Source organism: Candidatus Megaera polyxenophila, assembly GCF_029982035.1.
In the GTDB taxonomy this organism is placed as follows: Bacteria; Pseudomonadota; Alphaproteobacteria; order Rickettsiales; family Rickettsiaceae; genus Megaera; species Megaera polyxenophila.
Window position 1 is genome coordinate 1,067,641 of sequence record NZ_CP104166.1, and the last position, 115,343, is coordinate 1,182,983.

Consider the following 115,343-nt stretch of genomic DNA (forward strand, 5'->3'; position numbering starts at 1 on the left):
TATCATAATTTTTAGTTCTCTTATGGCCACATTAGCTGAATTTTATGCTGGTCAAATAAAAATTAATGACAATTTATCCATTCCTGTTTGTTATTGTTTAACAACAGTAATTTTAAATTTAATTTTTTAAATTTATGATAATTCCTGTGGAGTTTTACAATTACCTAAGAGAACAAATAAGAACCTCCGATATAGTAAAGCAAAAGGTTTCTTTAACTAAAAAAGGTAATGAATATTTAGGGATATGCCCATTCCATTCTGAAAAAACCCCTTCTTTTACCGTTAATGACGCAAAAAGATTTTACCACTGTTTTGGTTGCGGTGTACATGGAGACATCATTAAATTTGTAGCCGAAACTACAGGGCTTAGTTATAAAGAAGCTGCAATAAAAATAGCTCAAGAAAATTCTATCGAGTTACCTAAAATGTCTGCTGATCAACAAAAGGAATATGATGAAGCAGATCAAATATATAATGTCTTGGAATTAGCCTCAGCTTACTTTACTGACCAGATCAATAAAGAAGTTGAAGGATATTTACTAGCCCGCGGTATCAATAAAAATATCAAAGAACAATTTTCTATAGGTTATGCGCCGGGAAAAGGGCTTTTAATTAAGTATTTTGAAAAAAAATCTATCCCCCTGAAAATTTTATTAAGCTCAGGCTTAGTGGGCAAGAAAGAAGATGGTAAAATTTATGAGGTATTTAATAATAGAATAATCTTTCCTATTAGAAATACCTATAATAGAATTGTAGGATTCGGGGGAAGGGTGATTGGGGATGGCATGCCCAAATATATAAATTCTCCAGAAACTTTAGTGTTTAAAAAAAGCGAGACAATGTATGGAGAAAACACCGCAATCAGTGCGTCTTATAAAAAAAATTACTCAATTGTAGTCGAAGGTTATATGGATGTAATTGCTTTACACCAGGCTGGAATAAATGAAGCTATTGCGAGCCTTGGTACGTCGGTAACGGAAAAGCATCTGCAAAAATTGTGGCGATCGGGTGAGGAAATTATAATTTGCCTTGATGGGGACAATGCAGGACAAAGAGCAAGCCGCAGATTAATCGATATAGCGCTGCCGATGATTGCTTACGATAAAAAAATTTCTTTCGTAATACTACCGAATTCCAAAGATCCAGATGAAGTTATTAAATCCGAGGGTATTGAATTATTTAATAAACTACTTGCAGAAAGAATCAATTTATCAGAAGCTATTTGGTTGAGCGAATATGGAGGGAAAACTTTTTCCTCTGCGGAATCTAAAGCTGTTTTAGAGAATACATTAGACACTGTATGCTTACAGATAAAAGACAAGGTGCTGTCCGCTAATTTTCGGCGCTATTTCAAGGAACAGATGTGGCAGAAGCTTTATAATAAGAAAGGAGCACGCAATGGGTTAAAGAAAAATAATAAGACGTATATTGGAAGTAATGGTGATAAGGAATACACCGAAATGGAAGTGCTTGAATTATCTTTATGCAGTTTTATTATAAAGTTCCCTGGTCTGCTAAAAATTGCCAGAATTAGAGAATTTGTAGCAGATTTAACTCTATCCTCTCCTGATTTTAACGAATTCAAAGAATGGTATATTAGTCAAATAGATATGTATGACGATATTAATGAGAACAAGACCAAAGAACTTGCAGAAAAAACTGGATTTTACAACAGTTTTTTAGTATTATCTGATCCCAAGAAAATTTTTCTAGATACAATTTTTATTGAAAAAAATAAAGCAAATTGTGAGCTAATTTTTGATTTATTAAGTAAAAAATACTATTTATTATCGCTAAAACAAGAATACATTAATATAATAAATAGTAATAAAGAAGAGGTTAGGCTCAAAGCGCCTTCTTATTTGAAAGAGATTCAGGAAACTTCTAAACAACTCAGTAAGTTAAGTGAATTTTTTATAAACTAAGGCAATTTTCTAATTATTATCATAACAAAAATATGAATAAAGAAAAGACAAATCCAGTTGAAAAACTCAAGAACAATGATTTTAAAAAAGTTGATAACTTAGTAGTTGAAAGCAAAAAGAAAGGTTTTGTAACCTACAACCAGATCAACAAATCTATTGCCGCAAATAAGAAACTTTCTGTTGATGATCTGGAAAATGCTATATCCAAGTTTTCAGAAGCGGGTATCGATATTATTGACGACGATAATAATGACGATATAAAGCTTGATATTAACGTTAGCGAAGAGCTCAATATTTCCAGTTCGGCTATTGATAGTGAAGAAGAGGATGATGCTAGCTCAGAAAACCTAGGTTCTACCGATGATACTGTCAGGCTTTATCTCCGTGATATGGGAGGAGTAGAACTTCTCTCACGCGAAAATGAAATAGAGATAGCAAAACGCATTGATGAAGGAAAAAAATTGATGCTTCACTCCCTTTGTGAAAGCCCTACGGCGATGAAGAAATTCATCAAATTGTACGAGGATTTGGTTAATGAAAAAATTGCTTTGCGTGATTTAATTGACCTCGAAGCAAATATAGAGGGTGATACAGCGATTGTCAGTAGTACCGACAATAAAAACGATGAAAATGAGGGAGACTTAACCGATACCGACGCTGATGGTGATAATGATTCGGAAGAGGTATCTTCTCTTTCTATTTCAGCTATGGAAGCTGAGTTGTTACCGAATATATTAGACAAGATGGAGCGGATAGCAAAGATTTGCGATAAATTACTTTCTGAAACAAAAACTCATTATTTAGTAAAAAAACAAACTTCTTCTCTTGCTTCGAACAAAAAATACAAAAACGCTCTTATTGAATTGACCGAAGAAATCTCATCTATACATTTTAATACCAAACGTATTGAAGAAATTCTGGTAGATATATATGAAACAAATAAGAAGTTAGTAGCAAAAGAAACTGAATTGCTAAAACTAGCAGAGAAGCACGGGGTTAAACGCCAAAATTTCCTAAAAGAGTATATAGGTTCAGTAATTGATAATAGCTGGAAAGAAAAAATTCAGAAGAAAAAGGAAATTGCTTGGAAAAAGTTTATTCATGAAGAAGTTGCAGCTGTTGATAACACAATTTCTGAATTAAAAAAAGAAGAGTCAGTTATTGGCTTACCAATTTTTGAATTTAAAAGAATAGTTAATTCTATCCAGAAGGGCGAAAGACAGTCAAGCAGAGCTAAAAAAGAAATGATCGAAGCGAATTTAAGGCTTGTTATTTCGATTGCAAAAAAATATGCTAACCGAGGGTTGCAGTTTTTAGATCTTATTCAAGAGGGAAATATTGGCTTAATGAAAGCTGTAGATAAATTTGAATACAGCAGGGGCTTTAAATTTTCTACTTATGCTACTTGGTGGATACGGCAGGCTATTACTAGATCTATTGCTGATCAAGCACGTACAATCCGTATTCCTGTTCATATGATCGAAACAATTAATAAAATTATTCGTACATCTAGGCAAATGCTAAGTGAACTAGGGTACGAACCAACACCCGCTGAAATTGCAAACCGCCTTTCCATGCCTGTTGATAAAGTAAGAAAGGTAATGAAAATTGCAAAAGAGCCTGTAAGTTTAGAAAATCCTGTTGGAGATGAGGATGGAAGTTATCTTGGCGACTTTATTGAAGATAAAAATGCTATTTTACCTATTGATGCCGCAATTCAGTCAAATTTACGAGAAACCACTACCCGAATTCTGTCTAGCCTTACCCCTCGTGAGGAAAGAGTTCTTAGAATGAGGTTTGGTATTGGTATGAATACCGATCATACTTTAGAAGAAGTTGGACAGCAGTTTCACGTCACTAGAGAAAGAATAAGACAAATTGAGGCGAAAGCTCTGCGTAAACTAAAACATCCAACACGATCTAAAAAAATGCGCAGTTTCTTAAGTGGTTCTAGTAAGTCGCAAAATAATATTAATGAGTGATACTGATTTTGTAATTTAAAACGAAAAGTACTTATAGATTTGTAGAACCAATTTTATTGCTGCAGATCAATTAAATTTCAAAACTTAATGTGAAGTCTCATGAGGAGGGCAATCGCAAGATTTTAATTAAAAAACAAAATGAGTATTATTTTGCTATATAATTTGCTGACTGTTATTCTTTTTCCTTTTTATATTATAATACTTTTGATTAGGGCAATAAAAGGGAAAGAAAATATAAGATCTTTAAGAAGTAGATTTACTTTATACAGCACAAAAAGAAACAGAGAGAAATTAATTTGGATTCATGCTGCCAGTGTTGGGGAATCCATGATCGCAATTAATCTTGTAAATCAGCTAAAAAAAAAGTACCAAAATACTGATTTTTTAATTACAACGGGCACATTATCGTCCGCAAACCTTATAAATAAATGGCTACCTCCAGGCGTATATCATGAATTTACTCCACTTGATAATATTTTTACCATAAGAAAATTTTACCAATATTGGAGACCTACTGTTGGGATATTTGTTGAATCTGATATTTGGCCAGTATTAGTTACTTTTGGAGCTAAAAAATGTAAATTAATACTTTTAAATGGTAGATTATCTGATAAATCTTTTCAGATTTGGCAAAAATTTCCTAAAATATTTAAGTTATTAACTGACTCCTTTTCTTATATTGGAGTTCAAAGCAAGGTCGATTTAGAAAAATACCAATCACTTGGTTGTAATAAAGCTGAGAATTTAGGTAACATAAAATTTTCTAATCAGGAATTAGAAGTAAATAAAAAAGAACTAGCTTATCTACAAGAATTATTTAAGGATAGAAAAATTTTTGTTGCAGCTAGTACCCATGAAGAAGATGAGGCAGTATTATTAGATATAATTTACCAGTTTAAGGAAGAAAAAATAGATAAGTTTTATCCGATTATTATTTTAAGGCATCCGGAAAGGGCGAGTTATGTCGGTTTAATGTGTAATAAGCTAGGGCTAAAATATAGCCTACGATCACATAAAACCAAAAATAATATTCTAAAAAATGACCTTTATATTGTGAATAGTTTTGGTGAGGTAGGATTATTTTATAGCCTTGCTGAGATTGCTTTTATTGGGGGTTCTTTTAAAATGAAAAGTCGGATAGCAGGTCATAATTTGCTAGAGCCTGCATATTTTGAGAATGTTATTATTGTAGGTCCGAATATGGGTAATTTTCAAAATATAACTAACGAAATGCTTGAAAATAAGGCTTGTATACAGATTAATACTTCCGAGGAATTAAAAAATCAGATTCTATTTTTTATGGAAGATAAAAACCAGAAAATCTGCCAAGAATATTCCGATAATGCAAAGAAGTATGTGAAATCTAAACAAAAAATTTTAGGTAATTACCTTCAACAGATAGACATTTTTTTTAATGATTAATTTAAAATACCCTAATTTTTGGTCTAAAAAAACCTGGCTTTCCTCTATAATGATATTTTTTTCATATATATATATATTCCTTGGTTTTGTAAGAACTCAGACTACCAAAAAGATAGTATTGCCTCAAAAAATAATTTGTGTGGGTAATATAACATTAGGAGGAAGTGGTAAAACTCAAATTGTAGCATGGTTAGCGCAAAAGCTTATTCAAAAAAACATTTCATTTGTAATTGTTACTAAAGCTTATAAATCGCGCCTTGCGAAAGTAAAATTAGTTGAAAAAACCGATACTGCAAAAGAAGTAGGAGATGAATCAGTAATGCTGCGGAAATACGGTTCTGTAATAGCTGCAAAAAAAATTAACTATGCTCTTCCATTGATTCAGCAGATGAATCCGGAAATAGTGATTTTAGATGATGGTATGCAAAATCCAGTTTTACAAAAAAATTTACAAATACTAACTATTGACTCGCTAAATGGGATAGGAAACAACAGAATTTTTCCTGCGGGGCCGTTAAGAGAAAGCTTAAAATCTGGTTTAGCAAAATCTGATTTAATTTTTATGATCGGTAATAATAAATGTAAAGATTCTAGCCTAATTGGTAATATTTCTTTAAGTCAAAAACCGTATTTTGCAGCTGCTATTAAATTAAAAGAAAATCTAGATAAAGATATTGAATATATTGCTTTTGCCGGCATTGGTAATCCAGAAAAATTTTATTCGTTATTATTAGAGAATAACTTAAAAATTAAACAATACATGTCATTTGGAGATCATCATAATTATTCTGATGAGGAGGTAAAAAAGTTAATAGATTTAGCAAAGTTAAATAATGCGTCTTTAATTACCACAGAAAAAGATTACGTTAAATTAGCTAATAAATACAAAGAGCTGGTAATATGTGCTAGAGTCGGCCTTGAGTTTGAAAATGAGCAGAAATGTATAGATTTAGTATATGAAAAATTATTCCAAAAAAATTAAACATTTTATTGAATATGTTTTTTTAAAAATGTTTATAAAAACCATGAAAATAATAGGTTTTAAGAATTCAGTAGCTTTTTGCAGTTGGACAGCCAGATTCTTAGGTCCATATATGAGAGTTACTAAAATAGCAGAACGAAATTTAGATAAGGTATTTGGAGAGGAATTTGACATCAAAAAAATTATTCCTCAAATATGGGATAATTTTGGTAAATATATCGGTGAATTTCCTTTTATTAACGAATTGTCTGATCAGGAAATGAAGTCCATGTTTACTATGGAGGGCATAGAAAATGTAAAAAGTTATCAGCAGGCTAAAAAACCATTTTTACTTTTTTTAGCTCATCAGGCTAATTGGGATTTTGTTATAAGACATATAACCGATATTTACCCCAAATTTGCCATTATTTACCGAAAAGCAAATAACTCTTATGTCGACAGGGAAATTCTTCGAACCCGTAGCAAAAATCCAAATGTACTTATGATAGCTAAAGGACCAACTGGGGCTAAAGGTTTGGTGCGGGCCATAAAAAACGGCTACTCGATTGCTATGCTTGTTGATCAGAAAATGAATGATGGTATTGAAGTACCCTTTTTTGGCAGGCCAGCGATGACGGCAAATGCTATTGCCAAGCTGAGTTTACAATATAATTATCCGATTATACCCTGTCAATTAATCCGCATTAAGGAAAGCAATTTTAAAGCTATTCTCCATCCGGAGATAAAATATCAGCCTACTGGCAGTAAAGAAAATGATGTGTACAATATAATGCTGCTTATTAATCAAACACTGGAGAAATGGATTAAAGAAAACCCTTCCCAGTGGTTCTGGTTTCATAATAGATGGGAAAAAATAAAAATATAAACTACTGCTTTAAAAATGGTTTTTTATTTAAATCTTATAGATAGAAACCAAACGGTTATTGTTACTATTTATAGATATTTTTATTGAAATCGTATTTGGAGGCAAAATACTGCTAATAATTTCTGGCCATTCAATTAAGCATACATGATTACCAGAAAATGCTTCTTCTATACCCAGTTCGTATATTTCTTCCAAATGTTCTAGTCTATACAAGTCGAAATGGTAAATTTCAAAATTTTTAGTTGGATAAATTTGTAATAGATTAAAAGTTGGGCTAACAACTTTAACATCTTCCCCACATAAATATTTAATTATATGGCGGCATAGAAAAGTTTTTCCGACGCCAAGTCCACCACTAAAAGTGATAATAGAACCTTTCTTTATTTGTGCAGCTATTTTTATTGCAAGGTTCTCGGACTCCTTTTCTGATTTTAAGGTAAGCTCTTTTCCTAGCATAGCTTGTAATTTAAGTTAATTCAGTAATAAATGTAGGAAATATTTTAAATTCTTTAGCTTTTTTCCCAAGGACAGAAACTTTATCATCCAGAGATTCGTAGATGGAGTGGTATTGGTGCGTATTGCCGGTTAGCACTAAAGCAGAATCTATTCCTGAGTTCTGGGCTCCGAGAATATCAGTTTCAAAAGTGTCCCCTACCATTAAAATTCGGTTTTTTGGAATTGCAACTGATACCTTAAAAATATGCTGGTACATAACGTCTTTAGGTTTACCGGTATATACAACTTGTCCCCCATTTTCTTCTATAATGCGTGCGAAATATCCAGCGCAGTATCTGGTTATACCTCCTTTCGGAATTGATATATCTGGATTGGCACATATCTTAAGCAGGTTTGGCAGTTTAGCAACGTCTTTTAATACATTGTCAAATTCTTTAATGTTTTGATTTTCATCTCGATACAAAGTTAAAAGGAAAACATCAGCTTTTGTGTAATCATCAGTAATACTATGGTTAAGTTTACGCAATATATCATCGTTCTGATCACTCCCGAGGTGATATATTGTTAGCTTATCTTTTTCTAGTTTAATTGCTTCTTCTGTGATCAATTTTCTAGCAATATCTCCGGAAGTGATGATCATTTCTTCCGTCGCCTTTAAACCCCATTTTGCTAACCTATCTTTCATAATAAAGGCTGGCCTTGGTACGTTTGATACAAAAAATCCTTGCTTTTGCGCTAAAATGCTATTTATAGATTCTACCACACCAGGGTATAATTTATCATTTTCAACAACTACTCCCCATAAATCAAATAAAAATAAATCGTAATCGTTTAACACCTTAGAAATATGCTTGAAAACTGGTGACTCCATGGCTTTTATACCTTATATGATAATTATTGCTTTAAGTTTTACTTTTAAAATAGAACACAATGTTATATTATCCGTAGGCACGGTTTTAGTAAGAAACTTTTGCGCTTTAAGTGTTTATTTTTCATCATTTTAAAGATAGTTATGTCAAACTCGGAACAAAAAGTCAATATCGAAGAAATTGGAACACACCTTTACCAAGAATATGCAGCTGATTCAATTAAAGTACTAAAGGGGTTAGAAGCAGTAAGAAAAAGACCAGGAATGTATATAGGCGATACTGATGATGGATCAGGATTGCACCATATGGTATATGAAGCAGTTGATAATGCTATCGATGAAGCTTTAGCCGGGTATTGCGATCGGGTGGAAGTAATGCTTAATAAGAACGGTTCGGTAACTGTGAGGGATAATGGCCGTGGTATACCTGTTGACATTCATGAAGGGGAAGGAATTTCTGCTGCAGAAGTTATAATGACCCAACTTCATGCTGGGGGAAAATTTGATCAGAATTCATATAAGGTTTCAGGTGGATTACACGGAGTGGGCATTTCTGTAGTCAATGCCTTATCCGATTGGCTAGAGCTTCGTATTTGGCGTAACCAGAAAGAGCATTTTATTAGATTTGCAAACGGAGACTCTGAAAGCCCGCTAGCAGTAGTAGGAGATGCAATTGGAAAAAAGGGTACAGAAGTTACCTTTATGCCTTCCATTAGCATTTTTACTAATATTGAATTTAATTTTGCTACCCTTGAACATAGGATTAAGGAGCTTGCTTTCTTGAATTCAAGCGTCAGAATAATTCTAATCGACAATAGGTATGACGAAAAGAAAGAGCTGGAATTCTATTTTACTGGCGGGATAGAAGCATACGTCAAATATGTTGATAGAAGCAAGATAGCTCTCCATCCTGCTATTTCTCTTGTTGCACATAACGATGAAAAAGGTATAAGCTTTGAATGCGCAATGCAGTGGAACGATTCCTACCATGAGAATATCTTGTGTTTTACCAATAATATACGCCAGCGTGATGGGGGTACACATTTAATTGCCTTTAAAGCAGCTTTAACTAGAATGGTAAATAGTTATCTTGAGCAAAGTGGGATTGCTAAGAAAACTAAAGTAAATTTCACCGGGGATGATGCAAGGGAAGGTCTTTCTTGTATACTATCTGTTAAAATACCTGATCCTAAATTTTCTTCACAAACAAAAGATAAATTAGTTTCTTCAGAAGTTAGACCAGTAGTCGAAAATGCTATATATAGTAAATTATTAGAGTGGTTTGAGGAACATCCAGTTGAGGCAAAACTGATCATTAACAAGATAGTGGAAGCAGCAACTGCAAGAGAAGCAGCAAAGAAGGCAAGGGAATTAACTAGAAGAAAATCAGCTCTTGAAGTCTCTAATCTACCTGGGAAATTAGCTGATTGCCAAGAAAAAGACCCAGCTAAGTCTGAGATCTTTATAGTTGAGGGAGATTCTGCTGGGGGTACTGCAAAACAAGGAAGGGATCGAAAAACACAAGCTATTCTACCTCTGCGTGGTAAAATACTAAATGTTGAAAGAGCTAGATTTGACAAAATGCTGGCCTCCGAACAAGTCGGAACTTTAATTACTGCACTTGGAGCTGGTATTGGGATTCAGGATTTTAATATAGAAAAACTGCGTTATCATAAAATTGTTATCATGACAGATGCTGATGTTGATGGCTCGCATATCAGAACTTTATTACTTACTTTTTTCTATAGGCATATGCGCTTGATAATAGAAAAAGGTTATTTATATATTGCCCAACCGCCACTTTATAAGGTAAAGAAAGGAGCAAGCGAGACATATTTAAAAAATGAACAGGCGCTTCAGGAATATTTGATCAATTGTACTGTTAATGATACCCATTTAAAAATTGAAAACGGCAAGGAAATAACCGGTGAAAGTTTAATTAATATCATAAATCAAGCAGCTTTGTTTACAGCCACTCTAAATCATGTTTCGAAAAAATTTGATCCTGCTATTGCTGAATGTCTAGCTGTCAATAATTTACTCAAAGTGGAGTCTTTCAATAGCCTTAAGGAAAATGAAATTATGAAAGCGATTTCTATATTAAATCCTGGTGTCTCTGAACCTGATAAAACAGATTGGCAAGTAAATATTTTTAGCGAATCAATAGAGTTTTTTAGGTTTGTGCGGGGGGTTAAAAATGCTAAAATACTTTATAAACAACAGCTCGAAGCTCCGGAATTTATAAGTCTTGCTAGAATTGGGGAATCGATATCTAATTATTTTAATGGACATTGTCTTCTAATCGTTAAATCAATTGAATATAAACTTTTCTTACCAAGTAAAATGCTTGAAATTATAACAGAAAACGGTAAGAAGGGCCTAGGGATTCAGAGGTTTAAGGGGCTTGGTGAAATGAATGCAGAGCAGTTATGGGAAACTACTCTTGACCATTCGAAAAGGACTTTGCTCCAAGTAAAAGTTAGTGATATTGACGGAGCAGAAGAGATAATTTCTACTTTAATGGGCAGTGTTGTTGAACCAAGAAAGGATTTTATTAATGCAAACGCTTTGAATGTAGTAAATCTTGATATATGAGGAAAGTTATAGCCAATTCAGCGGTATGTGGTACTAGGAATGATTGAGCAAAAGTTTATAAATCACACCTTCGCCAAATGCTAATTAATTGGCTATATAGGGGTTATTTTTTTCTTTATAGTTTTTTGTAAGACGCTCTTAAATTCAAGTGATAATTTGGCAAACTCTACCAAATCAAAATTTTTGTATGGTATAAAAATTATAGCTACTTTCGAGAGGTTCAGGTCACACTCTTTCAGCATTAATCTCGTTAAATGTCTTATTCGCCGCTTGATTTTGTTTCTAATATATGCTTTTTTAGAAATTTTTTTACTAACTTTCATTCCTAAAAAGGTAGGATTCTGGCTATCTGTTTGAATCAAGCTAAAATTCTGAGCAATCACTACCATAAAATATGGGCTAGATACTTTTTTACCATGCAAATTAACAAGGTCAAATTTTTTTTGATTTCTTAACGAATAAAGAGGCACAACTTTTGAATTAGGCGGTTAACTTTTTTCTTCCTTTTGCTCTACGGTTTTTTATAACTAATCTTCCGCCTACGGTTGCCATTCTTGACCTAAAACCATGTCTTCTTTTCCTTACTAGCTTACTAGGCTGAAATGTACGTTTCATAATAATTAATAATACTAATTAACATTTAACAGATGATTGCTTTTGCAATGATTGATGGTCAAATCTAATCAAAAACACCATAATTGTCAACCCCAAATATTGATACTAGTGTTTATAGTAGTTGGAGATAAATTTTTTTGCTATATTTTATTTATATAATAAGGTTTGTGTTGTTGTATTTCTTAATATTATACTACTTATTATAATATTCTTAAAAATATAAAATATTATGACAAGTTTACTTTCTTCATCCCAAGTTGATTCATCAATTTTTCATGAGATGTGGCAATACGGGTTGGTTAATATTTCCGGAAATGACATAAAGGTTAGTAATATAGTAGTAGCTTTGCTAATATTACTTATTGGTATCAACCTTTCCAAAAAACTCCTTAAACTAATTATACCGGTAATATCAAAGAAATTGGATGATGACCAAGACTTAGTTTATACCATAGAACGGCTTTTATCACTTGTATTTTTGGGCATTACGATTCTTCTTGCCTTACAGGTTGCAAATATTCCGCTTGCTATATTTGCCTTCATTGGGGGTGCTTTTGCAATTGGTATTGGCCTGGGTGCTCAAGGGCTTGTAAATAATCTGGTAAATACCATGATTATTATAGTAGAGAAACCTATAAAAATTGGTGATATTGTGGAGATTCAAGGCGCTATCGGCAGAGTAAAATCAATAGGGACTAGGTGCATAACTGTTAATAGTTTTACTGGGGGAGACGTTTTAGTACCTAACACGATACTAATGCAGAATAAGTTTTCTAAGTGGTCTGGTAGTGATAATATTAGTTACTGTATATACATCAATATAATAAAAAAAGATGGCTTGCAGATCGACTATGATTTGATTACTGAGCAATTACGTCGCATTAGCAACGAGCTAGATTTTGCAGTTTCTTCAATTGCGCCGGAAATCTATTTAACCAAAATTTCTGAATTAGAAGATCAGTTTTTCTTAAAATTCACCTGTAACTCAAAATTAATGAAAGAAGCTAATTTTATAAAAAGTAAGATAAATTTTGCCTTGCTTAAACATCTAAATATTCCTTTTAAAGTCGAGTATTCCGAAAATTTAGGATAAAACCACTTTTGGTATTACGTAATAACCAAATTAATTATACAAAGTATTATGAGCTACCTTCTTTTTTTATTCATCGTTATTACCATGATGATTTTGCTACTAGGCGTATTGTCAATGGCGGGAGGAGATAAAATCAGCAAAAAATTTGGCACTAAGCTAATGACACTAAGGGTGGTTTTTCAAGCTTTAGCAATTTTAGCCTTAATTATTTTTTACTTTTTTAGCAGTAAATAATGTTTATAAAATAACTTTTAAGAAGTTCAATCTCCTAGGCTTCGTGGTGCAAACAGATTTGCTAATAAATAACAGTTTTAGGAGAAACAGCTTTTAAATTGACAACACCTAGTTAGATCTATAGTCTACTTACCTTAAATACTCATATATCTAAAATCCTTGTGCCTCTGTGGTGGAATTGGTAGACACGACAGACTCAAAATCTGTTGCTCCTGGAGTGTGCCGGTTCAAATCCGGCCAGAGGTACCAATTGTTTTGTAAGCTATATTTGTAATAATTCTTATTTTCAAATTTTTAAAGCTACTGAAAAATCTTATAATAATTAATTTTATTAAAATTCATTCCTCTCTTTTTAGTACATACTTAAGTGTCTTCCGACCCTTCCAATTTCTGTAGGTATATTACTTATAGAGCAGCAGACAGCTAAAGTTATACACAAATTCAAGTTCATTATTGAATATTTATATATTAATTGCGTAATATTTTTTTATTTTATTGGAGTGATGCCTGTTTCAAGGTAACGCTCATTTTTTAATCAGCCTATAACTTTGCTAGGTAGTTACTGGAATTTGTGCACTAATATAACACATTATTAACATAGTTATCCACACTCTCTGTGGATAGTTCCCAAGTTGTAATACCTGCAAAAAAGTAAAAAAGGAAATTCGTCAACAGTGCTCATTATTTAATCAATAAATAAAAATCAGAAAAGTATAATATTTGCATATTTTAACAATATTGAACATAATTGGGGTAGGCCAAAAATTGCACAGTTGTGCGAGATTTTAAGAACTAATAATTACCAAGTAGGGTTGCGGTTTCACGCTAGTATCTTATTGATTTTTGAGATTTCAACCTTATATAGATGTTGTGGAAGTTAATAAAGAGGTAATGTTATGAATATCGAAAAATTTACAGTAGCAGCAAGAAATATAATTTCTGCCTCCCAGTTATTGGCTGCAAAGTATAATCATCAGCAAATATTACCTCTACATTTACTATCCTGCTTACTGCAGGAAGAAAGCGGTATTATCGTAAATTTAATTAACAAGCTTGGAGTGGATATATCTTTAGTCAAGCTGAGAGTAGATAAGGAATTAGAATCAATTCCTCAGGTCCAGGTTCACGGAAGTGGTGGGCAGGTTACATTATCTTCGGAAGGATTAAAAGTCCTTGAAAAAGCTATTAGCCTTTCAAAAGATAATAAAGATAGCTTTACCACTATAGAAAAGATATTTGAAGCAATATCTTTTGACAAAGGATCAGCCGGTAATATTTTAGCTAACTCCGGTATCGATTCAAAAAAATTAACCGCAGCTATTATGGATTTACGGAAAGGCAAAACAGCTACTTCAGAATCTGCCGAAAATAGTTATGATGCCTTGCTTAAATACGGAAGGGATGTAACTAAACTTGCTTCTGAAGGTAAAATTGACCCAATTATCGGTAGGGATGAAGAAATTAGACGTGCCATCCAAGTTTTATCAAGAAGGTCAAAAAATAATCCTGTACTAATCGGAGAGCCTGGTGTTGGTAAGACTGCTATAATTGAAGGATTAGCTCAGAGGATATACATGCGGGACGTGCCGGAATCGCTAGCAAATTGCAAGATTATTGAGCTTGATATGGGAGCGTTAATTGCCGGCGCTAAATATCGTGGTGAGTTTGAAGAGCGCCTTAAAGCAGTACTTAATGAAATCAAGGAAGCAAGCGGCGAAATTATCCTGTTTATCGACGAACTGCATTTACTAGTTGGGGCTGGTAAGACTGATGGAGCAATGGATGCTTCGAACTTGTTAAAACCAATGCTAGCAAGAGGAGAGTTACATTGTATTGGCGCAACTACACTAGACGAATACCGTAAATATATTGAAAAAGATGCCGCATTAGCGAGGCGTTTTCAAGCGGTATATGTTTCAGAGCCTAGTGTTGAAGATACTATCTCAATCCTTCGTGGTATTAAAGACCGTTATGAACTACACCATGGAATAACTATAGCAGATAGTGCAATTATAGCAGCAGCAACACTTTCAAATCGCTATATTACTGATCGATTCCTGCCGGATAAAGCGATAGATTTGCTTGATGAAGCAGCAAGCAGGCTAAAAATTGAAGTATCCAGTAAACCTGAAGAATTGGATGAACTTGATCGGCGGATAATCCAGATCAAGATAGAATTATCGGCTCTTAAAAAAGAAAAAGATGAAAATTCTCAAAAAAAGATCGTTACTTTATCGCGGGAACTTGCAGAACTGGAATCTAAATCTCTGGATATGAATTCCAAATGGCAAGCAGCAAAATCACAAATACAGGTATCACGAAAAATTAAGGAAGAACTTGAAAATGCTAAAATTGATTTAGAACGTTCGGAAAGAAGCGGTGATCTTGCCAAAGCTAGTGAGCTAAAATACGGTATTATTCCAGAGCTATCTAATAAGCTTAAAACCGCCGAGGCAGCTAGCAGTAACAAGTTATTCAAAGAAAGAGTTACTGATAGTGATATCGCCATTATTGTTTCTAAAATCACTGGTATTCCTGTTGATACAATGCTTACAAGCGAAAAAGATAAATTGCTTGCCATGGAGGCGCATTTAATGAAATCAGTAATTGGTCAGGAAGCAGCTATTGCTGCCGTTAGTGATGCTGTACGTAGGTCAAGAGCTGGGATTAGTGACCATGAAAAACCTTTAGGATCATTTCTTTTTTTAGGGCCTACTGGGGTTGGAAAAACAGAACTTACCAAAGCATTAGCAGAATTCTTATTTGATGACAGATCAGCAATATTGCGAATCGATATGTCGGAATATATGGAAAAACACGCTGTTGCCAGATTAATTGGTGCACCTCCAGGATATGTAGGTTATGAGCAAGGCGGTGCTCTGACCGAAAGTGTTAGAAGAAGACCATATCAGGTAATTCTATTTGATGAGATAGAAAAAGCGCACCCTGATATATTTAATATAATGCTCCAAATCTTGGATGAGGGAAGGTTAACCGATAGTCAAGGTAATTTAGTAGATTTTAAGAATACTTTGATTATTCTTACTTCCAACTTGGGGGCTGAAGTATTAGTTAATCAAAAAGAAGGAGAAGATACGGAACTCCTACGCGGGCAAGTAATGAATTATGTAAATGACGCATTTAGACCCGAGTTTTTAAATAGATTAGATGAAATTATTCTGTTCCACCGGTTAAATAGAACTCATATGGGTGATATTGTTAAAATCCAGCTGGGCATATTGAAGAAAGTCTTGGCCGCTCAGCATATAGACCTTAAATATGATGATCTAGTTATTAAATGGCTAGCAGATAAAGGATATGATCCGGCCTTTGGCGCTAGACCCTTAAAAAGAGTTATTCAGCGAGAAGTTCAAAATAATCTAGCAAAACTCATTTTGGCTGGAAAATTCTCTAGTGGCGATACTATTCATTTAACTGAAAAAGACGGGCACCTGGAGATCTTTAAGTAGCTTTCTAGCTTAAAATGGTAAATCCCAGTAGAAAAGGTAATAGTATATAAAACTTGTTTATGTAAACATTCATTCAGCTAATTACTCATTTAGCTTCGATAGGGTTTTCGTTCACTAATGCTTGTACTAGGGCTGAATCTAAATACGCTCTAACGTGGACAATAACCTCATTTTCAAATTTTACTAGCCAGCAATACGTATTGTTAAATGGTCTACCGTTAATAGAATAAGATAGCTGAACCATTTCCACTATGACTATTGGCGTATCTTCGGCTATCAAAATGTTACTTACCTTTAACACTGGACCACCCTTTAAAAGTTTTTTTAAGCGTACAAAGGTATGATCAAGGAACTCTTGCTTTCCATGATAAACTCCAGCTAGTGGATGGGTACTCATTACCTCCCATAACACATTTGGTGCAACTTGTGAAAAGAATTGATCCTGATGCCCATTTTCCAAGTTTCTGAATAATTTCTCTACAAATTGCTTAGTTAATTTCACAAGTTCCTCCTAAAATCAATAAAAAGGTTATATATAAGGTAAATTGGAAATTTTAACGAATCCAAGATTATTACCTATTTCTATAGAAATAAATCAGTAAATACCTGTTAAAAGTTAAACCGATAACTTTCTGATTTTATCTAATACTTCTCGGGCGTGACCTTCTACTGAAACTTTTGGCCAAATATGAGCTATTTCCCCTTCCTGGTTAATTAAAAAAGTAGCTCTATTGACACCCATATATTTTTTGCCAAACATGGATTTTTCAACCCAAACAGAATATTTAGAACAAGTTTGGCCATCTATATCTGAACCAAGGTTGAATTTAAGGTTATATTTATCCTTAAACTTTCCGTGTGATTTTAAGTCATCTCTGGAAATGCCTAAAACAACTGTATTTAATAAATTAAATTCGTTTAACAATTCGTTAAAATCGATTGCTTCAAGTGTACAGCCCGGTGTATCATCTTTAGGATAGAAATATAAAACAACATATTTTCCTTTAAGATCTCCTAAACTGACTTTTTTATCCTGGGATATTTCCACTAGAAATTCAGGTGCTTTATCGCCTATTCTTATTTTGCTCATTTTAATCCTCCTATTATCTAGTTCAGTTTTTAATTTCAAGCGTATATTTAAAATTTAAATATTTCCAGTAATTATTTCTCCGCTTCTATACATTGCCGAGTAAGTCTTGCTTTAATTTAAATTTACCGTCCTTGTTTAAAATTGCTCTATATATTTGCAGATTTTCTAAAACCCTTTGAACGTAGTTTCTAGTTACAGAAAAAGGTATACTTTCAATCCAGTCAATAGCTTGATGATAATCTTTAAACTCTCTTAGGTCACCATACAAATCTAGCCATTTTTTTACTCGGTGAGGGCCAGCATTGTAAGCGGCAATAGCAAGTATATAGTAATTTTTATGTTCCTTTAACATATCAGCTAAATAATGACTCCCTAAAGTTAAATTGTAGTAGGCATCATTTGTTAAATTTTTTAAATTACATTTAATCGCTAGTTTCTTAGCAGTATCGCAAGCTGTTGGTTCCATAAGCTGCATTAAACCCATTCCTTTATCCGGCGCAATAACAGATTTCTCGAAACTGGATTCTTGCCTGATGATGCTGTAAGTAAGAGCTTTTTCTGTGGGCAGATGATCAATTTTATAAGGGTCAGGAAATGAATAATGATCTAAAAATACATGCTTCTGCATAGCAGTTCGTGATAACCACACTTTATGATGGACATTAGGTGTTTTAGTTGCAAGGGCAATTGCTAATACTTCTTGTTCTTCCTCGGCAGAATTAACTAAATCGTCTAAATAAACCTTAGCAAGGCTACTGCTACCGTATTTACTAACTAGATTTGCTGCTCTTAATATATCCTTATTTTTTATATTATAATCTTTTTTATGAGTACTAGTTACTTTTGGCGGTAATCTTAATTTATTTGCTCCAATTTCTAAAGTTGCTACCTGGCCATAAAATGTATAGCCGAATTGGTGAGCTGCTCTTTCATATAATTTTCTTGCCTCTTCTTGCTGGCCATTTTTTGCGTAAGCTCTGCCTAACCAATACATCCCTCTTGATATACTAATTGGAGTTTTTACTACCTGAGCGAATTTTTTAAAATGTTTGATAGCTAGCTGTGGTTTATTTAGAAAACGAAGGGCCAACCACCCGGATAAAAATTCTGCATCACTAATATTTGCTGAGCTTTCGGCAAAATGTACACTAGCAACGATATAGGCATCGTTGAAACGTTTATTTTCAATATATTCTCTTGCTAGATAGCATTGAATTTTCCAAAAATCATCTCCATGCATCCCATAATGTTTTACGCCATTTATTAAACTTGCAATTTCGGTACTTTTAGGCAATTCATTTTTTCTAGAACTGACGTATTGATATACTAAACCTGGTGTGTAATATTCTTTTGGAACATTTCTAAAAAGCTGTTTTGTTTCTTTCTTCATATCAGTAAAAGCCATATGAGCTTCAAAAGCTTTTTTATACCCTGCTTCTACTAAATTTAGGGAGTTTTTAGCTAATGTAGTTGATCCTTTCCAGATTAAATTGTCTATTCTTTTAATATTATCATTCTTATTAAGAAATTTTTTAAATTTCTTGTAAAAATCAATCTGTTGCTCTTGGCTAAAAGATCCGTATATCCACCCCTTTTTAATTACAGGAGCGAGTTTATTTGGGTCAGTTAAAATCTGGGCAGCGGCAAAAGCATAATATTTATAACCGCAGCCAGTAATCGGCCGATGAGTTTTAAACCAATTATATATTTCTGTATCACTTACCGTTTCGTTTAGCAGGTTCTCGGCTCTACTTTTCAATAAATTATTTTGTGGCCATTTAGGGTTTTCTTTTAAAAATTTTACTATCTCATGAAAAGTGGTTTTGGTATAGCTTGAGTCTAAAAACCCTTGCGATAAAACTATCTTAAGTAAAGCTTTATCGCCCAACTTAGTTGCTAGGTTTTCGGCGTTTACCCAATTGCTAGTTTGTATGTAATCAAAAACTTGTTTATAAGAGTCGTTATGTGCAGGAGTTTTTCCGTTGGCAAATCCATAGAGACAACAACACAAGTTTATTGTAATTACTAAAATAATTGACAGTTTACGGATATTTCTCATAATGTTTTAAAACAACTTTAATATATTTTACCTATTATAATGGTATGGACCTACCCTAGTATACAGAATCTATAACAAATGTTATTGTTCTAGAATAGGAAATGAATCCTAAACAACAATAGAGAGGTCCACATGACAAATATTACTACAATAGGTATTGATATAGCAAAAAGAATTTTTCAGTTTCATGGTGTAGATAAAAATGGCAAGACTGTGTTGAAGAAAAAACTAATGAGGGATCAGGTATTAACTTTTATAGCTAATTTACCTAAATGTTTAGTAGGTATGGAAGCTTGTGGAGGTGCTAATTATTGGGCTAGAGAAATTAGCAAACTAGGGCACGAGGTAAAATTAATGGCGCCACAATTTGTAAAGCCATATGTAAAAACTAATAAAAACGACCAAGCTGATGCAGAAGCAATATGTGAAGCCGTATCAAGACCAAATATGAGATTTGTTCCGATTAAAAGTATAGAACAACAGGATATCTTATCAATTCATAGAGTAAGGGCTAGATTAGTAAAAAATCGTACTGCTCTTGCTAACGAGATCCGAGGGCTATTACATGAGTTTGGAATCATTATTCCTCAGGGTATAAATAAAATTACATCAAAGTTAACAGAGGTTCTAGACAGCGGGAAATTAAGTCCAATAAGTCAGCAAACTTTCAGTGATTTAAAAGAGGAATTTATCGAGAATGATAAGAAAATAAAATGCTTAGAAAGTAGACTAAAAATAATGGCTAGTGAATTAGATAAGTATCAACAAATAATTGCTATACCTGGTATAGGTTTAATTACAGCTACTGCCTTGATAGCATCTATAGGGAATGGTAGTTGTTTTGAGAATGGTAGGCAATTATCCGCATGGCTTGGATTAGTGCCAAGACAAGCTTCTAGTGGTGGTAAAGAGAAGCTGCTTGGAATCAGTAAAAGAGGTGATATATACTTACGTACATTATTAATTCAAGGAGCAAGAGCTGTACTTAATACAAAACTAAGATTTACTACTGAATCACAGAAAGCTAAAAAAGATTATAGCAAATTTGCACAATGGATGTTTAATTTATATGACAGGAGTGGGCATAACAAAACAGTTGTGGCTGTAGCTAATAAATTAGCCAGAATTGTATTTGCAGTGCTAAGCTCAGGTAACGATTATGTAGAGAATAAAGTGTGTAGTTAGGGGTAAGTGACATGGTGTTATTTACTCAAGTAGCTACTATAATTTCAGGAATATGCGAGAGGTGATAAACATTGATGGCAAAATAAGACAAATCTTATACTTACAAAAAAACTGTTTTACTCATGGGCTCAAACACGAAGCCGATATTATGATTATGTTAAGTTTGTAAGTGGCGAATTTCCATCAGGGCTGTAGAGTAAATGATTTAATAGAACTATTTACTTAACTATAAGTCGGATACATGACTGCATTTTGATTTTTTTGCTATTAATATTATTTATTTCTTGCATTATCGGGGAGGTCCATACATGAATAGAGCTTTCATTTTTCCTGGACAGGGTTCTCAAATTGTTGGTATGGGAAAGGATTTCTATGATAACTTCGATGAAGCAAAATCTGTTTTCAAAATTGTCGATGAAGTTTTAAGTTATCCCCTAAGCAACATTATTTTTAACGGTTCAATCGAGGAGCTAACCCTTACCGAAAACACCCAACCAGCCCTAATGGCAGTCTCTATAGCAATACTCAAGGTCATTATAAAACAATCAGGCAAAAAAACAAACGAACTTTCATCATTCGTAGCGGGGCATTCACTTGGGGAATATAGCGCTCTCTGTGGAGCTCAAAGTTTATCGCTGGAGGATACAGCAAAATTACTACATATAAGAGGTACTTCCATGCAACAAGCCTCTCCACAAGGGCAGGGGTCAATGGCTGCATGTATAGGAATAAGCTTGAAAGAGTTACAAGAATTATTAGATTTCTCTAGCGTTGGTGGAATATGTCAGATCGCCAATGATAATGTAGAAGGACAAATTGTTATCAGCGGTCATGATGAAAATATTAACTACATGCTATCGGTTTTAAAAGATTTAGGTTATAAAGCTATTAAACTTAAAGTAAGTGCGCCATTTCATTCTGCTCTTATGAAGCCTGCAGAAGAGCCTATGTCATCAGCTCTAATGCAGACAAATATAAAAATTCCGGCTGTTCCCGTGATAGCAAATGTAACAGCCAAGCAAACAATTTCTCCAGATGAAATTCGTTCTAATCTAATTTCTCAAATTTGTGACACCGTCCGGTGGCGTGAAACTATGGATGAATTAAATCGTCTTGGGATAAAAGAGCTGGTAGAAATAGGCTCGGGTAAGGTATTATCAGGACTTGCTAAAAAAACACCTCATAACTTTAAAGTTACTAACATTTCAACAATTGCTGAAATGGAGCAATTTTTAAGTGATATTTGAGTTTTTGGATATACCAGGTTTATTTAATAAGGTAATCAAATTTATAGTCCCTTTGGTGGTGAAAACCTCCATCTTCCAGATGGAAAAGCTTTAGCTTGTCTAATGCGCCATGATGCGGTAGCATCATAAGTCTATGACTTACTATAACAAAAGATCACATTCAGTTTTTTATCATCGTTATCATATAGTATGGATAACGAAATATCGCTATAAGGTACTTACTTACGACATAAAAAAACGTGTTCGGGAACTAGTGTTACAGGTAGCTGAGGAAATGAGTATAAAGATAGAAAATGGCGTTGTATCAAGCGACCATGTCCATATATTTGCAAATATTCCTCCGCATATTAAAATTAGTGAATTTGTTCAGAAAGCTAAGGGAAGATCATCTAAAAGAATACAGGAAGAATTTCCGATACTAAAAAAGAAATACTGGGGTAGACATTTATGGGGCAGAGGATACTTCAGTTCAACTAGCGGTAATGTTACAGATGATATGATTAACGAATATATCAACAAACACACTGACGCTCATGAGACCGACTTTACTTCAAATATTAGGCTAGAATGAGCTTTAGCTTGATAAGCGACTTCTAGTCGCAAAGATCAAACTTTCATCTCTCAGATGAAAGTGGTTGATTTTTCCTTTTAGGTGTTCTACCTGTAATGACCTTACAGATACCGGCGAAGGTATATGCAGCTCTTGTTGGCCAAAATTTAACTTTATAAACAAACCTTACTGTTTTATTTGTTGCAAAAAATTCGAAGTGGATTTTAGTGAAGTTAATATTTGTGCTGCCTGTGTCATTGCTCGGCCTAAAATTGATATGATAAGGACTTTACTGGAGTTCTCACCAGAAACCAAAAAACTGGTTCACAATTTTAAATACCATGATAAAACAAGTTTAGCAAAATTATTTGCTAAGCTGATAAATAATAGATTTTCAGAAGATTTAAAAGATATTGATGTCATAAACCCAGTACCTATGCACAAACTTAAGCGCATTTTTCGGGGTTATAACCCTCCTCAAATTCTCGCTCAGGAACTATCTAAGAAACTTGCTAAACCATTTCTTCCAAATCTGTTAATCAAGAAAAGACTAACAAAAAATCAAGTAGGGTTAGCTAAAAAAGGAAGGACACAAAACATTCTTGGCAGTTTCGAGCTTAATAAGAACTTTAATATTCGAGACAAAGTTATTTTGCTCGTTGATGATGTAATAACTACAGGAGCAACAACTACTGAATGCACCAAAATTTTAAAAAGGGGAAAAGCAGGGAGCGTAAAACTTGTAACAATTGCAAGAGTATAGCTAGTTTATATATTAAGCTAGAAATTTAGGTAAGGCCTCCATTTTGCAGGATTGGTAGAAATATGCTAGAATGCTTAAAGACTAATAGCAAAAGAAGTTTTAAGTGTTATGGCAAAATAGATGTTAAGTATAGATATTGTAATAAGACCGGAGAAGTAGTAAAGGCAGGGTATTTCATTTGAAAACAACAACGATACCAGTGTAATCAATGCAATCGATATTTTCAGCTGGGCTATATCAATAATGCATCTAAGCCTGGAGTAAAGGGGCAGATAGTAGAAATGGCAATTAACGGCTCTGGCGTTAGGGATACAGTCAGAGTATTAAAAGCAGGTATCAATACGGTTATCCGTATTTTAAAAAAGTCTAGTATTAGAAACGGCAAATCATTCTATCAACACAACTGAAGTAATTATTGCTCCTGAAATAGATGAACTATGGTCTTATGTACAGAACAAAGCTAAACAAAGGTGGTTTTGGTATGCTCTGGATAAGATTTCGTTAAAAGTAGTTACTTATACTTTTGGCACAAGGTGTGACAGCACATTAGAATCATTACTTCAGAAACTGGAAAATTCCAAGGTTACTTTTTACTTTACTGATGGGTGGGGGAGCTATGCAAGGTTATTAGACTCCAAAAAGTACATTATTAGTAAAAGATATACTCAGCGGATAGAACGGAGCAATTTAAACCTTAGGACGAGATGCAAAAGTCTTGCCCGTAAAAGACCATTTGCTTTTCTAAATCAGTTGATATTCATGATAAAGTTATTGGCACACTTAGTGAACATATTGCCTTTTAATATGTTCATCTGTAAAATAGAGGCATTACCTTTTATTCTTTTATTTTTTATCACATAGGTTAAATTCTAAATTCAAAAAATTTAGCTTGTAGAAATATAGTAATTGAAGTTGTAGATTCATTCACCTCAAATTACTATATTTTTATAATTAGCTGAAGCCATTAACTAATTTTTTCAGCGACCTCTCTGTAGGTTTTTTAGTTCAAAATTTCTGTCGTGTAATCTCTTAGCGCGCATATGATCGGCAGGGTCAACAGCAGCTGGCTTAGTGAGTTTATTGCAAGCAGAGTGTATGTTTCTCATGCTGTCCTCTGCATGTTTGGTCTGCTTTTCGGGGGCACGTTTATCTGAAATGACCTTGGCAGCGTTCATACCGGTTTCATATACTTCTTTAAATTGCGCAGCTGTTAATGTATGAACTCCTGGATGGTCTCCGGTTCTGCCCTCTTTAGTAGCTTCCACTATTAACCCAACCGCTTCGCTTCCACCTTTTGCTACTTGGTCTTTTAAAGTTGCCACTATCCTATCTGGGCTTACGCCTCTTAGCATATTGTCAATTGCAGTAGTTTTGTCCTGAGCGGTCCCCTGAACAGAAACCATTTGGAGAGGAATGGCATCAGTTTCAGGTAGGGCGATTGAATCCTCAGATCTTCCCGTCTTTTTCTGAGGCTGTACAGCTTCTTCATCTCTTTCTAGTACTGGAGTTCTAGATTTTTCCTTGGTTAATGCAAGGTCCTGAGCCTCTTGAGCAACTTCTTGGGACAAATCTACGGCCATTCCCTGATTTTTGGCTACCTCTTTCATCATTTCTTTATATTTGCCTTGGGTAACCGGTAAGGTATATACCTTACCGTTGCGCTCTATATAACCTACTGCCTTATCGTCATTACCCATAAATTTAACAGGTATAGGCGAGCTTATTTCAGTTAACTTACCTTGTTCATCATAGTGGGCAGTAAAATAAACGGCCTCTTTTTCAGAAATATTTCTGCCGTTTTGATCTTTTACTGCCATGGACAAGTGAAGAGGTCCTTTTCCGGCTTCTAGCTCTTTTGGAAAATCTATGGTTCTGTAACTTTTGACGTTAACCTTATCTCCATTATCAAGCGTTACAGCTAATGGAGCTATATCGTGCGTTGTTTCCTTTATCTTAGCTACAACTAAGCCATCTTCATTTGTTATTTCGGAGGTTTTCGTTTTTGGTTGTCCTGCGGCAACAACCTGATCTGGTGTCCAGTTAACATTTTTAAAACTATCGCTGAATTCAGCATGAACTTTTTTATAGCCTTCAACTTCAATTTTATTAAGAGCTGTTTGAATTTCTGGTTTAGCGAAAACCTTGGCTGCTTCCTCTTTTCCTGGATCGGAAGTTAAGTACTCTCTAAATCGCTGAGAGTCCATAGCATTTACAGATGGGTTACTAAGAGCGATTTGAACTTTTATTAATTTTTGTTGTTCTGCCAGAATTTCTTTACGAATAGCTTCGGTTATAGGGTCTACCTCGCTAGAAGATAGTACTTTTACCTTAGATGGTCCTTTCTCTGTAGTGCTTACTGAAATTATACTATCCTGTGCTTCGATTTCTTCTACTTTAGGAGCTCGTGCATCATTGCGTCCTGTTAAAGCATTAGATCGTGGCCTGGTGTCTGGAGAAGGGAGTTCTTCCTCTATTTCTGTTTTCTTTTGCTGTTGATATTGTAATTTGAGTGGGTCAAATTTACCATTAAGAGCCGTACGTGTTGCATCCTGCGTTGCTTTATCAACAAAAGCGTCACATATTTCAGTTACAAAAGGTTGTAATTTGGGGTTATTTTTTACAACTGTTGCTACAGTTAAAGCAATTTGCCCCGATAATAGTTCGTTACGTTTAGAGGCTATGTCCATGATACCAACTTTATGAAAAGCTTCGGTAATAAGCACCTGATCACTAGAACTCAATACAACTCCTGTTTTACTAAGTACCTCATCAAAAGTGAGTTTATTACCTTTTTCTAACTTAGAAGCAAGTACAAGAGATTTTTCTGGATTATCTACGTTAAAGGGAACTAGTGGCAATTCTGCGGGGTTTCTTCCTTCGTTATTCTTTATAATAGGAGATACTCCTCTTTCTACAGCTGCTGTTATTTCGTTTTGTTCACGGCTTATTGTTAACTCTGCTTGATTTGCGGCCCTTTTTATGCTCTCTATCTGTTCTGGGCTAAAAACCTTTTCGTTAATTAAATGTTTTTCCAGTGCGTTAATTACATTACTGTCCCCCCCCCTTTGGGCAGAATATAAAATATTAGCTTGTTCGTCTCTAGTTTTTTCGGAAAGTAAATCTCGAGCGTACCCTGATGGGTTAGCTTTGATATAAGTTGTAAGTAAGTTTCCTTCAAATTGATGGAAAAGTTCTACGCGTTGGTAGGTAAAACCTTTCTCGCCAGGTTGTGGCTTACTAACTACTGGTGCTTGTAGTTCCGATGAATTCACTTTTGTTGGTACACCTAGAGGTGAAAAAGGTTCTGCCCGATCTAGGGGAACGCTGATCCCTTTTTCTACCTTAGCTTTAGGTTGTTCCTTGCTAGCTTCGTAAGCTGCAGTTCCTTGTTTTAATATATCATCGATTTGTTCTTGGGTAGATCCATTGCTTAACATATAGTTTTTTAGCGCTTTAACTATAGGATGAGTTTCGTCGCCTTCTACATCTCTTATAGCAGAGTATAGAGTATTAAGGCGTTTTTCTGGGGTTAGTGGATCAAGCTTACCAGCTGCAAAGTAAGTTTTTCTTACTCCGGAAGCATCGTTAGTCATTTTTTCCCGCTGGTCTGGAGTTACGAATTGTTCATAAACGTATTTACTCATAATTTTATTCCCTTTGTTTTCTTCGGAGGATTGTTCAAATGTAATAGTACTTTATTCTTTTTTGGTTTTTCAACTAAATATTGAAAAAGCATATTTTTTTAATAAAATTGAGTTGTATAGATGTGGAGCTATTTAAGCATCCTAAAACTGTTAGTGACTTTTTATACTATAATTTGTAAAAAAGTGTAGAAAGTATCTAGCAACGAAGAGAAATATTATTCCCCTTTCGTTGCCAATAGGTAAATTCACCTTATAGGGTTCTTTACCTACTTCTTTGGTTCTCAGCTGCCCTAGTATTAATCTTTGACAACCCTTCCGCTACCTCTTTTTTACCCTGAGTTTTTAGCTCTTTCATTGCCTGTGCTAAGTTGTTTTTTATAGTTTCAACTTCTTTACCTGCAATTTTTGCTGCAACAAGAGACATACAAGAAGAAATAACTGTACCTATTTTTTTCCACGTAGATTTATCGGCTGTTTCCTTTCCTTTTTCAGAAGACCAATCTTTTAATGATTGTAAATTCTGATATAGGGTTTTAGTTTGTTCTTCTCCGGACTTAGTATTGTAATCTTCTTTTATTTTATAGTATAGGAAATTCAAAATTTGCAACCAGAAAAATCATCAATCAGCTTTTTAAAAATTCGTTTAATAAATATGTAGTTACCAGCCACAATATTAGAAATTATCAACACTTTTACAAAAATCTCTGCCAGAATCTATCTAAAAATAGGTTCAGTTTTACAAATTATGTGGCCAAGACGTGAAAGAAGTGTTCGCCATAATGATGTTATCTAGGCGTTGATAATAATTCATTGGTTCTTATTAATAACAATGGCGGAGATAAACCGTAATAAACTTGCCGCAGATTCATACATTTATTGCAATTATAGCAAAACAGAGGATCTATTTTAAAATTCAACCAAATCATTAATCTCCAACTAATGAGCTTAGTTTTCTTATGAACGATTTGATTAATTGCCTTATATACGATAGGTAATTGTACGCCCCTAGTTCTATTAGATAAAAAACCGTAATACCTAATCATTCGAAAATAACGATCTGGTATATGCATAATCAGACTAGCTATGAACTGCATCACGGGCATAGTTATGCGATCAATTGTATTATTATAGTGATCAAGAAATTTAAACGTTACCTGCTTTCCGTCGTAATTTTCTATTCTTGTCTCGGAAATAGGGGGCGTTTTATATACCGCCCTAAATATTCTATGTTGCGTTTATGATCATCCGATGGTTTTTGTAAATAAACATACCAACTGATTTCGTATAAACTACTCATCCAGTTATTAAAATTCTCAGCATTTTGATATGCGGACGGCAACTTCAAATTACTTGAGATATATTGAAAGCGAAATAACTCAAGGACTCTATGTCTCCACATTTTTTTAATAGGTTCGGCAGGAAAAAATAATTTTTGCCACTTGCCTTTGCTATTTATACCGCCGCAAGTAACCGATAAATGGATATGAACATTGCGTTTTAAATCTCTACCGAAAGTGTGTAAGGCAGTAAATATACCAACCACAAGATTTTTCTTTGTAGCTATCTCCTTAATAATTCCTGCTGCAATACCGGAAATCAATCCAAACAGATCACGATTGAGCCAAAATATCGGCCATAAAGAGTCCGGCATTGTAAATGTAATGTGCTGCCATCGTGTTTTTGGTAGAACATTGCTAGCCTTACTCACCCATTGATCCGTTTGTTTCTTACCACAACGAGAACAAAACCTACCTTTACAGCTGAATGCTACCGATTTATTGCGGTTACAATCACGGCAGCTATAACGTTTAAATCCTAAATATTTCGTTCCACACGATATAACTTTAGTGACGTTGAAAATAATGCCGTATCTTAGCTTGCCGTATTTTTTAGCGAAATCGAGACCAATTACCACGGTCTAGAAAAATATGTTTTATAGATATTCCTTTACCGACTATTTCCATAAATTACTTATAGTTAATGTTTTCTTACCAAGGAATCTTTCTTCCTTTGCGTTCTAAATCAAATTCTTTACAATCAGGGCAATAGTAAACAGAATTATACTTATGATTGGGAGATATTTTTCGCAACATTATCCAGAAAGCCTTGGCTATTTCCTTATCTCCTTCGGAAAAAATCTTTTTGATCCTGCTGTAAGGAATTGCTTGCTCTTTAGAAATGGCCTTAAGAGTTTTTACCGCTAATTCATTGACCAAATGCTGCTCAGAGTGCAAGTTACTCATAACTCAATTATATATTATCTTATGTATGTCTAACATTCAGTCTTTATAACTCAAGTTAAAACAAATCAAATACCAGTATTATAATCCTCCATAAATATTTATCGGTCAAGGGTATCTTCTTTTAAGCTGCCACCGATAGGTGGCTTATCTTGTCAATTTTACTGGCAAGCTCTTTAGCATTTTTAGGGCCAATTTTTCCTGACACATCTCCTTGTAATTCTTCTAAATCTTTTATTACTATGTCCAGGTCTTTATTACTTTTTTCTGGCACTTTACTACCTTTTTGGTACTCAGATTTGATTTGACCAAATCTATCATTCAGAGCTGTACGTGTTGCATCCTGCTTTGCTTTATCCACAAAAGCATCGCATATTTCAGTTACAAAAGGTTGTAGTTCGGGGTTGTTTTTTACAACTGTTGAAACAGTTAAAGCAATTTGCTCTGATAATAGTTTGTCACGTTTAGGGACGCGGTCAATAATACCAACTTTATGAAAAGCTTCGGTAATAAGTGTCTGATCATTAGGACTCAATACAACTCCTGCTTTATTAAGTACCTCATCAAAATTCGTAGGCTTCGTATCCTTTCCTGTGGTTTCCCTTTTTTCTAAAGGCGGGGCAGGCATTTCGCTAACAGTTGTTTTTCTTCTTTCTGAAGAAGGTATAGAAGGCTCTTCAATAACAGTTGCTTTTCTTTTTTCGGCTGAAGGTATAGAAGATTCATCCATAGCCACTGTTGTTCTTGTTTCTAAAGGTGGAGCTGGCGGTGGTTCCATCATAGGAGGTATAGGTATGTCTGAACCTTTTTGTAATTCTGCCGATGTTACAGAAACTCTTGATTCTCCCGGTAATTCTTCTCTTTCTGCAGCTCGGCGTAGGTCTTCTGCTTTGGCATTTGCTAATGCTTTTATGGCTTCTGGGTTAAGTTTTTCTACTTTTGGCTCTTCTTTTTTCTGGCCACCGCCAAAAAGCCCTGCTACTTTACTAAAAAGCCTGCTATTAGCATTAATTTTTCCTGGTTCTTTTTTAACCGTTGTTTCTTCTCGTACCACCGGTCTTGATTCTTCTAGCGGTTCATCTGCCCAAGCATCTTCTCCATCTAATTCCTTGCTTTGTTTTTCAGGAACGGAAGGGATCTTAAAATTACCCATTTGTTTCCGTAATGCGTCCCCTAGGTCAAAAGTAGGAGTGTCCGGTCCTTTTTTGATAGGAGAGCTTAGTTCTTCCCGAGCTGCTCTTTCCTCTTTTTTCTTGGAAGGCTGTTCTGTACTATCTGAGATATCGGGAAGCGGATCATCATCTTCTACTTCTCTTTCGTCCTCAATGAATTGACGGCGTTCAAGAATTTTTTTCATAGGGTCATCATTATTTTTTGACATAATCGCAAACCTCCTATTTTAGCTATTAACCCACCAATTAAATACCCGACATAACTATTGCCAAGAAGGAAGGAATTTGTATAATGCAATAATGTCAAAAAGTGAAGATTTTAGGAAATTATCAATAAGCGCACAAGCGTCGATGAGAAAGATTGCTCTAAAACTAGTAAAAAGAGGAGAGAGTCAATCGTCGGTAGGTGAATTAATAGGAGTGAGTCGCCAGACAGTAAATGAATGGGTAAGGAGGGAAAAGAGAGGCGACAAGTACGCAATTAGTGGGAAGTTAAGAGGTAGAAAGATAGGAGAGAAAAGGCTTATAACCGAAGATCAAAGTAAAATAATACAAGGGTACGTAAATATCTCTAGACCAGAAGATCACAATATCAAATCAGCATTATGGTCAAGAAAATCAGTTAATGCACTCATCAAAAAACATTGTGGATTTTTTCTTCCCCTAAGTACAATAGGCGAATATTTAAGAAGATGGGGGTATACTGCACAAAAGCCAAAGAAGTTAGCATATGAGCAGCAACCCAAAAGGGTTCAATTTTGGTTAGATGAAGAATATCCGTCAATAGCCAAGCAAGCAGAATATGAAAAGGCAGAAATACATTGGTGCGACGAAGTAGGGATAAAACAAGAGTGTCAGGTATTACAAAGCTATTCTTTAAAAGGAAAAACCCCTGTTGTGATTCATAAATCGAAGAGATTTAGTATAAACATGATATCCACTGTTACAAATAACGGTAAGCTAAGGTTTATGCTGTACGAAGAGACACTAAAAACAAATGTATTTATAGAATTTTTACGGAGGTTGGTAAAATACTCCAAGAAAAAAATCTTCTTAATCCTAGATAATCTCAAGGTTCATCATAGCAAAAAAGTACAAATATGGACTCGGAAACATAAAAAGAAAATTTCTTTATTTTTTCTGCCTCCGTATACTCCGCAACATAATCCGGATGAATATTTAAACAACGATTTAAAAAGAAATGTAAATAGGAAACATATACCTCTTACAAAATCTGAACTCCAAGGGAATTTAAAATCTTACCTAAGGACTCTGCAAAATAACCCAGAACATATCAAAAGATTATTTCAGGCGAAAGAAGTAAAATATGCCGCCTAAGTCGGGTATTTAGTTGGTGGGTTAATATATTGTGTTGACTACATATTCAACTTTAAGAGGAACAATATTAACAATAAAGGGTATAATTTTATTTTTTGTTAATATAATTTTTCCTAGTTGTAAATAAACTACGTAAATTTGTAGCAGGGATTGTGCTTTTATGTTAAAGAGCAAGTGGTTGAGAATTTTATGAAGTTTTGTATTCGTTAAACTGAGAGATTTTCTAGTTTATTGAATAAAAATCTCGATTTTTTAAAAATATCGGTTGACAGCTATTTGAATTAGTTATATAAAAATCCTCACGCAAGCTTAAGCAAGTTTGCAGCTGTTTGAAAAGTTAATAAAGAATAAAAACTAATTACTACACCGCGATAAAATACTAAAATATCGTGAGTGGATACTGTTTGTGCAGATTTAACTCTGCATACATCGTTGTAATCTCAAGTTTTAATAAAGTAAATAATATAAGAGCATTTGGTGGATGCCTTGGCGCTAGAAGGCGATAAAGGACGTAATACACTGCGATAAGCTCCGGGGAGCTGTGAATAGGCTTCGATCCGGAGATTTCCGAATGGGAAAACCCACCTGATTTATCAGGTATCATATGGTGAATACATAGCCATATGAGGCAAACTCAGTGAACTGAAATATCTCATTAGCTGAAGGAAAGGACATCAACAGAGACTCCGTTAGTAGTGACGAGCGAACGCGGACCAGGCAAGTGGCTTTTAAAAGTAAACTAGAACAGTATGGAAAGACTGGCAACAATAGGTGATAGCCCTGTATAGGTAACGCTTTTTTAAGTCCTAGAGTAAGGCGGGACACGTGAAATCCTGTTTGAACATGGGGGGACCACCCTCCAAGCCTAAGTACTCTCTAGCGACCGATAGTGAACAAGTACCGTGAGGGAAAGGTGAAAAGAACCCCGATGAGGGGAGTGAAATAGACACTGAAACCGAATGCTTACAAGCAGTCGGAGCGGAATTTATTCCGTGACGGCGTACCTTTTGTATAATGGGTCAGCGACTTAGTTTGTCGAGCGAGCTTAAGCCGTTAGGTGTAGGCGTAGCGAAAGCAAGTCTTAATAGGGCGATATAGTTCGACGAATTAGACCCGAAACCGGGTGATCTAGCCATGGCCAGATTGAAGGTGGAGTAACATCTACTGAAGGATCGAACCCACTAATGTTGAAAAATTAGGGGATGAGCTGTGGTTAGGGGTGAAAGGCCAATCAAACTCGGAGATAGCTGGTTCTCCGCGAAATCTATTTAGGTAGAGCGTTATATGATTACCACTGGAGGTAGAGCACTGGATAAGCTAGGGGGTCCAACAGACTTACCAAACTTAACCAAACTCCGAATGCCAGTGAGTACAGTATAGCAGACAGACCATGGGTGCTAAGGTCCGTGGTCGAGAGGGAAAGAGCCCAGACCGCCATCTAAGGTCCCAAAATCATGACTAAGTGTTAAAGGATGTGGGAAAACCAAAACAACTAGGATGTTGGCTTAGAAGCAGCCATCATTTAAAGAAAGCGTAATAGCTCACTAGTCTAATTAAGTTTTCCTGCGCCGACAATGTAACGGGGCTAAAGTCATGTACCGAAGATGCGGACTCGTATGTAAACATATGAGTGGTAGCGGAGCGTTCCGTAAGCCTGTGAAGGCATCCTGTAAGGGCTGCTGGAGGTATCGGAAGTGAGAATGCTGACATAAGTAGCGATAAAGAATGTGAGAGACATTCTCGCCGAAAGTCCAAGGTTTCCTGCGTAAAGCTAATCTGCGCAGGGTTAGTCGGCCCCTAAGGCGAGGCTGAAAGGCGTAGTCGATGGGAATCAGGTTAATATTCCTGAACCAAGAAGAAGTGACGAAGTTCAAAAATTGTATATGCTTATTGGATTGTGTATGCTAGTTGCGAGCTTCCAGGAAATAACTCTTCAATTAAGACCGTACCCTAAACCGACACAGGTGGACAGGTAGAGTATACCAAGGCGCTTGAGAGAACGATGCTGAAGGAACTAGGCAAATTGCATCTGTAACTTCGGGAGAAAGATGACCTATAATTGGGCAACCAGTTGTAGGTGGCACAAACCAGGGGGTAGCGACTGTTTATTAAAAACACAGGGCTCTGCTAAGTCAATAGACGATGTATAGGGTCTGACGCCTGCCCAGTGCTGGAAGATTAAAAGGAGGGGTGCAAGCTCTGAATTGAAGTCCCAGTGAACGGCGGCCGTAACTATGACGGTCCTAAGGTAGCGAAATTCCTTGTCGGGTAAGTTCCGACCCGCACGAATGGCGTAACGACTTCCCCGCTGTCTCCAGTATCGACTCAGCGAAATTGAATTCTCGGTTAAGATGCCGAGTTCCCGCGGTTAGACGGAAAGACCCCGTGCACCTTTACTATAGCTTTGCACTGGTATTAGGGATTAAATGTGCAGAATAGGTAGTAGACTATGAAGCGAAGGCGCCAGCCTTTGTGGAGTCAAAATGTGAGATACTACCCTTTTAATTCTTGATATCTAACCATGAATCCTTGAATCAGGATTTGGGACAATGCATGGTGGGTAGTTTGACTGGGGCGGTCGCCTCCTAAACAGTAACGGAGGCGCGCGATGGTTAGCTCAGGTTGGTCAGAAATCAACTGTTAGAGTGCAATGGCATAAGCTAGCCTGACTGCGAGACCCACAAGTCGAGCAGAGACGAAAGTCGGTCATAGTGATCCGGTGGTCCCGTGTGGAAGGGCCATCGCTCAACGGATAAAAGGTACGCCGGGGATAACAGGCTGATGATTTCCAAGAGTCCATATCGACGAAATCGTTTGGCACCTCGATGTCGGCTCATCACATCCTGGGGCTGGAGAAGGTCCCAAGGGTACGGCTGTTCGCCGTTTAAAGTGGTACGTGAGCTGGGTTTAGAACGTCGTGAGACAGTTCGGTCCCTATCTGCCGTGGGTGTAGGAAGTTTGAGAGGATCTGCCTTTAGTACGAGAGGACCGAGGTGGACGTACCTCTGGTGGACCAGTTGTCGCGCCAGCGGCATAGCTGGGTAGCTAAGTACGGACGGGATAACCGCTGAATGCATCTAAGCGGGAAACCCACCTTAAAACTAGACTTCCCTATCAGAGCCGTGGAAGACCACCACGTTGATAGGCCAGGTGTGGAAGCATGGTAACATGTGAAGCTAACTGGTACTAATAGCTCGATTGTTTTATTTTGCTGAAACTTTGAGTTTACACTTTGTATGTAGTGTTAATTTTGGACAAATCAGTATAAGTAATTACAGAAGTTTTTATTCTTTGTTAATAAATGTCGTTTATCATGGCAAAAACTTAAAATAAGTTCTATATGCTTGTTTTGACTTTATTTTTAGAAGCTTGTTGTCATGATTAAACGACATACACATATTTAAGTAATACGACATTAAAAGTTTGTATTGCTAGCTTGGTGGTTATAGCGTGGGTGAAACACTCGATCCCATTCCGAACTCGGAAGTGAAACCCCACAGCGCCAATGGTACTTTGCTTTAAAGCACGGGAGAGTAGGTCGCTGCCAAGCTTGCAATGCAAACTTTTTTTATGGCTTGGGATGCAACTAATAATTAAGTTTTTTAATAGCAATGCAACTTAAAATTTTAATAGGTGTTTATGAAATCTAAAATTTTTTCAATTTTATTATGTTTTGTTATATCGTCTTGTGCCAACAAAATGACGTTACCGGGTGATTATGATATACAGCTTGTTCCAGAAAAGGGCAGTGTAAAAAATATAGACAATATTAAAGTCAGCTATGTAATTCCTAATAATATTTTAGAACCCCGAGGTGTTGATGGATTGATTTTTAACAATAAAACTTGGGGAACTGATACGAAAAGAGAAATCATTAAACTCGATTTTAATCAAACTAATATGGAATTGGAGAGAAGAACGGATAATGGAGTAGCTGGTTCTGGGTTAATCTATTCTATTGATATTAATAAACTGAATAAAGGTAATGATAAGGTTATAACATTCACCCCTAAAACAGTAAAAACTTATCAAGATGGCGTTATTTTACCCTTTCCTATTCCTAAGTTCGACCTAGCCTCTTATTTAACTTCGGCTTGGGTTATTCATAATTTTGAAGTAACTTCTAACTATCCTGTTGACTCAATAAAAGCAAATTTTGACCGTATGCTAAAACCTTACGGCTCTACATATCACCTGCAGTTACCAGATTGCCTTGCTATAATGGAAATAAAAATATATCCGTATAGGCAAGGTTCAAAAGCAGTAATAACAGCAGAGATATCTGGCATGAAAGCTGTTGATAACATTATAAATGTAAGTAATAAAATTAAAGAATTAGAATCTAAAATAAAAACGATTGTGAACGATTGAATAAGATATAACGTTTAAATGTAAGGAAAAAAGTGTCAGAAGTTGAAGAACCGTCAAAAAGCTCAGACTTAGTAAGTCTTACTAGGGAAGAATTAGGGTTAATATTAGAAGCTCAAGATATTATCCCTTTATCTTTGCGGAAAAAAGAAAATCAAGATTTTATACGGATAATTGGTCAATATAATAAGGCTTCATGGAATTGTTTGAGGGGAAACGAAAGATTTCCATTTTTGTTATGGACATCACTTATCGTTATGATAAGTGCGGTTTTTTTTGTTCCAGAGTTTCAAGATAATATTCTTATTTGTATCTATTATATATTTGGTGGTTTTTATTTATTATTTTTAGTAGTTATACCAATTTATCTTTTAATAAAAAAGAAAGGATTTAGAATTACTTGTCGAAATTTTCTAAAATTTTTGATAAATATTCTTTATTATATGTGTTCTCAAATTGATGTTATGATATCAGGAATTGTCTTGGGATACGTGTATGTAAGTTGGACTAAGGATTTGTATATACTTATTAGTACAGCTTATGAGTGGCAGAATTTTAGCGAGGTAATTTTAACATCTATAATATCTACCACTATTATTTTGCCTTTTATATGGTTAGTTTCAACTAAGAAATGTCTAGAACTTACTCATAAAAAATGGCGTAGTCTAAGTGCAAGAACTCTTGTGTTTATAGCGTTACCATCTTTTATAGTTATTAACTCACTTGTTATTCATATTGCCCAGTATGTTGAAAATGAGAATTTAATTGCAAAGGGAGCAGACTCACAAAACAAGTTATTAGAGATGCAACCGTTTTTTTGGTTAAAAATTAATTGTCTTTCGATCGGATTTTGTATCATACTGATGTGCATCCTAGCTGTTGCTTATGATTTTGAGCTTAGTAAAAAATACCAGTTAAAATACGGATCTTTGTTTAAAAAAGCTTTATTTAAAAATCAGAACTGAGTGCTTAAATGAAAAATTGAGTAGTAAGTTATTATATAATTCTCATCAAAGCTTACAACTTATGTTTATATTTGGTAGTTTTATGTATTTGCGATTAAAGTTGTTTTTGTTGTTAACGACAGTTGTAGCTATAATTCACTATGTTGCAACTTTTTCTCTCCTAGGTTTTACTGTGTTTATTAGTTCCAATTCTTTTTGGATTAATAGTTTATTAGAGATTACTAAATTTTTGTTCGTTCAATCGGAGTTTACACTCAATGATTCATCCCAATTATACTATTTAGTTGATCTTAAATTATTAACCCACCAATTAAATACCCGACTTAGGCGGCATATTTTACTTCTTTCGCCTGAAATAATCTTTTGATATGTTCTGGGTTATTTTGCAGAGTCCTTAGGTAAGATTTTAAATTCCCTTGGAGTTCAGATTTTGTAAGAGGTATATGTTTCCTATTTACATTTCTTTTTAAATCGTTGTTTAAATATTCATCCGGATTATGTTGCGGAGTATACGGAGGCAGAAAAAATAAAGAAATTTTCTTTTTATGTTTCCGAGTCCATATTTGTACTTTTTTGCTATGATGAACCTTGAGATTATCTAGGATTAAGAAGATTTTTTTCTTGGAGTATTTTACCAACCTCCGTAAAAATTCTATAAATACATTTGTTTTTAGTGTCTCTTCGTACAGCATAAACCTTAGCTTACCGTTATTTGTAACAGTGGATATCATGTTTATACTAAATCTCTTCGATTTATGAATCACAACAGGGGTTTTTCCTTTTAAAGAATAGCTTTGTAATACCTGACACTCTTGTTTTATCCCTACTTCGTCGCACCAATGTATTTCTGCCTTTTCATATTCTGCTTGCTTGGCTATTGACGGATATTCTTCATCTAACCAAAATTGAACCCTTTTGGGTTGCTGCTCATATGCTAACTTCTTTGGCTTTTGTGCAGTATACCCCCATCTTCTTAAATATTCGCCTATTGTACTTAGGGGAAGAAAAAATCCACAATGTTTTTTGATGAGTGCATTAACTGATTTTCTTGACCATAATGCTGATTTGATATTGTGATCTTCTGGTCTAGAGATATTTACGTACCCTTGTATTATTTTACTTTGATCTTCGGTTATAAGCCTTTTCTCTCCTATCTTTCTACCTCTTAACTTCCCACTAATTGCGTACTTGTCGCCTCTCTTTTCCCTCCTTACCCATTCATTTACTGTCTGGCGACTCACTCCTATTAATTCACCTACCGACGATTGACTCTCTCCTCTTTTTACTAGTTTTAGAGCAATCTTTCTCATCGACGCTTGTGCGCTTATTGATAATTTCCTAAAATCTTCACTTTTTGACATTATTGCATTATACAAATTCCTTCCTTCTTGGCAATAGTTATGTCGGGTATTTAATTGGTGGGTTAATAGTAACAAATTTTATTTTTATTGTTTCCATAATTCTAATATTTTTTGGGTTAGTCGTTTGTTATATAAAAATTTTTTGGTTTCTATTTCGTACAGTTTCTTTTAAAAAATATACTATAATTTTAACTGGTAAATTTATTGATGAATTTGGATTCGTTATAACATGGCTTTCCATTTGTGCTTTGTACAACCAAATTTTTTATGCAGTCGAGCATATAGTATATAGTAAAGCAATAATGTATAATTCTTTACATGGTTTGATTTTGTTAGTTCTTTTTAAAACTAAAGCTTATGGGGTTACTATTAAGAAAAGATCAAGAGCATTAAAAACGTAGAAAAGAGATATTATTGTTAAAGTAATTAATGTTTCTAGTTGTTTGTGAACGCCAAGTAATTGTAAAAATAAATAAAATCACTATAATTACTAAATTCTTCCCAGTTTTTTAACCCCATGAAAACGACTCTTCCTAAAAATTCGCTGATTATCAAGGAAAGGCTGGATGCTATTGTTCAGGAAATTTTGGCGGCAGCGAGAGATCAAGTAGCGATGATTATCCTTTTTGGTTCTTATGCTAAAGGGACGTGGGTGCGGGACTGGTACGTTGAAGGGCATATAACTTACAGCTATGAAAGCGATCTTGATATTCTGGTAGTAACTAAAAGCCCGAAATATCGAGGGCTCAAAGGTGCGTCTTTTGAATCAGATTTAACTAAACGTCTTGAGCGCAAAGGCTTAAGGGGGAAGACATTCGGAGCGCCTTGGGTAACCTTTGTGGTTGAGCCGATAAAATATCTTAATCAGCAGCTGGAGAAGAGCCAGTATTTTTTCTCGGATATTAAAAAAGAGGGAATACTACTTTACGATAGCGGTGAATTTACGTTAGCTGAACCTAAAGATTTAAACTGGAAAGAGAGAAGACAAATAGCTAAAGACGATTTTGCTCAGTGGATTCCCCGTGCTATTGGATTTATAAAAGCAACTAATTACATGCTACAAGATAATTATCTGAATTTAGCAGCTTTTCAGCTCCATCAGGCAACTGAAAGTTTTTACTCTGCGATTCTGCTCGTATTTACCGGTTATAAACCAAGGCTGCATGATATTGAAAAGCTTGGTAGCCTAGCTAGTAATTACAGTGATGAACTGCTCAAAATATTCCCGCGGGATACTAAGGAGCAAGAGGAAAAGTTCATTCTGCTTAAATTAGCTTATACCGAAGCCCGTTATAATAAAAATTATAAAATCACCGAAGAACAGCTAGTGTACTTGATCAAACGAGTAGAGAAATTAAAATCAGTAACAGAAGAAATTTGCATAGCCTGGATTAACCGACAAAACCCCTTTGAGCAGAAAAGCTAAATTATTCTGACTTCAGCTACCAAAAAAGCTGAAAATCTAATCTTCTTTAAAGCCTGGTATCAAGCCTAGCTTAAGCCGAAGTAGCTAACCTTGCAAAATCACCAAATCAACATAAAAAATCTAACTTGAAAAAATTCTATACTAAAACATTTTAAAAAACTTTAGAATTATAGCTTATTTATGTACCATGTCAGATGATATCTGACATAGAATATATGCTATATGTTGCGTAAATTTTTCCTTGTTTTTTTAGTGTCGTTTTTGTCCGCTGCGTTTATTATAGTATCTTGCGGCCTATATTTATATTATTCAAATATCCAGAAGCAATTATTGAGCATAATCAATGAAGTGGAAATTGCGGCTTTTTCCAAGGACGTAGATTTATCGACTGATAAAACAGCGGAGTGTCAGCAAAATATGACCGGTAACGTCTGGCTTATTTCTTATGCTGACGGAGGCGAAGTTCATTTGGCAAACCAGCGAGCTTTAACATCTAGTGCACTGAATAAGTGTATTGATTTTTATAAACCCTATAACAAAAAACATATATCATCCTCCTATGTTAAGGCTCATGAAAATATTTTTTCGCAAAAAAAAGGAGCAGGATACTGGTTATGGAAACCTTATATAATTCTTCAAACGCTTGAGGAAATCCCAGAAAATGACGTTCTTTTATATGCCGATAGCGGTAGTGCTATTGTTAAACCAATCGATTCATTAGTTAATAATCTCATCGACGGCAAAGATATACTTGTCTTCCAGAATGAGCATACTAATAGGGGATACGTAAGAAGAGATTTGCTAACCGCTATGGGTATGAGCAACGATTTTATTTTAGATTCCTACCAATTGCAGGCTAGTTTTATCTTAATTAAAAATACCAGCTCTGCGCGGGGATTTATTAGAAAATGGCTAAAATGGTGTGAAAACGAAGAGGCAGTAACAGATAGTGATAGTTTTATTGAGAAGTATTATTATAATACTTCGCATCGTCATGATCAGGCTATACTGACTTTACTTTATTTGCAAAACCCTCAGGGAGTTATTGTAAGGCCAAAAGAAGAGGTGAAAGAATATTTTTTACATCATCGCCGTAGATGGCTCAACTATGATTTATTATTTTTACTTAAAAAGAAATTAAACGAGAGTAAAAATTTTCAATAATAAATTAATAACTTGATTTGTTAAATTTCATATAATAACATTAGAGTTTATTAATTATTATTTAAAGATTTTTTGATCTAGGAGGGGAAAGGCTATGTCAAAAAAAACAGATAAAGGTGTAGAAATTCTAACTAAAATTCCTGAAGAAATTTCATTAGAAGAGGCAATTACCGCCAAAAACATCAAAGCAATAAACGATCTAGTTCCTGATATTTCTTCTATAACTCCAGAATTACTAAGAGATGCCGTACAAGTTCAAGATCAGCAAGTGTTAGATGCGTTATTCAAGAATGTGAGCAAGGAAGAATTTATCGGGAAACCGGAATTAATGAAAGAGTTAATAGATCTTAACGCTGCAGGAGATATTAGGCATATATTGTCAGATACTTTAAAAATGCGACCTGATGATTTTAACCGATGTAAAATTACAGTTCCTGGTTGTCCAGAAGGAGGGTATACGGTATTTGAATATGCCATGTTAAATAAAAGTAGCGACCCAGAAAAATATTTACCGCATATAGAGTCTGCTCATGTACTTATAGATCTTGGTGCTAATGCTGTTATTCGTGAGGGGGTAGGAATAGATATTAATAAAAACATAGCAAGTCAGAGGCCAGAAACAAACGGCCATACGCCTCTTACCTATGCTATTTCTAAGGGAAGTACTAATGCTGTTAGAGCTTTTGTTGATGAAGCTGGGGCAAATCCTAATACTCAAAGCCAGAAATATGGATCACCATTAATCGTAGCGCTACTTAGCCTAGATTTTGGAGTAAGTACTACTGAGAAAGAAAAAATAGCGCAAACTAAATCTAGTCAGATGTCCCATACCCTTATTTCGCGTGGTGCAGACATTAACCAAGGATTAATTTCCACTAGCAAAGTTAAAACACCGGAATATGTAAGGCTGTAAACAGAAGCACAAAAATTAAGAGGCGAAATTGAAGGATACGAAACTGCGCAGAAAAGAATTATTGGCCCTAAAGAAAAAGAATTGATTCAATTAAGTGGAAAAGATTTAAAAGAAGCGGAGAAAGAGCTTGCTAAAGCATCTAAAGTGGAAAAATCTGAAGCACAGAAAAAATTAGATAGTATAAAAGGAGAAATACAACAAATAAAAGAAGAGATACAAAATCTAAAACAAAGTGAAAAATTCCTTGATTTAGAAAACCAAATAACTAGAGCAAAAGGATCTCTAAAGGACAATTTAAGATCTACCGAAGTCCTTAGACAAGAAGCAAGGGATTTTAACATAACAGAAACACGCACTACGATAGCTGATGCTTTAAAAAAAAGGAGGCCAAGGGTGGGTAACCAGAAAGATCCAGTACTTGTATTATACGGAATGTTGAGCGATTTTCACACTAAAACAAAGGCTCTAGATGAGCAATTAAAAATTGTAGAGGAAAGTGCAAGTAAGATCAATGCCTCATCTCCGTTCAAAGCTGTTAAGGCTCACCGGCATCTAGCTAAGGAAGCAGCTACAACATCAGAAAAAATATTGGAGGAGATGTTAAAAGAATCAAGAGTTCACCTAGAGCCACTATCAGAGAAAGTACAAAAAATAAAGCGCGAAGCTGATAGAGCAAAGGAACTAAGGCATGAAATTGGCCACGCCGTAGGGTTTTCAGGGAGAGTTATGAATAAATCTAATATCGAGCCTGAGGTTGCTGCTCAAGCTCGGGACATTGGCGATTCAATTAGGCCTACTAGGCCGAGATCGCCTGTTTCTCCTCCTAGAGTTCCTGGGAAACAAACCTCTTTAGAAAGGTAATAATGTAAGCACTTAAAATTTATCGTAATTTTGCAACTTCTATCGACACAATTTGGTTATTTAAATCAATATCTGCCGTATATTGCGGTTTAAAATCCTTTCTGATTTCGCTAAGTGTTTGTTCAGTAATGAAAGGTCCATAATTTACTAAAACAGGTCCTAGGTCAAAATCAGATTTAACGTTTAATTTAATTCGATCTGATACCTCAAAACCTGCTTCCTTTCTTGTTTGCTGGATAAATCTAACCAAATCACGGGCTATTCCTTCTTCTGCGAGTTCTTTAGTTATTTCAAGATCTAGTTTCACTAATCCTATGCTATTAGATAAAGCTTTTACCCCTTTTATTCCTTTTTTAGATTCCATGACCAGAGTATATTCTTCCGGTAATAATTCAATACCAGAAACAAATAGTTTTCCGCTAGCTTCGTGCCAGTTCCCAGCTCTGGCAGCTGCTATTATTTCTTTCATTTTCTCTGGTAACCTTTTACCCAGTAATGGGAAATTAATAGAAAGCTTTAAGTCTGCATATTCTTGAACATTTTCCTGATAAATTATGGATTTGACGTTAACTTCATCTTTAATCAAATCTTCAAATTGTTTAATACAGTTATCATAAGTACCCTTATCTATTCCCTCAAGGTGGACTAATAATTTGCTTAATGGTTGACGGATGCGGATATTTTCTTCACTGCGGATAAATAAAGCAGCATTACAGATATCTAGGATCTGATCCATTACTTTAACTAGGTTTTCCTCAATTTTTATATCCTCTACATTCGGGAAAATTTCTAAATGAACAGATGGCCCGGAAGTTAAGCTACGATATATATTTTCTGAAATTAAAGGCAGTAACGAGCTCATTGCTTTCATCATAACTTCAAGGCATGTATAGAGAGTATTGTAAGCTGATAATTTATCCTTATCATGTTCAGTTTTCCAGAACCTACTTCTACTTCTTCTAATATGCCAGTTATTTAGCACTTCAAAAAAATCAGTTATCGCCGCATATGCCTCTACAGTATCAAACTGATCCATACTATTTTCTATTCTTCTTACGGTAATTTTAAGCTTGGATAAAATGTATTGATCTAGGATATTGCTGCTTGAAATATCGTATTTAGCCTTAATGCCGTCTAGATTTGCGTATAAACAGAAAAAATGATAAGCATTCCATATTGGCTTGATAAATAACCGCAAGGCATCAAAAACCATTTTTCCATCTTTATCAATAAGTAATTCCTGCCCTTTGACGACATTAGACGAAAGCATAGTGACTCTTAAAGCATCTGCGCCGTATTTATCAAACAATTCAAGTGGGTCAGCGTAATTATTGAGGCGTTTAGAAAGTTTTTGGCCGGTAGAGTCCAGTATTACCCCGTGGCAGATGCAGTTTAGGAATGGCGGGCGGTCAAAAAGTGCAGTAGAGAGAACCATTAATGTATAAAACCAACCCCTGGTTTGAGCAGAATACTCAACAATAAAATCGGCAGGAAAATGACTTTCAAACCATTCTTTGTTTTCAAAAGGGTAGTGGGCTTGCCCGTAAGGCATCGAACCGCTTTCAAACCAACAGTCAAATACGTCCTCTACTCTTATCATCATGGATTTACCAGTCGGGTCATCCGGATTTGGTCTTGTTAATTCGTCAATGAAAGGTTTGTGCAAGTCTTCAATTTTCACTCCAAAATCTTTCTCAAGCTCTGCGCAGGAGCCATAAACATCAATTCTAGGATATTTGGGATCATTAGACCGCCATACCGGAATAGGTGTTCCCCAAAAACGATTTCTACTTATAGACCAGTCCCTGGCATTTTCTAGCCACTTACCGAACAAGCCATCCTTAACGTTGCCGGGTATCCAATTAATTTGTTGATTTAACTCAACCATTCGATCTTTAAATTCTGTAACTTTAACATACCAAGAAGGGACGGCTTTATAAATCAAGGGTGTATCTGTCCGCCAGCAATGGGGATAATTATGGATATATTGCTCGGTTTTAAGCCAATTACCTTGGTTTTTTAATTTTATAATAATAGGGTCGTTTGCTTCAAACACTTGCATACCGGCAAAATCTGAAATTTCGGCAGTAAATTTTCCGGCATTATCTACCGGGCAAACCAGTTCTATTCCCTCTTGTTGGCATAGAATCTGATCGTCTTCGCCAAAACCCGGGGCCATATGTACAACTCCTGTTCCATCCCCCTCTACTATAAACTCTCCGGTTAAAATTCTAAAGCTATTTGGGTGATTCTTAAAATAATCAAAGATAGGCTTATATTTTAACCCTGCTAATTCCTTTCCTTTAACAGTTTTAAAGTCTGTTTTGTCTTTTTCTATATTTAATTCTTTTGCATAGTGATTAAGGGCAAAAGAAGCAATTATGTAACAAATATCTCCATTTGGTACAAATGCGTAGTTAAAATCGCTATTTACTGCTAGTGCTAGGTTTGAAGGTAATGTCCAAGGAGTCGTAGTCCAGGCAAGTATTCTATATTCTCTAAATCCTTCCGGTGCATTTTGGGGTTTATCATTTAGTACAAAGCTAACAGTAACCGCTTTATCTGTTCGCTGGCGGTATGAATTATCCAATCTCGTTTCAAAATTAGACAAAGGAGTTTCACAAGCCCAAGAATATGGCATTACTCTCATTGACTCATAAATCAACCCTTTATTAAAAAGCTCCTTAAAAGCCCAAAGGACAGATTCCATATAATTCTTATCCATGGTTTTGTAAGAGTTATTGAAATCAACCCAACGTGCCTGGCGATTTACATATTTTTCCCAGCCACTAGAATATTTCATCACCGATAAGCGGCAATGATTGTTGAATTTATCAATACCATATTCTGAAATTGCTATTCTGCCTGAAAAACCAAGTTCCTTTTCTGCTCCCATTTCTGCTGGAAGACCATGACAATCCCACCCAAATCTCCTTTCTACCTTTTTGCCTTTGGTAGTTTGATAACGGGCAAATACATCTTTAATAAAACCAGTTAATAAATGCCCGTAATGAGGTAAACCATTAGCAAAAGGAGGGCCGTCGTAAAAAATAAATTCATTATTCTGATCGCCGATTTTGGCTTTGCGACTTTTAACTGAGTTGTTAAAAATATTATTTTCTTGCCAATATTTTAGAATTTCTTCTTCTATTGCAGGAAATGAAACGGTTGATTTAACATCCGGGTAAAATTTATTTTTGTTCATGGTTTACTGTCTTACTAGTTTTGTGGGAAAGAAGTGCTAAAATCATTCCCTTTGTACACTGCCCTTTTTGTAGGAGGAATAGTTTTTAATAACGTATTACGCCTATTTTCTTTTTCAATTTTAATTTTCTCTTTATTAGTTAAATTCTTATTTTGAGACAAATCTAGCTCTTGAGTTCTTTTATTTGCAAGAGCGTAATTTTGTTGTTGTAAATGCAAGTTGGATTTTTCAATTCTGTCCATCTCCTGGCAACTTAAGTCATAATCGAATAATTTTTGGTTTTTTGATATTAAAGGATCAGTTTTTGTTATTGCTATAGATTCTGGTTCTTGATTCTGGGTGTTAATTTGCGACTCAGATTTTGCAGATGGTGTGCTATGTGCTTCTTTGCTGCTACAACCGAAAAGGCCAGAAATTAGAAAAATATTTATTATAAATAACGTGCTTTTTCTCATTACGACATTAGTCTTAATATTGGTATATCTTCAATAGAAGGAAGTTTTATTTTACTCTTGGTTTGGGCTATATTTATAATCCTTTCTAGGGAAGTTGCAATAAATTCTTTGGTTTTGGTAAAATCTTTTGAATTATCTGATAAGTAAAATAATCGAGAAGATGTATAAACGCCAAGCAAAAGAGCTCGTTTGCTATAATAATTAAAATCCTCGGACTTATCACCGGCATAGCGCCAAATTAGGTCACAAGTGTTGCTGTAGCATTTTGCCCCTGATAAAATATTGGTAGGTAATAAAAATAAAGCATTCTGCTGCAGAATAGCAGCTTTTGGGACTATACCTATTATTCTAACTTCTAAAGCTTTAGCAATTTTTTCCCTAATTTTTAGGGTTTGTTCTTCGGTAAGAAGTAATTCAAGCATTTTTTGGTCTTGCCACGACTCAAATTCCTCTATTATTTGACTTCCTCCTCCTGGAAATAAAATATAATGATAATTTTGCGGAAAATTACATTTTTTTTCAATTTCTTTATATAAATTCTTGTTCCACCGGGTAGTCGATACTAGAAAACTTAATTGACGAAAGAAATTATCTCGTGCTTCTTTGTGTTTTTTAGCTATATCAGTCATCTTAATATTAGCTTTTTAGTTGACAATTAATTTAACTATATAGATAATAAGCATTTATTTCAATCATAGTGTCCTTTAAGGGGGTAAATTTTAGTGTCTGTGCAGGTTAATGTTCATGGTGGAAACGGTGAAAAAGCTATCCGAGATCTGAAAAGAAAGATGCAGAGAGAGCTCGTTTTTCGTTTGATGAAGATGTCGCGTTTTTATGAACCACCGTCAGTAAAAAAAGTTCGCAAAAAACAGGAAACAGAAAGACGTATCCGGAAAAACAATAGAAGAAGAAGATTAGAGTCTTAGTTTTTTGAAAATAATCTAAAATTAGAATAATTAATTTAAGATAAAGAGGCTTAAGCAGTGGTTTGGTTGCTTAGGCCTTTTGTTTATTAGCATTATGCGGCTACATTTACTAGTCTTTCCGTCAAAATTCTAAATTTTTGATGTAGTTTTAATAATTTTAAAAGTCAATCATCGCATTTTTATTTTTTTGGGGTATTTTTTTACCAAAAATATAAAATTTAGGTGCTATGATGGCAAAAATTCACAATTTACTCATGATTCTCTCTTGAGCAATGCTAATTGCTTAAATTATTAAGATTTTCGGAAAATTATTATGCGGTGGATTCTTTGAGAATATTAGTGATTCTACGCAAATTCAAGCCAACGGCAGAGATAAGCGGATTAACGATATCTCCAATTATTCCCTTAAGGTAGTTTCTACCCATACGACCAAAATTCTTTAGATGACCTATTATCGGTTCAATTGCACTTCTCCGCTTTTGCATCTTTTTGTCATCGGTTGATAAAGCTTTCTTGGTCTTGGCGGTAAAAACCTTGCCTTTTTCTTTGAAGTTATGGCCGGTGTAACCAAGATCTACAAAAATTTTGCTAGTCTCCGGACTTAGCTTGCGCAGCTCCGATACCGTTTGATCTAAAGTATGTCCGTCGTAGGGGTTACCGTGAAAAGATTTAACCCCAAGAATAAAGTTGCCTCGGCCGCTTACTGCAATCCCGACTTTGTTACCAAATTCGTAAGGTTTATTCATTTTACCCTTGCCGATACACTCTACCTCCGGAGCATGAAAGCTATAGACTATCTTATGCTCTTTTTTATAAATATCCTTGTCCTTTTTCTTAAGCACAGACTGGGCATGAATATTTTTAACTCTCGTAAAAATGGCGCTATCCTCAGCAGATAGTTCTAATTTTGATTTTTCTATACCTCTCCAGCATATACGGATCAACCTACCTAAGCGGACTTTTAAGCTTATCATTATTTTTCTACGTTGCCTTGCTTTACTATCTTCCTTGTACTTCCAAAGCTTGATCGTCTTATATTTAAAACTCTTGGCGTATGTCTCGTTAAGCGAAATACCAAGTCGTTTACAGAGATCTACTACTTTTGCTCTTGCGGTCTCCATTAAATGTACGTCATGTGGATGTTTGATATTCTTAATCTGTACAGTCGTATCTATAATCGCCGATTCCAAGTCTTTTTTTTTGAGTGCTCCGACCTTCAGTCCTATACGCAAAAGCTCTTTTAGAATCTCTTTATATCCTTCCTCTCCCAGAGCATTGCGGAATCTACGTATAGTCGCCTCCGATACGTCAATATCTTGTTGCATATACTCATAGCCGCAAAAATATTGCCAATATATATTTTCCTTTAATTCTTCCTCCGTAAACGAATCAGAACCGTTATACATAGCTTGCAGCATTGATAGTCCTAGCATTACTCTATGATCCTTCTTATTTCTACCGAATTGCTTGATTTCAACCTTAGCTAATGCCAGCGCTTCAAGTTCAGACCAATTTACCAAATCTCTCAGTTTATATAATTTGTTTTTGCGATTTAGTTGTATAGATAATTTTTCACCAAATAATCTTTCTTGTTTTTGAGAAAAACTAATATTTTCTATAGGCATATACTTTAAAATCCATAAGCTTTATGCGCTAATTATAACATTTTCTTATGGATTTCGTAAGCCATTTATAACATGAAACCCCTTCTAATTCAGGGGTAGAGAGTTTTGACGGAGAGACTTACTATAGTTCCGCTATCAAGCCAAATAATCTTGCAATCTATAATTTTATCCGGATATATTTCTCTAAAAGCTTGTTTATAAAACCTTAATTGCTTGATGTAGGTATCCGGTATTAATCCTTTATTAGATTTACCGGATTTATAATCGATAATGATAATTCGCTCTTTCTGAATTACTAAAAGGTCTACTCTCCCAATTTTTATTTCTGAATCTGTTTTATAGCCAAAAGATAATTCCGTTTTTAAGTCATATTTCGATAATTCGTTGAATTCCTCATTAATTGCTATTTTTTCTAGGCTGGTTTTTATTCTTTTTTGTAAAGAGCTTTCTAATGTAGTAATTAATGGATGATTGAAAATACTAGATAGATTTCTATTTCTCATGGCTTCTTCAAGGATTTTATGAAAGACTAGGCCATACTCGAGTAAATCTGTATTTTTATAAGAAGTGTCGGTTTCAATATTTGTATAAGATAAACGTACGGTTTTATTTAGTTTCCACGGTGTTGGTGGGTTTATTATCTCCTGGTCAGCCTTTTTATTTTCTGCCAAGCAAAGTGATGGTTTTTGGCTACTGGAAACTAAACTGCTATCTCCATAGAGTAAGATACCATTTGCTTCTAAAGAGCCAATGTCCTGGAGAGATTTTTTTATTAATTCGTACCAGCAATTTTCAGGAATTTTGCTGTTGCCCTGATAACCACAGATGATTAAATGATCTTCTGCTCGAGTCATCCCGACGTATAATAATCTTAAATATTCTTGATAAACCTTTTGCTGTTCTTTTGTTTTAATTGTTTCATAAAATGCTGGAATATAAGAAGATGATTTTGCCGATAGTAACTGATTACTTTCATCCCAGATAAATCTATCGCTCATGGTTGGAAGTTTGGTAGTATCACATAATATCACAATCGGAGCTTGCAGACCTTTTGAGCCGTGAACAGTCATGATACGGAGCTTATTTAATGATTCTGTATCTCTTTTTACAGTTATTGGGGTTTTTACAAACCAATAAATAAAGTTTTGTAAAGAATTTCCATATTCAAGAAAATAGTCATTACTAAGTTTAATGAATTCATCGATTGCTTCATCATTTTTATTCATGATGTTCCTATAATCCATTACATCAGTGATATATGGAAAGAAATTGTTTAAAGGAAAAGAGCGATATAGGGCTAAAAACTCTTCTAGTTTATCTTTTATTAAAAAATATTGCTCCGATAATTTTACATATTCCCATAAGGATAATTTATTTGCCCGAGCAGCAATAACCAGTTTATAAAGCTCGTGTTCCGATAAGCCTAAAATAGGAGACTTAATTAATGTAGCTAAATTTAAATCATTTTCAGGATTTAATACAAAATTTGCAATAGCAATTAGATCTGCGACCGCCAGATCGTCAGCTAGAGATATTCTATCAAGTCCTGTTATGTCGATTTTAGCTTCTTTTAAAGCTTTGATGACCTCATCCGTGAAATCATCCCTGCTCCGGAAAAGGATCATGAAATCTTGAGCTGATATCTTGTTATTTGTAGAAGGCAAAATCCTACCGCTGCTTATTTGTTCTTTAACGTAATTAGCAATTTTTTTTGCCAAAATAACCTTGCTATTATTTTGTGTGTTTTCTGGGCAGATGGGCCAAAATTCATCAGCTGCATCACCGCCTTCATTACTGCATAAAGGCCATAACTGAACTAGCCCATTATGTGCATTACGATAAGGTATCATTTCTGGTAAATTAGCTTTAAAGTCTTCAGGGCTATTTTTTGCTATTTTGTTAAATACATCCTTTACACAGGTAAGAATTTCTTTAGTGGAACGGTACGAGACATTAAGATCAATTGTTTCAAAAACTTTTTTCCCTTCTTTTAGTTTATCGTTTAGAAATTTATTCATATAGGAAAAGGCAGAAATATCAGCTCCTTGGAAACTAAAAATCGATTGTTTTTCGTCTCCTACTACAAAGATCGTTCTGCTTTTGTTATTACCGGATTCTCCAGAATAAAATTCTTGGGCTAAAGCTTCTATTATACGCCATTGGCTATTACTTGTATCTTGAGCCTCGTCCACTAGTAAATGTTCTATACCGCCGTCTAATTTATATAGTACCCATTCCTTTGCCGTGGAATTTGTCAGTAAACTTTGAGTATGAAGTATTAGATCATCATAATCAAGAAAAGCGTTTTTGGTTTTGTATGACTCGAATTCTAGAATCAATTTTTCTGCTAATATCTCAAATAATTTTGAGTTTAAAAGTAAATTTTCTGTTTTTTTAACTTGATCGAGTTGGTAGATTTGGTCTTGAATTTTTTCCAGTTCTTCGTATAGGTCAGAGCCAGGAGAAGCTATTTTTTTAGTTACGATTCTTTTTTTCTTTTCTCCGGATAATGTTAAAAAGAAAGGCTTAATATCTTTGCTTGCAAGATCAGCTCCAAGTGAATCTAGGATTAAATTCTTGATATCAGAATTAGATATAACTTCTATCGAAATATTTGGATCATGTTTTGCTAAATTGTTAATGCATTCTAATCCGCTAAGCTCGGGATTGCTTTCGGCAGATAAAGAGGTGAGCTTTTTTGTTAATATCTTTGTTTTTATAGAAATTATTTCATTAAAAATATCATCGATGGTTAATTCATGAAAGTTCTCTATAAGAAAATTAATAACATGCTGAATTTCAGGGAGGTTGAATATTTGCCTTTTTATATCTCTTATTATCTTATTAACCTTGAATTCGTCAATAATTTTGAAATGAGGAGAAATTCCTGCTTCTAGCGGGAATTTCTTTAAAATTTTCTGGCAAAAAGAGTGAATAGTGTAAATATTTATTTGATCTTGAGTTTTTAGATATAATTCAAAGAGTGATGATGCCTTAATTAACTCATCTTTAGTCGGTTTTCTACCCAGTGTGTTTTGCAAACTATCTAGTAAGTCCTCTTGTGAAGAGTGTGACCATTTTTGAAACTGGGCAATTATCCTTTCCTGCATCTCATTAGCGGCAGCATTAGTGAAAGTTAAGCACAGGATTTTGTTAAATGGCACGTTTTGCAAGAGAAGGCGGAGTACACGATCCGTTAAGATTTTTGTTTTACCAGTACCAGCTGATGCTGATACCCAGGTTGATAAGGTAGGATCTGAAGCTTTCAGTTGTAGAATACTCATATAAATGTTCTATTTTAAAAATCAGAAAATTTTAGCGCTAAATAGTTTTATTAATCTATATCGTCTTATAGATTGAATCACTAGATTCTATTAAAATTACAACATCGCTAGAGAAATTATAAAAGTTATTTGATCGTATTTTGGTATACCACTCTTCTTTAAGTACACTATAGTAAACTGTATCACGGCGTCTATTATCTGGCATAAGAGTGTGGCTTCGTAAAACCCCTTCTTCCATCGCACCAATTTTAATAAGACCAGCTCTTGCTCTTACATTAAGCACATCTGTCTTAAATTCTACTCTTTCCATATTCAAGTAATCAAATGCAAAATTTAATAAATGAAACTTTGCGTTTTTATTAATACCAGTTCCTTGGGACAAGGTTTCTATCCAACTCCAGCCTATTTCTATCCTATTATCTTTTGGAGAAAAATTCCCAAAGGCTGTAGATCCAACCACCTTATCCGTTTTTATATCCTCAACAACAAAATGATATCGTAAACCTAAACTTCTTTGTTGTACTGCGTCGTTAATATAATCTTCCATATCTTGTTCTTTACGCATTTTAATAGCAAAATATTTCCAGATTGCGTAGTCTGAATGAAAATTAGAAAAAGTAGACATATCCTCTATTTTTAATGGCCTTAACCTTACTATTTCATTATTGAGAATAATGTCATACTTAAAAAAATTTGTTTTATTCTCAGCTACGGCAACTTTAAAATTGTTCATATTTTTCTCTATATTAATGTTAATACATGAATTACTATAGTATTTAACAATCCCTTTTGCGCCATTAAGGATGGGATATTATTTGTCTTATTAATTTTACTTACAATCTAATGTTTCAATGGTTGATACCATAAGCAATATCATATAAGTAAAATACATACATAAATTATACCACTTACCTTGAGCGGGGTAAGCTTTTTTATTTCGAGCTGCCAACATTTATAATTGCTAAGGATTAATATAAAATGTCTATTTTGCAACTGGCTGAGTAGTTTTTCTTAAAAAAAATATTAATATTTTAGATTAACTTAATTTTCTCGCTACAATTTGAATGAGGTAGGCTTTAACTAGCTTAATATTAAGTTTGAGTTAAATTTTAAAGATGGATCAAATGGGCAAAATTATAAATATTAAATTCTTGCAAGTTTTATTAATATTTTCTGCATTTATAGGGCTTAAAGCTTACGGTGATGATGTTAACAAAGAAGACGGTACATATCTAAATTTATCCGTTACTGAAACAAAACAGGTAGAACCGGATATACTTATTGCTAATTTGCGCTATGAAAGTGAATCTGAATCTGCAAAAGAAGTACAGAATAAAATTAACCAGATGATGAAAAAAGCGTTATCTGTAGCGGAGAAGAAGGAAAATATAGAAGTTTCTACCGAACAGTATTCAGTGTATAAATTTTCCAAACCAGTTAAACAAGGAGCAACTGAAAAAGAATTATGGAAAGGGTCTCAGTCTATTGTTATAAAGAGTAAATCTACGGAGGATATACTTGCTTTATCCGGACAATTGCAGGAAATAGGATTAGTAATGAGTGACCTACATTATGAAGTTTCCATTGCAAAAATTGAAGAAACCCGTACCTCCATGGTCGAAAACGCTATCAACAAACTATTATCCCATGCTAAAAGAGTAGCTGGTATTATTGGTTTAAAAGAAGTTAAGATAAAAAACATTAACATTGAAGGCGATAATCGTTATCCACCTGTTCCTTATCCTAAATTAATGCGTACAGCTGCAGCAAATGTGGTAAGTAGCATAACTGCTCCGATTTCTGCCCCTGGAAAAATTGATATAACATTGAATATTTCAGCTACCATTTTACTTAAAAATTAATTGGAATAATTTATGCCTTTGGAAGACCAATCGGAAGCTAGTTTTAATGATTCTCTTTCCGAAAAGTACGAGTCAGAAATGGCTGAGATACTAGAAGAATTAAAGAAAGATGCCAATGTTGGTAAAGCTATTGATCGCATTATCGAAGAAGCAGATGAGCTTGGTGAAATGCAAAGCAAACTAATTTTATTGATAAAACAACACTTAGCTAAAAGTGAGTTAAAAATTGATAAATTAACTGGTAAAAAAATCAAATTTAATGATGAGGAGGTAGAACAGGACATCAGTAAATTTACTCGCGACCTTATTACAAAATATGAAGGGGCGGATCGTGATATTGACGCAAATAACAGTATAAATGATAAATATCCTTTAGATGCCAAGGCAAAAGCTAACATAAAGAAAACCATCAAGGAATTTGCTATATATGAGGTTTATAAAGTAATGAATCCAAGAAGAATAGCAGGGGAAACTAAGAAAGATAATTATGCTCATAACATGATGATAGGCGGAGAAAAGCGAGCCAGTAAGTATGAGGGGGGCAAAGAATCAGATTTAAAATCTTATGGGGAAGCAGAAGTTAGACGGATAGAACGGGCTAGTAAGACTTTCCAGAAGGGTGGCGGAGGATTAGGTATATAGGATTCATTAATTAATTGCTTGCCATAAAGTTGTATAAACTAATAAAAAATAAATTTACCAGGCTGATAGGGTAAAATACTCTCTGCTTTATAAGCTTAGAAAATAGGTAGGCAAGAGTAATGCTAGTTACAAAAAATAATACGCTCTCGTTCCGACACCATAGACTTGCTGGTAAAATCAGGTGTACTAAAAGTTTACCATAGTTATATGGACTTTTATCCTCTACCCCTTCGCGAATTATCCATAAGCTTAATATACAACCTAAAGATAAACTTGCCAGCCATGCGAAAATCTCTTGATCGGTTAACGTGCGGTAAATTATGCCTGTTATAATAATACCTAAAGTAATCCTTGTTGGAATAAAATCATGGTCTAAATATATGAAAATATTTAAGATAGCGAGTGCTGCAAAACAAAAATAAAGGAAAAAATAGTCTAAATCCTGACCAGTAAGGTAGTATAAAACTATTGCTATTATTCCTATTAAAATTTCAAGCATTATATATGATTTATTAATCGGGGCATGGCAGTAATTACATTTTCCACGGGTGCTAAACCAACTTAAAATCGGGAGGTATTCGTAAAAGACTAAAACATGATTACAATTTGAGCAAAATGGAGGCCTGGTCAATTTTTGGTTAAATCCGCTAATCATGATATTTCTAGGTAAACGGTAAAATAAAGTAGTAGTGAAGTTACCGATTAATACTCCAAATAAGAAAAGGCTTATATAACTAACAATCAAAATCAAAATCCCTACCTTCTTTAATATATGCTCTAATTCTGGACATTAATCCTTGAAAATATTGAATATTATGCCATGTCATTAACATTGAGCCAATTATCTCCCCGACCCTAACAGTATGATGCAAGTATGCTTTGCTATAATTAGCACACGCTGGGCAAGGACAATCTTGTTCAAGAGGTGTGTTATCATCTGCATATTTACTGTTACGGATATTTACGGTTCCATATTTGGTAAATGCTTGGCCGTTTCTCCCAGATCGTGTTGGAATTACGCAATCAAACATATCCACACCTCTTTTTACTGCTCCGATAATATCAGATGGTTTACCTACTCCCATAAGGTAACGAGGTTTGTCTTCCGGTAAAAAAGCAGGGGCATAATCTAGAATGGAAAACATTATATCTTGGCCTTCCCCCACGGCTAATCCTCCTATAGCATACCCTTCAAAATCAAGTTCAATAAGGTCAGAAGCTGATTTTTCTCTTAATTCCTGGTATATTCCGCCTTGCATAATACCGAATTGAGCATATCCTGGCCTTTGAACAAAAGAGTTTCGCGACCTTTCTGCCCATCTGGAAGTTAATTCCATTGAAGATTTAGCTTGCTTAAAAGTTGCTGGGTACGGTGTGCATTCGTCAAAAACCATACTGATGGTGCTACCGAGTAAATACTGAATTTCTGTTGATCTTTCCGGAGTAAGCATATGTTTACTTCCATCAATGTGAGACCTGAATTCTACTCCCTCTTCTGTAATTTTTCGTAAATCAGATAATGACATTACCTGAAATCCTCCGGAATCTGTAAGAATCGGTCCGGCCCAGTTCATAAACTTATGGAGGCCGCCAAGTTTAGCAATTCTTTCTGCTCCTGGTTTTAACATTAAATGGTAAGTATTGCCAAGAATGATATCACTTCCGGTAGACTTTACCGATTCTGGGAACATTGCCTTTACTGCCGCCCGTGTGCCGACAGGCATAAATGCAGGGGTTTGGATAGTGCCATGGGCTGTTTCAATAAATCCTGTTCGTGCTTTGTTATTAGTTGCTTTTAACTGGAATTTAAATTTATTCATTATTATTTTATATAGTATAGGAAATTCAAAATTTGCAACCAGAAAAATCATCAATCAGCTTTTTAAAAATTCGTTTAATAAATATGTAGTTACCAGCCACAATATTAGAAATTATCAACACTTTTACAAAAATCTCTGCCAGAATCTATCTAAAAATAGGTTCAGTTTTACAAATTATGTGGCCAAGACGTGAAAGAAGTGTTCGCCATAATGATGTTATCTAGGCGTTGATAATAATTCATTGGTTCTTATTAATAACAATGGCGGAGATAAACCGTAATAAACTTGCCGCAGATTCATACATTTATTGCAATTATAGCAAAACAGAGGATCTATTTTAAAATTCAACCAAATCATTAATCTCCAACTAATGAGCTTAGTTTTCTTATGAACGATTTGATTAATTGCCTTATATACGATAGGTAATTGTACGCCCCTAGTTCTATTAGATAAAAAACCGTAATACCTAATCATTCGAAAATAACGATCTGGTATATGCATAATCAGACTAGCTATGAACTGCATCACGGGCATAGTTATGCGATCAATTGTATTATTATAGTGATCAAGAAATTTAAACGTTACCTGCTTTCCGTCGTAATTTTCTATTCTTGTCTCGGAAATAGGGGGGCGTTTTATATACCGCCCTAAATATTCTATGTTGCGTTTATGATCATCCGATGGTTTTTGTAAATAAACATACCAACTGATTTCGTATAAACTACTCATCCAGTTATTAAAATTCTCAGCATTTTGATATGCGGACGGCAACTTCAAATTACTTGAGATATATTGAAAGCGAAATAACTCAAGGACTCTATGTCTCCACATTTTTTTAATAGGTTCGGCAGGAAAAAATAATTTTTGCCACTTGCCTTTGCTATTTATACCGCCGCAAGTAACCGATAAATGGATATGAACATTGCGTTTTAAATCTCTACCGAAAGTGTGTAAGGCAGTAAATATACCAACCACAAGATTTTTCTTTGTAGCTATCTCCTTAATAATTCCTGCTGCAATACCGGAAATCAATCCAAACAGATCACGATTGAGCCAAAATATCGGCCATAAAGAGTCCGGCATTGTAAATGTAATGTGCTGCCATCGTGTTTTTGGTAGAACATTGCTAGCCTTACTCACCCATTGATCCGTTTGTTTCTTACCACAACGAGAACAAAACCTACCTTTACAGCTGAATGCTACCGATTTATTGCGGTTACAATCACGGCAGCTATAACGTTTAAATCCTAAATATTTCGTTCCACACGATATAACTTTAGTGACGTTGAAAATAATGCCGTATCTTAGCTTGCCGTATTTTTTAGCGAAATCGAGACCAATTACCACGGTCTAGAAAAATATGTTTTATAGATATTCCTTTACCGACTATTTCCATAAATTACTTATAGTTAATGTTTTCTTACCAAGGAATCTTTCTTCCTTTGCGTTCTAAATCAAATTCTTTACAATCAGGGCAATAGTAAACAGAATTATACTTATGATTGGGAGATATTTTTCGCAACATTATCCAGAAAGCCTTGGCTATTTCCTTATCTCCTTCGGAAAAAATCTTTTTGATCCTGCTGTAAGGAATTGCTTGCTCTTTAGAAATGGCCTTAAGAGTTTTTACCGCTAATTCATTGACCAAATGCTGCTCAGAGTGCAAGTTACTCATAACTCAATTATATATTATCTTATGTATGTCTAACATTCAGTCTTTATAACTCAAGTTAAAACAAATCAAATACCAGTATTATAATCCTCCATAAATATTTATCGGTCAAGGGTATCTTCTTTTAAGCTGCCACCGATAGGTGGCTTATCTTGTATTTCTCTATGGCAGATTAAATTATTTAATATACCTAGGGTCACAAACTAATCAAGATGAAATAAACCGAATAATTTTCTAAACCTTCAGAGCTTAAGCTATTAAACTGCTAAGAGCTTAAAATTGAGGAATTAAAGCAAGGAATTCTTTATATAGAGGAAAAACTATAATCTAAAAGCAACTGCTAATAAAAAAAATCTCAGTAAATCAGATTCCTTTAATCTTTTTGTTTATTTTATTCTGCTAGCTGATACATAATCAATAACCAAAGGGTCTTATGATGAATCTACGGATGCAAATAGCTGAGCATCTAAATGTTTTTAGGCTATAGTCTGTGAAATTTGTCTAAAGATATCACAAAATTGGCAATTGTATTATGTTCAAGTTAAGCGAGCTATTAGAAAAGTTTAAAAGAAAATCTGGTTTTATTCAAGAAAGCAAAATTCAAGCAACCCAAGAAGAAGGTCAGGGATCTATTAAACAAATCAGGAATTGGTATGAGGAAAGATTCCAAAATGTAGCAGTTCAAAGAAATTTGTTATTTGTACTGCTTCTCATCCTTTTATGCTTATGTATCATTTCTGTTGCTGCAGTTGGTTACGTAGTAAATATTAAACGTTTTGATCCGTTTGTCATACAAATTGATGATACAACCGGAATGGCCAAGATTGTTAATCCTTTAAATTCTTCTGTTCTTATGGGTAATGATTCATTGGCTCAATATTTTATCAAAAGATATGTCTCTGCTAGAGAAACCTATAATCCGGTGGATTTTGATACTGAAGCAATGAAAACTGTCAGGTTGTTATCTTCTAGTTCGGTCTATTGGTCATATCGTAATTCTCTAAAAAATAACGAAATTAATCCAACTATCAAATATGGCCAAAAAAACACCACTTTTCTACTGGTTAAGTCATGGTCAAAACTTGCTGATAAAAAATTTATGTTAAGATTTTCTATAAATGAAACTGCAGGAGCACGAAAAGTGTTTAACAAAATTGCTATTGTTGAGTTTGATTACTTGCCAATGGAACTAACAGATAGTGATAGAGATACTAATCCAATAGGTTTTCAAGTAACAGGTTATAGGGTAGATGATGATAATAGTTAGAATTTTATTTGTAATAACAATGCTTTTTACTTCGGTAGCTAATGCAAGTATGTATGACGATAGTGACGAGTTGTCACTTACAACAGATAGTAGGATTAAAACTTATATATATAACCCTAATGAAGTCTATCTGCTAGTGCTTCATTATGGTTTTCAATCTCATATTGAATTTGCTAAAAACGAGACTATAGAAACAATAACGCTAGGGGAATCGTTTGCTTGGAAATTAACTCCCCTTGGCAATAAATTATTTATTAAACCGATGGAAAAAAATATTCGTACTAATATGACGATTATCACTAACAAAAGAACTTATCAATTTGACATTGTTTCCAAAGAATTGGAAGACGAGAATGATAAAGATTTGGTATATGTTGTTAGATTCCAATACCCAAAAAAAGCTAGGTAATTTATGGCTAAAGAGAATAACATTGCAGAACCAGAAAAAGTTCAAACCGATCTTCCCGAAGTTGAGCAAGAATTATCTAAAGTAGCAACGAATCCAAAACAGAGCATAATAATTTTGGTTGTGGTTGCTGGGGTTTTTCTCTATTTATTCTTTAACTTATTTGTCGGTTCTGGAGATACTCCAAAACAGACTTCCAATCCGATCCCTGATAATGTTGTAAAACCAGTTCAGATTCCTGTTGATACTGCTATTCCGGCTATACCAGCTCTCCCTACTCCTCCAAAACTAGAAGACCCAGCATTACCTCCTCCTCCTCCAGTACCAGCTACTCAAGATGTGATGCCTCCGTCGCCCTTATCTCAAGATAAAACACCTTTGCCGATGCCGGAGAGCTCTAAGGATGTTAATTTGTCACCTGCTAATCCAACCCTTCCACTTGATATAAGATCTCAAAGTGATGAAGCAAAGAAAAAGCTAGAAGCAAAAAGAAAATCAGCAATAGTTTTGATTGCTGGAGCTCCAAAACCTAAAACACCAGAACAGGTAGAACAAGAGACCGATTTTAAGCAAAGGGGTGATATGCACCTTATTCTTGGTAGGGGGAAAATGTTGGACGCAATTATTGAGTCTGCAGTCAACACAGATTTTGGGGGAGAAATTCGGGCTATTATAAGTAGAGATGTTTATTCCGAATGGGGACGTAATATACTTATACCAAAAGGCTCAAGAGTGTTTGGCACATATAATACTGGGACTAATGGAGCTTACGGCCGCATTGCAATTGAATGGACCAGAATAGATTTGCCAACAACGGGGTATACCATAAATTTTGGTGGTACAGGGATGGATAATCTCGGTAGGAAAGGACAGCAAGGAAGAGTAGACAACAAGTTTAAAGAACGTTTCAGCAATGCTGTGTTAAGATCAGCATTTAATATTGCCCTTGCAAGTACCCTGGATTCCATAGTAAAACCTGTGGAAAGCTCTCAGTCTGCTTCGACTCAATCAGCAGCAGCCTCAGCAGCTTTGACCAGCACTACGAGTATTTCTACTCAAGCAGGGCTTGATGATAATCAGAAATTTACGCAAATTTGTACAACTGTACCTACTGCTATAACAGATAAAACTTCAACTCTTTATACTTCTATAAATACAGCTTGTACTACTATACCAGTCCAGCAGGCTAGTGCTACTCCTGCTCAGAAACTTGCTGCTCTTGTTAGTGCTATCACTACTGCCTGTACTACGGCTTCACAGGAAAGTACTGCAAGTACTACTCCATCTCAGACGCAAACAGCATCTACTCAGGCATTTAAGGACATTACTGATGTTGCGAAAGAGTTATTGGAAAAACAGAAATTTGATCCAACAATTACTATAGACCAGGGAACTTTAATCAAGATTTATGTAAACAAAGATTATAAATTTCCTAAAGCAGCAATTAAGAATGTAATGAAATGAGTTTTGCAGCACTAGAAACCTATCTATTACCCTTTAAAAATATATTTGCCGAGGAAGGGGTAAACGAGCTTATGATCAATAAACCAGGAGAGGTTTGGGTTGAAAAAGCAGGAGACCTTAGAATGGAATCATTACCTGAGATAGATATAGATCATTTACTAGGTCTTGGCAGATTAATAGCCCAATCTACTGATCAGGTAATCTCAGAAGAAAAGCCACTATTATCTGCTACCCTGCCAAATGGCTATCGTGTTCAAATCGTTTTTCCTCCAGCTGTTGAGCCTAATATTGCTGCTTTTGCCATAAGGAAGGGTAGTACTATGCACTTATCCCTAGACCAATATGCGGAAAGAGGAGCATTTGATAACACTAGCACTAAAGAAATAGTAGATGAGAATGATGCTATTTTGAGAAACTATTTGAAAGAAGGAAAAAGTAAAGAGTTCATAAAACATGCCGTTATTTCTAAAAAAAATATTATTATAAGCGGGGGTACTTCAACTGGTAAAACGACTTTCACTAACGCTGCTCTAGGAGAAATACCTACTCATGAAAGATTGATTACTGTAGAAGATGCCAGAGAAGTAATTCTTCATAAGCATCCTAATCGGGTTCATTTACTTGCCTCCAAGGGCGGGCAGGGACGAGCTAAAGTTACAACTCAAGACCTAATTGAAGCCTGCCTTAGGCTCAGGCCTGATAGAATTATTGTTGGAGAGCTTAGGGGAGCAGAAGCTTTTAGCTTTTTAAGAGCCATAAATACGGGGCATCCTGGGTCTATTTCTACTTTGCATGCTGATGCACCGTCAATGGCTTTGGAACAGCTCAAATTAATGGTAATGCAAGCTGGCCTTGGAATGCCTCCGGACGAGATAAAGAAATATATCCTTGCCGTTGTTGATATCGTTGTACAATTAAAGCGTGGTAGCGGCGGGAAGAGATATGTTTCTGAAATTTATTTTAAGAATATGGAGGAATAAAAGATGGAATTTAACGCAATAATACGAAAAGCACGTACCATCTTTGGGCATTTAGTCATTCATCCTTTTGTATTATTCTGCACGTTATGGCTAAATGGTGTATTAGTTGCTTTTGCAACTAATGAAATTGGGTTAATAGGTCTTGATTCTACTGCAATCCTTATAGCTTACAAATGGACCTATTGGCTCATAAACTCGTGGCCACAGCTTAGTTTTGAGGCATATAACTACTTAAAAATCAAGCTTGTTCTAGCTATAATTGTTCCAGAAATAATGGTTGGATTATATTATATTAAGAACTTTAAAAGAATAAAAGCTCTCCAGTTTTTTCTTCCAAAAGAATCTGTATACGGTTCAGCTGATTGGGCTTCTCAAGCTGATATTGAGAGAGCGAATTTAAGAGCAAAACACGGTATGCTGCTTGGTCAGGATGATGTGGGATATTTTGTAGCTGATGGATTCCAACATTCATTATTATTTGCTCCAACTGGTTCGGGTAAAGGTGTGGGCTTTGTAATACCAAACCTGTTATTTTGGGAAGATTCCGTGGTGGTTCATGATATCAAATTAGAAAATCACTTGCTTACCAGTGGATGGCGAGCAAAAGCGGGTCAAAAAGTATATGTTTGGGAACCTTCTAATCCTGACGGGGTAACGCATTGTTATAACCCAATAGATTGGGTTAGCAGTAAACCTGGTCAAATGGTTGATGACGTCCAGAAAATTTCCAATTTAATAATGCCTGAAAAAGATTTCTGGAATAACGAAGCCAGGAGTTTATTTTTAGGGGTGGTTTTATACCTGCTTGCAGATCCGACAAAAACAAAATCTTTTGGGCAGGTTGTAAGAACGATGCGTAGTGATGATGTGGTCTATAACCTTGCCGTAGTACTTGATACGCTGGGTGATGCAATACATCCGGTTGCTTATATGAATATTGCCGCCTTTTTACAAAAAGCTGATAAAGAGCGTTCAGGGGTTATATCTACCATGAACTCTTCCCTGGAGCTTTGGGCAAATCCTTTAATTGATTCAGCAACTGCTTCCTCTGATTTTAACATTATGGAATTTAAAAAAGTTAAAACTACTGTTTATGTAGGTTTAACTCCAGATAATATACAACGGCTGCAAAGGTTAATGCAGATTTTTTACCAGCAGGCTACAGAATTTTTGAGCAGAAAAATGCCCAATACAAAAGAAGAACCTTACGGTGTAATGTTCTTAATGGATGAGTTTCCGACGCTTGGAAAAATGGATCAGTTCAAGGCTGGAATTGCCTATTTTAGGGGGTATAGGGTACGCTTATTCTTAATTATTCAAGATACCCAGCAATTAAAGGGAACTTATGAAGATGCAGGAATGAATTCCTTCTTGTCGAATTCTACTTTCCGTATTACTTTTGCTGCTAACAATTATGAAACAGCAAACTTAATATCTCAATTATGCGGAAATAAAACAGTGGAGCAAACTTCATTTAATAAACCTTTATTTTTTGATTTAAATATTTCAACTAGAACGCAAAGTGTTTCAAAAGTACAAAGAGCATTACTACTACCGCAAGAGGTTATACAACTTCCAAGGGACGAGCAAATTATACTTATTGAATCTTTTCCTCCAATCAAGTCAAAGAAAATTAAATATTTCGAAGATAAGTTCTTTACAAGTAGGCTTTTACCGCCTACATTTATACCAACTCAAGAGCCTTATGACCCAAAAGCGAATAATAATGTCAAAAAAGAGGAAGCTGAGTCAGTAGAGTAGTAATCTCCTCTACGAAGGGTGTTAAGCCTAAGAATTACACTAGAAATTTTATAGATTTGACATACCCGGAACTTTATTGAATAAAGGTATGAGCTATTATTTGTTTGTTAAATGGCTTTTGGTCTACTACTTCTTTGGATAGTAAGACTAAAATGAAAATTTAGAGATTTCAAGTATAACGTAACAAATAATAGTATTTAATAAATAAAAATGCGCCTTGGAATAATTGATATTGGCTATAATGCCATTAGAGCCGTAGTACACGAAAGTAACACTATTGGTTCTCCAGAAATATTTAATAATAAGTTTAAAAATGATATTTTAACCCTTCTTATGCAAGAAGAGCTAGATATAAAACATCAGGCTTATTTATCAATAAATTATATATTACACATATTTAGCAGCCTTCAAGTTACGGAAATTAAATGTGTTGCTACTGCCGTACTTAGGGATCACCCGAGATCTAAGGTTTTCATAGAATTTATAAAAGAGAAATTTAACCTTACCATTGAAGTTATTTCAGGTGAAAAGGAAGCCTATTTAACAGCAGTCGGTTTGATATCCGGTATTTCAGATGTAAACGGCGTAGCTGCCGATTTAGGTGGGGGGAGTTTAGAACTGATAGAAATTAATAACCGTGTAATTGGTAAATTAAGTTCTCTTGCTCTTGGTACTAAAATAATTACTACCAGGAAATTACAAAATTTAGAAGATATAACTAGAATTATTAGAGTTGAATACGGTAATTATCAATATGAAAATTTATATTTAATTGGCGGAGCTCTAAGGTTTATTTGTCGCTTTTTTATCGAATTCAATAAATACCCCCTAAAAAATTTGCACAACCTCAGCATTTCAAAAGAGGATTTTAGTTTGTACTTAAAGAATATTAAAGAATTTCAACGTAATAAGTTTAAGCTAAATAGTAGGACTCTGAATCCAAATGCACTAATTGTAGCGCAGGCAATGTTAGAGGTTTTTCAACCTAAAAATATAATTGTTTCCATATTCGGGTTGAAGGAGGGAGTAAGATACGAAATGCTGCCTAAAATTGAAAAAAATCAGGATATAGTACTACAGAAAGTAATTTATTGTTGCAAGTACCAATTGGGGACAACAAATTTTGACAAATATTACGAAATAATAGAACCTTTGATTGAAGAATCAAAAGACCTAAATCAGGTCTTGAAGTTAGCAATTATTTTACAGTCGCTCAACAAATATTTTGATCAAACGCTTTCGCCAAAGGCAATTTCCGAATTCATTTTAAATTCAGAAATTCCTTTTACTCATCGCCACAGGTTGATGATAGCACTTATACTATCATATTCTTCAAATTTTAAACCCGATATAGAACTGGTTAAAATTTCTAAAAAACTTCTGTGCAAACAGGACTTTAAAAATAGCCAAATTCTTGGTTATTTTATAAGGATTGCCAAAGATATTGACGGTTTTAATTTTACTGAACCGTCATTTAACATCACTATTAAGAATAATTACCTAGAAATTGTTACTAAAGGCATTTTACCACGACCTATATTTGAAAATATATGCAATAAACTGAAATCTATTGCATATATTAGAAAAATAAGCTCTGATTAATGATAATTATTTGGAGGAGGGATGCTAAAAAATACCTTATCATCATACGGGTTGATTACTAAATTATTCCATTGGTTTATTGGTATTGCCATAGTAGGTTTGTTAGTAATTGGCTTTATTATGGTATCGATGCTGCCATCAGTTGATAAGTGGCAGCTATATAGTATGCATAAAGCGACGGGTGTGCTTGTTTTGTTTTTGGTATCGTTAAGGGTTTTATGGCGTTGGATTAATGTAAAGTTAGAATTACCAGCTGATTTACCATTATGGCAGAAATTAGCTTCTAAGTTTACTCATTCTCTGCTGTATATATTTATGTTTTTGATGCCGGTTAGTGGGATTTTAATGTCACGTTTTGGCGGACACGAAATAAATATTTTTAATCTATTTTTAATACCGCCACTGGAAAAAAACCCTGTTTTAGCTAGCTTTTTTAATAATTTACACGGAGTTAGTGCCTTCGTGTTTGCAGCTTTAATAGTGCTACATATAAGTGCTGGATTATACCATCACTTTGTACGTAAAGATAATGTCCTTATCCGAATGATAAAGTAACGGGCAAAGAACACGTAAGTTTAGTTGGTTTCCTAAAATAAGGCTTTTTTTAGATTTTCTTGAATTTGGTGATTAGAAGCAATAAAAAAGTTATTTTTGCTGTAGCTTATGCCTCCAGCTTCACGAACTAATAAATCAAGCCCATGATTCATTGGTTTATTTGTTAATATGGCGATGTCGGACTTACCGCTAATTAAGAGAGCAATTTGATAAGCATATGACTCGAAAATCCTTATATTTGTGGATATTTTTTGTGCCAGCTCTAGCTGTTGATAGTTACAGCTAACTAAACTCTCCTCTAATTTAGAATTAACTGATACCCTTAATCTAGTAGTTCCACCGCCAAAATTAAAAGAATGCCTTTCAAGCCAAGTTCCTTTGCCTTGTTCTGCATAATAGGTATCACCCAAAATAGGAAAGTTAACTGCTACTTTCTCAGCAGAGATTTTTCCTTGTTTTGTTGTTAAAATTGTTACTACTAAGGCAAAAAAAGGAATGGCTCTTTCAAAATTACAACTTCCATCTAAAGCATCAACAAGAGCTACAGGTCCTGTAAAATCTAGAGCCGATAAGTCCAGTTCTGGCGAGTCGAAAATAATAGTTTTATAATATTTACTAAGCGATTTTTGTAAATTCTCTGTAACTCGGGTTTTTGCTTTATCAACGAAAACTCTTAGGCTTCTGGCAGAACTTTGCAAATTTTCCAGTTCAAAATAATCTCGGTGCAGAAATTTAGAGGCTTCTCTTATGGCATCGTTAATTAAAACAACTTGATTCTGCATTACTCTGCTCTTTTGACAAAAGTAGCGTCTTCAGTTTTAACTATTATTTTTTCTCCACTTACTAAATAAGGGGGGACCATTACCCTTAACCCGTTGTTCATTATAGCTGGTTTGTAAGAGGAGGTTGCAGTAGCCCCTTTAATTACAGGGTCAGTTTCCTGTATTTCTAGTATAACAGTTTGCGCAAGTATAATACCCAGCGGTTTATCCTGGTAAAATTCCACTTCCACATTCATTCCATCAGCCAAAAATGGTAATTTATCTTTCATTAATTCTTGATCGATCATTATTTGTTCAAAGGAATCTGGATCCATAAACACCAGAAGATTTTCTTCTTTATATAGATATTGCATTTCTTTCCTTTCAAGGAAAGCCTTTTCAACGCTTTCACTGGAGCTAAAACGTTGATTTAATTTATTACCGGTGCGCAAGTTTTTCATCTCTACCTGTACATAAGCTCCGCCCTTTCCAGGTTTTGTATGTTCAGGGGTTTTGGAAACAACCCATAATTCACCTTCGTAATCTAATATATTACCAGATTTTATATCATTTGCTGAAATTCTCATAAAATATTATTATTTTAAGTTTTTAAAATTAAATAATGTAATTATTGGAGCAGAAATAAAAATAGACGAATAAGTACCAATTAATATTCCAAAAAATACTAAAACACTGAAACTTTTTATTGCCTCACCACCATATAATATTAAAGCAAGGTTTGCAAGTAGTGTAGTAAATACAGTTATTGTTGTTCTAGATAGTGTTTCGTTTACACTCATATTAATTATAGTACCAATAGTTTTTTTATTATATTTGCGTAAATTTTCCCGAATTCGATCATAAATAACTACTGTATCATTTACCGAATACCCTATTATAGTTAAAATAGCAGCAATTGTACTTAAATTAAAATCAAGCTTGGTAACACTTAAAAAACCGAGGCTTAAAACTGCGTCATGTATTAATGCAGCTAAAACACCTATGCCGAATTGCCATTCAAATCTTATCCAAATATAGACCATAATAGATAAAAATGATAATAGCATTGCCATAATTCCTGATTGTATCATCTGATTACCAACTTGTGGTCCAACAAAATCTACCTTTCTATATTCAATTTCATATGGAAAGTTTTGTTTTAGAGCAGACTTGATAAGCTCAATATTGTGCATTAAATTTTCTTCGCTGCTAATTCCTGCACGAATTGAAATGTCTTTATCGCTGCCGAAATTCTGCAGCACTATTTCACCAATATTAAGCTCGTTAAGTATCATACGCATTTTAGCTAGGTCAGGAGTTTGGTTAATGCGCAGTTCCATACTGATTCCTCCAGCAAAATCAATACCAAAATTAAATTTATAAATACCAATCCACACTAAGCTAAGAATAAATAAAAAAACAGATAAAGCATAATTAAGGTTTTTGACTCGCATAAAATCAAAATTAGTATTACTTGGAAAGATTTTTAATGGAAATAACTGCATTTTAAGGTATTAAAATAATTACTGCTAGAAAATTAATGGCATAATACAACATATAATAGTACAAATCCATAAAAATAATATGGATACAAGTTACTAGGAAAATAATATTACCTCAGAGAGACATATAATAAGTAATTTAAAAAAATTGCTTATATTACTGAGCCTGAGTCCGGCCAATAAACAATGAGATAAGAGTGTTGAACCAAATTTACGAGTAATTCAATTGACTTGTAAGGTTTATTTTTTAGCTAATTTTTTTCAATTAGATCTAATTCTTGTTCTTTTTCATCATCAGATTTTTTCTTCCCGCCTTCTTTGTATTCACTTAGGGCATCTTGGGCTTCTGATTCTGATTTTGCTACAACTACTAACACGGATGCAAAAATTTCAGGGTGTAACATCACCTGAACCTTAAAGACACCATTAACCTTTATAGGTTCATCAAGGATTATGTTTGAATAATTAAGTTTATATTCACTAAGCTCAGAAAGGGCAGAAGCTATTAATTTTAAAGAAATAGACCCAAACAGTCTACCGTCTGCTCCGGATTGGGTGACAAAAGTTAAATGTTTACCATCTAACGCTTTTGCGGCGGCTTCCATTTTTAATTTTTCTTCAGTGTTTTTTTCTTCAAGTTTCCGTTGAAGAGCAGCAAATTTACCTAAATTTTCTTTTGTTGCCCTTATTGCCATGCCTTGAGGAACTAAAAAATTCCGGCCATAACCGTTTTTTACATTAACTATTTCACCGACTTTTCCTAGTTTTCTAACTGGTTTTATTAAAATGACTTGCATGGACTTAAAACTAACATTAATTAAAATAAAGTGTAAATAACTTTTGACATAAAATCAAAAGGGAATTTATTATTTGCCTTGGAATACAAAAGGTAATAAAGCAATAATACGGCTATGTCTTATGGATTTTTTTATGTTACGTTGATGTTTAGAACACACATTTGTAATTCTACTCGGTAACATTCTTCCTCCTTCTGAAATAAATTTTCCAAGAAGTTCAGGGTCTTTATAATCTATTTCTGGTGATCCATCTGAGCATAAAGGACACCCTTTACGTTTTCTGAAAAACATTTTCGAATTATTCTTATCTGCACCTGATCTTGAATCGTAATCCAAGTTATCCGTATTATTTTCGTAAGACATCAAAGTAATCTATTTAATATTTATTCTTATTGTTGAGTTATAGTAACATCAACTGTTTCCTCAAGTTCTAGTGATTTTGTTCTTAAAATTGGTGAAGGTTCTTTACTTATTTCTTTTGCTTTAACAAGAGAAGATCTGATGACACTTTCGCTTAATTTAATTTTTCTTCCAAGTTCTTTTACCAGAATATTATCAGCTTCTATCCCCATGAAATAATAATGACCCTTTTTATTATTTTTAATTTCATAAGCAAGGGTTCTTAAACCCCAATATTCGGTTTTAAGAACATTACCGTTATGGTCTTTGATAATCTTAATGAAATCGTCGGCTATTTTATCAACATCTGAAGACGAAACGTCCTGACGAATGACGATAATTGATTCATAAAAAGCCATATTAAAGAATCTCCCAAAATCTACTGAATTAAATAATTAAGCGTATTTATAACAATTTAAACTGATTTATTCAAGCATAATCTTATTACGTAATGCAAAAATGTCTGTCATTTTTATTAAATCAGTGTATAAAGTGCTTTGTTTAAAGGAATGTTACTATTGTTTATAAATTTGTAAGGTATTTGTAATGTTTTGTACATTTTATTTAATTAAGCGAATGTATTTTTAAGGAGAGTTTAAAGTGTCAGATAAATTACCACCTAAAATTCTAGTTATAGAACATGATGATCAAATGAACGCTATTTTATAGTATAGGAATTTCAAAATTTGTAACCAGAAAAATTGTTAATCAAAACTTTGAAAATTCGTTTAATAAAATGTAGTTACAAGCCACAATATTAGAAATTATCAACACTTTTATAAAAATCTCTGCCAGAATCTATCTAAAAATAGGTTCAGTTTTACAAATTATGTGGCTAAGACGTGAAAGAAGTGTTCGCCATAATGATGTTATCTAGGCGTTGATAATAATTCATTGATTCTTATTAATAACAATGGCGGAGATAAACCGTAATAAACTTGCCGCAGATTCATACATTTATTGCAATTATAGCAAAACAGAGGATCTATTTTAAAATTCAACCAAATCATTAATCTCCAACTAATGAGCTTAGTTTTCTTATGAACGATTTGATTAATTGCCTTATATACGATAGGTAATTGTACGCCCCTAGTTCTATTAGATAAAAAACCGTAATACCTAATCATTCGAAAATAACGATCTGGTATATGCATAATCAGACTAGCTATGAACTGCATCACGGGCATAGTTATGCGATCAATTGTATTATTATAGTGATCAAGAAATTTAAACGTTACCTGCTTTCCGTCGTAATTTTCTATTCTTGTCTCGGAAATAGGGGGCGTTTTATATACCGCCCTAAATATTCTATGTTGCGTTTATGATCATCCGATGGTTTTTGTAAATAAACATACCAACTGATTTCGTATAAACTACTCATCCAGTTATTAAAATTCTCAGCATTTTGATATGCGGACGGCAACTTCAAATTACTTGAGATATATTGAAAGCGAAATAACTCAAGGACTCTATGTCTCCACATTTTTTTAATAGGTTCGGCAGGAAAAAATAATTTTTGCCACTTGCCTTTGCTATTTATACCGCCGCAAGTAACCGATAAATGGATATGAACATTGCGTTTTAAATCTCTACCGAAAGTGTGTAAGGCAGTAAATATACCAACCACAAGATTTTTCTTTGTAGCTATCTCCTTAATAATTCCTGCTGCAATACCGGAAATCAATCCAAACAGATCACGATTGAGCCAAAATATCGGCCATAAAGAGTCCGGCATTGTAAATGTAATGTGCTGCCATCGTGTTTTTGGTAGAACATTGCTAGCCTTACTCACCCATTGATCCGTTTGTTTCTTACCACAACGAGAACAAAACCTACCTTTACAGCTGAATGCTACCGATTTATTGCGGTTACAATCACGGCAGCTATAACGTTTAAATCCTAAATATTTCGTTCCACACGATATAACTTTAGTGACGTTGAAAATAATGCCGTATCTTAGCTTGCCGTATTTTTTAGCGAAATCGAGACCAATTACCACGGTCTAGAAAAATATGTTTTATAGATATTCCTTTACCGACTATTTCCATAAATTACTTATAGTTAATGTTTTCTTACCAAGGAATCTTTCTTCCTTTGCGTTCTAAATCAAATTCTTTACAATCAGGGCAATAGTAAACAGAATTATACTTATGATTGGGAGATATTTTTCGCAACATTATCCAGAAAGCCTTGGCTATTTCCTTATCTCCTTCGGAAAAAATCTTTTTGATCCTGCTGTAAGGAATTGCTTGCTCTTTAGAAATGGCCTTAAGAGTTTTTACCGCTAATTCATTGACCAAATGCTGCTCAGAGTGCAAGTTACTCATAACTCAATTATATATTATCTTATGTATGTCTAACATTCAGTCTTTATAACTCAAGTTAAAACAAATCAAATACCAGTATTATAATCCTCCATAAATATTTATCGGTCAAGAGTATCTTCTTTTAAGCTGCCACCGATAGGTGGCTTATCTTGTGCAATACTATAGAGAGGTATTGGTTTGATGTAACAAGAGCCAGAAATTCAGAAGCAGCTCTAAGGTTGGCATATGTAAATACGCCAAATGCCGTTATAATTAGTTCTAGACTACAGGATGTTTCAGCAATTGAAATGGCTGGTCGGTTAAAAAAATAGAAGGCTTGCAAAGACTGCCAATAATTTTTTTGGTTAATCAAGGAGAATCGGTCCAGCATTATAATATCAATGGTGATAATTCTCATAAAATTTTATTTAGGCCCTTCACCCCCAATGAGCTTATGATTACTGTTAAATCTCTCCTTAGAAAATCTAATCCTGTATTTCAAAATAAATTTGTTAAAAATAAAAATATTACCATGGATTTAGCTGTTTATAAAGTTTTTCACGGTCAAAAACAGGTCCATTTTGGACCTACTGAGTTTAGCTGTTGCAGCTGTTTATAACAAATCCAGATAATGTTTATTCCCGTAGACAAATAATTGATTATGTATGGGGCGTAGATAAAGAGATATCTTTTAGAACTGTTGATGTGCATATTAACCGTATTAGAAAAATGATGAATTTAAATGATGGTAATCAAGTAATTAGAACTATAAGAGGAGCTGGTTATTGTCTGGAGTAGACTTGATAGCCTTATAAGCTTAAAACTATTAGGGGATAAAATATGAGGATGCTTAATATTTTATTTATTGCCTTATTGAAGAAATAGTTATAATTAATAAAACGCTCTTTATCCATCAAACATATTTAATAATGTTGCAGCAAAATCTTAAATCATCAGCGGTAATAAAAAGACTTTTGGTTAACCATGTTAAACCTTATAAATCTGAAATATTTATCGCTATTTTTTTCATGGTTGTAGTAGCTACGTGCTCTGCGGCAGTGGTTTGGTTAACTAAACCGGCAATTGATAAAATATTAGTTGCTCGCAATATGCGCATGCTTGTTATCATCCCGCTTTTAATGCTTGGAGTATATGTAATAAAGGGCATAGCTGAGTATTATCAGGGTTATCTAATAAAATATGTCGGTCAGAAGATATTGACTGACATGCAAATACAAATGTATGAACATCTATTATATGCTGATCTTGCCTATGTTCAATCTCAATCTTCCGGGCGGCTTATTTCGCGTTTTACTAATGATATAATATTAATGCGTGGTGCTGTTTCGAATATGCTTGTCGGTTGTGCTAAATACTTTCTTTCAGTCGTGTTTCTGATTATCATAATGTTTAGCTTAGAACCATTTTTATCTATGTTTGTTTTTCTAGCTTTCCCAATTGCAATTTATCCTGTTCAAAAACTTGGAAGGAAAATGCGCCGGATAACAGGAGATGCTCAGGAAGAACTAAGTAATTATACTGCCAGACTAGATGAAACATTTCAATCCATAAAAATAATCAAATCTTTTTGCGCAGAGAAAATAGAATCTGTTAGAGCTAAAGAGATAACTACAAAAATTTTAACTTTTTATAAAAAGTCTGCGATGCTTGATTCTTTAACTTCTCCGGTTATGGAGTTTTTATGTGGTTTAGCTATTGCGTGTGTGCTTTGGTATGGCGGTTTTCAGGTGATATCTGGTGATATGACAATTGGTGAATTATTTACTTTTATTGCTGCTTTTGTCTCTGCTTATAGACCGTTTAAAAGTTTAGTATCACTTAATGTAAATTTACAGGAAGGACTTGCTGCGGCAAATAGAATATTTAATATTCTTGATACCAAACCATTAATTCAAGATAATGCCAATGCCTTAAAACCTGATTTTGGGTGTCCGGAGATTTTTTTTGAAAAGATTACATTAAATTTTGAAGAAAAAGAAGCTATAAAACTTGTCAATCTCAAAATAGAAAAAGCAAAAACTTATGCGATTGTTGGTAAATCTGGTAGCGGTAAAACTTCCCTGGCCAATTTATTGGTACGTTTTTATGACCCAACGGAAGGTAGAGTTTTAATAAATTCAAATGATATAAAAGATATTTCAGTTACCCATTTGCGAAATCAAATAGCCATGGTTTCGCAAGATACTATATTAGTTGATGCTAGTATTGCAGAAAATATAGCTTATGGCAATTTAGCGGCCACTCGTCAAGAAATCATCGATGCTGCTAAGCATGCAGATGCAGATGAATTTATCAGTAAGCTAGTTGACGGCTATGATACTGTAATAGGTATAGGTGGATGTACTTTATCTGGTGGACAAAAACAACGACTTGCCATAGCCAGGGCATTTTTAAAAAATTCACCAATTATGCTATTTGATGAAGCAACAAGTGCTCTTGATCCAGAGTCTGAACAGTCGATAGTACATTCCTTTACTAATCTACGCAAAGGAAAAACTACTTTGATTATTACTCATAGACTTGCAAGTATTAGGGATGTAGACAAAATTATCGTCATGAAAAATGGCGAAATAGAAGAACAAGGTACACATGAAGAACTGATTAACTTAAAAAGCGAGTATTACAAATTGCATAATAAGCAATTGAAAGAAAAGGCTAAAACTGTATAATTACTGAAAATAAATTTAAATCTTAAGGAGAATAGTATGTTTATTAATGACGTTTACGCACAAGAAAGTTTAACGAAGGCTACTTCCTCAGATACTGTTACTTTGCAGGATAGTGACGCTCTACCAAAAGCTCCTGAATCTATAGGGAATAGCTGGACTAGCCTTGTGCCGATGGTTTTGATTTTTGCTGTGTTTTACTTTTTATTGATTCGTCCACAAGAAAAACGCCGCCGCGCCCAACAAGATCTAGTGTCTGGTGTCAAAAAGGGAGAAGAAGTATTAACAAATTCTGGCATTATTGGTATTGTTAGTAAGATTAATGATAGTGACAATACGGTACATATATCAATTGCTAAAGATGTTGAGATCAAAATGTTGAAAACCTCTATTTCTGATATATTAAGCCGGCCAAAAAAAGAAGAGGCAAAAGATAATAAATCTTTGGCCAAGAAAAAAGATGCAGATAAATTAAGCAATAAATGATTTGTTATAAGGCTGAATAATAATGCAAAGGTCATAATTTTATAATGTTCAAAAACCTAGTGCAGCTATATAGCTTAGTTGTGTGTTTAATAGCATCTATAGTAATGATGATAACTATTGGTATTATGCTTGGTAATGCGACGGATATTCTGTTACCGGAGTACAAATACATGAATCAGTTAGATAAATTTACTAGCAATGAGAAATATATTGATTCTCAAAAGCGGAGTGACCCTAGTAATAAGGAAAGTTGGCAAATAATTGATCCCAATTCACTAGTAGAAAAAAGACTTGCGGAGAGAGAAAGTTATATAAATAGAATTAAAGGCGATGCTATTAGCACCGTAATTAATTGTATTACTTGGCTTATTACCGGTTTATTTTTCTTTGTAGTTCATTGGAGAATGTATAAGGGTTGTTCTGCATCAAATAATTTAAAGGGATGAAATGAAAAGCATATCTACTTGGAAAATAGCATTAACCTTCTTACTTATCATTATTGCCACTCTCTATGTAATACCGAATTTTACTGAAAAAAAATATAATTGGTTACCCGGGGATAAGGTAAATTTAGGCCTAGACTTACGTGGAGGATCTCATTTGTTGCTTGATGTTGACTTTGAAAGTTATTTAGATGGTGTCGGTCAATCAATTGCCGATAGTTTAAAGAAATATTTACGCCAGGAAAAAGTTGGGTACAAGACCCTAGTAATTGATAAAGCCAATATAAATTTTGAGATAAAATCAGTAGATGATTTTACAGAGGTAAAAAAAATTGTTAAGAAGATCGATCCAAATCTTGATGTGGGTATTAACGGTAATATAGTAATAATTGGTTATGACGAATATCAACTAAATCAATTGCAAGACAAGGTTATTGACCAGTCTATTGAAATTGTTAGAATGCGTGTTGATAACACTGGAACCAAAGAACCTATAATTCAGAGACAAGGGGTTAGAAATATTTTACTGCAAGTTCCTGGAGAAGATGACCCCGCAAAACTGAAAAATTTATTAGGGAAGACTGCCAAACTTACTTTTCACCTAGTCGATGAAACGGCAAATATTGAAAAAGCCATACATGGTCATATTCCGAGCGGATCAATGGTGGTTAAGTCTGATGAGAGCGGTAAGCAGGAGCTAATTATAATCAAAAAGAAAGTTATTGTTAGTGGAGATGAGTTAAATAATGCTTTTGTTTCTTTTAATAAGGACTCAATGCCTGCTGTAAGCTTTTCATTTAACCATATTGGCGCAAAGAAGTTTGCTGAAGTAACCAGTAAAAATCGGGGCAAGAGATTAGCTATTGTTTTGGATGGAAAAATTCTTAGTACTCCGATAATTAATGAACCAATTTTAGGAGGTGACGGTATTATTTCTGGTAATTTTACGATTGATTCTGCTTCTGAACTTGCGCTCCTACTTAGAGCAGGCGCACTTCCCACTCAATTAAAAGTAGTAGAAGAGAGAACAATAGGTCCGAATTTAGGCGCAGATTCTATTGAATCAGGGAAAGTAGCTGCTTTAGCTGGATTTTTATTGGTGGTAGGTTTTATGGCTCTTTCTTATGGCATTCTTGGAATTTTTGCTAATATTACCCTTGTAATAGATTTATTTTTTATCCTAGCATTACTTTCAATGTTACAGGCAACACTAACTCTACCTGGTATTGCGGGGATTATTTTAACAATAGGCATGGCAGTTGATGCAAATGTGCTGATTTACGAGAGAATTAGGGAAGAAGTGGCCAAGGGCTGTTCTAATTTATATGCTGTAAAAGTTGGTTTTGAATCAGCGTTTGCAACAATTATGGATTCAAATATTACTACATTAATTGCTGCTTTTTTATTATATACATTTGGGGTTGGAGCAACTAAAGGTTTTGCAGTGACTTTAACCATTGGAATTATTTCTTCAATGTACGGCGCATTAATCATCACAAAACTGATGATAGACCTGTGGCTTAAATATAGTAAACCAAAAAGCCTGGGGTTAGCGTAAAATAATATTTTCCTGGTATCAGATGGTTGCTACTTCAGTTTGATTGGTAGAAGAGCGTTAAAACCTACTTAAGTTATCTGTTACTAAAAAGTGTAAATTTTGCTATTATAAACTTATGGGGCGGTTACGTTGTATATACCGCACTACATGATTGTTTATTGCTTAAAAATTGGGTAAGAACGCTTGGGGTAACCGTGCTTAATAATAATAAAACATAAAAACCTGATAAAAATTTCTGGACTTTATCTCAAGGCGAGTATATAAGAAACTAAAAAAAGCGTTAGTATAAGTAATAATTGCAGATAGAGAATTTTTAGGGCTTGTAGCTCAGTTGGTTAGAGCGCTCCGCTCATAACGGAGTGGTCGCAGGTTCAAGTCCTGCCGGGCCCACCACCTGATATTTTTAGAGAGTTAAGATAAAGTTTCGTTTATCGACTTCCAGCTTCGCATAAAATCAACAAATTTAATTTCATGCTAACCTCTCCAATTCTCACTAAATATTTAATGCGCCGATTTTCGTGGTATCTGTTCTTAACCTCTATTGTGCTATTTGCGATTCTGGTTATTTCAGGTGCTTTTGGTATATTACAGAAATTTAAATCTGTGCATATTCAGTCTGAAGATTTCTGGCTTTTAATATTACTGAAGATACCTTATCTATTTAACGAAATCAGTTCTATAATTGGTTTTATTAGTACTATATTGTTCTTAAGCTCTTTATCTATACATAATGAGTTAATAGTGATTGTCAGTAATGGAACTCCAGTGTGGCGGGTTTTTGCCGTACCAATTGTAATGAGCTTTATTTTTGGCATTATTATAGCAGCAATAATAAATCCTCTAGGAGCTTATGCTATGAGAGAATATGAAAGGATAGAGGCAAAATTAGACAATAGTCCTTTACATAATAACCTTATTATTTCTAAAACAGATATTTACTTCAGCGAAAAATACCAAGATACGAAACGCATAATTAAAGCAAAATCAATTGATATATCAACAAAATCCATTTCCGATATTACTATAATTGGGGTTGATTCAAAAAATGAATTAATACAGAGAATTGATGCCTCTTACGCAGAACTGGATAATAATCAATTTAAGGTTTACAATCCTTTAGTTACTACTCTTAATAAAAGCTTCAGGCTAAATGAACTATCTTTACAAACCAATTTATCAATCAATAGCTTGTTCCAAAGATTCACTGCACAAGAAATGGTTTCTATTTGGGATTTACCGGAACTAATCAACAAATTGGTCAGTTCCGGGCTTCCAATTTTGAATTATCAAATCTATTTTTTTAAACAACTATTTAAACCACTTGCGACCCTTGCCATGGCACTTTTAGCTTGCTGGTTTCTGAAATTTGACAATAGAAGTAATTCCGGTGTTAAAGATAAGGCGTTTATTGTTATTGTTGGAATTACCACTTATTTTGCATTAGAAATCAGCCTTCATATTCTGGCATATAGCGGACTTGCTCCAATGTTTGCAGTTTTATTGCCAGTTTCATTAATAATTCTAATCGGTAATTTTGTCATTTTACATTTTCATGAATCTTGATATACTCTATTTTTTAACAAATTGTTGAGAAAACGAGATATTAGATAATTAAGGGTATAACGGATAATGATCAGGAAATTTTTGGAATTTATTAATAGCTTTTCAGCAGATATTGCTATAGATCTTGGAACTGCAAATACCCTTGTTTATGTAAAAGGTAAAGGTATAGTACTAAATGAACCTTCAGTGGTAGCTTTAATAGAACAAAACGGTACTAAAAAGCCTTACGCTTTCGGCCATGAGGCTAAAATGATGCTAGGGAGGACTCCGGCGGATATCGAAGCAAAAAGGCCGCTCAGGGACGGAGTGATAGCTGATTTTAAAGGAGCAGAGGAAATGATTAAGTATTTCATTCGCTCAGTAAGTGATAGGAGAACATTAACCGGTCCAAGGATTATAGTATGTGTACCGTCTGGGTCAACTCCTGTAGAGAGACGTGCAATCCAAGAAGCTGCAGAGAGCGCTGGAGCACGCGATGTTTTTCTGATTGAAGAACCTATGGCAGCTGCCATAGGCGCTGGGCTGCCGGTTACAGAGCCTACCGGTTCCATGATTGTAGATATAGGTGGTGGTACTACAGAAGTTGCTGTTTTATCCTTAGGTGGAATAGTTTACGCAAAGTCGGTTAGAGTTGGTGGAGACAAAATGGATGAAGCAATTATTTCCTATATTAGAAGAAATTATAATTTATTGGTTGGTGAATCTACGGCTGAAAAAATAAAAAAACAGATCGGTACAGCTTATGTTGCACCAAATAGCCTATTTCGAGAGGTTGAAATTAAAGGGCGAGATTTAATTAATGGAATACCTAAAGAAATGTTATTAAATGAGCAACAAGTTTCTGAAAGTTTAATTGAACCTATTAGTCAGATAGTGGAAGCAGTAAAAATTGCCCTTGAATGCACTCCGCCTGAATTATCATCTGATATTGTAGATAAAGGGATAGTTCTAACAGGAGGGGGGGCTCTTCTGAAAAATTTAGACCATGTATTAAGAGAAGCTACGAAATTACCGGTATTTGTAGCTGATCAAGCTTTAGCTTGTGTAGCACTTGGTACTGGTAGGGTTTTAGAAGATTTTTCAAAATTAAAACATGTATTATTTAAACAAGATTAGTTATGGCTCTAGTTGAGAATAGGATAAGAACTAAAAATCATTTTATTGAATTAGCCAGATTTACCTTATTTCTCTTTAAAAAGTTTTGTATTATATTCCTAATTTGCGGCTCTTCCTATTTGTTATATTTTCCTATAAAAACTATATCTAAGTCATCACTTGAAGTATACGGTACTTTACTATCTACGGGGTCTTTAATAGTTGATAATCTAATAGAAAATGTTGAATTATTATACAATAGATTATCTTATTTTCGTAATCTGGAGGCAGAAAATATAAAATTAAAACTGCAATTAGCCAGGATGACTGATTTAGAAAAAACTGCAATAAATGTTTTATCTGAAAATAATGAACTCCGGAAGTTACTAAAAGTAACAGATAGGGCGGAAAGTAACTATATAACTTCCAGGTTAGTAGGAGCAAATATTACGCCTTTATCTAGTTCTGCTGTGATTGAAGCGGGGGAGAATAACAAGGTTAAAGTAAATGATTTAGTAACAAATCAAGAGGGACTTGTTGGAAGAATTATAAATGTAAGTAATAATTATTCTTCCGTAATGCTATTGAGTGATCCTAACTCGAGGGTACCAGTTATTACTTCATCTTCTAGAGAAAGAGGCATTTTAGCAAATCAGAGAAATAACATGTTATTAATTTATCTTCCAGAAGAACATAAAGCAGAAGTGGGTGAATTAGTATATACTTCCGGGGATGGTAAAATCTACCCTTATGGCATTTTGGTAGGGAAAGTTTACAAAATTAATAATGATGGAGTTTTTGTAAAATTAAGCACAAATCTTAACAATCTGGATTTTGTAACTATAGAATCAATATCGCATGGCCACTTTAACTTCCCTCTAAGTGAAACAAATTAAATAATTTTTTAATGTTAATTTATAAAAAATACATTGCAAAAACTATCCTATACCCTTTTATAGCGTTAAGTTTTGTGCTAACTAGCCTAGTGTGGATTACGCAGATATTGAAGTTATTATATCTATTAGAGAAAGGAGTAAAATTAATTGATTTTCTAAGCCTAATTATTCTTATAATACCTTCGATATTTTTTATGATTTCCCCTTTTATTTCTGTGTTAGCAGTAATATATATTTATAGCAAGCTACAAGAAAATAGACAACTAATCATACTTAGAATAGCTGGCCTTAGTAATTTTTCCCTGGCAAAGCCGGCACTTCTTATTGTTATTTGCATAACTATGGTTTCTTACTATATATCTTTATATTTAATGCCTTTGTCTTATAGTAAATTAAAAGATGATCTTAATAATTTTCGCCAAAATTATGTATCAACAAATATCATTGAGGCAAAAACGTTTAACCAAATATCCAAAAATTTTACACTTTACCTCGATAAAAAAAATGCAGACGGTACTTTGGAAGGGGTAATTTTATTTGATAATAGAATTCCGAAAGATCGTACAGTTTTGTTTGCTAAAACTGGTAAAATAATAACACACGATAGTATACCATTGTTTGAATTAAGGCAAGGTTTTAGACAATCTTTTGATAATAATCAGAACATAACAAAATTATATTTTGATCAGTTGTTAATAGCGATTAAAAATGATGATCCTGATAAAAATGATCGTAGTAAAACAAGTTTAGAGCTTTATGTACCAGAGATGTTACACCCTATTAATAATTTACCTGAGGAAAGCAAGAAGAGGTTAATTGTAGACGGTCATCAGAGGTTAATTTGGCCTTTATTTAATTATGCTCTAGTGCTTTTAGCACTAAGTATGTTTCTCACTACGAATAAGGATAGTAGGAAGTCTAACATTAGGCAAATGATTTATACTTTTTGGCCTCTGGTAATAGTTGCTTACTTTCACTTTACTTTACAAAAAGCTGCTTATAAAGAAGCTATATATATTTTTGCCTGTTACCTAAACATATTCCTTTGTATAGTTTTCAGTATTTGGAAAATTAACAAATCGACTATATGATCTTTAAAGATTTGCCTGCTTTCTTAGAATATTTAGAGAAAAATAACCATTTAAAAAGAATTAAAGAAGTAGTATCAACACAGCTTGAGGTAACAGAAATCAGTAAGCGGTTTTTACATAATAATGGTCCTGCATTGCTCTTTGAAAATGTTATTAAGGAAGATGGTAAAAAATCTAAATTCCCAATTGTTACTAATTTATATGCTCATCCCCAGAGAATAAGCTGGGCTCTGGGTTTAAACTCGCAATCAGAGCTTCGCCAATTCGGGAAATTACTAGCCTTTTTGAAGAATCCGGAACCGCCATCTTCTATTAAAGAAACATTCTCTATGTTACCGATTGCAAAAAGAATATTATCGATGTCCCCTAAAAATGTAAAAAAAGCAGTATGCCAGGAGGTTGTTATTCTAGAACCGGATTTAAACATTTTGCCGATTCAAAAATGTTGGCCACTTGACGTAAGTCCTTTAATTACTTGGCCTTTAATTATTACAAAAGGTACTGGCAGTGATAAAACAGATAGTTATAATCTCGGCGTATATCGGTTGCAAGTAGTAGGCAAAGATAAACTTATCATGCGTTGGCTTAAAATGAGAGGGGGAGCTGCACATCATACTAAATGGCAAAACCTAAAAGAACCTATGCCGGCTGCTGCTGTAATTGGAGCAAATCCAACTTTAACTCTCGCCGCTGTTATGCCAATTCCAAATACTATGTCTGAATATAATTTTGCCGGTTTGTTGCAAAGTAGTTCTATTGAACTAGTACAGTGTAAAACTATTGATTTAAAAGTACCGGCTAATGCTGAAATTATTTTAGAAGGCTATGTAAGTTTAGATGAATACTTGCCGGAAGGGCCATTTGGGGATCATACAGGTTATTATAATGACGTTGAATTGTTTCCAGTATTCAAAATTAAAGCCATAACAATGCGGAAAAATCCTGTTTATTTAAGCACCTATACCGGTAAACCGCCTGATGAGCCCTCCGTCTTGGGCGAAGCATTAAATGAAATATTTATACCTTTAATTCAGAATCAATTTCCAGAAATCGTGGATTTTTGGCTTCCTCCTGAAGGTTGTTCTTATAGAATAGGAGTTATTTCTATAAGAAAAACTTATCCCGGGCAAGCAAAACGAATTATGATGGGTATATGGTCTTTCTTGCAGCAATTTATGTATACAAAATACATTATCATTGTAGATGATGACATAGATGTTCGCAATTGGTCGGAAGTTATGTGGGCAGTGGCTACCAGGACCGATGCAAAGCGTGATTTTACTTTTATTGAAAACTCCCCTATCGATTATCTGGACTTTGCTTCTCCTATGTCTGGCCTTGGAAGTAAATTAGGTATCGATGCTACAAATAAGATCACACCAGAAACTTCAAGGCAGTGGGGAGAAAAAATTAAAATGAATGACGAAATTATAAAGAAAGTGGATAAGATATGGCCTTTTCTGTAGTTGTTAACTATTTTTTATAAGGCTAGTTATTTCTAATAAGTGATTCAATTAATGGCTTTTACGTTTTTGGGAGAATTTATAGATTACCAAGAAAGCCACCAGGGCAGAAAAGGCTATATATATTATAGGGAACAGCATAATTTTATACTTATTCATAAAATATAAAGAAATGTACGCCGCTGTTCCAGACATTAGCATTGAGCCTATAGTATGACCAAGGCTAATACCTCTGTAACGTTCGTTTACTGAGAATGCTTTGATAATTATTCCATGTGCTAAAGCGTTAAACGGCGCAACCGATATAGCTAGAATAATTGTAGAAATTAATGCTAAGTTCATTAGTTGATAATAAATGGCTATTCCTAATAATCCACTTGCGGTTAACGTAAGCAATAGACTTATCTTTACAACGATCATTTCCCCGATTTTATCGGCCAAAAAACCTGCAATTGGCATTGAAACTCCAAATATAAAAACTATAAAAATAGAGAAACTGGTTATAATTGTGCTAGTAGCTGGAATAACTATCGGTAGATATTGTCTCATAAAAATAATAGATAACTGATAAGTAACGCCAAATCCTCCGGCAAGCAATATGGTCATGAACAGCGTTAAGCTATGGTGTTTGATAAATGGAACTAACTTATCAATTTCAATTTTTTGTTCTGCAGAGCTTGTAAAGTCAGGGGTTTCAGTTAAAAATTTTCTACAGTAAATGGTAAGAAACGCAAGCGGAAGCGATAAAATAAATGGTATGCGCCAAGCCCAATTGGGAAATAGCGAGGAGTTAAAAAGATTGGTAACTGCAATACCTAATAGTAATCCAAATACCCCGGAAGTCCTAGTAATTGCTGAGGCCGTATAATGATATTTCTTTCCTAGATGCTCAATAACATAAATAGCAGCTCCATCATATTCTCCCCCCACGAAAAAACCTTGCATAAATCTGCAGATAATCAGAATATAAGCAGCAGTTACTCCTATGCTGTTAAAATCAGGGAGGATACCTATGGTAAAAGTCGGAATAGCGATGCCAATTATTGTAATACGAAGAGAGATTAACCTACCATAAAAATCTCCTATAAAACTGAATATTAATGATCCTAAAGGCTTCGAAATATAGGAAATTGCATAAATTCCAAATACATACATAAGACTTTGAATTTTTTCTAATTCCGGAAAAAATTTAAGGGCTATTATGGCAGCAGAAAAACCATATAGGTTATAGTCATAGTACTCAACTATGGTACCTAGAAATGCACCGATTATTTTCTTTTTTTCTTTTCTCACCTATAATCCTCTTTTTTTCCTTTCAGATTTAATGAAGTCATATATAGCGTTTACACTAGTTAAAAAATCGTTATTAACTATTACATGGTCGTAATTTTTTGTGTGCTCAATTTCTTTTGTAGCTAAATTTACCCTTAAATCAATTTCTTCCGGAGAATCCTGCTTTCGTACTTCTAATCTTTTGCGGAGTTCTTGAATAGATGGGGGGGAAATAAATATACTAACAACTGAATTTTGTAATAGAGTTTTTAGTTTTTGTGCTCCCTGGATATCAATATCAAATATTATGTCATGTCCTTGGTGTAACTGGGTTTCAACAAAATCTTTAGGTATGCCGTACAAATTGCCATATACCTCCGAATATTCAAGTAATTTACCTTCATTTATCATTTTCAAAAAATCATTTTTTGACTTAAAAAAATAATCTTTTCCATCAATATCTCCGGGCCGTGGTTTTCTAGTAGTAGCAGAAATAGACCTAACTAAAGTTGTATCTTTCGCTAATAAGGCTCTAGCTATACTGGACTTTCCTCCACCAGAAGGAGCAGAAAGGATTATGGCTAATCCTTTTTTTTGAAAATTCTCTGACATTAATTTATATTTTTCTTGTCCTCAAGCAACTAATCTTACTCTTAAATATCTAGGTTATAACTTCCTAAAGGGATATTGTCAATTAGCCAGATCCAATAAATTAGTCTATGAAAATGGTGTAAAAGTGCTTAGTTAAATTTTTTCCAAAAAAGTTTTTTATTTTATTGCCAATAAATAATTAGGTAAACGACCTTATTCTATAGATTTAAGCACTTCTTCTATTGAATTGTATAATATTAGTAAATCTTCTTCTCTCGAAAGTCTATGGTTGGCGTCTTTTATTAACTTAACCACTACTTTTTGCGATTCTACTTTTTCGGCTATTCTCAGAGAAATGGTATAAGGGACGTCAATATCTTGTACTCCGTGGATAAGATGTAGCGGGCAGTAAATATCTATGTTTTTTTCAGATAGCTTGCTAAGCATAAGATATTTTTTACTATCTTCTATTAAATTATAACTAATAGGATAAGATTCATTACATTCCGGGTTATTACTGCATACATCATATATACCTTGTTTTTTAATAATGTCTTTTTCTTCATTTGTAAATTTATCCCATATTAACTCTTTAGTAAAATCCGTTGCCGCAGCTAGGGTTATTACACCAATTACTTTTTGGGGATGTAATTTTGCAGCAATTAGGGCAAGCCATGCTCCCATACTTGAACCTATTAATAAAACTGGTCCTTCAGTTAGCTCTTGTATGACTAAATTTACTCCTGATAACCAATCGCTGATGGTCTGGTCAATAAATTCACCAGAGGAGATACCGTTACCAAAATTATCAAATCTAATAAAATTATACCCCAGTTCCTAGCAATATTTTTCGGTTGCTATAGCCTTATGGCCGTTCATATTAGACATTAGCCCGTGAAGAAAAATAATATAAGGGGCTTTATTTTTTGAACCAGTTTGTTTATGATATGCAAGGAATCTTTTTTTGTTACTAGTATAAAGCTTTTTCATTTTATCTGTTTTTGGCAGTAATTATTTTTATGTCTACTGAAGAATATCACAAAAAAACCATCCTGCAAGTTGTTCCTGCGCTTGTTTCTGGAGGGGTTGAAAGAGGAACGTTGGAAATTGCTAAAAAAGTGGTTGAGTCTGGGTATAAATCAATAGTTATATCCGCCGGAGGTCCGCTTGTTAAAATTTTGCAAGCAACAGGATCAAAACATATAAAATTAAATGTAGCTAGTAAGAACCCAATAACTATTTGGTTAAATTCCCAAAAAATTGCCAAAATAATAGACGAAGAAAAAATAGATATAATCCATGCTAGATCAAGAGCACCGGCATGGAGTTGTTTTATGGCAGCAAAAGCAACTGGTATTAAATTAGTTACCACCTTTCATGGGGTTTATAATTTTCATACTAAAATTAAAAAATTCTACAATAGTATAATGACGGAAGGGGCTGTAGTTATTGCGGTATCTCAGTTTGTAAAAGAGCATATTATAAAGAATTACAAAGTTGATCCCAAGAAAATTGTTTTAATCCACCGAGGAGTTGATTACAGGGAATTTACTAAAGAGAAAGTAAATGAAAACGTATTGCTAAAATACAGAACTAAATATAATGTTCCTGCTAATGCACCTGTAATCCTATTACCAGCTAGAATGACTGAGTGGAAAGGCCAGCTCGTTTTAGTAGAAGCTTTAAGCAAAATCAAACACCTCAATTTTTACTGTATTATGACCGGTGATTTAGCTAAACACCCGTTATATGTGCAGCGAGTTGCAAGCCTTATCAATAAAAATAAGATGCAGCATAAAATCCAAATATTTGGAAGTGAACCTAATATAGTAAATTTATACGGTATTGCTGATATTGTTGTTTCTGCTTCAATAGAGCCAGAAGCTTTTGGCAGAACAATAATCGAGGCACAATCGATGGAAAAATTGGTCATAGCTACAAATATTGGCGGAGCTGCCGAAACTATAGAAAATGAGAAAACAGGGTTTCATGTTGCGCCGGCAGATAGTCAGCAACTTGCTGATAAAATTGAGTATTGTTTATCAATGTTAGGTAAGGGTAAAGCTAAAGAAATAGGAGCAGCAGCACGAAAATCCACTATAGAAAACTTTTCTCTTGAGGTAATGCTAGGGAAAGTAATGTCAATTTATAAAAATATGTAATCAATTAAATCAATATTTGAAAAAGAAATTACTGATTTAAGGTATTATTTATATAAATTACTCAAAAGGCTTTCTACTTTCAAAAGCCGCCCATAGTGTTCCTTCATCCAAATAATCAAGTTCTCCTCCTATTGGAATACCACTTGCCAATCTTGAAGTTTTGATTGGATAATTCTTGAAATATTCAGTAATAAAATAAGCCGTAGTTTGTCCATCAAGGGTTGAATTGGTTGCAATAATTAACTCTTTAGTTTGGTGGTTATTACATCTAGATAACAGGTTGGGCAATTTTAAATCTGCCGGACTGCGATTGGCACTAATGGAAAGAGTACCACCAAGAACGTGATATCGTCCTTTAAAACGGCCCGTACGCTCGAGAGCCCATAATTCTGCAACTGTTTCAACTATAGCAATAATATTATCGCTTCGCTGCTGATCAAGACATATTCTACACTGCGAGCTATAATCTATATTATTGCAAATAGTGCAGCAATTAATTTTAGCAGCAGCGTCTTGTAAGCCTTCGATGAGTCCTTTGAGCCTTAAATCTTTATCCTGTAACAAATGGAGAACTATCCTTCTTGCTGATCGCGTTCCAAGTCCTGGAAGTTTAGAAAATAAATAAATCAGTTGATCTGGCCCTGATGTTTCTTTGGTCATTACCATTTTAGCTGCTAATAGATTGATTAAACCAATATGTTGCTAAAATGGTAAATTCATGCCTGGTAACCCACCAAAATTACCAAATGCGCCCGTCATGCTACTTTTTGATTCCTGATCAGCTTTTGCTTTTGCATCATTATAGGCTGCAATTATTAAATCTTCTAAAATTTCTCTATCTTCTGGTTTTAGGAGAGAGGGATCAATAGAAATTTTTTGCATTTCACCATTACCGCTCATGGTTACTAAAATAAGCCCTCCGCCGGATTTGCCTTCAAATTCCTTTTTGGCAATTTCTTCCTGCAGTTCTTTCATCTTTTTTTGCATTACTTGTGCTTGTTTCATCAATTGGTTAATATTCATTTTTAAATACCTTTATTTTTTATAAATTGGACAAATTATGACTTGAGAATTATATCGGAAACATCAGCATTAGGAAAATTATTTTTTATAACGGTGAAATCTTCGCTTGCCTTTGCTTTTTTAAGTAATTCCTGTTTTAAGCTATTTATTTTATCCTGTTTGCATATTACAATATTCCACTCGATCCCAGACCATTTGTGTAACATTGATTTAAGGTTTTTTTCTTGAGAAATTTTGCTATTAGCGGCTATTTCTATTAATGGCTCGGTGAAATTTTTAACTTCTACTTCATTAAGCAATACATAGTATAATTCCATTTCATTTTGGCCATGGCAAAATTTCAAAAAATCAAAAATATTTCTGTTTATTTCTGTTTTTGGATTTGTTGAAGGTGCTGTCTGCTCCACATTAAATTCTGCAATTTGGCTGGATTTATCTAAAAGATTCTCAATATCAGGTATATTACATGAATATATTGCTTTTATAATAAGCATTTCTGCAGTTATTAACTCATTATGTGAAGATTTTATTTGATTAGTGCCATTGCTAAATATTTGCCATAGGATGCTAAGTCTGGATAAACTTATTTTCAATAAAATATCAGTAATTTCTTTCCCATAATTTTTATACATGGGTTCGTGGAAACCCGCTATTACCTTTTCTTTGGTCAAACTGGCAATCAAATCTGCAATTTGCTCGACAAAATGCTCTAGGTTGCTAGAGTTCATATATATTTCTTCAAGTAATTTTAACGCCTCTTTAGTATTACCCTCAATAATTAACCTTATCAATTCTAGAATTGTACTGATCTGGACAAGGCCAAGCATCTTATTGACGGATTTAGCAGTTATTATATCATTATGCTGGCTCACGTTGTGAATATAACTGGATGCCTGATCAAGTATTCCCGTTGCATCCCTTGCAGAGCCTTCAGATTTTAGAGCAATTATTTTTAGCGCTTCTTCCTCTAATTTTAAATTTTCATTTTGGGCAATATTTTTAAGGAGAACCAAAATTTCCTCGATTGACAGCCTCCGTAAATCATATCTTTGACATCTGGATAAAACTGTTAGTGGAATTTTTTGTACTTCAGTTGTGGCAAAAATAAATATTACATGGGGAGGAGGTTCCTCTATTAATTTGAGCAAAGCATTAAATGCGTTCTTGGAAAGCATATGAACTTCGTCAATTACAAAAATTTTATATTCGCCGAGTAACGGGCGATATTCACTACTTTCTATTATTTCTCTAACGTCATCTACACCTGTTCTACTGGCTGCATCTATTTCAATAATGTCAGGATGATTGTTATTATTAAAACTTTCGCAGTTTTTGCATGATTCACACGGGAGGGCATTATTTAAATCATCGTTTAATAAAGAAGTACAATTAACGGTTTTAGCTATTATTCTGGCTGAAGATGTTTTGCCAACCCCCCTAATACCGGTAAGTAGCAGTGCGCCTGTAAGCTTTTTATTATTTATGCAATAGCTCAGAGTTTTAGTAAGTACTTCCTGGCCCAATAGCTCTTTAAAATTTTTTGGTCTGTATTTTCTGGCAAATGGGACGTAGCGTGCCGAATTATTAGCCATAGGTTTTTAAGTGGTTTGTATTTAAAGCTAGCGCCGACCCGCTTAAGGTTTTGCTCTGGCTGCTTTCTTTCGAACCTGACCAACTAAACAAATTAAACGCCCGACACTAGCCGGATTCCAAGATAATATTTTTAAAGGCTGCGTGCAAGTATTAAGTGCATCAGCTTATAGAAAAGTTATTAATCTGGCATTGGTTTTATTTAGTAACCTTTAGATAGTTTAAGGCTTTTTAATTCAAAGAGCTTGATTATTTGCTATAAATCTTATAAAAATCCAAGGACTGTATAAATAAATTCTCAAAACAATATGAATTATAGTTTTCTAAATTTGGTAACTGCTATAGTGGTGTCGGTACTAATAATATTTGGCTGGCAGCATTTTTACGAAAAACCAAAATTACAGCGGCTTGCCGAAGAACAAAAACATTATACTAAAACTCTAGAAAGTGTAAAAAAAGAAACGCAATCAACTAACGTTGATAAAGTAGTTAATCGCCATGAAGCATTAAATTTATCCAAAAGGATTCCTATCAAATCTACTGTGCTTTCCGGTTCTATATCACTACAGGGCTTGCGTTTTGATGATTTAACGCTGTTAAAATATCATACAAGCTTAGATGAAAATAGTCCTCCGGTAGTGCTTTTTTCTCCTTCAGCGGCACAAGAGGCTTATTTTGCTGAGATAGGGTGGCTTGGAAATAATAAAAATATAAAGTTTCCTGATTCTTCAACCATTTGGGAGGCAGATGGTGATATTATTTCACCGGATAAGCCTATAACATTTACCTGGACTAATCCCGAAAAGATAAAATTTGTGGTTAAGGTGGAGCTTGACGATAATTATATGTTTACTATCAAGCAGATAACCATTAACCATTCTTCCCATCCTATGCAGACCCAATATTATGCCTTGATAAATCGTACCTATAGCCATGAATCAGAAAGGATGGTAAACATTCTTCACCAAGGAATGATAGGAGCTGTTAATGGTGAACTTAAAGAATATAATTACGATGATATAAAAGATAAGAAAAAACAAAGTTTTACAAAAAATAAAGTAGACTGGCTAGGTATTACAGATAAATATTGGCTTGCAGCCTTTATCCCTGATCCTTCTTATCAGTATTCATCAAATTTTATTTATGGAATTAAATCAGGTATGGATAAATATCAAGCTGATTTTGTTTCAACCGCTCAGATTATTGAATCCGGAGGGAGTTTTGAAGTAACACATAAACTATTTGCCGGTGCTAAAAAAGTTGATTTGCTAGATAAATATGAGAATCAATACAATATCAAATTGTTTGATAGAGCAATTGATTTTGGCTGGTTCTATATTCTTACTAAACCTATATTTAATGCCATGAATTTTTTCTACCTATATGTAGGTAATTTCGGTATTAGTATAATGATCGTTACAATTATTATTAAGTTAGCAATGTTCACGTTAGCTAATAAATCTTATCGATCAATGAAAAAAATGAAAAACCTTCAGCCACAAATGGAGCGTTTGAAAGAGCTGTATGCAGATGATAAGACGCGCCTTAATCAAGAAATTATGAGCCTTTATAAAAAAGAAAAGGTCAATCCTGTTAGCGGTTGTTTACCATTATTGGTTCAAATACCTGTTTTCTTTTCTATTTATAAAGTGCTGTATGTAACTATTGAAATGCGCCATGCACCATTTTTTGGCTGGATTCATGACCTGTCCGCACCAGATCCAACAACCATATTCAATTTATTTGGTTTATTACCGTTTACGCCTCCGGTTTTTCTGATGATAGGTGCTTGGCCAATAATTATGGCACTAACCATGTATTTGCAACAAAAAATGAGTCCGCAGCCAGCTGACCCAGTACAAGCTATGGTTATGAAATTTATGCCGCTTATGTTCCTGTTTATGTTTAGCAGTTTTCCGGCAGGGCTTTTGATCTATTGGTCGTGGAATAACATTCTCTCAATAATTCAGCAATTTTACATAAATAAGTTGGATAAGAATGGCCAATGAACTAGGAACAAAGATATTTAGGCAGGAAGCAAGATTTATTGCTGGAGCTGCAAAACCAAGCCAATTACCGAAAATGTTCTTGCCCCAAGTTGCTTTTGTTGGAAAATCAAATGTAGGCAAATCTAGTTTGATTAATACTATCTGCCGGAGAAAAAATTTGGCAAGGGTTTCACATACACCGGGAAGAACCAGGCAGATAAATTTTTTTCTAATCGCAGAAAAATTAGTTATAGCAGACCTTCCTGGTTATGGTTTTGCTAAAGTTCCGGTAGAAGAAAAGCAAAATTGGGAAAAACTGATACTTCATTATTTACAAAACAGCCCTACACTTAAATTGGTCAATTTGCTTATTGATGCTAGAAGAGGTATTAAAGAAAATGATTTTAAAGTAATTCAGTTGTTACATTCATATGATAAACAAATACAATTAGTATTTACAAAAGCAGATAAGGTAAAATTCAAAGAAGGCTTTGAAGTGGAAATCAAGAATTATCTTGCAAGTTTAGGATACTTATTATGTAATGTTGTTTTGTCCAGTAGCAAGAATGGTGTAGGTGCAAAAGAACTTCAACTTAGCTTGGCGCAATACGTCAAATAATCAGAAAAATCTCCTTGTTCAAAATATTAGAGCAGGTAAAGCTCAGCTTATAAAAAAAATTATTGAACGTAGTAATTTAATAAAACACATGAGTGTAGTGATACGCTTATCGTCGGTAATCATTGAAAATAAAATCCTGCTTTCTAACTTTGCTGAGAATTTAGAAATTTTAGTAGATAACGGCCTGAATTTAATTGTTATCCATGAATACGGTAATTTATTAACAAAACAGCTTAAACTCCTTGGTATAGATGATAAAAAATATAGCCCACATTTTGGAGATGATAAATTATCTGGATTGTTTGAAATGGTTATTTCCGGTCATATCAATAAACGTATAGTATCAAAGTTATGTTCTCTTGGGGTTATGGCCATTGGTTTGTCTGGTAAAGACGGGAATTTGTTAGTAGCTAAAAAGTCTAACCATATTGCAATTAACGATAGTTGGCTTTATGCGAGTGAACCGTTATTAGTTAATCCCGAAATTCTATTAGCAATCGAAGATACTAAAATCGTTCCAATAATTTCACCGGTAGCTTGTACTGACAAGGGGAAGACAGCAATTTTAGATACTGATATTACTTCAGCGATGGCTGCAACTGCCGTCAATGCAAATAAATTAATTATAATGTGCGAAAACGACTTTCTAATAAATAATGTTGTTACTCTTTCATCTGTTACTGAATTAAATGGATTGCTAAAAAACACTATCGAGGTTGCTGCAACTGATTCTTTAGTGAAAGCCTCGAGGTATGCTCTGTTAAATTCTGATATTACAGTTCAATTTGTTAATTCAAGAAAGAGCGATGCGTTGTTATTTGCTATTTTTGATTAGTTGAATTTTTGCTAAATAAGGTTATCACCGCTCCTGATAAAATGATAATTGTGCCAAATATTTGCATAACACTTACCGTTTCGCCCAGAAGTATAATACCAGACAGTAAAACGAATACCGGTTCTAGAACCGATACTATAGCAGCTTTTTCAGAACTTATATATTTTAACCCTTTTAATAATAGCAATATTGGTAAGGCCGTACAAATAATTGCCATAAAAGTTATATTTAACCAGTTATTTCTATCTGGAATAACAAAATTACCCTCAAAACATGCAACAATCAAGCATGCAATGCTACAGCCAATTAATACCATTGAAGTAGAAATTAGAGGGGAAACATTACTTTTTTTGCTGGCTACTACGTAACATGCATAGCAAATTGCAGATAAAATTCCAAAGCCTATTCCTGAAAAATCAAGTTTTAATTCATGTAAGTCTGCTAAGAGGAGTATGCCAACTATTATCATAGAACTCATTGCGGGTTTGAATTTTTACGAAATAAAACCATTATAGCCTTGTATTTAAAAGGTTTGTAGATATATTGAGTATTCATTAATTTTATTTAAGTAACCAAATAGAATGAGCAGAATTAGACGATACAACAAGCTTCCTACTGTTTTGAGAGAAGATGAATTTAACGAATTTGTCTTACCGCATCTTAAAAAAGGCACACGTGGTCCAAGTAAAAAGATATCATTTTTCAAATTATTTAATTACATTCTTAAACTCATGCATACTGGTTGCCAATGGGAACAGATACCAATAGACAAAAATAAAGACGGCATGCCAGAAATTCACTATACTAATATCTATAATGCTTTTAAGTTCTGGGTTAAGCACGGATGCTTTGATAAGATTTTCGAAGCTTCGGTGGCAAGGTTATTTAAAGCTGGAATGCTTGATACTGATATATTACATGGTGATGGTACTTGTACTTCTGCTAAAAAAGGGGTGACAACTTAGGGTATAATGGTCATAAACACACTAAAGGAGACAAGGTTGTACCGTTTTGTGATAGAAACTGCAATGTTATTGCGCCTTTTGTTACTGCTCCGGGTAATAGGAATGAAGGAATCCTGCTTACTCCTGCAATATCAAACTTAAAAAAGATTGTAAAACTAATAGGTATAGATCTCAAGGAAAGTACCATGAGCTTAGATGGTGTATATAATTCACGTAAAAATCGTAAAGCAATTTTTAATCTTGGCATGACTCCTAATATGCCAGAGAATAAAAGGAGTCGCAAGAAATCTAAGCGAGGAAGAAAGCAAACTTTTTGCCGGAAAATCTTTAAAGAAAGGTTTAGAACGATAGAGAGAATATTTGCCTGGGAAGATAAATTCAAACGGTTGTTACTGAGATTTGAATTCCACAGCATAAACCATTATGCTCTGAAAACTATAGCCTACAGCATGGTTAACCTGCGGCATTTTTGTGGATAACGGCTAAGCATGGATTAAACAAGGTGCGGATGAAGCTAAAGGGAGAATACTGCCCAAATTGCCAAAAATTAAGCAATTTGATTATAAAATCATCAAAAATTCCAATACAAAAGCTGCAGTTCCAAAATCTTATCGACGAGAATAAAAACCCACCCGTTTTTAAACTATGAAACCAGCAATGAGTTCGAAGTAAAGTATGATTATGTTGACCATGAATTTCTAAAAGGTAATCAAATAAATCAGAGGCTAACCTTTGAGTTACTAAATTATCATTAAGAAGAAACTTTCTACGGCCGTTAGCGTACTGAATTCTCTTTATTATTATATCATCATCTGGATCTAGATTGATATCATACTCGGATAAATACTCAGCAGCTTGCTCTACCCTAGCAAAAGTAAGAACAACTACAGCTTTTTCTTGATTAGCACGCACAACTTCTCCACTGGCCTTAGAACCTAAAGCAAATAGAATAGCGTCAAGTAATATGGACTTACCAGCGCCGGTTTGGCCGGTAAGAACGCAAAACCCATCTTCAAAATCCAGGTCTAATTTCTCAATTAGTAGAAAATCCTGAATTGATAGGTTTTGCAGCATACGGTAGCATTATTTTAATAAATTACGCGCATTATGAAGCCAGCTTCCGCTCGGATAATTATGACTAAGCACGGCAGCATATTTTTCTGCTTCGTCTTTTAAACCTAGCATTGCATTACTCTCAACTAGCCTATATAATGCTTCTTCTGCATGCGAAGTAGTTTGGTATTCCTCAATAACATTTTGGAATCTCTTAATAGCTGCTATTGGGTTTTTTCTTTTCAAGTAATATCTTCCCACCGACATTTCCTTACCTGCTAAGTGGTCGTTTACTAAATCTATTTTAAGAGCAGCATCAATAGCATACTTTGTGCCAGGGAAGCGCCTAATTAGTTCCTCTAAACTTTCCTTTGCATATCTGGTCCTAGACTGATCCAATAAAACGCTTGAAATCTGAACGTAATTAGAGAGAGCTTTCAAATAATAAGCGTAAGCTATATTTTCATGCCTTGGGTGTAGTTTTATGAATATGTCAAGTACATCAATTGCTTCGTCGTACTCACCGGCAACATACAAAGAGTAAGCTTGCATTAATTCTGCTTGAGGAGTTAGTGCATTTCCAGGGTGCTGAAAAAACACCTTTTCAAAATGTTCTGCTGCCTTTTTATATTCACCTTTTTCAAGTTGGACTACACCGGCATCATAGCTTTCCTGCGGAGGAATTATTTCTTCATCTTTCAATTTACTTTTACACGATATAAGAGAAAAAACCAATATACCAAACAAAGGTAAAATAAACTTCTTATTTTCCATAAACTCAATTATCAAATATTACTTATCATTATTTTCGTCTTTACTGTCTTTCATTCCTTCTCGAAAAGACTTAAGCCCTTTACTTAAATCAGACATTACCTGAGGTAATTTTCCCGCCCCAAATAACACTAGAATAATCACCAAAATAATTAGCAATTGACCAGCACCAATGCTCATAAACTTTACCTAAATTAGAACTACACTTTTATCTTTCTTGCGATAATAACTAATATTCCTTGTTTTATCTACAAAAATATCAGCCTCTTTTTAGAATAATTTTAAGAGATTAACATACTTAAGGTATACAAGACCAATGCTATAAAATTGGGGAATGTACATGGTGACCCCTACGGGAATCGAACCCGTGTTTTCACCGTGAAAGGGTAACGTCCTAACCGCTAGACGAAGGGGCCACAACTTACTGCGCATATAGCCACAGAGTTAAATATATTTATTTAGTAGTAGATTGCGTCAGCAAGATTCTTTATATAGATACAAATGATTTAATGCAACAAGTTTTTACAGATACGCTCCTCAAATAATTTATTCGTTTGTAAAAAATAACTTTCTCATAAAAAATAAAACAGAATTAGAAACCTATTTATAATGTCTATATCCAATAAGCCTTTTTATGCTCTTGTCTGGATTTTAGTGTTCCAACTTATAGGATTTGGTCTTGGAAGTATTACCAGTTCAAATATGGATTGGTATCACACTATTATAAAGTCATCGCTAACCCCTCCGAATGTTGTTTTCCCGATAGTATGGAGCATATTATATACTTTGCTTGCCTTAGTGGGTCATTTTTTATGGCAAAATAGAGAAGAACAAAAAGTAAATCACATATTGGTATTTTTTATAATACAGTTAGTACTGAACTGGCTGTGGACTCCGATTTTTTTTGGATGGCACTTAACTGGCATAGCTTTGGTAGATATCCTGATGATTGCTGCAATCACCGTATATATAATAATTAAAAGCTGGGCTAATCATTCTATTATAGCATATGTCATGATAGCTTATCTATTATGGTTACTATTTGCCTCTTACCTCAATTTTGTAATATGGATAAGCTCTTAAAATCCCGAGATACCAAGTCATAAGGAGAAACTATTATTTTTTCGTGGTGACTGACGCTTTAATTAACTCACAATTCAAGAATCTTAAAACTTCTTGTTAACGGAAATTGATAATAGACTATTCTGTAAGACACCGCTTACTACTGCGGCCTATCGATATTGGTTAAATACCAGGTAGGGTCACTACTTAAAGTGCTTTTAGAAAAAGTCCATTCTTCCTGTAAGTTCTTAATTTTATCAGTAATATTATTACCGGTAAATAACACCTTTATGAAAATGTTATTACCAAATAAGTATATGTCAGATATGTAAGCCTCAAGCTTATTGTCAGTTGAATTAAAATTACCGTAGTTTGAAGCTATTGTTTTAAAACTGTCAATATACCTTTTATCTACTAGTTCTTCTAATTGTTTCTCATCATTTTGCAAAGCAGATTCAACGATCATTTGAAAAGCCAATTTTGCTCCACTAGTAAAACGCTGAATATCAAAAGCAGGAACTTTATCTAACACTTCTTGCAGCCCTTTCTCAACCGCTTCTTTATTCTCTTCTAAAACAACACCTTTTAAATTTGGTTTACTTGCTTTTAAGAATTTTGGCTTTAATATGCTTGCAGTACTAGCACTATATGTTACGTCTTTTAGTTTACTACCTATATTCTCACCAAAAAAGCTGTTGTTTTTAGCTGGATCGTCACCTGAGGTTTTTCCTAAAGTAGATATGAGCTTATTTATTATAAAAAAAGCAATAGCTGCAAAAATTATAAGTTCCAAAATTTGACCTGACATTACCGAAATCCACCTGTAAAATACCTAAGACCATTCTATAACTAGAACAAATAATATGCAAATGATGATTTAGCTGATTAGCTTATATTATATATTTAATTTGATTGTATTTAGTGTTAAAAGCACAGTTAGCGCCTGTATTTAATTTAAGAATTGGTTATGTCCTAGATTATTTTTGCGATTTGTTAAATTAAGTTATACGATTGCCTATTATGGTAATTTAAATGGCATATTCTATATGGGTATACAAAATTTTGCTTGGAGTGTTTTTGCCTGCGTAGTAGTTGCTTTATTGATCTTCGATTTAGGGGTATTCAATAGAAAAGATGAAGTAATTACCCTCAAAAAAAGCATGTATCTTAGTTTTTTTTATATAGCTATATCGTGCTTATTTGGTTTGTTTGTTTTTAATGAATTTGGCTCAGGAAGCGCAAGTGAATATTATACGGGATTTCTTCTCGAGAAAACTATGTCGCTTGACAATATTTTTATGATATCAATGATTTTCAAATTTTTTAAAATTCCTCAACAATACCAGCATAGAGTTTTATTTTGGGGAATATTAGGAGTAATCATTTTAAGAGCTGTAATGATTTATGCCGGAGCAGCTTTACTTAAGCAATTTTCGTGGATATTATTTATTTTAGCTGCGGTTCTTATCGTTACCGGTATTAAGACTCTATACATGCTTGATAAGCCTGCTACCAAAATAAACGATACTTTTATCTATAAATGGCTTAGCAGTCATTTAAATCTTCATCCGGAATTAGTCGGTAATAAATTTACTATTCGAAAGGAAGGTAAACTATTTTTTACTCCCTTATTTATGGCATTGGTTACTATTGAATCAATGGACCTGATCTTTGCCATTGATAGTATACCCGCTATTTTTGCAGTTACCCAAAATAGCTTTATAGTATATAGCTCCAATATTTTTGCTATTTTAGGCCTTAGAGCTTTGTTTTTTTGCTTGGAGGATATTGTAGAGAGATTCAAATACATTAAATATTCTCTTGCTATTATTTTGATCTTAATAGGCATTAAGATATTTGTTGCGCATTTTGTGCCGATACCGAAATTGATTCCGCTTTTAATAACTATAGTTTTAATATTAATAGGAATTGGAGTCTCGGTAATTAAGGCAAAGTGAAATAATTCCCGGTATAAAACTGTGGTAAATTTACATATTAAAAAAATTTGTCTTATTTATAATAAACGTAATCATTGCTCATTGTGCATCTGAGCTTTTATACTCAGCTCGTAATTGACGTTTGGGGCATCATCTTAGGGAGAAGGCTCGTAATAGACCTAAGTAGCTAATCCATAATTTTGGTAGTCACTAATTAATTTGTTTTAAGTAGATATTTATTAACCGTAAATAAAAAAGGGAAAAACTATGGCAAAAAAATCAAAATTGTTAAAAAATCTGTTAACAACAGTTTCTACTTTAGCCGTGATCACTACTGCAGTTAACACTTACGCTGCTCTTGATTCCGATGATATATATAATAGTAGAATAGCTGGACAGTCCCCAGAGCTGCTAGCAGAAGCCTTAACTATAACAACTGCAGCAGGACGAGAAGATTTAATCAAACGCTTAACTCCGACTGAAACACCTATCCTTGCAGATTTAACAAGAGATGTTAGTTCTAATATAATAGCAAATCGGATAGGCGGTAGGCCTCAGGTTCTTGACCATAAAGCAGAACTAGCTTCAGCCGGAAATAGCGGTTTATCTGCCGGTGATTATCCCACTGCGTACGGTTTATGGACTAACCCTTCTATGCTTAAGGTAAAGCAAAAAACCAGTAAAGGAGCAGCAGGTTACAAGGCTTCAGTGGGCGGAGCAAGCTTAGGTTTTGATACCAAGGCTAATGAGGATATGGTTATTGGTCTTGCCCTTTCATATCTAAATACCCATGTTAAGCATAAAGATTTCAAATCTGGTGATAAAACAAAGGTTGACTCTGTTATGCTTTCTATATACGGATTGCAGCAGCTCACAGATAATTGGTATACACACGGTATTGTAACAGTCGGTACTAATAAAGTAAAAACTAAGGAAACAAGAAGGACAGGGGATACAACTACTGAGCTTGCTTCTGGTAACTACAGATCTATGTCATTTTCAGGAGAATTAATGCTGGGCTATAATACTTATCTGAAGCAAGCATCGTTTACTCCAATGGTAGGGGTTAGGGTAACTAAAGTTAATAATGCTGGATATACAGAAACTGGTACAGTTAATCAAAACTTGACAGTTTCTAGAAAAGAGCTAAATAGAGTAGAATTAGTAGCAGGAGCGAGGATCTACGGGTCTGACTATACGTTAAATGGATTAACCATCCTTCCTGAGATGCATGGATTCGTAAACCAGGATCTAATAGGTAAAAAACAAAAATCAGATATTAGGTTAGCAGGAGTTCCTGGTTACCTCAACGGTAAAGGTGGAAAGCCAGTTAAGACCTTATTTAATGCCGGTATGAGCTTAAATACGTCTTATAACAAGATGGAATATGGTTTAGGTTATGATGCTCACATGGCTAAAAAATATGTAGCGCATCAAGCTAATTTAAGGGTTAGAGTTAACTTCTAATATCCTTTTAAACCATACATTTGTTAAAGTATTTTAAATAAATACATTAAAAGCCTCTGTAAAATTTACAGGGGCTTTTCTTTATTGCCTCTATATGATATTGTAATTGAAGTTTTTTGGGTGCGGTGTATATCAATTCTATTTCTTCCATAAATCGGGTATTTATAGTTTTTTCCAAAAATTAAAGTTAAATATATGGAATCAAGATGCTATACCTTAGTGAAACAACAATCAGGAAAATCAGGCTTTTTAGCAAAATTATTATTGTATAAGGTAATACTGCCTACATTATGAATGGTCAAAAATCTTCTATCGGTTTAAGTCTTAAAAGAAAAGTAATCAAGGTCCTTAGGCTTTTACTATTTGGAATCCTATATACAAGAATATCAGTATTAAAATTAAGGCATTATTTTTCAAAAAGAACCAAAAAACTTCTTACAACGAAGAAGAAGCTTCCGGAAACATTAAATAATAGAATTAAGTTCAATAAAAATTTAGCAAGACAAATATTTATCTGGGACACTTCAGAGAATGCAATAAAAATCAGGTTAATTTTGGTAATTACAGGTTTTTTACTGTTTTTTTCCATTGTGGCTATAAGGCTAATTTTTATAGCAAGTACCGATTTCATTGAAGTTAATAAGTTTCTTAGCAAAAACAACATGCTCAGACGCGATATTGTTGATAGGTACGGTAACTTACTAGCAGTAAATTTACCTATAGCTTCATTATACGCCAAACCTCAAAAAATCGTTGATACTGACTCTTTAGCACAAAAATTAATTACTGTTTTTCCGGAATTGGAAAAGAAAAAGGTATTAGAATTACTCCGAAGTGATAAGAAATTTGTGTGGATAAAAAGAGACATTTCACCGAAACAGCAAGAGCATATATATAACCTTGGTATACCTGGTCTTGAATTTGAAAGAGAACAAAAAAGAATATATACTTACGGTAATTTGTTGTCTCATATTGTAGGTTATGTAGGCCGCGACATGGAAGGATTAGCAGGCATCGAAAAATTTTTTGATAAGCTATTAACAACGCGGGATGAGGATAACCACTCTAGTGGTTCTAGCCTACAACTCTCTATAGATGTCAGAGTACAAAGTATACTCGAAGAGGAAATTGCCAAAACCGTGCAAAAATTTAAGGCTAAGGGAGCAGCCGGTATTATTGTCGATCCAAATAACGGAGAGATAATTGCCATGGTTAGTAATCCTGATTTTGATCCACATTACCCAGGTAATGCTGCAAGTAATCAGTTGTTTAACATGGTTACCCAAGGAGCTTATGAAATGGGTTCCGGAATGAAAGCTCTAACTTTAGCAATAGGGCTTGATACTGGCGTTATCTCAATGAACGATGCTTATGACCTGAGTTATATGAAGGTAGGTAAATTTAAGGTAAAAGATTATCATCCTGTCAAAGGCTGGCATAGTATCGGACAAATATTCCTCCACTCCAGTAATATAGGCGTAAGCCAGATAATGCTTGAGATTGGTAAAAACAGCTTAAGAAACTATCTGAAAAAACTGAAGTTATTAGACAAGCTTGAAATTGAATTAGCAGAAAGAGCAAGGCCTCTTTTCCCTCCCTATTCCAGGTGGAATGATTTAAGTTTAGTAACAATGTCGTACGGTTATGCGATTTCAGAAAGCCCTGCTCATTTTGTGCAAGCAATGATGCCACTTGTTAATGGCGGTATCATGTACCCCCTTACTCTACTTAAGAGAAAAACCGGTGAACCGGTTATAGGAGAACGTATTTTTAAGGAAAACACCTCGAAATACATGAGACAACTTATGAGGTTAGTAGTTTTAGAAGGTACTGGTAAAAAGGCAGAAGTAAAGGGATATTATGTAGGAGGAAAAACAGGAACGGCGGAAAAAGTTATTGGTGGTAAATATTATAAGGATAAAAGAATGTCTTCGTTTTTTGGAATCATGCCGGCTACAAATCCTAAGTATATTATTTATGTAATAGTGGACGAGCCACAAGGTATTAAGGAAACATATGGTTTTGCAGGAGGCGGTTGGACAGCTGCTCCAACAGTTGGAGCGATTTTTGAGCGAATGGCAGTCTTATACGGAATGAATAAACTTGAGGAACATGATCCAGAAGTTCAGGAATTAAATGATATTGATTATATAATAAATGGCCGGACCTAAGTGAAAAGGAAAATAGAAAATTTATTTAGAAAATATAATGTCCAAGGTATTTCTTGTGATTCTAGAAATCTCAAACCAGGTGACGCATTTTTTGCAATAAAAGGAGAGAAAATAGATGGTAACCGGTTCATTAATGAAGCTTTAAAAACTGCTAAAATCGTTTTTACAGGTGATTCAAGCTGGAAAGGAGAAAAAATTTTTTATATCCAGGATATAAGGTTAGCTGTTGCAATTGCTGCTGAGATAATCTATCCGCACCTTTCTGTAAATCTTGTGGCCGTAACGGGGACTAATGGTAAAACTTCGGTAGTCTCTTATATTTATCAAATCCTAAAATTACTTGGGCAGGAAGCAGCAACAATAGGTACTATTGGTGTTAACTCCACGATAAAGCTCGAGGAAAAATTCTTAAAGGAGTTACCACAGTCTCTAACTACGGCCGATCCAATTACTTTTAGAAAAATATTAAATGAGCTAGCAGAGAAGGAAGTCAGTAACGTCATATTTGAAGCTTCAAGCCACGGAATCGCTCAACGTAGATTAGGAGAGATAAAGATAAAAACAGCTGGTTTTACTAGTTTTTCCCAAGATCATTTAGATTACCACAAAACCATGGAAAATTACCTTGAGGCTAAATTACAGCTTTTCAGAGAAAATTTAGAAGAAGGAGGAGAAGTGGTAATTAATTCAGAAATACTAGCTTCGAGCTATGGCGATGGGGTTAAAAATTTCTTTGCTAAACATAGGATACGTTATTTTGGGATTGGCAGAAATGGCAATATAAAAGTAAAAAATATTAATAGTTCTCTTACCGGCAGCAAAGTTGTCTTTGAATATAATAAAAAAGAATACACTTTTACCACTAATATCATCGGATCCTTCCAAGCCGTAAACCTTCTTATCGCTGCTAAAATGACGGCAAATCTCGGGTTTGATTTTGACCACATAGTTGAAGTTCTAGAAAAAGTTACTGCTGTAACCGGTAGGTTACAACGAATAGGTTTCGTTGAAAGTGAAGTTCAGGTATTTGTTGATTATGCACACACGCCAGATGCTTTAGAAAAGTCATTATGGGAGTTAAGAAACATCAAGGCACAGCAAGGGGGGAAATTATATGTGGTATTTGGTTGTGGCGGCGATCGTGATCCCTCAAAAAGAGAACTAATGGGACAAGTCGCTTGCAAATTAGCTGATTATGTTGTAGTTACAGATGATAACCCACGAAGTGAAAATCCTCAAAAAATTCGTCTTGATGTCCTAAAAGGAGCAGCCGGAGCAGAAGAGATAGAAGGAAGGGAATTTGCGATAGAAAGTACTATAGCAAAACTGAAAAAAAACGATATATTATTGATTGCGGGCAAAGGGCATGAAACTTACCAGATTATCGGAAACAGAACTGTGTTTTTTAGCGATATTGAAATTGCAAAACAAATACTGCTGTTGAAAAATAAGTAATTTTAATAACTGCGAAAAATATGATTTGGACATCAGAACAAATTGGTCAGGCTCTATCACTTACCCTGTCAACTAATGATAAATTTGGAAAAGTTCAGTTTAATTCCCAAGATATAGAAAAAGGGGATATTTTTATCGCTCTGAAAGGCGGAACAAGGGACGGGCATAAATTTGTTCTTGACGCTTTTGCAAAAGGTGCTGCTTTAGCTATTGTAAGCGAAGACATAAAAAATGCACCAGTAAATAAAATAATAAAAGTAGAAGATACCTTTGAAGCTTTAGAAGGTTTAGCCGAGTACAAAAGGCAAAATTCTAAAGCTCATTTTATCGGCGTTACCGGCAGTGTAGGAAAAACCAGTACCAAGGAAATAATAGGCTTAATCCTTAGTTCTTTCGGTAAAACTTTTGTTAGTAGAGGTAATTTTAATAACCACATCGGTGTACCAATTAATCTAGCTTCTATTGCAGATGATGTTGAATTTGCCGTAATTGAAATGGGAATGAATAAAGCCGGAGAAATTAGCCTTTTAACTAAACAGGTTACACCGGATATAGCTGTAATTACTTCAGTAGCTCCCGTACATCTGGAATTTTTTGATTCTATTGAGAAAATCGCCGATGCAAAATCAGAAATTTTTGAAGGATTAGATATTAATACTGGGATCGCAATACTTAATCGTGATATTTCAACTTATAGAAGATGTATTGAGAATATAGATAGGGCTGGAATTGGCAATATTAAAACTTTTGGTAAATCGCAATTCGCTAATATAAGATTTGTATCTTATTCACTGATAAACCAAAATATGGTTAAATTAACTTATAGTATTTTTCATGAGAAAATAGAATTTGTTATGCCTGCTGTACCAAAGCATATGGCAATTAATTTCGCAGCCGCTCTTTCCGTTGCCTACTGTCTGGGACTTGATATAAATCAGGCAGTAAAAGTTCTCGCGCAATTCAAACCTCAAATGGGAAGGGGATTGATCGTGGATATTAAAAAAGAAGATAAGGAATATTCCATAATAACTGATTACTATAATGCGAGTCCTGAATCCCTGAAAGCAGGCCTTGAGTATTTACATCAATTTAAAAACCCAAAAAAGAGTGCCATATTAGGTGACATGAAGGAGCTTGGTAAGGACGAATTAAAGTTTCATTTCGCCGCTATCCCACAGATTGTTAAATCCGGTGTAAAGAAATTGTTTTTAGTGGGGGATATTATGCCCCAGCTTATACAAGAAATCCCAAAAAATATTTTGGTCTATACCTATAAAAATTCTGAGGAACTAGCTTACGATATTAATAAATACATTGAAAGAGAAGAAATTATTCTAATTAAAGGTTCCAGAGGTGTTCATCTGGAAAAAGTTGCCGAAGCTCTAGGAGTTACAAATGCTTTATAATATATTACTGCCATATGCAAGTCATTGGCATATAGCCAATTTAATGACTTACATTACATTTAGAAGCGGTATGGCAATACTAAGCAGTCTGCTTATAAGTTTTCTAATAGGCTCGAAAATTATTCTGAAATTAAGGACGTTACAAAAACAAGGGCAACCAATTAGGGAAGACGGTCCGGATACTCATTTTGCTAAAGCGGGGACTCCTACAATGGGTGGGTTAATCATTATTAGCTCCATGTTATTTTCTATATTATTATTTTCAGATCTTACAAATCCTTACGTTTGGATAATTATTTTTGTTCTGATAATGTTCGGATTACTTGGTTTTTTAGATGATTATACTAAAGTCAGCAAGTTTAATTACCGTGGTATCACGGGTAAAAAGAAGTTATTTTTTCAATTTGCTGTTAGCCTTATCGCATTTGGAGGTATAAAATATTGCTCCCTCCATTCCCACGCAACGGATTTAGCTGTTCCATTTTTCAAGACTCTCTTAGTCGACCTTGGTTATTTTTATTTTCCTTTTGCAATGTGCGTTATTATCGGTTCTTCTAATGCGGTAAATCTAACTGATGGCCTTGATGGGCTAGCTATTGGTACGCTAACAATAGCGGCTAGTGCTTTTGCTATTATTTCTTATCTAGTAGGTAATTTTACCTATGCAAATTATCTGCAAATTATATATGTCCCACACGTTGGGGAGCTCGCGGTAGTATGTTCTGCAATGGTTGGCAGTGGCCTTGGTTTTTTGTGGTATAACTGCAAACCTGCGGAAGTATTTATGGGGGATACTGGAAGTTTATCTCTTGGAGCAGTTATCGGTACTATTAGCGTTATTACCAAACATGAAATTGTGCTGGCTATAATAGGAGGGGTGTTCGTTATTGAAACGTTATCGGTCATTATACAAGTTTATTATTTTAAAATGACTAAGGGTAAAAGGTTTTTCAAAATGGCCCCTATCCATCATCATTTTGAAAAGAAAGGATGGCCGGAGACTAAAGTGGTCATAAGATTTTGGATTTTAGCAATTGCTTTTGCTTTAATTGGGTTATCATCGCTAAAGTTAAGGTAGTTTCATATGTTTGGCGATAACTTAAAGCGTCCAGTGGTTAAAGGAAATGGTCAGTTTTTATCTATGAACTCATTGCGGGTTTGAATTTTTACGAAATAAAACCATTATAGCCTTGTATTTAAAAGGTTTGTAGATATATTGAGTATTCATTAATTTTATTTAAGTAACCAAATAGAATGAGCAGAATTAGACGATACAACAAGCTTCCTACTGTTTTGAGAGAAGATGAATTTAACGAATTTGTCTTACCGCATCTTAAAAAAGGCACACGTGGTCCAAGTAAAAAGATATCATTTTTCAAATTATTTAATTACATTCTTAAACTCATGCATACTGGTTGCCAATGGGAACAGATACCAATAGACAAAAATAAAGACGGCATGCCAGAAATTCACTATACTAATATCTATAATGCTTTTAAGTTCTGGGTTAAGCACGGATGCTTTGATAAGATTTTCGAAGCTTCGGTGGCAAGGTTATTTAAAGCTGGAATGCTTGATACTGATATATTACATGGTGATGGTACTTGTACTTCTGCTAAAAAAGGGGTGACAACTTAGGGTATAATGGTCATAAACACACTAAAGGAGACAAGGTTGTACCGTTTTGTGATAGAAACTGCAATGTTATTGCGCCTTTTGTTACTGCTCCGGGTAATAGGAATGAAGGAATCCTGCTTACTCCTGCAATATCAAACTTAAAAAAGATTGTAAAACTAATAGGTATAGATCTCAAGGAAAGTACCATGAGCTTAGATGGTGTATATAATTCACGTAAAAATCGTAAAGCAATTTTTAATCTTGGCATGACTCCTAATATGCCAGAGAATAAAAGGAGTCGCAAGAAATCTAAGCGAGGAAGAAAGCAAACTTTTTGCCGGAAAATCTTTAAAGAAAGGTTTAGAACGATAGAGAGAATATTTGCCTGGGAAGATAAATTCAAACGGTTGTTACTGAGATTTGAATTCCACAGCATAAACCATTATGCTCTGAAAACTATAGCCTACAGCATGGTTAACCTGCGGCATTTTTGTGGATAACGGCTAAGCATGGATTAAACAAGGTGCGGATGAAGCTAAAGGGAGAATACTGCCCAAATTGCCAAAAATTAAGCAATTTGATTATAAAATCATCAAAAATTCCAATACAAAAGCTGCAGTTCCAAAATCTTATCGACGAGAATAAAAACCCACCCGTTTTTAAACTATGAAACCAGCAATGAGTTCAATGAATGCATCAGCTTGAGCAACAATTGCTTGTTGCTCAGGGGCAGGAAATTTAATTTTAGGCAATAACTTTTTTATTACTTGCGTTTCGTCTAACAAAACTGCAGTAGTTGCTAAATCTTTGTTTTGCATAGTGATTTGCTTTTACTCTCTATATTTTTAAGTATTTCTTACGAGCGATTGTGATCGATCAACATAAAAATATAGAGCTATCAAACTAAAAACAGCACATACGATTATATAAATTGAGCCTGAACCCATATTGCCGTTTTGTACTAATGATTCCATTATATATGGAGCAGTACCACCAAAAATACTAGTAGCGGTATTATAAGAAACCGAAAGAGCTGTACTTCTGATGTTAGTTGGGTATAACTCAGCCTGTAGAGCCGGTTCTGGTCCGATATATAGCGCAGCTAGAATTGCAATAATAATTTGTGCTATAATAATAGAACTGAAATTGCCGAATTCGAAAGATTCAAGTAAGAATGTGGAAGTTAAAATTATAATTACTAAGTTAATAACAAATATTTTTCTCCTGCCTATTTTATCGGAAAGCCACCCTCCTAAAATAGTTACTATTATCATAATGATATAGCATATATTAACTAAGTTACTTACCTCCTCTTCGCCAAATCCTCTGTGTATTTTTAGATAAGATATCAAATATATTGATTCAACATAGAATATTACTGATCCAGTTCCATTAATAAGAATGGAAATCAACATATCAAACCAGTGATGTTTGAAAGCAAATTTTAAAGGGTGTTGTTCTACTCTACCGTATGACTTGTTCTCAAGAAACAAAGGAGTTTCTGCTGTATGTTTCTTGATATAAATACCAGCGAAGAAAATGAATATACCAATCAAAAATGGCAATCTCCATGCCCAGGAGTTAAATTGTTCTGGGGTGAAAATCGATTTTATTAAATATGAGACTAAAGAACCAAATAGAATACCTACACAAATACTGGACATTGAAAAACTAGAGGTAAAACCTCTGTGACTTTTTTCTGTGTGTTCAATAACGAAAGATATGGATCCTGTTAATGCACCTCCCATGGAAAGGCCCTGAAGCATTCTAACTAATATCATCATACTTGTTGCAGCTATTCCTGCGGTTTCGTAGGTAGGAAGAAAACCTATTGCAGCAGTTGGGAATGCCATACAAATAACCGATGCGCTGAGGGCCGCTCTCCGGCCAAATCTATCACCGATTACTCCAAAAAAAATACCACCTATTGGCCTCATTAAGTAACCAACGGCAAATGCCAAAAAAGCATACAGTAAAGAAATGCTAGGGTCAGTATTGGGAAAGAATTTTTGCCCAATTATTGGTGCGAAATGACCAAATAAAGCATAATCGTACCATTCGAAACTATTAGCAACACTACTTGTTAAAATCAGTTTGTGTTTATTCATTCTTTTTCTCCACGTTCGCTAGTTTGTTTATTAAATTCTCTTTTTTCCGAATAAATAATGAAGAATGTTGAAGGCACTATTATTAAAGCACCGTAAATAGTTGATGTACTTGGAACTTCTCCAAATATTATATAGGCAATTATGGCGGAGGATAATAACTCAAGATATCTGTAAGGAGACACAGCTGTTGCATCTGCATAAGTAAATGCTTTGAGAATGAAAAATAGGATCAAATTACCGCCCATACCTAGAATAAATAATAATGCTAGTTCGTGCATTGTGGGCATAATCCAATTATGAAGAGCAAAAGGTAATGATATTAAAGTTGTTATAGTAGCAGAATAAAAAAGCATACTGATCATTGATTCTTGTATAACGATCCTTTTATTAAAAACATCTAGAATTGCAAAGCATATGGCAGAAGCAACAAATACAAGTACGTTAAGATTAAAATCCTGGGAATGTACATTTAGAGTTACAACAATACCAATAAAAGCAATAATTGTTACTACCCATCTTTGCCAGATGATGCGTTCACTTAAGAAAAAGATTCCAAGAATTAAAACAAAAATGGGTATAGTAAATGTGATAACAGTACCAGTAGTAATAGGCGCTATAGTTACTCCATATGTCCAGCCTGCCATTCCAAGAAATAACAAAACACCCCGAATGCAGTGAACAAAAGGTCTAATAGTTTTTAATGTGTCCATCCCATAGTAAAATATGAATGGAATTAAACTAATTGTTCCAAACATAAACCTAAAGAAAGTAACCTCATAACTGTGAAGCCTAAGGCCTAGATATTTTGAAATTACATCGTTTACCGAGCTAGTAACCAAACTCAATATAAACCATGCCACACCTATTAGGTAAGAGCGTAATTTGGTATTCATAAAACTAAAATTTTTAATTCTGGAGGACCATATATTATTTGCTTTAAATAGTGAAGTGGTTTTTTTTTAATTTTAGGTAAAAGAGTTAAGTATTTGTTCATATTGGTTATTTCCTGCAACATAAATAGGTTGCAAAGTTAAGAAGTATAAGAGAAAGTAGTTCACGCAGTAGTTTCCAAATATTTATGCGTTATATTTTTTGCTAAAGAATTCTGAACCCCGATTGGGAATATACATTCTTTATAGATTATATATTCTGGGCAGGAAATTTATAATTTGCTCAGTTAATATACTGCAATTCCTATACTACTTCAGTTTCTTATTAAAACTTTTATTACTATAAAAAATGGAAGAACTTAATTAATTTTATACTTTTTAGGTTTTGTTAGTAAAGAAAGTTTATAAATAAAGTATTCTAAGGAGTAACGAATAACTATGGAACTATTACAGGCGGTTTTTATGGTTTAAAGCCCTTTGTAATTATTATAATTAGCAACGGATTGGTAAATACAAAACTTACTTCAGATAATTGTAGGGAGAAGACAAAAGTCTCCTTAAGTTATTGTTTATTAATAAAAGCTATTTAGAGTGGTACATACTTTAGCCATTATAAAATTGTATTATAGAGCTAATCCTCACCTTAAGAAAAAACATGTAAAATTTACAGATAGTTAGTAAAAATCAAACTAAAGTTGAAGGAATTTTATCTTTAATGCTGACAATTTTAAATTACTAATCCTAATAAGGATTTATTTTCTTACTAACTAAATAGGTTTTAAAACTTTAAAAATCCGTAACTATGCTGCTAATTTTTCTTTTAGAAGGTCAATTAGTTTAGCAGAGCTTTCAGCTTCTGAAATATTCTCAAGGACAGCTATTTCGGAAGCTAGCCTATTTAAAGCTGACTCATATATTGTCCTTTCACTATATGAACGATCGTTGTCAACATTTTTGTAAAGATCCCTGACAACCTCAGCAATCGCAGATATTTCTCCAGAATTGATTTTGGTTTCATATTCTTGAGCACGCCTACTCCACATCTTGTTACCACGCTTGGGTTTCCCTTGTAGGATTGCATATACTTCATGGATATCGTTTTTATTAATTAGAGTTCTAAGGCCAACTGCAGATGCTCTATTTACAGGAACTCGTAGAATCATTTTGTCTTGAGGAAAAGAAATAACATAAACTTTAAGGCTAATATCGGCAATCATTTGAGCTTCGACGTCAACAATTTCTCCGACTCCGTGGGACGGATATACTACTCTTTCACCTACCTTAAATTCGAGATTTTTAGACATTCACACCTCATTTTTAATAGAATCGATTGCCAAGGATTATATCATATTTATATAAGAAATAAAAGCGCTTAATTAATAAACAAATTAATCCTCTGGTAATAAAACCTCCCTTTTACCGGAGTGGTTAGGGGGGGAAAGGATACCATTTTTTTCCATCTCTTCAACAATACTTGCAGCACGATTATACCCAATTCGAAGGGATCTTTGGATATAACTGATTGAAGCTTTCTTTTCATTCCTGACAATATTTAATGCTTGCTTATACATATTGTCATTATCTGATTCACCTAGTTCATCAGCAGCAAAATCCTCTTCAGATTCAGTAACTGCAGAAATATATTCAGGAACACCAGTACTTCTGAGGAAAGATGTTACCTTTTCTACCTCCTTGTCATCAACAAAAGGTCCGTGGACACGAAGTATTCTAGCGCTATTGCCCATATACAGCATATCTCCCATCCCGAGTAATTGTTCAGCTCCCTGTTCACCTAGAATTGTTCTACTGTCGATTTTTGAAGTTACTTTGAAACTAATTCTGCTTGGAAAGTTAGCTTTTATTACGCCAGTAATTACATCTACCGATGGTCTTTGAGTTGCCATAATAATGTGAATACCAGCAGCCCGTGCCATCTGGGCTAAACGCTGAATAGAAGTTTCGATATCTTTCCCGGCAACAAGCATTAGGTCAGCCATTTCATCAACTATTACTACTATAAACGGCATTTTTTGCATATCAATGGGCACAGATTCAAAAACTGGTTTCCCTGTTTCCGGGTCAAAACCAGTTTGTACTCTTCGTTCCAGTACTTTGCCTTCTTTTACCGCTTCCAGAATTTTTGCATTAAAATTAGCAATATTTCTAACTCCTAAATGAGACATTAAACGATATCTATTTTCCATTTCTTTAACAGCCCATTTAAGCGCTACTACTGCCTTTCCGGGTTCAGTAACAACAGGGGTCATAAGGTGAGGTATATTATCATAAGAAGATAATTCAAGCATTTTAGGATCAATCATTATCATTCTACATTCGGCGGGAGTGTATTTATAAAGTAAGGACATTATCATAGCGTTAATAGCAACCGATTTACCCGAACCGGTTGTTCCCGCTACAAGCAGGTGAGGCATTTTGGCCAGATCAGCTACTAAAGGCCGGCCGCTAAGATCCTTGCCAAGAATAATAGGTAATATTACGTTCTGATCCTGGAATTCTTCTGTTTCAACTAGCTCCTTTAAACGAAAAAACATACGCTGTTTATTAGGCAGCTCAATACCCAGAGCGTTTCTGCCTGGTATAACTGCAATACGGGTAGAATGAGCCGATAATGAACGGGCGATATCATCGGACAATCCTATTACTCTTGATGATTTAGTACCGGCTGCCGGTTCAAATTCATACATCGTTACTACCGGACCTTGTCTTATATCTATAACTTTTCCTTTGACGCCGAAATCACCGAGAACAGCTAAAAGTTCCTCAGCCTTGGCTTCTAATTCCGTAGGTGATTGGAATTTAATGTTATGGTTACTTGCTTCATCTAATAAGTCCACAGGGGGTAAAACACCTGCATCTTGTTCTATACGCTGAACCTCACTCTTTATAGGACTCGGTATTACTTGGAGTTTGTCCCCAATAATTGGTATTACACGGCTAACTTCAGGGCTACTACCGTTCCCGGTAATGATAGGTTCTTTAATAATTTTTGACGGGATTTTAGCAGGATTAGCTAATTTAATTTTATTGAAAGAAAATTTTGGAATTTTTACTAGTGCCGTTATTTTAACCCACAAGCTTTTTAAATAGAGAGTGAATTTAACATAAGAAGTAAATTTGATGCCAAGTGCTAATATTAAGAATAATGTTGAAAGTAAGAAGGTAGCTGGAATTATTAATTGTTGAAATTCAGCTAAATCTAAATATTTAATACTCATGTTAAACAAGTAAATTCCAAATGCCCCGCCTCCATTTGCCGGAAGATAACTTATTTTGAGGCCACTTAAAGCCACCGAAATACAAGATATAGCCATTATTAATGAAATGATCTTTAAACTTTTCCAGCTTAATATTTCATTCTTGTAAATTAGATAAGACCAGACAATAAATGACAATGGAATAATAAAAGATGCAACTCCAAAAAGTTGATAAAATATATCAGCTAGATAAGAACCAAAATAACCTAGTAAGTTCGTTGGTTCATTTAACGTAGAAAGATTTAGCGATGGATCAGTATCACTATAAGAACCAAGAGAAAGAAGCAGTAACACTGCCAGGAATAATAGGGTAGTAGCCCTTACTTTACTGTATAAAAATATTTTTTTTAGCATGCACACTAATTATTACATAAATGTGCTATATTTATACCATTTATAAACGCTAAAGAAAATAACAAATTCAGCAATAATCCCTTAAGCTATTAGTGTTGAAAAAGCTTTTCAATGCTAATAACTAATCTTTTTATAGCTTTAGACCGATGGCTAACCTGATTTTTTATTTTTATCCCTAGTTCTGCTAAAGTTTCAGTATAACCTTCGGGAATAAAAATTGGATCAAAACCAAAACCTTCAGCCCCCCTAGCTGGAAAGGTTATATAACCATAGCTTTGTGCTTCAGAAACTATAAAATTTCTTGTTTCCGGCAGGTATAAACATATCGCCGTTTGAAAATATGCTTTGTGGGTATCATAGTTAGGAAGGAGTTTTTCTAATTCAGCAAATGCGTTATTTAAGCTGCCGCATTTTTCTAGGAAATTTTTAGTCTTGACCCCGGGGAAACCATTTAAGGCCTCTATGCATAAACCGGAATCATCACAAATGGTAGGTAGTTTTGTATGTTCAACATAATACAGTGCTTTGTGCTTTGCATTTTCTAAAAAACTATCGAACTCATTGCGGGTTTGAATTTTTACGAAATAAAACCATTATAGCCTTGTATTTAAAAGGTTTGTAGATATATTGAGTATTCATTAATTTTATTTAAGTAACCAAATAGAATGAGCAGAATTAGACGATACAACAAGCTTCCTACTGTTTTGAGAGAAGATGAATTTAACGAATTTGTCTTACCGCATCTTAAAAAAGGCACACGTGGTCCAAGTAAAAAGATATCATTTTTCAAATTGAACTCATTGCGGGTTTGAATTTTTACGAAATAAAACCATTATAGCCTTGTATTTAAAAGGTTTGTAGATATATTGAGTATTCATTAATTTTATTTAAGTAACCAAATAGAATGAGCAGAATTAGACGATACAACAAGCTTCCTACTGTTTTGAGAGAAGATGAATTTAACGAATTTGTCTTACCGCATCTTAAAAAAGGCACACGTGGTCCAAGTAAAAAGATATCATTTTTCAAATTATTTAATTACATTCTTAAACTCATGCATACTGGTTGCCAATGGGAACAGATACCAATAGAACTCATTGCTGGTTTCATAGTTTAAAAACGGGTGGGTTTTTATTCTCGTCGATAAGATTTTGGAACTGCAGCTTTTGTATTGGAATTTTTGATGATTTTATAATCAAATTGCTTAATTTTTGGCAATTTGGGCAGTATTCTCCCTTTAGCTTCATCCGCACCTTGTTTAATCCATGCTTAGCCGTTATCCACAAAAATGCCGCAGGTTAACCAT

Annotated in this window: 107 protein-coding genes, 3 tRNA genes, 2 rRNA genes, 1 other RNA gene and 2 pseudogenes (1 of these 115 running past the window's edge); 63 read left to right on the forward strand and 52 right to left on the reverse strand. The window is 34.3% G+C overall.

Features of this window, described 5'->3' with window-relative positions; translation table 11 throughout:
* The 6 genes from N3Z16_RS05755 to N3Z16_RS05780 form a co-directional block, all read left to right on the forward strand.
* Positions 1-130, forward strand: the end of a protein-coding gene (locus tag N3Z16_RS05755; protein ID WP_282485755.1) for a diacylglycerol/polyprenol kinase family protein. 485 nt of this gene lie to the left of the window's left edge; 130 of the gene's 615 nt are visible here — the last part of the coding sequence; its start codon lies beyond the left edge, outside the window; its stop codon occupies positions 128-130.
* 16 nt (positions 131-146) lie between these two features.
* Positions 147-1,925 carry a DNA primase gene (gene dnaG, locus N3Z16_RS05760; RefSeq protein WP_282485757.1) on the forward strand — a complete coding sequence of 593 codons (1,779 nt, stop codon included), beginning with the start codon at positions 147-149 and terminating at the stop codon, positions 1,923-1,925.
* A 32-nt stretch (positions 1,926-1,957) separates the two neighbouring features.
* Positions 1,958-3,907 carry an RNA polymerase sigma factor RpoD gene (rpoD, locus tag N3Z16_RS05765; RefSeq protein ID WP_282485759.1) on the forward strand — a complete coding sequence of 650 codons (1,950 nt, stop codon included), beginning with the start codon at positions 1,958-1,960 and terminating at the stop codon, positions 3,905-3,907.
* A gap of 138 nt (positions 3,908-4,045) precedes the next feature.
* Complete coding sequence (locus tag N3Z16_RS05770; RefSeq protein ID WP_282485761.1) at positions 4,046-5,329, forward strand: 3-deoxy-D-manno-octulosonic acid transferase; 1,284 nt, start codon at positions 4,046-4,048, stop codon at positions 5,327-5,329.
* Entirely contained in the window at positions 5,322-6,311 is a 990-nt protein-coding gene (lpxK, locus tag N3Z16_RS05775; RefSeq protein ID WP_282485762.1) for a tetraacyldisaccharide 4'-kinase, read from the forward strand. Before N3Z16_RS05770 ends, lpxK begins: the two co-directional genes overlap by 8 nt.
* Complete coding sequence (locus tag N3Z16_RS05780; RefSeq protein ID WP_223938459.1) at positions 6,286-7,176, forward strand: LpxL/LpxP family acyltransferase; 891 nt, start codon at positions 6,286-6,288, stop codon at positions 7,174-7,176. The genes lpxK and N3Z16_RS05780 overlap by 26 nt, the downstream gene beginning before the upstream one ends.
* Before the next feature lie 27 nt (positions 7,177-7,203).
* On the opposite strand, the gene tsaE is transcribed toward N3Z16_RS05780, so the two are convergent.
* Together tsaE and N3Z16_RS05790 are read right to left on the reverse strand one after the other, a co-directional pair.
* Positions 7,204-7,632 carry a tRNA (adenosine(37)-N6)-threonylcarbamoyltransferase complex ATPase subunit type 1 TsaE gene (gene tsaE, locus N3Z16_RS05785; protein ID WP_282485763.1) on the reverse strand — a complete coding sequence of 143 codons (429 nt, stop codon included), beginning with the start codon at positions 7,630-7,632 and terminating at the stop codon, positions 7,204-7,206.
* A gap of 10 nt (positions 7,633-7,642) precedes the next feature.
* Entirely contained in the window at positions 7,643-8,503 is an 861-nt protein-coding gene (locus tag N3Z16_RS05790) for a TIGR01459 family HAD-type hydrolase (RefSeq protein ID WP_282485764.1), read from the reverse strand.
* Between the two features lie 141 nt (positions 8,504-8,644).
* Here N3Z16_RS05790 and gyrB point away from each other — a divergent pair, with 141 nt between their 5' ends.
* A complete protein-coding gene (gyrB, locus tag N3Z16_RS05795) occupies positions 8,645-11,095 on the forward strand; it encodes a DNA topoisomerase (ATP-hydrolyzing) subunit B (RefSeq protein ID WP_282485766.1) in 2,451 nt (816 codons plus the stop codon).
* Positions 11,096-11,187: 92 nt separating this feature from the next.
* Here gyrB and rnpA read toward each other — a convergent pair whose 3' ends face one another.
* On the reverse strand, positions 11,188-11,565 hold the full coding sequence (gene rnpA, locus N3Z16_RS05800) for a ribonuclease P protein component (protein WP_282485767.1): 378 nt from the start codon (positions 11,563-11,565) through the stop codon (positions 11,188-11,190).
* Between the two features lie 10 nt (positions 11,566-11,575).
* Positions 11,576-11,710, reverse strand: a complete 135-nt coding sequence (gene rpmH, locus N3Z16_RS05805; protein ID WP_223938464.1) for a 50S ribosomal protein L34 — start codon at positions 11,708-11,710, stop codon at positions 11,576-11,578.
* A 229-nt stretch (positions 11,711-11,939) separates the two neighbouring features.
* On the opposite strand from rpmH, the gene N3Z16_RS05810 reads away from it, so the two are divergent.
* From N3Z16_RS05810 to clpB, 4 genes are all read left to right on the forward strand, one after another.
* A complete protein-coding gene (locus N3Z16_RS05810) occupies positions 11,940-12,803 on the forward strand; it encodes a mechanosensitive ion channel family protein (RefSeq protein WP_223938465.1) in 864 nt (287 codons plus the stop codon).
* Between the two features lie 48 nt (positions 12,804-12,851).
* Positions 12,852-13,037 carry an HIG1 domain-containing protein gene (locus N3Z16_RS05815; RefSeq protein ID WP_223938466.1) on the forward strand — a complete coding sequence of 62 codons (186 nt, stop codon included), beginning with the start codon at positions 12,852-12,854 and terminating at the stop codon, positions 13,035-13,037.
* Between the two features lie 163 nt (positions 13,038-13,200).
* Positions 13,201-13,286: transfer RNA gene (locus N3Z16_RS05820), tRNA-Leu, on the forward strand.
* A gap of 647 nt (positions 13,287-13,933) precedes the next feature.
* Positions 13,934-16,507, forward strand: a complete 2,574-nt coding sequence (gene clpB / locus N3Z16_RS05825; protein WP_282485769.1) for an ATP-dependent chaperone ClpB — start codon at positions 13,934-13,936, stop codon at positions 16,505-16,507.
* 85 nt (positions 16,508-16,592) lie between these two features.
* Here the strand turns inward: clpB and N3Z16_RS05830 are convergent, their stop codons facing one another.
* The 3 genes from N3Z16_RS05830 to N3Z16_RS05840 form a co-directional block, all read right to left on the reverse strand.
* Positions 16,593-17,009, reverse strand: coding sequence for a nuclear transport factor 2 family protein (locus tag N3Z16_RS05830; RefSeq protein WP_282485770.1), 417 nt, complete (start codon positions 17,007-17,009; stop codon positions 16,593-16,595).
* Positions 17,010-17,123: 114 nt separating this feature from the next.
* Complete coding sequence (gene bcp / locus N3Z16_RS05835; RefSeq protein ID WP_223939596.1) at positions 17,124-17,597, reverse strand: thioredoxin-dependent thiol peroxidase; 474 nt, start codon at positions 17,595-17,597, stop codon at positions 17,124-17,126.
* An 85-nt stretch (positions 17,598-17,682) separates the two neighbouring features.
* Positions 17,683-19,485, reverse strand: a complete 1,803-nt coding sequence (locus N3Z16_RS05840; RefSeq protein WP_282485771.1) for a lytic transglycosylase domain-containing protein — start codon at positions 19,483-19,485, stop codon at positions 17,683-17,685.
* A 303-nt stretch (positions 19,486-19,788) separates the two neighbouring features.
* On the opposite strand from N3Z16_RS05840, the gene N3Z16_RS05845 reads away from it, so the two are divergent.
* From N3Z16_RS05845 to N3Z16_RS10990, 6 genes are all read left to right on the forward strand, one after another.
* Positions 19,789-20,841 (forward strand): IS110 family RNA-guided transposase, encoded by a 1,053-nt coding sequence (locus N3Z16_RS05845; RefSeq protein WP_282485577.1) that lies wholly within the window; start codon positions 19,789-19,791, stop codon positions 20,839-20,841.
* Positions 20,842-21,149: 308 nt separating this feature from the next.
* Positions 21,150-22,088 carry an ACP S-malonyltransferase gene (fabD, locus tag N3Z16_RS05850; protein ID WP_282485772.1) on the forward strand — a complete coding sequence of 313 codons (939 nt, stop codon included), beginning with the start codon at positions 21,150-21,152 and terminating at the stop codon, positions 22,086-22,088.
* A gap of 133 nt (positions 22,089-22,221) precedes the next feature.
* Complete coding sequence (gene tnpA / locus N3Z16_RS05855; RefSeq protein ID WP_282485546.1) at positions 22,222-22,659, forward strand: IS200/IS605 family transposase; 438 nt, start codon at positions 22,222-22,224, stop codon at positions 22,657-22,659.
* A 64-nt stretch (positions 22,660-22,723) separates the two neighbouring features.
* Complete coding sequence (locus N3Z16_RS05860) at positions 22,724-23,401, forward strand: ComF family protein (RefSeq protein WP_282485773.1); 678 nt, start codon at positions 22,724-22,726, stop codon at positions 23,399-23,401.
* A 236-nt stretch (positions 23,402-23,637) separates the two neighbouring features.
* Positions 23,638-23,808 (forward strand): IS1-like element transposase, encoded by a 171-nt coding sequence (locus N3Z16_RS10985; protein ID WP_410519641.1) that lies wholly within the window; start codon positions 23,638-23,640, stop codon positions 23,806-23,808.
* Positions 23,795-24,262, forward strand: coding sequence for an IS1 family transposase (locus N3Z16_RS10990; protein ID WP_410519642.1), 468 nt, complete (start codon positions 23,795-23,797; stop codon positions 24,260-24,262). Before N3Z16_RS10985 ends, N3Z16_RS10990 begins: the two co-directional genes overlap by 14 nt.
* A 116-nt stretch (positions 24,263-24,378) precedes the next feature.
* Here the strand turns inward: N3Z16_RS10990 and N3Z16_RS05870 are convergent, their stop codons facing one another.
* From N3Z16_RS05870 to N3Z16_RS05890, 5 genes and pseudogenes are all read right to left on the reverse strand, one after another.
* Positions 24,379-27,045, reverse strand: a complete 2,667-nt coding sequence (locus N3Z16_RS05870) for a Sca4 family protein (protein ID WP_282485774.1) — start codon at positions 27,043-27,045, stop codon at positions 24,379-24,381.
* A gap of 262 nt (positions 27,046-27,307) precedes the next feature.
* Positions 27,308-27,643 carry a hypothetical protein gene (locus N3Z16_RS05875; RefSeq protein WP_282485775.1) on the reverse strand — a complete coding sequence of 112 codons (336 nt, stop codon included), beginning with the start codon at positions 27,641-27,643 and terminating at the stop codon, positions 27,308-27,310.
* 187 nt (positions 27,644-27,830) lie between these two features.
* Positions 27,831-28,960 (reverse strand): annotated as a pseudogene (locus N3Z16_RS05880) (IS91 family transposase).
* Positions 28,961-29,033: 73 nt separating this feature from the next.
* Positions 29,034-29,288 carry a hypothetical protein gene (locus tag N3Z16_RS05885; protein WP_282485543.1) on the reverse strand — a complete coding sequence of 85 codons (255 nt, stop codon included), beginning with the start codon at positions 29,286-29,288 and terminating at the stop codon, positions 29,034-29,036.
* Between the two features lie 121 nt (positions 29,289-29,409).
* On the reverse strand, positions 29,410-30,666 hold the full coding sequence (locus tag N3Z16_RS05890; protein WP_282485776.1) for a hypothetical protein: 1,257 nt from the start codon (positions 30,664-30,666) through the stop codon (positions 29,410-29,412).
* Positions 30,667-30,757: 91 nt separating this feature from the next.
* Here N3Z16_RS05890 and N3Z16_RS05895 point away from each other — a divergent pair, with 91 nt between their 5' ends.
* The 5 genes from N3Z16_RS05895 (at position 30,758) to N3Z16_RS05915 (ending at position 37,128) form a co-directional block, all read left to right on the forward strand.
* The gene (locus N3Z16_RS05895; protein WP_282485609.1) at positions 30,758-31,795 is read left to right on the forward strand and encodes an IS630 family transposase; all 1,038 of its coding nucleotides are present in this window, start codon (positions 30,758-30,760) and stop codon (positions 31,793-31,795) included.
* A gap of 453 nt (positions 31,796-32,248) precedes the next feature.
* Positions 32,249-35,006 (forward strand): 23S ribosomal RNA (locus N3Z16_RS05900).
* A 224-nt stretch (positions 35,007-35,230) separates the two neighbouring features.
* Positions 35,231-35,345 (forward strand): 5S ribosomal RNA (gene rrf, locus N3Z16_RS05905).
* Positions 35,346-35,494: 149 nt separating this feature from the next.
* The gene (locus N3Z16_RS05910) at positions 35,495-36,166 is read left to right on the forward strand and encodes a hypothetical protein (RefSeq protein WP_282485777.1); all 672 of its coding nucleotides are present in this window, start codon (positions 35,495-35,497) and stop codon (positions 36,164-36,166) included.
* Between the two features lie 32 nt (positions 36,167-36,198).
* Positions 36,199-37,128, forward strand: a complete 930-nt coding sequence (locus tag N3Z16_RS05915; protein WP_282485778.1) for a hypothetical protein — start codon at positions 36,199-36,201, stop codon at positions 37,126-37,128.
* Between the two features lie 323 nt (positions 37,129-37,451).
* Here the strand turns inward: N3Z16_RS05915 and N3Z16_RS05920 are convergent, their stop codons facing one another.
* Positions 37,452-38,564: an IS630 family transposase gene (locus tag N3Z16_RS05920; RefSeq protein WP_282485779.1), complete on the reverse strand. Its 1,113-nt coding sequence runs from the start codon at positions 38,562-38,564 to the stop codon at positions 37,452-37,454.
* 442 nt (positions 38,565-39,006) lie between these two features.
* Here N3Z16_RS05920 and N3Z16_RS05925 point away from each other — a divergent pair, with 442 nt between their 5' ends.
* From N3Z16_RS05925 to N3Z16_RS05940, 4 genes are all read left to right on the forward strand, one after another.
* On the forward strand, positions 39,007-39,915 hold the full coding sequence (locus tag N3Z16_RS05925) for a HEPN domain-containing protein (RefSeq protein WP_282485780.1): 909 nt from the start codon (positions 39,007-39,009) through the stop codon (positions 39,913-39,915).
* A gap of 330 nt (positions 39,916-40,245) precedes the next feature.
* Positions 40,246-41,079, forward strand: coding sequence for a hypothetical protein (locus N3Z16_RS05930; protein ID WP_223939391.1), 834 nt, complete (start codon positions 40,246-40,248; stop codon positions 41,077-41,079).
* 94 nt (positions 41,080-41,173) lie between these two features.
* Positions 41,174-41,992 (forward strand): ankyrin repeat domain-containing protein, encoded by an 819-nt coding sequence (locus N3Z16_RS05935; protein ID WP_282485782.1) that lies wholly within the window; start codon positions 41,174-41,176, stop codon positions 41,990-41,992.
* A gap of 81 nt (positions 41,993-42,073) precedes the next feature.
* On the forward strand, positions 42,074-42,853 hold the full coding sequence (locus tag N3Z16_RS05940) for a hypothetical protein (protein ID WP_282485783.1): 780 nt from the start codon (positions 42,074-42,076) through the stop codon (positions 42,851-42,853).
* Positions 42,854-42,872: 19 nt separating this feature from the next.
* On the opposite strand, the gene ileS is transcribed toward N3Z16_RS05940, so the two are convergent.
* From ileS to N3Z16_RS05955, 3 genes are read right to left on the reverse strand one after another with little or no spacing between them, the layout of a single operon-like run.
* Complete coding sequence (gene ileS, locus N3Z16_RS05945; RefSeq protein ID WP_282485784.1) at positions 42,873-46,058, reverse strand: isoleucine--tRNA ligase; 3,186 nt, start codon at positions 46,056-46,058, stop codon at positions 42,873-42,875.
* Positions 46,059-46,072: 14 nt separating this feature from the next.
* Complete coding sequence (locus tag N3Z16_RS05950; protein ID WP_282485785.1) at positions 46,073-46,513, reverse strand: hypothetical protein; 441 nt, start codon at positions 46,511-46,513, stop codon at positions 46,073-46,075.
* A complete protein-coding gene (locus N3Z16_RS05955; RefSeq protein ID WP_282485786.1) occupies positions 46,513-47,142 on the reverse strand; it encodes a COQ9 family protein in 630 nt (209 codons plus the stop codon). The genes N3Z16_RS05950 and N3Z16_RS05955 overlap by 1 nt, the downstream gene beginning before the upstream one ends.
* Before the next feature lie 99 nt (positions 47,143-47,241).
* Here N3Z16_RS05955 and rpsU point away from each other — a divergent pair, with 99 nt between their 5' ends.
* The gene (gene rpsU / locus N3Z16_RS05960) at positions 47,242-47,439 is read left to right on the forward strand and encodes a 30S ribosomal protein S21 (RefSeq protein WP_223939400.1); all 198 of its coding nucleotides are present in this window, start codon (positions 47,242-47,244) and stop codon (positions 47,437-47,439) included.
* 311 nt (positions 47,440-47,750) lie between these two features.
* Here rpsU and N3Z16_RS05965 read toward each other — a convergent pair whose 3' ends face one another.
* From N3Z16_RS05965 to N3Z16_RS05975, 3 genes are all read right to left on the reverse strand, one after another.
* A complete protein-coding gene (locus tag N3Z16_RS05965; RefSeq protein ID WP_282485558.1) occupies positions 47,751-49,064 on the reverse strand; it encodes an IS5 family transposase in 1,314 nt (437 codons plus the stop codon).
* Between the two features lie 89 nt (positions 49,065-49,153).
* Positions 49,154-52,348, reverse strand: a complete 3,195-nt coding sequence (locus N3Z16_RS05970; RefSeq protein WP_282485787.1) for a UvrD-helicase domain-containing protein — start codon at positions 52,346-52,348, stop codon at positions 49,154-49,156.
* Positions 52,349-52,403: 55 nt separating this feature from the next.
* Positions 52,404-53,081, reverse strand: a complete 678-nt coding sequence (locus N3Z16_RS05975; RefSeq protein ID WP_282485789.1) for a GNAT family N-acetyltransferase — start codon at positions 53,079-53,081, stop codon at positions 52,404-52,406.
* 391 nt (positions 53,082-53,472) lie between these two features.
* Between N3Z16_RS05975 and N3Z16_RS05980 the strand changes: the two genes are divergently transcribed.
* Entirely contained in the window at positions 53,473-54,210 is a 738-nt protein-coding gene (locus N3Z16_RS05980) for an SIMPL domain-containing protein (RefSeq protein WP_223939397.1), read from the forward strand.
* Between the two features lie 12 nt (positions 54,211-54,222).
* Positions 54,223-54,852, forward strand: coding sequence for a DUF5394 family protein (locus tag N3Z16_RS05985; RefSeq protein WP_282485790.1), 630 nt, complete (start codon positions 54,223-54,225; stop codon positions 54,850-54,852).
* Positions 54,853-54,862: 10 nt separating this feature from the next.
* Here N3Z16_RS05985 and N3Z16_RS05990 read toward each other — a convergent pair whose 3' ends face one another.
* The 4 genes from N3Z16_RS05990 to N3Z16_RS06005 form a co-directional block, all read right to left on the reverse strand.
* Entirely contained in the window at positions 54,863-55,603 is a 741-nt protein-coding gene (locus N3Z16_RS05990; protein WP_341850328.1) for a prepilin peptidase, read from the reverse strand.
* On the reverse strand, positions 55,587-56,672 hold the full coding sequence (gene tgt / locus N3Z16_RS05995) for a tRNA guanosine(34) transglycosylase Tgt (RefSeq protein WP_282485792.1): 1,086 nt from the start codon (positions 56,670-56,672) through the stop codon (positions 55,587-55,589). The genes N3Z16_RS05990 and tgt overlap by 17 nt, the downstream gene beginning before the upstream one ends.
* 216 nt (positions 56,673-56,888) lie before the next feature.
* Positions 56,889-58,019, reverse strand: a complete 1,131-nt coding sequence (locus N3Z16_RS06000) for an IS91 family transposase (RefSeq protein WP_282485793.1) — start codon at positions 58,017-58,019, stop codon at positions 56,889-56,891.
* A 73-nt stretch (positions 58,020-58,092) separates the two neighbouring features.
* Positions 58,093-58,347, reverse strand: coding sequence for a hypothetical protein (locus tag N3Z16_RS06005; protein WP_282485543.1), 255 nt, complete (start codon positions 58,345-58,347; stop codon positions 58,093-58,095).
* Between the two features lie 529 nt (positions 58,348-58,876).
* Between N3Z16_RS06005 and N3Z16_RS06010 the strand changes: the two genes are divergently transcribed.
* From N3Z16_RS06010 to N3Z16_RS06040, 7 genes are all read left to right on the forward strand, one after another.
* Positions 58,877-59,611 carry a VirB8 family type IV secretion system protein gene (locus tag N3Z16_RS06010; RefSeq protein ID WP_223938339.1) on the forward strand — a complete coding sequence of 245 codons (735 nt, stop codon included), beginning with the start codon at positions 58,877-58,879 and terminating at the stop codon, positions 59,609-59,611.
* Complete coding sequence (locus N3Z16_RS06015; protein ID WP_282485794.1) at positions 59,598-60,020, forward strand: TrbG/VirB9 family P-type conjugative transfer protein; 423 nt, start codon at positions 59,598-59,600, stop codon at positions 60,018-60,020. The genes N3Z16_RS06010 and N3Z16_RS06015 overlap by 14 nt, the downstream gene beginning before the upstream one ends.
* A gap of 3 nt (positions 60,021-60,023) precedes the next feature.
* Entirely contained in the window at positions 60,024-61,481 is a 1,458-nt protein-coding gene (locus N3Z16_RS06020) for a TrbI/VirB10 family protein (RefSeq protein ID WP_223938337.1), read from the forward strand.
* Positions 61,478-62,461 carry a P-type DNA transfer ATPase VirB11 gene (gene virB11, locus N3Z16_RS06025; RefSeq protein ID WP_282485796.1) on the forward strand — a complete coding sequence of 328 codons (984 nt, stop codon included), beginning with the start codon at positions 61,478-61,480 and terminating at the stop codon, positions 62,459-62,461. Before N3Z16_RS06020 ends, virB11 begins: the two co-directional genes overlap by 4 nt.
* A 3-nt stretch (positions 62,462-62,464) precedes the next feature.
* Complete coding sequence (locus tag N3Z16_RS06030; protein WP_282485797.1) at positions 62,465-64,222, forward strand: type IV secretory system conjugative DNA transfer family protein; 1,758 nt, start codon at positions 62,465-62,467, stop codon at positions 64,220-64,222.
* A 210-nt stretch (positions 64,223-64,432) separates the two neighbouring features.
* The gene (locus tag N3Z16_RS06035) at positions 64,433-65,824 is read left to right on the forward strand and encodes a Ppx/GppA phosphatase family protein (RefSeq protein ID WP_282485798.1); all 1,392 of its coding nucleotides are present in this window, start codon (positions 64,433-64,435) and stop codon (positions 65,822-65,824) included.
* 21 nt (positions 65,825-65,845) lie between these two features.
* Entirely contained in the window at positions 65,846-66,379 is a 534-nt protein-coding gene (locus N3Z16_RS06040; protein WP_223938333.1) for a cytochrome b, read from the forward strand.
* A 32-nt stretch (positions 66,380-66,411) separates the two neighbouring features.
* On the opposite strand, the gene N3Z16_RS06045 is transcribed toward N3Z16_RS06040, so the two are convergent.
* The 8 genes and pseudogenes from N3Z16_RS06045 to N3Z16_RS06080 all read right to left on the reverse strand — a co-directional run bounded on the left by N3Z16_RS06045 (position 66,412) and on the right by N3Z16_RS06080 (position 72,165).
* Positions 66,412-67,161, reverse strand: coding sequence for an inositol monophosphatase family protein (locus N3Z16_RS06045; protein ID WP_223938332.1), 750 nt, complete (start codon positions 67,159-67,161; stop codon positions 66,412-66,414).
* Positions 67,161-67,727 (reverse strand): elongation factor P, encoded by a 567-nt coding sequence (efp, locus tag N3Z16_RS06050; protein ID WP_223938331.1) that lies wholly within the window; start codon positions 67,725-67,727, stop codon positions 67,161-67,163. The genes N3Z16_RS06045 and efp overlap by 1 nt, the downstream gene beginning before the upstream one ends.
* Positions 67,728-67,736: 9 nt before the next feature.
* Complete coding sequence (gene secF, locus N3Z16_RS06055) at positions 67,737-68,645, reverse strand: protein translocase subunit SecF (protein WP_282485800.1); 909 nt, start codon at positions 68,643-68,645, stop codon at positions 67,737-67,739.
* 248 nt (positions 68,646-68,893) lie between these two features.
* A complete protein-coding gene (rplI, locus tag N3Z16_RS06060) occupies positions 68,894-69,439 on the reverse strand; it encodes a 50S ribosomal protein L9 (protein WP_282485802.1) in 546 nt (181 codons plus the stop codon).
* A 69-nt stretch (positions 69,440-69,508) separates the two neighbouring features.
* A complete protein-coding gene (gene rpsR, locus N3Z16_RS06065; RefSeq protein WP_223938328.1) occupies positions 69,509-69,802 on the reverse strand; it encodes a 30S ribosomal protein S18 in 294 nt (97 codons plus the stop codon).
* Between the two features lie 26 nt (positions 69,803-69,828).
* Positions 69,829-70,197: a 30S ribosomal protein S6 gene (gene rpsF, locus N3Z16_RS06070; RefSeq protein WP_223938327.1), complete on the reverse strand. Its 369-nt coding sequence runs from the start codon at positions 70,195-70,197 to the stop codon at positions 69,829-69,831.
* A 510-nt stretch (positions 70,198-70,707) separates the two neighbouring features.
* Positions 70,708-71,837 (reverse strand): annotated as a pseudogene (locus N3Z16_RS06075) (IS91 family transposase).
* 73 nt (positions 71,838-71,910) lie between these two features.
* A complete protein-coding gene (locus N3Z16_RS06080) occupies positions 71,911-72,165 on the reverse strand; it encodes a hypothetical protein (RefSeq protein ID WP_282485543.1) in 255 nt (84 codons plus the stop codon).
* 149 nt (positions 72,166-72,314) lie between these two features.
* Here N3Z16_RS06080 and N3Z16_RS06085 point away from each other — a divergent pair, with 149 nt between their 5' ends.
* From N3Z16_RS06085 to N3Z16_RS06140, 12 genes are all read left to right on the forward strand, one after another.
* A complete protein-coding gene (locus N3Z16_RS06085; RefSeq protein WP_282485803.1) occupies positions 72,315-72,476 on the forward strand; it encodes a response regulator in 162 nt (53 codons plus the stop codon).
* 271 nt (positions 72,477-72,747) lie between these two features.
* Positions 72,748-72,942, forward strand: coding sequence for a winged helix-turn-helix domain-containing protein (locus N3Z16_RS06090; RefSeq protein WP_282485804.1), 195 nt, complete (start codon positions 72,748-72,750; stop codon positions 72,940-72,942).
* Positions 72,943-73,073: 131 nt separating this feature from the next.
* Positions 73,074-74,834 carry an ABC transporter ATP-binding protein gene (locus N3Z16_RS06095; protein ID WP_282485805.1) on the forward strand — a complete coding sequence of 587 codons (1,761 nt, stop codon included), beginning with the start codon at positions 73,074-73,076 and terminating at the stop codon, positions 74,832-74,834.
* A gap of 36 nt (positions 74,835-74,870) precedes the next feature.
* Positions 74,871-75,317 carry a preprotein translocase subunit YajC gene (gene yajC, locus N3Z16_RS06100; RefSeq protein WP_223938324.1) on the forward strand — a complete coding sequence of 149 codons (447 nt, stop codon included), beginning with the start codon at positions 74,871-74,873 and terminating at the stop codon, positions 75,315-75,317.
* A 59-nt stretch (positions 75,318-75,376) separates the two neighbouring features.
* Positions 75,377-75,763, forward strand: a complete 387-nt coding sequence (locus N3Z16_RS06105) for a hypothetical protein (protein ID WP_282485807.1) — start codon at positions 75,377-75,379, stop codon at positions 75,761-75,763.
* A gap of 1 nt (position 75,764) precedes the next feature.
* Positions 75,765-77,318, forward strand: coding sequence for a protein translocase subunit SecD (gene secD / locus N3Z16_RS06110; RefSeq protein WP_282485808.1), 1,554 nt, complete (start codon positions 75,765-75,767; stop codon positions 77,316-77,318).
* Between the two features lie 316 nt (positions 77,319-77,634).
* Positions 77,635-77,711: transfer RNA gene (locus N3Z16_RS06115), tRNA-Met, on the forward strand.
* Between the two features lie 111 nt (positions 77,712-77,822).
* On the forward strand, positions 77,823-78,881 hold the full coding sequence (locus N3Z16_RS06120) for an LptF/LptG family permease (RefSeq protein WP_282485809.1): 1,059 nt from the start codon (positions 77,823-77,825) through the stop codon (positions 78,879-78,881).
* A 66-nt stretch (positions 78,882-78,947) separates the two neighbouring features.
* A complete protein-coding gene (locus N3Z16_RS06125) occupies positions 78,948-79,997 on the forward strand; it encodes a rod shape-determining protein (protein WP_223938320.1) in 1,050 nt (349 codons plus the stop codon).
* Positions 79,998-79,999: 2 nt separating this feature from the next.
* On the forward strand, positions 80,000-80,872 hold the full coding sequence (mreC, locus tag N3Z16_RS06130) for a rod shape-determining protein MreC (RefSeq protein ID WP_282485812.1): 873 nt from the start codon (positions 80,000-80,002) through the stop codon (positions 80,870-80,872).
* Between the two features lie 11 nt (positions 80,873-80,883).
* Positions 80,884-81,963 (forward strand): LptF/LptG family permease, encoded by a 1,080-nt coding sequence (locus tag N3Z16_RS06135; protein ID WP_282485813.1) that lies wholly within the window; start codon positions 80,884-80,886, stop codon positions 81,961-81,963.
* A complete protein-coding gene (locus tag N3Z16_RS06140) occupies positions 81,960-83,429 on the forward strand; it encodes a UbiD family decarboxylase (protein ID WP_282485814.1) in 1,470 nt (489 codons plus the stop codon). Before N3Z16_RS06135 ends, N3Z16_RS06140 begins: the two co-directional genes overlap by 4 nt.
* Positions 83,430-83,477: 48 nt before the next feature.
* Here N3Z16_RS06140 and N3Z16_RS06145 read toward each other — a convergent pair whose 3' ends face one another.
* The 3 genes from N3Z16_RS06145 to N3Z16_RS06155 form a co-directional block, all read right to left on the reverse strand.
* The gene (locus tag N3Z16_RS06145; protein WP_282485815.1) at positions 83,478-84,719 is read right to left on the reverse strand and encodes an MFS transporter; all 1,242 of its coding nucleotides are present in this window, start codon (positions 84,717-84,719) and stop codon (positions 83,478-83,480) included.
* The gene (gene gmk, locus N3Z16_RS06150) at positions 84,720-85,310 is read right to left on the reverse strand and encodes a guanylate kinase (protein ID WP_282485816.1); all 591 of its coding nucleotides are present in this window, start codon (positions 85,308-85,310) and stop codon (positions 84,720-84,722) included. It abuts the gene before it with no gap.
* Between the two features lie 192 nt (positions 85,311-85,502).
* Positions 85,503-86,123, reverse strand: a complete 621-nt coding sequence (locus tag N3Z16_RS06155; protein WP_341850345.1) for an alpha/beta hydrolase — start codon at positions 86,121-86,123, stop codon at positions 85,503-85,505.
* Between the two features lie 185 nt (positions 86,124-86,308).
* On the opposite strand from N3Z16_RS06155, the gene N3Z16_RS06160 reads away from it, so the two are divergent.
* Positions 86,309-87,451 carry a glycosyltransferase family 4 protein gene (locus N3Z16_RS06160; RefSeq protein ID WP_282485817.1) on the forward strand — a complete coding sequence of 381 codons (1,143 nt, stop codon included), beginning with the start codon at positions 86,309-86,311 and terminating at the stop codon, positions 87,449-87,451.
* Positions 87,452-87,508: 57 nt separating this feature from the next.
* Here the strand turns inward: N3Z16_RS06160 and recR are convergent, their stop codons facing one another.
* The 4 genes from recR to ffs all read right to left on the reverse strand — a co-directional run bounded on the left by recR (position 87,509) and on the right by ffs (position 90,181).
* Complete coding sequence (gene recR, locus N3Z16_RS06165) at positions 87,509-88,111, reverse strand: recombination mediator RecR (RefSeq protein ID WP_223938312.1); 603 nt, start codon at positions 88,109-88,111, stop codon at positions 87,509-87,511.
* Positions 88,112-88,153: 42 nt separating this feature from the next.
* A complete protein-coding gene (locus N3Z16_RS06170) occupies positions 88,154-88,474 on the reverse strand; it encodes a YbaB/EbfC family nucleoid-associated protein (RefSeq protein WP_223938311.1) in 321 nt (106 codons plus the stop codon).
* A 35-nt stretch (positions 88,475-88,509) separates the two neighbouring features.
* Positions 88,510-90,066: a DNA polymerase III subunit gamma/tau gene (gene dnaX, locus N3Z16_RS06175; RefSeq protein ID WP_223938310.1), complete on the reverse strand. Its 1,557-nt coding sequence runs from the start codon at positions 90,064-90,066 to the stop codon at positions 88,510-88,512.
* A 19-nt stretch (positions 90,067-90,085) separates the two neighbouring features.
* An RNA gene (gene ffs / locus N3Z16_RS06180) (signal recognition particle sRNA small type) lies at positions 90,086-90,181 on the reverse strand.
* Between the two features lie 191 nt (positions 90,182-90,372).
* On the opposite strand from ffs, the gene yidC reads away from it, so the two are divergent.
* The 3 genes from yidC to N3Z16_RS06195 are packed head-to-tail and all read left to right on the forward strand — an operon-like array spanning position 90,373 to position 93,506.
* Positions 90,373-92,073 carry a membrane protein insertase YidC gene (gene yidC / locus N3Z16_RS06185; protein WP_223938309.1) on the forward strand — a complete coding sequence of 567 codons (1,701 nt, stop codon included), beginning with the start codon at positions 90,373-90,375 and terminating at the stop codon, positions 92,071-92,073.
* Positions 92,063-92,671 carry a ribosome biogenesis GTP-binding protein YihA/YsxC gene (yihA, locus tag N3Z16_RS06190; protein ID WP_223938308.1) on the forward strand — a complete coding sequence of 203 codons (609 nt, stop codon included), beginning with the start codon at positions 92,063-92,065 and terminating at the stop codon, positions 92,669-92,671. Before yidC ends, yihA begins: the two co-directional genes overlap by 11 nt.
* Positions 92,628-93,506: an amino acid kinase family protein gene (locus N3Z16_RS06195; protein ID WP_223938307.1), complete on the forward strand. Its 879-nt coding sequence runs from the start codon at positions 92,628-92,630 to the stop codon at positions 93,504-93,506. The genes yihA and N3Z16_RS06195 overlap by 44 nt, the downstream gene beginning before the upstream one ends.
* Here the strand turns inward: N3Z16_RS06195 and N3Z16_RS06200 are convergent.
* Positions 93,493-93,984, reverse strand: coding sequence for a DMT family transporter (locus N3Z16_RS06200; RefSeq protein WP_282485818.1), 492 nt, complete (start codon positions 93,982-93,984; stop codon positions 93,493-93,495). The two genes, N3Z16_RS06195 and N3Z16_RS06200, sit on opposite strands and share 14 nt — an antisense overlap.
* Positions 93,985-94,087: 103 nt before the next feature.
* On the opposite strand from N3Z16_RS06200, the gene N3Z16_RS06205 reads away from it, so the two are divergent.
* A complete protein-coding gene (locus N3Z16_RS06205; RefSeq protein WP_282485819.1) occupies positions 94,088-94,471 on the forward strand; it encodes a hypothetical protein in 384 nt (127 codons plus the stop codon).
* Between the two features lie 10 nt (positions 94,472-94,481).
* On the opposite strand, the gene N3Z16_RS06210 is transcribed toward N3Z16_RS06205, so the two are convergent.
* From N3Z16_RS06210 to N3Z16_RS06230, 5 genes are all read right to left on the reverse strand, one after another.
* Positions 94,482-94,886 carry a hypothetical protein gene (locus N3Z16_RS06210; protein ID WP_282485820.1) on the reverse strand — a complete coding sequence of 135 codons (405 nt, stop codon included), beginning with the start codon at positions 94,884-94,886 and terminating at the stop codon, positions 94,482-94,484.
* Between the two features lie 38 nt (positions 94,887-94,924).
* Positions 94,925-95,545: an AAA family ATPase gene (locus N3Z16_RS06215; RefSeq protein ID WP_282485821.1), complete on the reverse strand. Its 621-nt coding sequence runs from the start codon at positions 95,543-95,545 to the stop codon at positions 94,925-94,927.
* 9 nt (positions 95,546-95,554) lie between these two features.
* The gene (locus N3Z16_RS06220; protein ID WP_223939058.1) at positions 95,555-96,298 is read right to left on the reverse strand and encodes an outer membrane protein assembly factor BamD; all 744 of its coding nucleotides are present in this window, start codon (positions 96,296-96,298) and stop codon (positions 95,555-95,557) included.
* A gap of 18 nt (positions 96,299-96,316) precedes the next feature.
* Positions 96,317-96,475: a twin-arginine translocase TatA/TatE family subunit gene (gene tatA / locus N3Z16_RS06225; protein ID WP_223939059.1), complete on the reverse strand. Its 159-nt coding sequence runs from the start codon at positions 96,473-96,475 to the stop codon at positions 96,317-96,319.
* Positions 96,476-96,636: 161 nt separating this feature from the next.
* Positions 96,637-96,711, reverse strand: a tRNA-Glu gene (locus N3Z16_RS06230).
* Positions 96,712-96,904: 193 nt separating this feature from the next.
* On the opposite strand from N3Z16_RS06230, the gene N3Z16_RS06235 reads away from it, so the two are divergent.
* A complete protein-coding gene (locus N3Z16_RS06235; RefSeq protein ID WP_223939060.1) occupies positions 96,905-97,378 on the forward strand; it encodes a TspO/MBR family protein in 474 nt (157 codons plus the stop codon).
* A 139-nt stretch (positions 97,379-97,517) separates the two neighbouring features.
* Here N3Z16_RS06235 and N3Z16_RS06240 read toward each other — a convergent pair whose 3' ends face one another.
* Positions 97,518-98,165 (reverse strand): Tim44/TimA family putative adaptor protein, encoded by a 648-nt coding sequence (locus tag N3Z16_RS06240; RefSeq protein ID WP_223939061.1) that lies wholly within the window; start codon positions 98,163-98,165, stop codon positions 97,518-97,520.
* Positions 98,166-98,403: 238 nt separating this feature from the next.
* Here N3Z16_RS06240 and N3Z16_RS06245 point away from each other — a divergent pair, with 238 nt between their 5' ends.
* The 7 genes from N3Z16_RS06245 (at position 98,404) to N3Z16_RS06275 (ending at position 107,431) form a co-directional block, all read left to right on the forward strand.
* A complete protein-coding gene (locus N3Z16_RS06245) occupies positions 98,404-99,315 on the forward strand; it encodes a TerC/Alx family metal homeostasis membrane protein (protein WP_282485823.1) in 912 nt (303 codons plus the stop codon).
* Positions 99,316-99,561: 246 nt separating this feature from the next.
* Positions 99,562-100,761 carry an autotransporter outer membrane beta-barrel domain-containing protein gene (locus N3Z16_RS06250; RefSeq protein ID WP_282485824.1) on the forward strand — a complete coding sequence of 400 codons (1,200 nt, stop codon included), beginning with the start codon at positions 99,562-99,564 and terminating at the stop codon, positions 100,759-100,761.
* A 290-nt stretch (positions 100,762-101,051) separates the two neighbouring features.
* Complete coding sequence (locus tag N3Z16_RS06255) at positions 101,052-102,932, forward strand: peptidoglycan D,D-transpeptidase FtsI family protein (protein WP_282485825.1); 1,881 nt, start codon at positions 101,052-101,054, stop codon at positions 102,930-102,932.
* Positions 102,933-104,387, forward strand: a complete 1,455-nt coding sequence (locus N3Z16_RS06260) for a UDP-N-acetylmuramoyl-L-alanyl-D-glutamate--2,6-diaminopimelate ligase (protein WP_282485827.1) — start codon at positions 102,933-102,935, stop codon at positions 104,385-104,387. It begins immediately after the preceding gene.
* 20 nt (positions 104,388-104,407) lie between these two features.
* Complete coding sequence (locus tag N3Z16_RS06265) at positions 104,408-105,793, forward strand: UDP-N-acetylmuramoyl-tripeptide--D-alanyl-D-alanine ligase (RefSeq protein WP_282485828.1); 1,386 nt, start codon at positions 104,408-104,410, stop codon at positions 105,791-105,793.
* Entirely contained in the window at positions 105,783-106,871 is a 1,089-nt protein-coding gene (mraY, locus tag N3Z16_RS06270) for a phospho-N-acetylmuramoyl-pentapeptide-transferase (RefSeq protein ID WP_223939067.1), read from the forward strand. The genes N3Z16_RS06265 and mraY overlap by 11 nt, the downstream gene beginning before the upstream one ends.
* A 176-nt stretch (positions 106,872-107,047) precedes the next feature.
* The gene (locus tag N3Z16_RS06275; protein WP_282485819.1) at positions 107,048-107,431 is read left to right on the forward strand and encodes a hypothetical protein; all 384 of its coding nucleotides are present in this window, start codon (positions 107,048-107,050) and stop codon (positions 107,429-107,431) included.
* A gap of 10 nt (positions 107,432-107,441) precedes the next feature.
* Here the strand turns inward: N3Z16_RS06275 and N3Z16_RS06280 are convergent, their stop codons facing one another.
* The 7 genes from N3Z16_RS06280 to N3Z16_RS10995 form a co-directional block, all read right to left on the reverse strand.
* Positions 107,442-107,846: a hypothetical protein gene (locus tag N3Z16_RS06280; protein ID WP_282485820.1), complete on the reverse strand. Its 405-nt coding sequence runs from the start codon at positions 107,844-107,846 to the stop codon at positions 107,442-107,444.
* A gap of 223 nt (positions 107,847-108,069) precedes the next feature.
* Positions 108,070-108,228, reverse strand: coding sequence for a hypothetical protein (locus N3Z16_RS06285; RefSeq protein WP_282485829.1), 159 nt, complete (start codon positions 108,226-108,228; stop codon positions 108,070-108,072).
* A 27-nt stretch (positions 108,229-108,255) separates the two neighbouring features.
* Complete coding sequence (locus N3Z16_RS06290; protein ID WP_282485830.1) at positions 108,256-109,518, reverse strand: MFS transporter; 1,263 nt, start codon at positions 109,516-109,518, stop codon at positions 108,256-108,258.
* Positions 109,515-110,411, reverse strand: coding sequence for a DMT family transporter (locus N3Z16_RS06295; protein ID WP_282485831.1), 897 nt, complete (start codon positions 110,409-110,411; stop codon positions 109,515-109,517). The genes N3Z16_RS06290 and N3Z16_RS06295 overlap by 4 nt, the downstream gene beginning before the upstream one ends.
* 797 nt (positions 110,412-111,208) lie before the next feature.
* Positions 111,209-111,712, reverse strand: a complete 504-nt coding sequence (locus N3Z16_RS06300) for a CarD family transcriptional regulator (protein WP_223939075.1) — start codon at positions 111,710-111,712, stop codon at positions 111,209-111,211.
* 84 nt (positions 111,713-111,796) lie between these two features.
* The gene (locus tag N3Z16_RS06305; RefSeq protein WP_282485832.1) at positions 111,797-114,037 is read right to left on the reverse strand and encodes a DNA translocase FtsK; all 2,241 of its coding nucleotides are present in this window, start codon (positions 114,035-114,037) and stop codon (positions 111,797-111,799) included.
* 89 nt (positions 114,038-114,126) lie between these two features.
* A complete protein-coding gene (locus N3Z16_RS10995) occupies positions 114,127-114,612 on the reverse strand; it encodes a non-canonical purine NTP pyrophosphatase (protein WP_410519643.1) in 486 nt (161 codons plus the stop codon).
* Between the two features lie 90 nt (positions 114,613-114,702).
* Here N3Z16_RS10995 and N3Z16_RS06310 point away from each other — a divergent pair, with 90 nt between their 5' ends.
* Positions 114,703-114,849 carry a hypothetical protein gene (locus tag N3Z16_RS06310; RefSeq protein WP_282485833.1) on the forward strand — a complete coding sequence of 49 codons (147 nt, stop codon included), beginning with the start codon at positions 114,703-114,705 and terminating at the stop codon, positions 114,847-114,849.
* 92 nt (positions 114,850-114,941) lie between these two features.
* Positions 114,942-115,154: a hypothetical protein gene (locus tag N3Z16_RS06315; RefSeq protein ID WP_282485834.1), complete on the forward strand. Its 213-nt coding sequence runs from the start codon at positions 114,942-114,944 to the stop codon at positions 115,152-115,154.
* Positions 115,155-115,343: the final 189 nt, after the last annotated feature.

Bases quoted from the DNA above. Each gene is read 5' to 3' on its own strand.
- rpoD (WP_282485759.1), top strand. From the start codon at position 1,958: ATGAATAAAGAAAAGACAAATCCAGTTGAAAAACTCAAGAACAATGAT.
- N3Z16_RS05770 (WP_282485761.1), top strand. From the start codon at position 4,046: ATGAGTATTATTTTGCTATATAATTTGCTGACTGTTATTCTTTTTCCT.
- lpxK (WP_282485762.1), top strand. From the start codon at position 5,322: ATGATTAATTTAAAATACCCTAATTTTTGGTCTAAAAAAACCTGGCTT.
- N3Z16_RS05780 (WP_223938459.1), top strand. From the start codon at position 6,286: ATGAAAAATTATTCCAAAAAAATTAAACATTTTATTGAATATGTTTTT.
- tsaE (WP_282485763.1), bottom strand. From the start codon at position 7,632: ATGCTAGGAAAAGAGCTTACCTTAAAATCAGAAAAGGAGTCCGAGAAC.
- N3Z16_RS05790 (WP_282485764.1), bottom strand. From the start codon at position 8,503: ATGGAGTCACCAGTTTTCAAGCATATTTCTAAGGTGTTAAACGATTAC.
- gyrB (WP_282485766.1), top strand. From the start codon at position 8,645: ATGTCAAACTCGGAACAAAAAGTCAATATCGAAGAAATTGGAACACAC.
- rpmH (WP_223938464.1), bottom strand. From the start codon at position 11,710: ATGAAACGTACATTTCAGCCTAGTAAGCTAGTAAGGAAAAGAAGACAT.
- N3Z16_RS05810 (WP_223938465.1), top strand. From the start codon at position 11,940: ATGACAAGTTTACTTTCTTCATCCCAAGTTGATTCATCAATTTTTCAT.
- N3Z16_RS05815 (WP_223938466.1), top strand. From the start codon at position 12,852: ATGAGCTACCTTCTTTTTTTATTCATCGTTATTACCATGATGATTTTG.
- clpB (WP_282485769.1), top strand. From the start codon at position 13,934: ATGAATATCGAAAAATTTACAGTAGCAGCAAGAAATATAATTTCTGCC.
- bcp (WP_223939596.1), bottom strand. From the start codon at position 17,597: ATGAGCAAAATAAGAATAGGCGATAAAGCACCTGAATTTCTAGTGGAA.
- N3Z16_RS05845 (WP_282485577.1), top strand. From the start codon at position 19,789: ATGACAAATATTACTACAATAGGTATTGATATAGCAAAAAGAATTTTT.
- fabD (WP_282485772.1), top strand. From the start codon at position 21,150: ATGAATAGAGCTTTCATTTTTCCTGGACAGGGTTCTCAAATTGTTGGT.
- tnpA (WP_282485546.1), top strand. From the start codon at position 22,222: ATGACTTACTATAACAAAAGATCACATTCAGTTTTTTATCATCGTTAT.
- N3Z16_RS05870 (WP_282485774.1), bottom strand. From the start codon at position 27,045: ATGAGTAAATACGTTTATGAACAATTCGTAACTCCAGACCAGCGGGAA.
- N3Z16_RS05885 (WP_282485543.1), bottom strand. From the start codon at position 29,288: ATGAGTAACTTGCACTCTGAGCAGCATTTGGTCAATGAATTAGCGGTA.
- N3Z16_RS05890 (WP_282485776.1), bottom strand. From the start codon at position 30,666: ATGTCAAAAAATAATGATGACCCTATGAAAAAAATTCTTGAACGCCGT.
- N3Z16_RS05895 (WP_282485609.1), top strand. From the start codon at position 30,758: ATGTCAAAAAGTGAAGATTTTAGGAAATTATCAATAAGCGCACAAGCG.
- N3Z16_RS05910 (WP_282485777.1), top strand. From the start codon at position 35,495: ATGACGTTACCGGGTGATTATGATATACAGCTTGTTCCAGAAAAGGGC.
- N3Z16_RS05925 (WP_282485780.1), top strand. From the start codon at position 39,007: ATGAAAACGACTCTTCCTAAAAATTCGCTGATTATCAAGGAAAGGCTG.
- N3Z16_RS05935 (WP_282485782.1), top strand. From the start codon at position 41,174: ATGTCAAAAAAAACAGATAAAGGTGTAGAAATTCTAACTAAAATTCCT.
- ileS (WP_282485784.1), bottom strand. From the start codon at position 46,058: ATGAACAAAAATAAATTTTACCCGGATGTTAAATCAACCGTTTCATTT.
- N3Z16_RS05950 (WP_282485785.1), bottom strand. From the start codon at position 46,513: ATGAGAAAAAGCACGTTATTTATAATAAATATTTTTCTAATTTCTGGC.
- N3Z16_RS05955 (WP_282485786.1), bottom strand. From the start codon at position 47,142: ATGACTGATATAGCTAAAAAACACAAAGAAGCACGAGATAATTTCTTT.
- N3Z16_RS05965 (WP_282485558.1), bottom strand. From the start codon at position 49,064: ATGCCTATAGAAAATATTAGTTTTTCTCAAAAACAAGAAAGATTATTT.
- N3Z16_RS05970 (WP_282485787.1), bottom strand. From the start codon at position 52,348: ATGAGTATTCTACAACTGAAAGCTTCAGATCCTACCTTATCAACCTGG.
- N3Z16_RS05975 (WP_282485789.1), bottom strand. From the start codon at position 53,081: ATGAACAATTTTAAAGTTGCCGTAGCTGAGAATAAAACAAATTTTTTT.
- N3Z16_RS05980 (WP_223939397.1), top strand. From the start codon at position 53,473: ATGGGCAAAATTATAAATATTAAATTCTTGCAAGTTTTATTAATATTT.
- N3Z16_RS05985 (WP_282485790.1), top strand. From the start codon at position 54,223: ATGCCTTTGGAAGACCAATCGGAAGCTAGTTTTAATGATTCTCTTTCC.
- tgt (WP_282485792.1), bottom strand. From the start codon at position 56,672: ATGAATAAATTTAAATTCCAGTTAAAAGCAACTAATAACAAAGCACGA.
- N3Z16_RS06005 (WP_282485543.1), bottom strand. From the start codon at position 58,347: ATGAGTAACTTGCACTCTGAGCAGCATTTGGTCAATGAATTAGCGGTA.
- N3Z16_RS06010 (WP_223938339.1), top strand. From the start codon at position 58,877: ATGTTCAAGTTAAGCGAGCTATTAGAAAAGTTTAAAAGAAAATCTGGT.
- N3Z16_RS06015 (WP_282485794.1), top strand. From the start codon at position 59,598: ATGATAATAGTTAGAATTTTATTTGTAATAACAATGCTTTTTACTTCG.
- N3Z16_RS06020 (WP_223938337.1), top strand. From the start codon at position 60,024: ATGGCTAAAGAGAATAACATTGCAGAACCAGAAAAAGTTCAAACCGAT.
- virB11 (WP_282485796.1), top strand. From the start codon at position 61,478: ATGAGTTTTGCAGCACTAGAAACCTATCTATTACCCTTTAAAAATATA.
- N3Z16_RS06030 (WP_282485797.1), top strand. From the start codon at position 62,465: ATGGAATTTAACGCAATAATACGAAAAGCACGTACCATCTTTGGGCAT.
- N3Z16_RS06035 (WP_282485798.1), top strand. From the start codon at position 64,433: ATGCGCCTTGGAATAATTGATATTGGCTATAATGCCATTAGAGCCGTA.
- N3Z16_RS06040 (WP_223938333.1), top strand. From the start codon at position 65,846: ATGCTAAAAAATACCTTATCATCATACGGGTTGATTACTAAATTATTC.
- N3Z16_RS06045 (WP_223938332.1), bottom strand. From the start codon at position 67,161: ATGCAGAATCAAGTTGTTTTAATTAACGATGCCATAAGAGAAGCCTCT.
- efp (WP_223938331.1), bottom strand. From the start codon at position 67,727: ATGAGAATTTCAGCAAATGATATAAAATCTGGTAATATATTAGATTAC.
- secF (WP_282485800.1), bottom strand. From the start codon at position 68,645: ATGCAGTTATTTCCATTAAAAATCTTTCCAAGTAATACTAATTTTGAT.
- rplI (WP_282485802.1), bottom strand. From the start codon at position 69,439: ATGCAAGTCATTTTAATAAAACCAGTTAGAAAACTAGGAAAAGTCGGT.
- rpsR (WP_223938328.1), bottom strand. From the start codon at position 69,802: ATGTCTTACGAAAATAATACGGATAACTTGGATTACGATTCAAGATCA.
- rpsF (WP_223938327.1), bottom strand. From the start codon at position 70,197: ATGGCTTTTTATGAATCAATTATCGTCATTCGTCAGGACGTTTCGTCT.
- N3Z16_RS06080 (WP_282485543.1), bottom strand. From the start codon at position 72,165: ATGAGTAACTTGCACTCTGAGCAGCATTTGGTCAATGAATTAGCGGTA.
- N3Z16_RS06095 (WP_282485805.1), top strand. From the start codon at position 73,074: ATGTTGCAGCAAAATCTTAAATCATCAGCGGTAATAAAAAGACTTTTG.
- yajC (WP_223938324.1), top strand. From the start codon at position 74,871: ATGTTTATTAATGACGTTTACGCACAAGAAAGTTTAACGAAGGCTACT.
- secD (WP_282485808.1), top strand. From the start codon at position 75,765: ATGAAAAGCATATCTACTTGGAAAATAGCATTAACCTTCTTACTTATC.
- N3Z16_RS06120 (WP_282485809.1), top strand. From the start codon at position 77,823: ATGCGCCGATTTTCGTGGTATCTGTTCTTAACCTCTATTGTGCTATTT.
- N3Z16_RS06125 (WP_223938320.1), top strand. From the start codon at position 78,948: ATGATCAGGAAATTTTTGGAATTTATTAATAGCTTTTCAGCAGATATT.
- mreC (WP_282485812.1), top strand. From the start codon at position 80,000: ATGGCTCTAGTTGAGAATAGGATAAGAACTAAAAATCATTTTATTGAA.
- N3Z16_RS06135 (WP_282485813.1), top strand. From the start codon at position 80,884: ATGTTAATTTATAAAAAATACATTGCAAAAACTATCCTATACCCTTTT.
- N3Z16_RS06140 (WP_282485814.1), top strand. From the start codon at position 81,960: ATGATCTTTAAAGATTTGCCTGCTTTCTTAGAATATTTAGAGAAAAAT.
- gmk (WP_282485816.1), bottom strand. From the start codon at position 85,310: ATGTCAGAGAATTTTCAAAAAAAAGGATTAGCCATAATCCTTTCTGCT.
- N3Z16_RS06160 (WP_282485817.1), top strand. From the start codon at position 86,309: ATGTCTACTGAAGAATATCACAAAAAAACCATCCTGCAAGTTGTTCCT.
- recR (WP_223938312.1), bottom strand. From the start codon at position 88,111: ATGACCAAAGAAACATCAGGGCCAGATCAACTGATTTATTTATTTTCT.
- N3Z16_RS06170 (WP_223938311.1), bottom strand. From the start codon at position 88,474: ATGAATATTAACCAATTGATGAAACAAGCACAAGTAATGCAAAAAAAG.
- dnaX (WP_223938310.1), bottom strand. From the start codon at position 90,066: ATGGCTAATAATTCGGCACGCTACGTCCCATTTGCCAGAAAATACAGA.
- yidC (WP_223938309.1), top strand. From the start codon at position 90,373: ATGAATTATAGTTTTCTAAATTTGGTAACTGCTATAGTGGTGTCGGTA.
- yihA (WP_223938308.1), top strand. From the start codon at position 92,063: ATGGCCAATGAACTAGGAACAAAGATATTTAGGCAGGAAGCAAGATTT.
- N3Z16_RS06200 (WP_282485818.1), bottom strand. From the start codon at position 93,984: ATGAGTTCTATGATAATAGTTGGCATACTCCTCTTAGCAGACTTACAT.
- N3Z16_RS06205 (WP_282485819.1), top strand. From the start codon at position 94,088: ATGAGCAGAATTAGACGATACAACAAGCTTCCTACTGTTTTGAGAGAA.
- N3Z16_RS06210 (WP_282485820.1), bottom strand. From the start codon at position 94,886: ATGCTGTGGAATTCAAATCTCAGTAACAACCGTTTGAATTTATCTTCC.
- N3Z16_RS06215 (WP_282485821.1), bottom strand. From the start codon at position 95,545: ATGCTGCAAAACCTATCAATTCAGGATTTTCTACTAATTGAGAAATTA.
- N3Z16_RS06220 (WP_223939058.1), bottom strand. From the start codon at position 96,298: ATGGAAAATAAGAAGTTTATTTTACCTTTGTTTGGTATATTGGTTTTT.
- tatA (WP_223939059.1), bottom strand. From the start codon at position 96,475: ATGAGCATTGGTGCTGGTCAATTGCTAATTATTTTGGTGATTATTCTA.
- N3Z16_RS06235 (WP_223939060.1), top strand. From the start codon at position 96,905: ATGTCTATATCCAATAAGCCTTTTTATGCTCTTGTCTGGATTTTAGTG.
- N3Z16_RS06240 (WP_223939061.1), bottom strand. From the start codon at position 98,165: ATGTCAGGTCAAATTTTGGAACTTATAATTTTTGCAGCTATTGCTTTT.
- N3Z16_RS06245 (WP_282485823.1), top strand. From the start codon at position 98,404: ATGGGTATACAAAATTTTGCTTGGAGTGTTTTTGCCTGCGTAGTAGTT.
- N3Z16_RS06250 (WP_282485824.1), top strand. From the start codon at position 99,562: ATGGCAAAAAAATCAAAATTGTTAAAAAATCTGTTAACAACAGTTTCT.
- N3Z16_RS06255 (WP_282485825.1), top strand. From the start codon at position 101,052: ATGAATGGTCAAAAATCTTCTATCGGTTTAAGTCTTAAAAGAAAAGTA.
- N3Z16_RS06265 (WP_282485828.1), top strand. From the start codon at position 104,408: ATGATTTGGACATCAGAACAAATTGGTCAGGCTCTATCACTTACCCTG.
- mraY (WP_223939067.1), top strand. From the start codon at position 105,783: ATGCTTTATAATATATTACTGCCATATGCAAGTCATTGGCATATAGCC.
- N3Z16_RS06275 (WP_282485819.1), top strand. From the start codon at position 107,048: ATGAGCAGAATTAGACGATACAACAAGCTTCCTACTGTTTTGAGAGAA.
- N3Z16_RS06280 (WP_282485820.1), bottom strand. From the start codon at position 107,846: ATGCTGTGGAATTCAAATCTCAGTAACAACCGTTTGAATTTATCTTCC.
- N3Z16_RS06285 (WP_282485829.1), bottom strand. From the start codon at position 108,228: ATGCAAAACAAAGATTTAGCAACTACTGCAGTTTTGTTAGACGAAACG.
- N3Z16_RS06290 (WP_282485830.1), bottom strand. From the start codon at position 109,518: ATGAATAAACACAAACTGATTTTAACAAGTAGTGTTGCTAATAGTTTC.
- N3Z16_RS06295 (WP_282485831.1), bottom strand. From the start codon at position 110,411: ATGAATACCAAATTACGCTCTTACCTAATAGGTGTGGCATGGTTTATA.
- N3Z16_RS06300 (WP_223939075.1), bottom strand. From the start codon at position 111,712: ATGTCTAAAAATCTCGAATTTAAGGTAGGTGAAAGAGTAGTATATCCG.
- N3Z16_RS06305 (WP_282485832.1), bottom strand. From the start codon at position 114,037: ATGCTAAAAAAAATATTTTTATACAGTAAAGTAAGGGCTACTACCCTA.
- N3Z16_RS06310 (WP_282485833.1), top strand. From the start codon at position 114,703: ATGAGCAGAATTAGACGATACAACAAGCTTCCTACTGTTTTGAGAGAA.
- N3Z16_RS06315 (WP_282485834.1), top strand. From the start codon at position 114,942: ATGAGCAGAATTAGACGATACAACAAGCTTCCTACTGTTTTGAGAGAA.